The following is a 112,260-nucleotide window of genomic DNA, read 5'->3' on the forward strand; positions in this document are numbered from 1 at the left end:
ATCCGCGTGGCAGATCAATCAGGGCGTTTCGCTTGGTATGAACTCCTGACCACGGATGTCGCGGCGGCAGGCGCATTTTATCGCAAGGCTCTCGGCTGGGGCGTGAAGGATGAGTCGACCCCGGAACTGCCTTACATGCTGTTTCGTAGCGGCGGCGCTCCGCTGGGCGGACTTATGGATATCCCGGAAGAGGGGCGGAGATTGGGGGCGACGCCGAGATGGATGGGATACGTCTCCGTCGACGACCTGGACGCAACCGCCGCGCAGATCAGGCGTCTTGCAGGCACGATCCTTGTGCCGCCGACCGACACCAATATTGGCCGCATAGCGGTCGTTGCCGATCCGCAGAAGGCGACCTTCGGGCTGATCCAAGAGCCAACATATGGCCGACGGAAACCGGGCCGGCTGGACGAGCCGGGGCGCGTAGGCTGGCATGAGTTACTGGCCGCCGACCGGGCCGTGATCTTCGACTTCTACAGAGAACTATTCGGCTGGCAGAAGGCCGACGCTCAAAGCGAACCAGCGGCCTGGTATCAATTGTTTTCGGCGGGTGGGCAGACGGTCGGCGGCATGCTCACCAAACTTCCGAGCGTAGCGCAGCCGAGCTGGCTGCATTACTTCAATGTCGACGACATCGGTGCTGCCACGAAACATGTGAATGCTGGCGGAGGCCGGATCCTCCAGGGTCCGATCGAATTGCCCGATGGCTGCTGGATCGCACGATGTGTCGATCCCCAGGGTGCCCTGTTTGCATTGCAGGGCGCCCGAGGTCAGACAAGCGTTGAGCCATCCTCGGGCTCGGAAATCGGCTGGTCCGCCAAGTGGGGCGGCGTTGCCTCCCAGGGGAGAATTGTGCTGCCCAAGCCGAAGACCTAGCGACAGCGTCTGTCCGGCGCTGACGCGACCTTGCAATAGCCCGCGCCGGGAGCAGGGGAGGCCTGCGAAAGGCCGATCCGGCCCTGTCCGGCCCAAGTTCCCGTTGCACCTGACCACCCTGTGCGCTATCCGGCCGGAAAGGCCTGAGGCGGCTCCACATTTTCCCGCTCAGGCACCCAAACCCGAGGACGGAAACCGCCATGCCAGCCTATCGCTCCCGCACCACCACCCACGGCCGCAACATGGCGGGTGCCCGAGGCCTCTGGCGCGCGACCGGCATGAAGGACGCGGATTTCGGCAAGCCGATCATCGCGGTCGTCAACTCCTTCACCCAGTTCGTGCCCGGCCACGTCCACCTCAAAGACCTCGGCCAGCTCGTTGCGCGCGAGATCGAGCAGGCCGGCGGCGTGGCGAAAGAGTTCAACACCATCGCGGTCGACGACGGAATCGCCATGGGCCATGACGGCATGCTCTACAGCCTGCCGTCGCGCGAGCTGATCGCCGACAGCGTCGAGTACATGGCCAACGCGCACTGTGCCGACGGCCTCGTCTGCATCTCCAACTGCGACAAGATCACGCCCGGCATGCTGATGGCGGCGCTGCGGCTCAACATCCCTGCCGTGTTCGTCTCGGGTGGCCCGATGGAGGCCGGCAAGGTCAAGCTGCAGGGCAAGACCAAGGCCGTTGACCTCATCGACGCCATGGTTGCCGCGGCCGACTCCAAGGTCAGCGACGAGGACGTCAAGGTGATCGAGCGCTCGGCGTGCCCGACCTGCGGCTCCTGCTCGGGCATGTTCACCGCCAATTCCATGAACTGCCTGACCGAGGCGCTTGGCCTCGCGCTGCCCGGCAACGGCTCCGTGGTCGCAACCCACGCCGACCGCAAGCGCCTTTTCGTCGAGGCCGGCCACACCATCGTCGATCTCGTCCGCCGCTATTACGAGCAGGACGACGCCTCGGTGCTGCCGCGCAACATCGCGAACTCTAGGGCGTTCGAGAACGCGATGACGCTCGACATCGCGATGGGCGGCTCGACCAACACCGTGCTGCATCTGCTCGCCGCCGCCCATGAAGGGCAGGTGGCCTTCACCATGCAGGACATCGACCGCCTGTCGCGCCGCGTGCCCGTGCTCTGCAAGGTCGCGCCGTCGGTCGCCGACGTGCATGTCGAGGACGTGCATCGCGCCGGCGGTATCATGGGCATTCTCGGCGAGCTCGACCGTGCCGGCCTGATCGACACCTCGGTCTCGACCGTGCACGCGCCGACCATGAACGATGCGCTGGAGCGCTGGGACATCAAGCGCTCCAAGAGCGAGGCGGTGCGCACCTTCTATCGTGCCTCGCCCGGTGGCATCCCGACGCAAGTCGCCTTCAGCCAGGAGCGCCGCTACGACGAGCTCGATGCCGACCGCGAGAAGGGCGTGGTGCGCGATCTCGAACACGCCTTCAGCAAGGACGGCGGTCTCGCCGTGCTTTACGGCAACCTCGCGCAGGACGGCTGCATCGTGAAGACCGCCGGCGTCGACGCTTCGATCCTGAAATTCTCCGGCCCGGCGCGCGTGTTCGAAAGCCAGGACGCGGCCGTCGAAGGCATCCTGGGCGGCAAGGTCGTGGCCGGCGAGGTCGTGGTCATCATCTACGAAGGCCCGCGCGGCGGCCCCGGCATGCAGGAGATGCTGTATCCGACCAGCTATTTGAAATCGATGGGCCTCGGAAAGGCTTGCGCGCTCGTCACCGACGGCCGCTTCTCGGGCGGCTCGTCCGGCCTGTCGATCGGCCATCTGTCGCCGGAAGCCGCCGAAGGCGGCAACATCGGTCTGGTGCGCACCGGCGACGTCATCGCCATCGACATCCCGAACCGCAGCATCACGCTGGAGGTCTCCGACGAGGAGCTCGCCAGCCGCCGCGCTGCGGAAGAGGCCAAGGGCGATGTCGCCTGGCAGGCGACGGGCCGCAAGCGCAACGTCTCCACCGCGCTGCAGGCTTACGCCGCACTCACCACCAGCGCCGCGCGCGGCGCGGTGCGCGAGGTGAAGCGCCGCTCGAATTGAGCATTGCGCGGTTCGCACGGCGTGCGCATAGTCAATAAGTTCTGAACGGCCGGCGCAAGCCGGCCGTTCGCATTAAGGATGCCCCGACGAACTTCGGCAGCCCAGGATTTTGCGGCGTATATTGCGCGCGACCTTCGCAAATCCATTTCGGGCAACTGGGGCGCCACCACAATGTCTCGTACTCTCGCTGTTGTTTTCTCCACGGCCGTCGCCGCGATTTCGATGACGGGCGCAGCCTCGGCCGGCTGCTACAATTGCTACGCGCCGCCGCCGTGCCAGACCTGCTACCAGCAGCAATACGTCGCGCCGCAATACCGCACATTCGACGAGACCGTGATGGTGTCGCCGGGCGCCGTGGTCGCGCATCGCACGCCGGCGCAGTACCGTACCGTGATGGTGCTGCAGACCGTGATGGTCGCGCCGCCGGGTGTCCAGTACGAGCGCATCCCGCCGCAATATGCGACGCGCCAGCGGGTCGAGATGGTCTCGCCCGGCTATTCCTATTACGCCCCGGTGCAGATGGGCTGCGCGTCCTGCGGCTACTGAGCCAAGGCAGCAACGAAGAATTTGATGCGGCGCTCCCCCGGGGCGCCGCATTGCTTTTGGGCGCAGCGAACGAGGCCCGGAAACGGAGGCGAATCCAAACCGGGCCTCGCAACCAGCGACGCCCTGGGAGATGTCGCCAGCGTTCGGGATTGCTGAGCGGCCGACCTGTGTCGGTGGCCGACGCGTTGCCTGAAGCTAAAGGAACAGCCTGACGCTCGCCTGACAGAGGACTGGGTGGAGGGGCTCGAGGCGAGGGCGCCAACTTCGCGTTGCCTTGCGCCACCGACTGCGTTAAGCGACAGCCATTCCGGGTTTGGAAGGGTGGCCGAGTGGTTTAAGGCACCGGTCTTGAAATTCTGAAACGGCCATGCCGGCTAGTCCGGCATTGTCCCGTTAGATGCTGATTTGTCTGGCAAAATGCCAGGTCAGCGCTGCTTTCGTCCTTGCTCATTCTACGTCGTCCCAACCAGTTGGGTAGCAATCCCGGTAGCAACCGGCGTTTGGCCCAACGCGAGCAGGGGCGAACGATGGAAGCGCTTATCGGCCTGATCCTAGGAATGGTGCTCGGCATCATCATTCGCGAGCTATGGCCGCGCTGGCGTAAGCCGAAGGACTGAGTTCTCCACACCCACGACAGGCAGTGGCTCGCGATTGCTCTGCGCCGCTAGGAATCGATAATTTGACTCTCGCCTGCGCCGCGCTTCGATGGCGGCATGCCTCGCCCTGTACGACGCCATACGCCTACGCACCCTGATGGCCGGCCGCTCAAGATCACGTTCGGCGAGATGCGCGAGATGGGCTTGCGGGGCGTGCTGGTCTACTGCCATTGCGGCCACCACGTTGCGCTGAGCGCTGATCAGTGGCCGGATGACGTTCGGTTGTCTGATCTCGAGCCGCGGTCTGTCTGCCAAGGCTGCGGGTATCGCGGCGCCGACGTTCGGCCGGACTTTGAGCGCGGGAACCCGAGGCTTGCAATCATGGGCCTACGAAACACCCGCTAGGAACGGCTGCCCTGATCGACTCGCAAAAACGCCCCGGCGATCTTATTTGCGGGTGCATGCGTATGGCGTACGAGCTCTGATCGGAGGCTATCATGCCTATGGAGTTCTATCAGGGACAGCCGCTCGATCCCGATCAACTTGAAGCACTTCGGTTGCAGATCGAAAGCTTCGACACCATTGAGGTCATCGACCCGGAGATCCGCGCGATCGTTGCACGCAATTGGCCCCACCTGCTCGCGAAACTTCCCCCGGATGAACCGTGATGGCGAGCGAAGGAAAGCCGGAGGGCCAGCGCGAACCGGCAAACCCATATGCCGGTTGCCATAGGATTCACGTTTGTTAAAGCGGGAACGAAGAGCGCCGGGAAAAGTCGGCACACCGGGGCTGGCGCATAGTTCACGTAGATCGTTTCACCCGGGTCTTTCTTGGAATGACAGAGGCCGCAGCGTTGCGTTCGCTGCGGCCTTCCTCTTCAGCAATGATACGCGGGGAAGGTCGGTGCTGGCGCCGCCTTAAGCCCGCTGATCGCCGCGCCGGCTATGGCGAGGCGAATGCTCAGCTTGAAGCAGAGCCTCGCGAGCAAAAGCCTGATCAGGCGCACGGGCACATTTCCGGTGTCTGCTGCTTCGCCTCATCAGGGTCGTCGTCCTCGCTGTCGGCGTCATCCCGCTCGATGTCGTCAGTCCTGCCTTTCCAGGCATGGGATTGATCCAGGGAGTGAACTGCACCAAGGGATGGCTCGTGCTCGTCGCCGCTATACTCGTCGTCCTCGGGCGGCTCGCATTCATCTGCGCCAGGCGGCTGACCATAGGCCACGCCGCACGAGGGCTCCAGGTCCGGATCGGCGTCGAGCTGGTCTAACAAATCGATCAGATCCTTAATCAGCTCCCGGGCGCAGCCAGCCATTCCGCGGTCAAGGGGCATACCCATGAACGCCTCAAGGCGAAAGGCCACCCGCTCTGTTGAATTAGCGAGTCGTATGATGGCCTGGTGCCAGGCGGGGTGTACGGCGGCCGCGAGCGCGGCGAACTCACCAGCGGATTCCGCTGGGGCGTCTAGGGCACGTTTGGTTTGCATGGTGGTTCTCTGGATCAAGACCGGCTTTCTAGGGCCGGGTGCCAGTGGGCAGCACTGGCGCCGGGAAGCTAGAAACGCCGCCAGAGACGACGCGCGACGGCTTTCCCCTTTCGGGTCTTGTATAGCCGCCGCCTTCCCGGCATAGTGGTGCCGTTCACGCTGGCGGCAAACCAGCGCGTTCACGTCTCGATGGCGACAGTTGATCCCGGCAAGGATCGCCCTGCCATCGCCCTGGTGCCTACCCAGCCCCGGCGAGGGCTTTCGGCGGGAGTTTCTAGGCTCCGCTCTCAGTGCACCACTGATTTGGTTAAAAATCCACCCCCTCTTGGGGCGCCTCGGCGCGCCTAATCCCAAAGGCCCCGGGTGACATTGTCGCCTATGGTGCCGGAGCCGTCCTCAAAGCGAGCCTCATCCAGCGATACCAATCGGCCGCTGCCAAATTTCGCGAACTTCCCAGGGTGCTGCCGGTTGTAGTCCTTCAAGAACCACCTGATGTGCTGCTTCAACTGGGCACGATCTAAGCGCCCCTCGATCAGTCCGACGAATATCGATTGGACAACGTCGTTCTTCCCGGGAAAGCCGTCCGGTATCATCGCAGGGATCGCATGAGCATCTGCTGGATCCCAAACGTATTGGAACGTCCCTGCTGCGACGATCGATGTCGGATTGCGCAGGCAAATCCTGGCTTCGAGCACGTCGAGCACAAGCCGATTGTATTCGGGGTTGGCTCGCCGATACCGGTAGAAAACTGAAGGGTGAATCAGTATCAATTTCCGATCGTAATACTTGCCGCCTGTCGGTCGTCCGTGGATGATCTGATTGATGGTAGCTCCGTTGCGCAGAGCAGCTGTAGCTCGTTCGATCTGCCCCGGCTTGAGCACACCCGCGTTGGCATTTCGATGCCTATCGCACCCGCGGCAGCCTCGGCACACATAACCGTACCTGCGGTAAGTGTACCTGAGAGCTAGCGAGTGACCGTGCTTGCAACGAAGCTTGTACAACTTGGGCGATTTCAGTGCGTCCGCGGCTTTCGCATTGGCCTTCACAAGCCGCATTGCATCGGCTCCCCACTCCGGGTAGGCAACGCAATGCGCCTTAAACTTCGTAAGCGATACGATCATCTTGCCCGCCTTGCCGCCGCCGGTGATGCGCCGAAGCGTGAGACCATCCTGCAGCGCCTTCATGCATTCCAGCACCTGCGCCGGCGTCATCAACGTGGGATAAGGACAACTCCTCCTTGTCGCCAGTTGAGCGGTGTTGATTTCATCGAGACAGGTGCCGAGCTTTTGACAGTCGGCTTGATGAGGACAGACCGCGCAGTTGGTCGATGCCGGGACAGACATGCTCGCCTCCACAAAGCGCAGAATTGCGCTGCGGAAGGGCGCTCCTGAGTCGGGGCCTGATATTGGCGAATCGGCCCGCTGTTTTGCCTTAGTAGGCGAGCCGATGGAGAGGGCCGTCGAATCGAATTCGTGCTCGCTAGATATTGCTCGCCGGGCCTCGAAGCCTATTTGTTCCCTTTCGAAGGAGCAGGGATAGGGCGCTTCATATACTTTTCGATTTGTCCGTAAATTCCACTGGAAACGGCGTCCGGCAGGTGTTGTATATCAAAGCCGTCTCCGAGTTTGCTCACCCACTTTCCAGAGCCGATCTGGCGCGCAGCGTGCGTTGGGACGCCGTTCAGAGCGTAGAAAGCAACTTTCTCAAAGCCCTTTTCGAAGGTCCCGTCTACGCATTCAACGTAACCTAGGGTCTGGAATGCTGCGACAAAAGACGCGATCGAGTTGATCTTCGGCGCGCCCGGAGGCCAGTAATAATCGGGATGAAAGATCGGCCACCATCGACGGTGAGTTTCACCTGCCGCATAGGCGATGCAGTTGTACCGGGGGTCGATATCACTGGTCACATCATTGTTGCCCTTCCAAAGAGAAGGCAACTGCGGATGCTTTTTAATGTGCTTAGGCCTCCGCACTGGTCAGATCAGGCCGCGAGCCTTTCCCCAAGCGACCCAGGCCTGAGCCATCTGCACAACGTCGCCGGCCATGGAATCCGAGACAGGATTTTCGCCTGTAATTGCACGCAAAGCATAAAACCAGTCGTTGGGAGTTTCGGCTAGGCTGCGAAGGATATGCGGGACGGCGGGCCAGCCCAAGCCGATGATGCGAGCGTAGCTCTCATGTAAATACCGATCTACCGGTGACGAGTAGTACATCGTTTCCGATAGCCATTTCTTCTTGTGCTTCTTGAATTCAGATGCAACCAGCTGCCCCTTTGTAGAACGAAAAGCTGCATCTTGCGCGTCGCGCAAAATCAAGCGAGGTCGAGTAGGCGCAACGCCTTGCGAGACCAATCCAGCAACGCGAGGATTGAAGTGGCTGGGCAGAGTACCACTTGTGCTCATTGGAGGTTTCGCTTCCGATTTTTAGTAGAGTTAACAGGACCCGCATTTACGGTGGGCGCCTCGGGGATCTCGGGCAGTGGACCAACAAGCTGCTGATAAAGCAATAGCTTTTCATCAAGCCAATTTCTCAAAACTATCGCCTGAGCAACATCCATGGAAATTCCGACTTCCATCTCTCTTAGGACGTTCGCGCCGCGGCCAACCCGACGGCTCACGTCTTCGGGCTGGAGCTGCCCGTTTTCAACATCGTGAAGGATCTGCTGGGGGTACGGTACTCTTTCGCTGTACACGCCAAGATGGATTGTTCCATTCGGGTTAAGCCCTCCAAAAACACCATCTCCCCGTACAACCCTATAGAAGTTTGATTTTATAAAATCAATTTTTACTTGTGACGGGACAGCGGGCTTTTTGGTCGATTTTGCCATGCTAGACTCCAGCTAAGCGGCCCCCATAGCACGCCAGAATCGTGCTGACGAGGGCATCATCGCACATCGTTTTGCCTATACCTAGCCGCTCATCCAGGCGCCGGACTCGTGACCGCCACCCCAGAAGAACCCGCGCCGACGCCGCGGCTTGTCACGCCGATAGATTTGCTCAGCAAAGCGCAGCATCATGATCGCGTACCGCGTGGCTGAGAGCAGGTCGTCGCCCAGCTTCACGACCTTCCCATCCTTCCGGTGATAGAGCCGGAATTCCTCGAACCAATCGAGGAGGGTGCTGAACACCTTCAGCTTGCCCGTTTCCATCCGGGTCAGCATGTCCATCAGGCCGGCCTCGACGCTGACAGAGCCGTCGTCAAATTGCGCGTGGGCGTGCAGCATATTCAGCTGCTGGTCGCGGTACTGCTGCGCCAGCGCCACGCCGGCACCCTCCAGCGTCTCCCGGCGGCCGTCACGAGGCCATGCCCAGGGCAGGGGTCCCCAAGACCGGATAGCGCCTGCATGGACCACAGGCGTGGCCTCCCGCAGTCGGTGGGCCTTGATCACATAGACCACGTCCTGGTCAGCGTCCCAGGCAAGCTCCACCGCGGCAAACGGGTGGTCCCAGCCGAAGTCCATTCCGCCGATGCGGTGCCAATGCGTGGGGATCTCGAACGGCGCTACGGTGATCGATTCCTCAGCCACCGGGAAGATCCGGCCGGACCCGAGGATCGGGATGCCCTTGGTGCGTGCGTCGCGCTCGTGGGCCATGTAGCTCGCAACGATCTTTTGCCGTTGCTCAGGCGTGAAGTGCTCAGCCTCTTCAATCGTCATGTTCGTGTCGTGGCGATCGGGCGACTTCTCGAGCAGGAAGCGCCGCACCACTTCCGACATGCCAAGCAGCGGTGTGAAGGTGAGCCACACCGGGCCGCCTGTGACGTTGGTTCGGGTCAGGCCCTCCGAATAGATGTCCTCCGGCGGTTCCTCATCGAACCACGACCAGTGCAGTGTTTCGCCCTGCCACTTCTCGCGGCCTTGGACATACGACTTCAAGCCAATGGAGCTTTGGCCGGCCTGGACGTCACCACCCCCACCCCAGCGAACGATGATGGTACCGATCAGGTCGGGGACGCCGGCGCCCGGGACCGTCTCAACGATTGCATCTTTCGGGATCGACCCCGTCCCATGCTGCCCGACGCGACCAAGCAAAATGCGCTGCGGATTGTCTCGCAGCGTCTCACCGGTCGGGCTGCCGACCCAAGCATAGGTGGGCTCGTTGAAGACCTTGCCCTTCCAATCGTCGGGATAGCGGCCGGTCGCATGCATGGCGGCCTCAAAGCCGCCGGCGATCGTCTTGCCAACCTGGTTGGCCGCGCGAAACAGCCGCTCGCGATATACTAGCCCAGCCTCATGAAATGAGCGCTGCTTGGGGTAGGGCCGGTAATACTTCAGCCGGTTTTCACTGAAGCGTCGCTTTTGCTCCGCCGCTAGCGTCGCTTCGATCTTCTCCAGCGTCGCTTTTGAGACGGCGGATGTCGGCGAGGTGTTCGGCGATTTCTTCGTCACTCATGCTCTCCAGGCGGCCGTCTTCAATAATGAACTCCTTCGGCAGCACAGCCGCGATGATCTTCAGATAGTCTTTCGGACTTTCCTTGAAGACGATGTCGATCGCTGCTTTGCCCATCTCGGTAAAGTGTTCCTGGAGCGCGACCACAAAATCCGCGTGAAGTCGATTGCGCGCACCCTTGCGCCGACCGCCATTACCCTTGTTGCCGGGCAAAAACTTTCCGGTCTTTTCGTCCTGCTCAGCCATCAGAACTACCGCCGTGGTTCGAGTTATTGGTCATATACGAGCCACCCTCTAGCACCGTGTCGTGCTCGACATATCCGTTAGGATGATGTGCAGGAACTTCGCCGCGATCGAGATCCGCGACCATGTCGAGATCAGTGACGCCGTCCCGGTCGGTCGCCTTTTCCCAATTCGAGCGGTCGTCTCGCTTTAACGAAAACGGCTCAACCTTGCTGCCGTCCGGTTTCGTTCCGCCGCCGTATTTCTCATTGAGAAACCGCGCCAAATCGTTGTCATGATCAGCGCCGCCCTCATACTTATCGCCGAACGCTTCAACGGCCGCTCCTTCGTGATCTTCGTCTGCGATCAGTTCATCCAACCGCTCGCTACGCCCCACGTGCTCGCGAGAGAGCTGCGCATACTTCTTGCTGTCGATCGTGTTGGTCAGCCACGCCAACTCCAAGGCATCGGCCTTGACTTTTCGCTCAACAGCGTTCCGGCCATCGAGCACGTCGCCGGCGTCGCGGTCATCATCATAGCCGCGCGCCAAGGCCTCCAGATCCTTAAGTGAGCCATCGGCCTGCATCTCGGAAAACACTTCCATCGGCATTTCCTCAAGCATTTGATGCCAGAGATGCGCCTCGTATTCCCTGTATTCCTTGTGCGTCAGCTTGCCTGCCTGGACCATGCCCGCCGCGTGCGCAATCGCGATGTTGGCGCCCCGCAGATTGTCCTCCCATTCAGGATGGCGCTTCGCGAAGGCGGTGCGTTTAAGAAGTTCTCGGCTGGCCATTGAGATGCCCCCTATAGTTTGATGTAGGTTGTGGCGAGGATGGTCGGCGAGATTGCCTCAAATGCAGCGCCGCCGCCCGCTTGGAGTGTGGCATTCGGAACGCCATCTCCGCTGGTGATCGAGATACCAGTTGTGGCCGAGTTGATGGTCGCCGCGGTATTTGCGCCGGCAGAGAAGCCGCCGCCACCGGTTGTAGTAGAGCCAGAAATGGCGTTGCTGGTGTGCGTATGCCCAGGATCGATCAGAAAGACGCTGTGACGATGCTGCGGCATCTGATTTGTTGTAAGCGTCCGCATCGCAGCGCCAGCAGTGGAGCCAAGGGTCGTCGATGTACCAGGTGTGTTGAACGTTACGCCACTCAATATCGAGGAGGTCGAATTGCCCATGTCGGCAAGACCCGCCAACATGCGGCCTCGGCAATCAGGTAACTGAAGTGTTTTATTTGCTAGCCAATCAGCGTTTGCAGAGGCCCCACGGCCGCCTGAGACAGTTAGATTGGCGTCAGCGCTCCAGAGGTATTCGAACAGCGCTTGAACATCAGCATTCGCCCGCTCCGTTGCACCGGATGATGCAGACCCAATCGTGCGGGCGTTGCAGCGGACCCAGCCAGTACGGTTGCCGGTGCCGTAGAACTGCATGAAGGCGCCGGTCTGGAAGATCGTGGTAGGATCGACCGTGCCGCCACCACCGCCACCGCCCGAGGGACCGACGATCAGCAGATTGTCCTGGACGAGCTTCTGGACGCCGTTCTTGTCGGTGAGCCGAATCTTGATGTTGCCATCCGCACAGAACAACTGCGGCACCCGGCCAGCAGCATCGAGCGTGACCGGATTGGGCCAAGCAAGTGAAAGCCCCGTGTCCTGGTAGCAATTCTGCGGGGTCGACGTGGTGCCGGCCTGGATCAGATAGAGCTTTCCGCCGCTGAGCGGCTTCGCAAGCTCATCCAATTGCTGCGTCATGCTGATGCCGGGGATGGTGCCGGCGGCAAACGCACCCGTCGAAGCGATTAGGAGAGCGCCGAGCGCGCTGATCAGGCGGCCCCTCATCATGCAGCCCCCGCAGTCGAGGCGCGCGGGGAGGGGATCACGCCTTCCCTACGCAGCCGCTCCACGACGGTGTCACGGAGGTAGTTCGAACGCGTGGTGAAGCTCGCGGCAGCCGAGCGGTCGATGACCTCAAGCAGCTCAGGCGAGCACTTGAAGACCGCTCGCTCGGTGAAGTGGTCGGACGTTTGTTCGGACATTTTGGGGCGCACCCGTGAGTGATTTGATGCGACCAGCTTACGCCTTATGAGAATCCGAACGAAGGAAAATATCTAGCCAGCCCAAGGACTTAACCGCACCAAACAATACAAGACGGCACAAGGCGGCATGTGCGAGCAAAATAAATGTGGACGATCTGCTAAGTCTCTCCGCCGGCATCAACACCGGCATGGTTTTCCCTTCCGAGCGGATGTCGAGGGATCTCGACGCCCTGACCTTGCAAAAAGGCAAGCCCATAGACCTGCTCGTCAGCCCACCACGGATACGAATAGGGCTTACCGGATCGGCCGCGGCTGTAACCCCACCGCCAGCTTAGGTTCTGACGCCAGCCCCAACCGTCATCCTGCATGGGATCACATCTCGCTCGTCTCGGGCCGGATCATGCATACCGTCATGGCCATCGGTGGGTCTCCGAGCCGCTTCAGACACTCCTCCCGGGAAAAATCGAACCGCATGCCGTCCTGCCACCCCTGATCAGGCTGTTTGCCGTACTTCAGCCGATACTCGATGCCTTTGACCACCGGGGGAAAAACGTCGCCCTTGGGCTGCTCTTGAGCCTGCACAGCGCCAGCAGCGAGCAGCAGGCAACTCGCTACCGCGGCCCTCATGGCAACACCTGGAAGCCGGCGCTTGCGATCACAGCCGCACTGAAACCAGCCGGGTAGGGATCTGCCGCGTCGTCCATCCGCCGGACCGCCTGCCACTCGACACCGACACCGCGGCCCAGATTCGGGAGATTGCCGGCGTCGAGGCGATAGGTGACTGCCGTTCTGTTGCCGTCAGTGAAAACGTACCTGAGAGCCATTTCTGCTCCTCCTCGCTGCTGAACCGAATTGCCAAACCGGTGCTTGTCGCTCGCTAAGCTATTGAGCTGACTCAAAATCTCTGCCGTCAGTGCTTGTCGTTGCTACCGCATTGCTACCAAAGGCCCTGAAAACGACGCCTCCAGGCCGATCTCGGCGGACGCGCTGAGCCATTCGAGCGGCGGCTCGCACGATCGCTGTTCGATGCCGCTTGAGCGGCTTTCCTTCCAATCGAGGATAGCACCAGGCTGCCAATTGCGCCGTCGTCAGCTCGGCATCTGGCAAAGCCAGAAATGCGCGCCAGACACGTCTCTGGATTTGACCCGCACCGTGCAAGGACACAACCGGCACAATCGCGCCGCTTCCGCCGGCGCCTGATGGGGTCCTATTTACGGTCTTTGCCATGCCTAGTCTGAATGTTCGGATTGTTCGGACGTGTTCGGTTCGTGTTCGTGTTCGGATGTTCGTTCGGTTCGGGGGTTCTATAGAACCCCGAAACCCGAACATTACGAACATGCGTTCCATCGATCCATGTATTCCCTGGCGAGACCCTTGGCTTTCAGCCCTGCTCTGGCGTCTGTGAGGTCAGCGCGGCGGCGCTCTCCGATGCCTGCTTCTCTGGCCTTGGCGTTCCAATCCTCTGTCATCAGTCCTGCCTCGCCTGCTTCCTGGAGCAGGAGGAGCATGGTGCGCTGGTTGGGGGTGAGCTTGGGCTGACGGCCTTGGCTGGCCTGGACCTCGTCCGTGGGCTCGATGATGTTGACTGTGATGGCGTCGCCGTCCTCGTCCAAGCCGAACTCATGCACTTTCGACTTGAAGGAAAACAGCGGGCCTTCCGGAGCGTCGTTGGCCTTGGTGATGCTTGCGGTCTTGATTTCATCGCCATTGATCGTCACCAGCATGTCGACGTCGCCCACAATGGCGCTGCTGCCTCTGGGACCTCGGTCCGCTTCTTTGCCGGTATGGCCGATCAGAGCAACGTGAGGCCCGCCCGTGACGTTCTTGATGCGCTGGAGGTTTGCGAAGATTGCGCCCTGGTCCTTCGCCTGGTTTTCGTCTCCGCCGCCGGCCGCAATGAGCTTGGCCCATGTATCGAAGATGATCACGCCGGCGTCTGAGGCGTTATCGTAGTCGGGCCCATAAAACTCCGCCTCAACGTCCGCGATGGTGTCTAGAACCTTCCGGACCGAGTCCGGCCGGACCAGATCAAGAACCGCGGGAACGACAGCGATCGGCAGCCTCTCGAGGCCCTTGGTTTTTGCGATCGCAAGCAAGCGCCGCCGGACAAGGTCCGCTCGCTCCAGGGCGAAGTAAATCACCCCGGTTTGATGCTTGTTACGGTGGCCGAACCAATCGGAGCCGCTGGCGATGGCGACAGCGGCATCCGCAAGTAGGGCAGACTTCAGGCTTCCAGGCGGACCAACCCAGGCCGACGTCTCATCATAGGCGAATATGCCCTTGATGATGTGCGACTTGGCGGCCTCTGTTGGGCAGCGGATGTTGCCAAACAACTCAAACCCGAACCCCTTCGGGCGTACCTGCGCAATGTCGGGGGTTCTCATTCGCACCTCATCAGCTCGGGATAGACGAGGTCGAGCGCCCCCATTTCCTCGAGGCGCGCGTCGACCTCGCGAGAGGAGAGGGTGCCTTTCTGCAAGCTGACACCGAGTATTTTTGCCTCGCTCTCCAACCATCGGGCGCGCGTGCACATGAAGCGCAGGCCGGCGAGCTGAAGTTGCTTGCGGATGTTCGGATCCGAGACCATGAGGATGTGCCTATCCATGGCCACCCGCCTTGGCCGCGATCTCTGCTGCCAATTTGAGGGGGATCACTACCAACGGCTCCTTACGGTCCGCCCTCACGATCAGAAGATCGCGGGCCTCGAGCCACTTATAGAGCTCGCGGAAGCCATCGGCTCGGCATTTCACTTCCGCCACGCGATCGATGCCGATAACAGGAACGGTGACGTCGCCGAGATAGGAGCCGCCGGCGGAGCCACTGAGCGGCACGCGTTCAGCGGCAAAGCCGCGGTCCTGTAGGAATTTGACGATCGCGCGCTCAGCACGATTGCCTTTATCCCGAGATTTCCGGCCGCCCTTCATCAGAGCACCTCCGGCGGACTGATGCGATCAAGCGCGGCGCCGATCGGGGACGAAGCGATCCCAAACCGGTCTCTCTTGACGCTGTGAGCGAGTTGCCGAAGCGACACCCCGTACTGCAAAGCCAGGCTCGCGATGATCGCCGCATCGGACATCAACACGTCGAGCATTGAATTCGACCGATCGGCATTCAGGAATATCTCGCCGACTTCGCCTGTGGGCCTATAGCCAACTGTCAAAGTAACGCGGATGCCGTCCCGCTCGAATTCCTGCGTTTCATTTTGCCGGCGGTTAGGAAGCTGCTCGCGGCTCATGCCACCCCCTTGGGATTAGAGGGCACCAGAGACGCCACGAACCCGGCGGTCTTACAGGACTCAATGGTGCGCGCGGCTTCGCGGAATTGCTGGGCAAGCTCTTCCTGCTCTCCACGGGCATAGTGCGTGACGGCATGATCTCGGATGCAATCGATTTGCTGCTTTAGGGCTTTGACGTGCATTACCGCGCCTCCCCAAAAGCGAGCTCGGCAACCGTGACAGCAGTGCTCGCGGGGAGGGAGAAGATCTCCGCGAGGTATTGAACCCGGACGGCTTCAAGGCGTATATGTTCGGAAGTGTTCGCCAGAACAGTATTCCGAAGGTCGGTCCCCGCCACAGGGCCGGCCTTCTTCGTTTTCTGCGTCATTAGGCGGCGACCTCCAGTCCGAGCTGCTTTCGCAAAGCAGCGGTTGGTACCTTCAGAAGCCGACCCACCTTGATGGTGGGAATGTCGCCGCGCTTGGCCGCGTCATAGCTGCCGTTTCTGCTCAGTCCGTAACAGATCCTACCAACGTCCGGCACGTCGGCCGTCGGCGAGGAAAGCAGCTCCTGTAGTTCCTTGTTCATCGGGGTGGCCTCTGCTAGATTTAATGCACTTGCAAATCAGTGCCGTAAATCAAAATAGGCCAGGGTGCCCCCTTGTCAACCTTAAATGCACGTGATATCCAGTGCATAAAGGTACGGGAAAGGACGGCTCAGGATGACAGCCAAAAAATCTAAGCCAAGGGGAAGGCCGGCTCTGGCTCCTGCGGAGAAAAAGCGCCGCAACTTCACTTTCCGCGGCACCGACGAACTGCATGATCACATCTCAAAAGCGGCGGCGGAAAGCGGCCGGTCAATCAGTGAGGAGATTGAGTGGCGACTGGGGCAGTCCTTTTTCATGAAGGATGCTGTCCGGTGGGCAGTGGAGGCAACCGTGGCGAAGACATTTGCGTACGTCGATGAGCAGCGCGCAAAAGAGCGGGCTCAAGGGAATTCCGAAAGGCCCTTCCTCGATATCGTGCAGGGCATCATGGGGGACGAGCAATGAAGGGCTGTATCCGCGAACGTTCACCCGGCCATTGGGCCATCATCCTGGACCAGCGCGATCCCGCAACCGGCAAGCGCAAGCGCAAATGGCACAGCTTCAAGGGCACCAAGCGGGCGGCGCAGCTCGAGTGTGCCAGGCTCATCAACGAAATGGCTGATGGCGGCTATGTCGAGCCGTCCAAGCTCACGCTTACGCAGTTCCTTGATCGTTGGCTGAAGCACATCAAGCCGAACGTTTCTCCCCGTACTCACGAACGCTATGAGCAGATTGCGACCAAGAATATTGCACCGCTGCTTGGTGCCAAGATCCTTTCCAAGCTTCAGCCGATCGAGATCAGCGAGGCCTATGGCAAGGCTCTGGAGAATGGCCGGCGGGACGGGAAGGGCGGCTTGTCACCGCGGACCGTGCACCACATGCACCGCGTATTGTTCTCTGCCCTCGGGCAGGCCGAGCGCTGGCGCCTAATCGGCCGTAACCCTGCCGCGCTGCTCGAAAAGCGCGACCGGCCCAAGATTGAGCGTAAGCCAGTCCGCACCATCGACGCCCACGCGACTGCTGCGGCCTTCGATGCCGCACGCGAACGTCGGCTTTTCATTCCTTTGATCTTGGCGACGCTCTGCGGTCTCCGTCGTGGCGAGATCACAGCGCTGCGCTGGCGATCGGTGGACCTGGATAACGGTCAGTTGGCCGTCGTAGCCAGCACGGAACAGACGGACGCCGGGACGGTTCGCGAGAAGGAAGCCAAGAGCGGCCGTGCGCGCACTATCGCAATGCCTGCCATGGCGATTGAGGAGCTGCGTCGTTGGCGCGTCGCCCAGGCTGAGGAACTGCTTCGTCTTGGTGTACGCGGCGACGATGACCGGCATGTTGTGACCCAGACGGACGGTTCGCCGCTTCAGCCTCGCAGCCTGACACACGCAGTTTCCGAGTTCCTGAAGGAATGGCGCGTGACGCTGCACGGTCTGCGCCACAGCCACGCCAGCCACATGCTGGCTTCGAACATCCATCCCAAGATTGTGCAGGAACGGCTGGGCCATTCCTCAATCGCGATCACGATGGACATCTACAGCCACCTGATGCCGAATATGCAGGGGGAGGCCGCCGCGGCAGTTGATCAGTCTTTACGTGCTGCTCTGGCTAATCGTTCTAATGACGATTAATCGCGAAGCTGCCAGCACCGGCTGCCTTACCGATCCTGTCGGCGGGCTGCGATCTCAACGCGCAGGGAAGCGCTTTCCAGCAGGTTGCGGTGCAGTTCGTTTACGACGCCGCCGTGCTTGGCCCGGAGCTCCAGTCGCTCTTCACGGGCTTTGCAGCTTTCTTCCATTGCGAGTTTGGCTCGGGCAAGCAGCGCGTCAGTCATGACTGTATAAGACGACAGGATCAACGGAGTTGCATTCACACAGGTTGAGGCGTTGACCTGAATGCCGGTCTCGCAATAAACAAGCGCACCGACGACGTTGGGTAGCAAAGCGGTAGCAGAGGACACGAAATGTTCTCTGCGAACTGACGAAAAACTCAGCAATTTCAAGTCTTGGAAGGGTGGCCGAGTGGTTTAAGGCACCGGTCTTGAAAACCGGCGTGCCCGCAAGGGTACCGTGGGTTCGAATCCCACCCCTTCCGCCAGTCAAGGCTAAAAACCCAATATTTTCAATATTTGTCGGTTTTAACTCACCAAACGCGACTAACCAGTCGATGAAAAGTTGTGACTGTTCTCCCCGCCCAGTGGGCGCGAATTTAAGGCGAGAACGGGCCAATCGCGGGCAGCCCGTTGCTCTCCCCATCTACGCATTCCCTTCGCAGGATAGGCTGGCAGCATATTGCCGCTTTCTTCGAGCGGTCGGTGTAAAGTTCGAAGAAAGCGGCGCCGGACAGGCCGGGGCTTTTCGCCGACAATAACGCGCGGCTTTTTAGAGTTACCTTGGCTCCCGCCACGTTGCCGGTTCGCAGGGAGGTTGTTTGTACGGACCTCCGGCATACTGGCCCTCGTCTGGAGCCCGGACGCAGTGAACGACGCGGGAGGGATCGATGACTGCGCCGTTACTGTCGCGCCAACCTCGGTTTAAACCTGCACCCAGGGTTGCCGGTTCGCAGGGAGGTTGATTGTACGGACCTCCGGCATACTGGCCAACGTCTGGAGCCCGGATGCAGTGAACGACGCGGGATTCGTGGATGACTACGCCGTTTTTGTCTACCCAATCTGCCATGGCCGGAGTAGCGAGCATGGTTGCGGCGATCAATCCTACCGAAACATATTTGCTCATTTGCGCATCTCCATGGTTGTCAACTGATTGAAATGCAATTTATTTCTAGCGACGACGCGCTTCATCAAGTGTTGATCTACATCAAGCTCGTTTCCAAACACGGCGGCGGATGACCGCTCTGGGTCTTGGTTGTGTGCAAACGGATAGGTCGGACGCGGCGTGGTCGCCAATCATTGCAGGCGGCCGGTGCTGGCGCATCGGATCGTCCAATGACCGGCCAAAGTGGGTATCGCGACGGGGTATTGCGGTTTTGGACGCGCTTTCCGGCCTTCAGGCGGCGCGGATGGCTGCAATCAGGCGCGGTTTGCCGACGATGTTCATCACCCGTGTGAGGTTATAGGCGAGAACATGCAGCGCCATCTCAGCGGCGACATTCCGTAGGCGCTTCATCAGGAAGTGGGTCGCACCCATACGGGCTTTGATCGTGCCGAAGGGATGCTCGACTGTCTCACGTCGCGTCCGCATGGCGTCAGGATTGGAATCGAGCCGTCGCTGGACCTCCTCGACCACATGCTCATGCTCCCAGCGCGTGATCCGGCGCTCCTTGGACGGCGTACATTGGCTCTTGATCGCGCAGCCTTGGCATGCCGCCGTCGACCAGTAACGGCGCAGCGTCATTCCATGCTCGATGTTGGTGAAGTGATAGGGCAGCAGCTGGCCCGATGGGCAGCGGTAGACATCCTCATCAGGCAGGTAGGCGAAGTCCTGTTTGCCGAACCGGCCCTCCGCCTTGGCGTTCGACGTCATGGGCTTGGGCAAGGTGACTGCAACGCCAGCCTCTTCGCAGGCCAATATCTCCTCTCCGTCGAAGTAGCCACGATCGGCGACCGCATCGAGTTTGTCCACTGCGAGCACTTCTTTGGCCTGCTTCGACATCCGAGCAAGCTGCCCACGGTCGTTGCCGACGTTTATGACCTCGTGCGTCACAATCAGATGGTGTTCGGTGTCCACCGCGACCTGGACGTTGTAGCCGACGACACCCGATCCGCGTCCGCTGGTGGCCATCGAACGGGCATCCGGATCGGTCAGCGATATCTGTTGATCCGGCGTGTTGCGCATCTGCGCATCAAGCACTTCCAGGCGGCTCATCTCCTGCTTCAGCCGAGCGATCTTTTCCTTGATCCTCGTCGTCTTGATGCTGATCGCTTCCGATGGCTCCTGCCGATCGGCGCTATCGAGTTGACGCAGATATCGACCGACGCTTTCCTCGATCTGCGCCATCCGCCTTGCCATCTTGGCATGCGTGAAGTTGCGGTCGCGGTTGTTCACCGCCTTGAACTTGCTGCCGTCGATTGCGACGCTTGCGGTCTGCAACAGGCCCATTTGCCGGCATAGTGCAACGAACTTCGCGCAAACCTTCCGGATCGCCGCGCCGTTATCCTTCCGGAAATCGGCGATCGTCTTGTGATCGGGAGCCAGGCGCCCAATCAGCCACATTACCTCGACATTGCGGCACGTCTCACGTTCCAGGCGGCGACTGGATTGCAGCCGATTGAGATAACCGTAGATGTAAAGCTTCAGAAGGACTGCCGGATGATAGGAGGGCCGGCCCGTCTCCTTGGCGATCACACGCTCAAACCCCATTCCATGCAGGTCGAGCGCCTCGACGAACACATCGATCACGTGGACCGCGTTGTCCTCGCCTACCCAATCCTCCAGACATTCCGGCAAGAGCGTCAGCTGGGATCTGTCCGCGCCTTCAACGAAGCGTCCCATCCGTATCCCCCATCAGGAAACGGAAGAATCCTAGCCGACTCGTGACTTTTCACACAGCCAGGGTCATAAGCCGCCGATGATCGACCGAACTGGCAGCTTCCGCTTGATAACCGAAAGGTCGAGAGTAGCTAGGTTCACGTAGGCGGTCTTCAGCGCATCGACTGCGCTGGCGTATGCTGCACCGGCGGCGACTCGCTGGGTCATCAGTTGTGACAGTATGCTCATTTGGCGGCTCTCCTATGCGGCTGCACAACATCGACGGTTCGAGCCGGACCGTCAAAAATAGCCGATCGAGATCAGAAGGCGCTACAAAGCGTCACGAGCGGTCATGAATGGTCATCGGACGGATGTCGCGTCACGATTTCCACAGCCATATAAACCGCGATGGTTAGACAGTTTGTTGAGTGCGCGAAGTCCATGAGCGATGACAATGCTCCGGGAGGAGGGCACGTCCGTCGTCCTAGACTTTCGATTGATCTGCTGTCGCCACGCTGCACGGAGTTCTGCGAATTCGGCCGGGTGCGCCTCTCGGACCTTTTTGGTCGGCACCATGAAGCGGACCTTTTCGTCCGCGCGCCATCTTTCGATTACGTGAATATGTCGGGAAGCGGCAATCCGTCGCCGAAATCCATTTGCTGCGCATCGCCAGCATTGTGATTGTCGACGCTGTATAGTAGCGAACCGCCATCCACGGCGTTGGGATTTAGCTTCGATCGAGAATGCACGCACGCTCCGATATGGCCCAATCGATATCGATTGGTTCGGGCCAACGCTAATGGTTCGGTTTGAAGCAAGACTTCCCACGACACCACTCACATGGTCCGATTTCGACCGGACGATAAGAATGTCGCCGGGCTGCAACCCCGTTGTGTCCGACCGGCCGCTTCTCGCGGCATTGACTATCGACACATGAAATCCCCCGGCGATGCGTTGCGAAGCAGGCAGAATCACCTAGTTCGGTAGCGGAGGTCAAATAACCGCGCGCTTCACCTCACCGCATCTGTCTGCGCGTCAACGCTCGGCTGTTGGGTCTTGCCGCCAGGCCAAGGCTACAGTTCTCTGACTCCATCGCAACAGCCGAACTGGTTCGTTACGAACAGCGGCATGTCGGCTTCGGGCGCGATGCTGTCCTTCAATTCACCAGCGCGACCGCAACCCTCGATGGGGCCTGGCGTCAAGCCTTGCGGCCTTCCGCGCGGTCGCAAGGATCCACAGCCAATGAGCTGACAGCGCTCCCTGAGGGAGTGGATGAATATGACGAAACTGAGCCGCTTGCGGCGCCGCGCTCCACCTGTTTAAGTTGCAAGGGCTTGGAGTAGGCGATTATGAAATGGCATTTATCCACTTCAGCGCTCATCGTTTTGGTGCTGATCTTCACCAGCAATTGCGCAGCCGCATTCAACTATAAGTACGTTGGCGACCGTAGCGCCGGGTACGACAAGAAGATCAACGGCGGCAAAGGCTGCTTCATGGGTGATTGCAGTAAACGGCAAGAGCGGCTCAATGCTCAGCGGCCTGCTATTAGCTGCTCTTCTCGTGCCGATTCTTGCCGCAGGAAGAACAGCCTCAATCCAAACATGGCTTCACGATGTGAGCCTGCCCGCCTAGCTTGCCTCAAAACCGGTACTTTCGTCACGCTATCCGGTGAACAAAGAACCGTTGATCTGAGGGAATGAGCGAGGCGACTTAACAGGAGCTTGCCGGTCGTTTTCGGATGCAATCCGGCAACTGATCGAGATCGGATTGAAAGCGCCGCGGGAGAAGGGCAGGGACTAAAGCGAGCGATTTTCATCGGCCGCGAGTTTTGCCACGCCGCCGAGAGCTGCTGATGCTTGCAGTGCTGCTACAGGTCGGGACACCCATCGATTGGTTCATCGTCGAGCTGTGGGTGCAAATGCCGAAAGACTGAGTGTCTTCCCCACCCACGACCGGCAGTAGCTCGCGCGCGTTCAAGAGGATTGTGTTCGAAGACATGTTCCTCTCCTGGTCCGTGGTTCACGCCAGCGGAGCCGAGCCTCCCAGGAATGCCTCCAGGGCAACCAAGGTTAGTGGCGTCATCTCCGCGCGAAATTTGTCTAGTTCTGTTGGATGGATGGCGACTAGCTTGCCTTCGCTCACGACCAGATCTGAGCTCGGAATATTGCGGGCCACAAAGACTTCACCACAGAGACGCTTTGCGATTTTCTCGGGATCGGCGCCGTTCAAACTGACGAAGAACTGGAAGTCGGCAGCAGATCCCTTGTAGCCAATCTCCTCGGCTACTTCCCTTACAATGCATTCGAGAGGACTTTCGGCCGGCTCCCGACGTCCGCCGAACAGGGCGATCTTGCCGGGATGCACGATTCCCGGAACCTCGTCCCTAAGCTGAAGCAACAAACAGCCTGCCGTGTCGATGAGAATTGCGGCCGCGAAATCTCGAATTTCCTGCTTCAAAAGTAACGGTCCTTATCATACTGACCACCCGTAAATTCCTCAGGTGGAGGCCCGCCAGCGTGAACCGGCGGGCACGATTTGCTCAGCTTGTCTTGCGAGGGGGCTCATTGGCTGTCGGGAGTTCTCTTTGAGCCGTTAGTCTTGCTGGCCTAGTAGGGATACCATTGACCGCGATAGCCGGCGAAGGCGTGGCGCGGGTTTATACCGCAATAGGCGTTCGTACCTGATGCGGTTGCCATGCACTGCTCGTAGGTTGCGAATTGGCAATTGCCCGGGTAGCCCCATATCCGCCCCTGCAAGCAGTAGAGATCACCTGGGCCGCTCTGGGAAATGTAGCCTTGGCGATATTGCCGTGCGGTCGTAGGCGAGATCGAACCCGCCGACACCAGAATTAAGCCAGCTGATACAATCGCGAGAAGCAGGCGATTCATGCTCATGTTCACCTCCTGATTTCGTTCTCGCCAATCGAATTTGAGTGGCGCCTTCGGATAATGTCTACAGTGTCGCAGCTCACTCCCCGTTGGAGAATGTCTCCGGTTCTCGGTTCAACCGGTGCCGAGAAAGCGGGCGCACGCGCATGTCTTCCCGGATGACCAATATGAGCTAGCGGTCGCGCCTTGCTTCGCAAGAGCACTCCGGCTCTGAAGAGACCTGCTCGCCGGCGGTCGCGAGGCAGCGGTCAGGCGAGAGACGGGAAGGCAAGTGCGCAACGTGAGGCAGTGCCGGCAATGCCGTGACGGATTTTCCGAAGTTGGCAGAATGCCACTGTTTTGCCCGACGTGTCAAACGGCTTTCCGCGGCGCATCAAAAAAGGGCTTGTACCAGCACGACTTGGCTACTGTGCATGGGGTTGTTTTCGATATTTGTTGAGCGTCCTGCCGACAAGGCTGATGGCTTCGAGTCCAAGTCGGTTTGCTCCCGCTAAGGTCCTGAATAGGCGGACGTTTCGGTTGAGCTAGGGCCCCGGAGGGGGTGAGGGTGCGGAACTCTTTCCTCACCTCCACGTTATCTCGGCATGACTGAAGACCTGTCCTATCGACGCAAACCCCTGACCCCTGAACAGCGCCAGGCGCGCGATGCGGCGCGCCGGATCGAGGCCGAAAAGGCCATGCGCGATCACGAAGAGGCGCAGAAGGCGTTTTACGCCAACAAGGAACGGCTCAAGGCCGAGCGCCTCGCGCGGGAGGCCGCAGCCGCGAAGGCTTGAGTGCCTCCGGCGTCGCGCCGAACAGCTCTCGAAGAGATATTGCGACCGCTGCCGGCGCTGGCGCCGGCCAGAGACCCGCGCCACGCTCAAGGCAAGCTCGAGCGCCTGCACCGTCCCTGCAAAGAGCAGTGAGGCGAAGCGCGCCTCGATGGTTCGGCCGCGATGCGGCAATCGTTGGCGACTTCGAGCAGCCCGCTGCGCGAGGTCCACGGTGGAGAGGACCGCCTGCTAGGGGCTACCCGTTCAAGCCGTCGAAACTCTCGCAAGGTCGCTGTTCAAGCGTCAGCGCTCTCCCCGCCACACAGGGAGAGGCTTGACGGCGTTTGGCTTCCGCCGGAAGCTTCAGATGATCCCAAACTGACGTGACCCCACGGAGACGATTGCTCCCAGCCAGTTTCGATCCTCTTGAAGCGAAAACGAGATGGAGCTGACCATGACCACGTTCGACAAGCGCGAGCAGGGCTTCGAAGCCAAATTCGCTCACGACGAGGAGCTCATGTTCAAGGCCGCGGCGCGGTCAAACAAGCTGCTCGGGCTGTGGGCCGCGGGCCAGCTCGGGCTCAGCGGCGATGCGGCTTCGAATTATGCGACGGCGCTGGTGACGGACAGTCTGGCGAGCCAGACGATCGACGAGGTCGTGACCAAGGTCTCGGGCGATCTCGCCGCCAGAGGCGTGACGCGCGAGCAGGTCGCGGCCAAGCTGCAGGAGTGCCTGCACCAGGCGCTCGCGCAGCTCGAAGCGGACAAGCAATAGGGCCGGCCTTGGTGCCTCGGTCTTGGCACCTGGTCTTGGCGCCTCACTCGGCATGCCTGCGCATGCCGGAATCGCTGAGCTTGTCGACATAGGCAATGCCGAGCGCCGAGACGATGAAGGTGATGTGGATCAGCACCTGCCACATCACGCCGGTCTCGGTGAAGCCGGCGCGGCTCGAGCCGAGATTGCCGGCCTCGATGAAGGTGCGCAGCAGTGCGATCGAGGAGATGCCGATGATGGCCATGGCGAGCTTGATCTTCAGGACGCTCGCATTGACGTGGCCGAGCCATTCCGGCTCGTCGGGATGGCCCTGGAGGTCGAGCCGCGAGACGAAGGTCTCGTAGCCGCCGACGATCACCATCACCAGCAGGTTCGAGATCATGACGACGTCGATGAGCGCGAGCACGCTCATCATGATCTGCTGTTCGGTGAGGTCGAGCGCGTGCCAGGACAGATGCCAGAGCTCCTTCAGGAACAGCGCGATATAGACGCACTGCGCCACGATCAGTCCGAGATAGAGCGGCAGTTGCAGCCAGCGCGAGCCGAAGATGATCATCGGCAGGATGCCGAGACGCGGCGCGGGCAGGCGGGGCAGGGAATGTGGGCCAGTGTTGGGCTCAGGCTCAACCGACATTCAGGCGGCATCCTCGCGAGCGAAATGATCTTGCATTCTGTACCCCGGCAAGATGGCGGGTGGAAGACGCGGGCCGCGCTCGGCCTTTCGCGGGTGGTGCCGTCTCGTGTTACTCTGCTGGCGGCCGCGGCACGGCGGCCTGGATGGGGAGGCGGGTGTGTCCTGGAGTGGGTTGGGCAAAGCGGTGGGCGGGGTTGCGCTCGCTGTCGCGATCTTCGTTGGCGCCGGCAGCACGGACGCTGCGGCGACGCCGCTGACGCCGTTTCGCTACGAGGCGCAGGCGCAGCGCCATTGCCCGCACGACCAGGTGGTCTGGCTCGATTTCCGGAAGGGCGTCTACTACGGCAAGGGCCAGAAGCGTTACGGCCAGGGTTTCGATGGCAGCTTCGTCTGCCGGAGCGAGGCCCGCGATAGCTTCTATCGCCGCTCGCTGCTCGGCCTGCGCTGAGCGGCCGGTGATTCGGAGGTTCGGCTGACGCCGGTTATTTCTGGTTCGGCAGCTTCACCGGCACGTGCGGGGAGGAGCTGACGGTCCGGGGGCTGCCGTCGGGGTAAGTGCGGTCGCCGCGGATCAGGGATTCCAGAACAAGAAAGAATTTCTCTGCGAGCATTTGCGTCACCCTCGTTGGTGATGGCCTCTTGAAATTACGTCGAGGCGCCGAACGCGAAAATTCAATCAACTAAACGGGAACAGGCCAATGGCGGGCAGGAACGCATGCTGCGTCGCAGTGTAGCCCTGGTCGGAAAAAGCGAAACTGCCGATCGTGCTCAGCCGAAGGCGAGGGCCACGAGGCTCGAGCAGAGAAGGACCAAGCCACCGGCAGTCAGCGCCAGGAAGCTATCCGATACGAAGTCATGGTTGCGCATGGGACACCTGCCACTCTCGTTTTTGATGCTCGGTCGGATTGATTAAAAATGTCCGAACGTGCTGCCTTGAAAGAGGTGATGCTTGCCAACCGTACGAGTGCCTCAGGCCCTCGTGCGGTAACCTTCAAACGCATGGGCCAGGAAGATCCCCGCGCTTACCAGACCCATCAGTGCCGAAACCGTCTCGATCATCGTTAAATTCCAATTCGCCCCTGCCAGCCGAGAAGACGCGTGCGGCCTTGCACAGTCAAAAGAATTCCAGGGCGGCGGGCGACAATGGGGGTGGAGTGAGGTTTTGGCGCAACAGAGTGTCCGGCCGTGGCACAGCGCAGGGTGCCTGCAGTCCGTAGATCAACGGGGAGAAGCGAACGTCCCGTTTACCATTCCGCTGTGATCGCCGTGGGCTCCCCATTTCCGCCGTGTTCGGGTTGCGTTATCCTTACTGCTTCCGAGCGGTGGTGGGCCGCTTCGGATTTGAACGACCGGACAGCGCTCCCCCGTAGCCAAAGCGGGTTGGGGTACGCCTCCGGCGAAGTGGTATTTGGGGCACATGGGGATCCGACGGTCAGATTCGGTTTTGCGGGCCGCGCGCGGTGTTGCGGCAGTCGCAACCTGCCTCGCGCTCGCCAATTGCGCCTCGTCCAACAAGTTCGCCAGCCGCGTCGATCCGAAATATGGCGTGTCCTCGAGCCCGCGCGTCGTGGCCTGGGACGACCCGGTCCCGAAGGGCGGCGGCACCTACCGCGTCGGCAAGCCCTATGTCGTGGCGGGCAGGACCTACGTGCCGGAGGAGGACGTCAACTACCGTGCCGAGGGCATGGCGTCCTGGTACGGCGATGACTTCCATGGCCGCCTGACCGCCAACGGCGAAGTGTTCGACATGGGCTCGCTGACGGCGGCGCATCCGACCCTGCCGATGCCGTCCTATGCGCGTGTGACCAACGTCTCGAACGGCAAATCGCTGATCGTCCGCGTCAATGACCGCGGCCCCTATCACGGCAACCGGCTCATCGACGTCTCGAACAAGGCTGCCGAACTGCTTGAATTCAAAGGCAATGGCGTCGCCAAGGTGCGTGTCGAATATGTCGGCCGGGCGCCGCTCGAAGGCTCCGACGACCGCCAGCTGATGGCGACCTTGCGCACCGGCATCCCGGCGCCGTCGCCCTCGATGGTGCGGGTCGCGTCGGCAAGGCCGTTCGTGCCGGAATTGCCGTCATCGAGCCGCGGCGCGATTCGCGGCGAGGTTCCGATGCCGGAGGGGCGGCCCTACAATCTCGGCAACACCTCCGCCGACATGGCCTCGCTCAACGCGACCTCGGAGATGTCGGCCTCGAGTCGCAGCCGGGGCCGGGCGCTCCAGAACGCGCGCGCGGTGTCCTATGACGCGAACGGCCGCTACGCGACCGAGAGCGCTGCCGATACCTCGGACGGCGCCGCCGAGGCCCGCAGCATCCTGAGCGGCCGCGGCCTCTACTGAGCCGCGCTCTCCCTCAAGAACTTCACCAGCGCGGCGTTGACCTCGTCGGGGCGCTCCTGCTGCACCCAGTGACCGGCGCCGTCGATGATCAGCTTGCGCGTCAGATTTGGCAGCACGCGCTCGAGTTCATTGACGCGTTTGGCGCCGATCAGGCCGGTGATGACGGCGTCCTTCGAGCCGGCAATGAAGAGCGAGGGTTGGCGGATCTGCGCATCCTGCCAGGGCGCCGTCAGCTCCCAATTGCGGTCGAGGTTGCGATACCAGTTCAGCCCGCCGCGGAAGCCCGACTTGCGGAAGCTCTCGGTGAAGGTGGCGAGATCGGCCTCGCTGAGCCAGTCCGGCAGCGGCTCCTCGTCGGTGGCGTGGCCGAGAAAGCCCTTGCCCTCCTGCACGAACATGGCGGCGCTGGGATCGGCAAGGCCACGGCCGCCGAGCACGATGCGCATGGTGCGGGCGACGTCGCGCTCGAGCTCGGCCTCGGCGACGCCGGGGGGCTGGAAATACTGCCAGTAGAAATTGGTGACGCCGGCCTGGCGCAAGAGATCGAGCGGCCTGTCGCGGCCGCGGAACGGCGGCGGCACGCTCAGGCCCGCCACCGCCGTGAAGATGTCGGGCCGGAACAGCGCCGCATGCCAGGCGACCGGCGCCCCCCAGTCGTGGCCAACCACCATCGCCCTGGTCTCGCCCAGCGCCTGCACGAGGCCGACGATGTCACCGACGGTGTCGAAGATCGAATAGGCGCCGATATCGGCCGGCGCGGCGCTCTGGCCGTAGCCGCGCATATCGGGAGCGACGACGTGAAACCCGGCGGCTGCCAGCGCCGGGATCTGGTGGCGCCAGGAATAGGAGAGCTCCGGCCAGCCATGGCACAGCACCACCAGCGGACCCTGGCCGGCTTCGCGGATGAAGAGGTCGATCCCGTTGGCCTTGATCACGCGGGTGGAGGACATCGCTTTTCCGCCTTGTTTCAGGGGTTTGGTCGCCGAACATGAGGTGCCACGATAGGGGCGTGGCGCGAATCGTGCAAACTCGGGTGCCGGCACCCAGCCGCGTGTTGTTCGCGCCGGTTCCAACTGTTAGAACGCCGCTCTCAGGGCTTGGCCATGGCATTTCGTCTCATTACGCTCCGTCGCAGCCGGTGCACCGCCGGAGCGCTGGCGCGTGGGCTGATCGCGACAGTATTGGCGGCGAGCGTGGGCTGGGGCGGGATACTCCACGCCGCCAACCAGAGTGTTCAGGGCGCCAAGAAGACGGAAGAGGCCGGCTTCGACGGCGATGCGCCGACCGCGATCCTGATCGAAGCCTCCAGCGGCAGTGTGCTGTTCGAGAAGAACGCCGACGAGCTGCGCGCGCCCTCCAGCATGATGAAGCTGATGACGGCGGAAGTCGTCTTCAACGCGATCAAGAAGGGCGACGTGAAGCTGACCGACGAATACCGGATCAGCGAGAATGCCTGGCGCAGGGGCGGGGCGCCCTCCGGCGGCTCGACCATGTTCGCTGCGATCAACAGCAAGGTCTCGGTCGACGATCTTCTGCATGGCGCGATCATCCAGAGCGGCAACGACGCCTGCATCGCGCTCGCCGAAGGCATCGCCGCCAACGAGAAGATCTTTGCCGCCGACTTCATGACCAAGCGCGCCCGCGAGCTCGGCATGACCAGATCGACCTTCGGCAACTCCAACGGTCTGCCCGACCCCGGCAACAAGATGACCGTGCGCGAGCTCGGCATCCTCGCCCGGCACATCATTCTGGACTTCCCCGAATTCTACAAACTGTTCGGCGAGAAGGAGTTCACCTGGAACAAGATCCGCCAGCCCAACCGCAATCCGCTGCTCAATTCAATGGAAGGCGCTGACGGCCTCAAGACCGGCTACACCAAGGAAGGCGGCTACGGCATGGTCGGCTCTGCCGTGCAGAACGGCACGCGGCTGATCGTCGTCGTCAACGGGCTGGAAGACCCCGAGGATCGTGCCACCGAAGCCAAGAAGATGCTGGAATGGGGCTTTCGCAATTTCGAAACGCGGACCCTGATCGCGGCCGACCAGCCGGTCGGCTACGCAAAGGTGTTCGGCGGCGAGAGCCGCTCGGTGAAGCTGGTCGCCAAGACGCCCGTCAAGGTGATGGTGCACAAGAACGGCAGCGACAAGCTGATCGCGCGCATCGTCTATAGCGGCCCGGTGCGCGCGCCCGTGCAGGAAGGCCAGCAGGTCGGCGTGGTCAGGGTCTGGCGCAGCGGCAACATCGCGGTGGAGACGCCGGTCTATGCGGCGGAAGCGATCGGCACCGGCTCGACCATGCGCCGCGCGATCGACGGTGCCAGCGAGCTGGTGATCGGCATGTTCCGCGCAGGCGCCGAGAAGCTCTGATCATGAGTGAGAGCGCGGTCAAGCGGCCGTCTGGACGGGGACGCTTCATCACCTTTGAAGGCGGCGAGGGGACAGGCAAGTCGACCCAGATCAAGAAGCTCGCCGACCGCCTCAAGGCGGCGAGGATGCGGATCCTCGTCACGCGCGAGCCGGGCGGCTCGCCGGGCGCCGAGATCATGCGCCATCTGGTGCTGTCGGGGATGGGCAAGCTGCTCGGCCCCGAGGCCGAGACGCTGCTGTTTGCGGCGGCGCGTGACGACCATGTCCGCACCGTGATCGAGCCCGCGCTCAACCAGGGGGCCTGGGTGCTGTGCGATCGCTTCGCCGACTCGACGCGCGCCTATCAGGGCAGCCTCGGCCGCGTGCCGACCGCGCTGATCAACGCGATGGAGCGGGTCACGATCGGCGACCTCAAGCCGGACCTCACCATCATCCTCGATTTGCCGGTCGAGATCGGCCTCGAGCGCGCAGCCGCGCGCCGCGGCAGCGGCACGCCCGACAGGTTCGAGGGCGAGAAGCTCGCTTTCCATCAAGGCCTGCGCGAGGCCTATCGCAAGATCGCCGCGGACGAGCCCGGACGCTGCGTGCTGATCGACGCCAATTCCGACCCCGACACGGTCGCTGGAAGAGTCTGGACCGCGGTCCGCGAGCGCCTCCTTCCCACGCCAGCCTCGGTGATCTCAGCATGAGCCCGCGCCAGGCCGAGCGGGAGACGGCTATTCCACATCCGCGCGAGACATTTAGGCTGTTCGGCCATCGCGAGGCCGAGACCGCGCTGCTGACGGCCTATCGCAGCGGTCGCATCCCGCATGCCTGGCTGATCGGCGGGTCGCAAGGCATCGGCAAGGCGACGCTGGCCTATCGCATGGCGCGCTTCGTGCTCGCGCACGGCCAGCCGCTGGCGCCATCCGTGCAGCACGCCGAGGATCTCGCGATCGATCCCGACGATCCCGTGGCGCGTCAGGTCGCCGCGAGCTCCCATGGCGGCCTGCTGACACTGGAGCGCACCGCCAACGATCGCGGCGTGATGCGCACCGTCATCACCGTCGACGAGACGCGCGAGACCATCGGCTTCTTCGGCTCCACCGCGGCGGCCGAAGGCTGGCGCGTCTGCATCGTCGACACCGTCGACGAGCTCAATCCGAACGCGGCCAACGCGCTTCTGAAAATCCTGGAGGAGCCGCCGCAGCAATCGCTGTTCCTGCTGGTGAGCCACGCGCCGGCACGCGTGCTTGCCACCATCCAGTCGCGATGCCGCAAGCTGCGTCTGCGGCCGCTGGCAACGGATGACGTGATCGGCGCGGCGGCCGTCGCGGCTGACCTCGATGCGAACGATCCAGCGCTGCGCGAGGCGGCGGAGGCTTCGGAGGGCAGTGTTGCGCGCGCGCTAACGCTGCTCGGTGGCGACGCGCTCAAGCTCCAGCAGCGCACGGCGGCGCTGCTTGCGCGTCTGCCGCAGGTCGATCCGCGCGAATTGCACACGCTCGGCGATTCCCTCGGCACCAGCGACCGCGTCGCGCTCGCGGCCTTCGTCGACGGCATCGATCGCTGGATCGCGGAACGCCTGCATGCGGATGAGGCCAATGCGAACCAGAACCTGCCGCGCCTTGCGCGCCTAGCTGAGGTATGGGAAAAGATCGTCCGCGCCGCGCGCGACACCGAAACCTACAATCTGGAGCGCAAGCCCTTGGTTTTCTCGGTGTTCGGCTGGCTGGCGGACGCAACGCGCTAGAGCATGATGCGGCAAAGTGTGCAGCGGTTTTCCGAAAGGATCATGCTCAAGACAATAATCGAACGCAGGTTCGTTTCCAGATTTTGAGAAGCCGGTAAAGGAATTCGTCGTGGCAACGCGAGCTAAGAAAACTGCCAAGGGCAAAAGCAGCAAGAAGGCTGCGAAGAAAGCCACGAAAAAGGCTGCGAAAGCGCTTGCGCGCAAAGGTGCCAAGAAGGTCAAGAAGACCAAGAAGGCTGCCGCCAAAAAGGGTGTGAAGAAGACGGCGAAGAAGGCCGGAAAGAAAGCTGCGAAGCAGCAGGTCGTCGCCAAGAAGGCAGTGACGAAGGCGGCTAAAAAGCCAGCCAAAAAAACAGCCAAAAAAACAGCCAGGTCTCCGGTGACGAACAAGGCTCCGGCGAAGAAGGTGGCCAAGAAGGCGGCGGTGACTGCGCCTGTCGCGATGGCCGCACCGGCTCCCGTCGCCACGCCGCCGAAGGCTGTGAAGCCCAAGGCGTCGAAGCCCAAGGTATCGAAGCCGAAGGCACCGCCCGCGCCAAAGCCCATTGCAGCTCCGCAAGCCGCCGCGTCCGCAGTCGCCCCCGCGCGCGACAACGTCTTCTACATCACGACCGCGATCGCCTATCCCAATGGCCAACCGCATATCGGCCACGCCTATGAAGCGATCGCCACTGACGTGCTGGCGCGCTTTGCGCGGCTCGACGGCAAGGACGTATTCTTCCTGACCGGCACCGACGAGCACGGTCTGAAGATGGTCCAGACCGCGCAGAACGAAGGCCTGACACCAGCAGCGCTCGCGACCCGCAACGCCGGCCGCTTCAGGGAGATGGACGAGCGGCTGAACGTGTCGTTCGACCGCTTCATCCGCACCACCGAAGAACAGCACCATCGCTCGACCCAGGAGATCTGGCGGCGCATGGAAGCGAACGGCGACATCTACGCCGACACCTATGCCGGCTGGTACTCCGTGCGTGACGAGGCCTATTACGCCGAGGACGAGACGCGCCTGAACGACGACGGCGTGCGGCTCGGGCCGCAGGGCAGCCCGGTCGAATGGGTCGAGGAGAAGAGCTATTTCTTCCGCCTGTCCGCCTATCAGGACAAGCTGCTGAAGCTCTACACGGACAATCCCGATTTCATCGGCCCGGATGCGCGCCGCAACGAGGTGATGAGCTTCGTCAGGAGCGGCCTGCGCGACCTCTCGATCTCGCGCACGACGTTCGACTGGGGCGTCAAGGTGCCCGGCGACGAAGAGCACGTGATGTATGTCTGGGTCGATGCGCTGACCAACTACATCACCGGCGTCGGCTTCCCCGATGAGAGCGACAAGAACTGGCGCTACTGGCCGGCGGACGTCCACATCATCGGCAAGGACATCATCCGCTTCCATGCGGTCTACTGGCCTGCGTTCCTGATGTCGGCCGGCATTCCCGTGCAGAAGCGGGTCTATGCCCACGGCTTCCTGTTCAACAGGGGCGAGAAGATGTCGAAGTCGGTCGGCAATGTGGTCGACCCCTTCAACCTCGCCGACCAATATGGCGTCGACCAGATGCGCTATTTCTTCCTGCGCGAGGTGCCGTTCGGACAGGACGGCAACTACAACCATGAGGCCATCGTCGCGCGCATCAATGCCGATCTCGCTAACGATCTCGGCAATCTCGCGCAGCGCTCGCTGTCGATGATTGCAAAACAGCTCGGCGGCGTGCTGCCCGAGCCCGGCGAGTTCAGCGACAACGACAAGGCGATATTGGCTATGGCCGACGGCATGGTCGCCGCCAGCCGCGAAGCAATGGCTACGCAACAGATCCATCAATGGCTCAATGCCGTGTGGGCGGTCGTCGCGGAAGCCAACCGCTATTTCGCGGGCGAGGCGCCGTGGGCGCTCGCCAAGACCGATCCTGCGCGGCAGAAAACGGTGCTGTACGTCACCGCCGAAGTCGTGCGCCAGATCGCGGTCCTGGCCCAGCCGGCGATGCCGACCGCGTCCAGCTTGTTGCTCGACAGCCTCGGCATCCCCGCTGGTGAGCGCGATTTTGCGATGCTCGGCGGCGACAAGCGCATCGCGCCCGGCTCGACGCTGCCCGCGCCGACGCCGGCGTTCCCGCGCTACATCGAGCCGGCGGCGTAAGGCGTTCGGACGATGCTGGTCGACAGTCATTGCCATCTGGATTTTCCGGACTTTGCGGAAGATCTCGACGGGATCGTGTCGCGTGCCCGTGCGGCCGGTATTGGCCGCATGGTCACGATCTCGACGCGGGTGAAGAAGCTCGACCAGCTTCTCGCCATCGCCGAGCGGTTCGACGACGTCTACTGCTCGGTCGGCACCCATCCGCACAACGCGGATGAGGAGGACGGCATCACGCCCGACGAGCTGGTCGCGCTGACGCAGCATCCACGGGTCGTCGCGCTCGGTGAAGCCGGGCTCGACTATTTCTACGACAATGGCTCGCCGGAGGCACAGGCGAGGGGCTTTCGTGCCCACATCGCCGCCGCGCGCGCGACCGGCCTGCCGCTGGTCATCCATACCCGCGAAGCGGATGAGGATTGCGCGCGCATCCTGGAGGAGGAGGCGGCCAAGGGATCGTTTCGGGCCGTGCTGCATTGTTACACCGGCGGGCGTGATCTGGCGCTGAAGGCGGTGTCGCTCGGGCTGTATATCGGCTTCACGGGCATCCTGACCTTCAAGAAGTCGGAGGCCCTGCGCGCGCTCGCGGCCGAACTGCCGTCCGACCGTATTCTGGTTGAAACAGACTCGCCCTATCTTGCGCCCGGCAAGTTCCGGGGCAAACGCAACGAACCGGCTTATGTGGTCGAGGTCGCCAAGGTACTCGCCGAGACGCGCGGCGTGTCGCTCGAAGAGATCTCGCGCCAGACCACCGACAATTTCTTCCGCCTGTTCTCCAAGGTGAAAGCGTAAGATTGGGAGCCGCATGACGCTGACGCTGACGATCCTGGGTTGCGGCTCCTCCGCCGGCGTGCCGCGCCCGGCGCTCGGCTGGGGCGCCTGCGATCGCAACAACCCCAAGAACCGCCGCCGCCGTTGCTCGCTGCTGGTTGAGCATGCCGGCGAGCACGGCACCACGCGGATCGTCATCGACACCTCGCCTGACCTGCGCGAACAGCTCATCGACGCCAATGTCGATCACATCGATGCGGTCTTCCTGACCCACGAGCATGCCGACCAGACCCACGGCATGGACGATCTGCGCTCGGTCGTGTTGCATATGCGCAAGCGCATTCCGACCTATTTCAATCAGTCGACCGCGAAAGACATCATGGCGCGGTTCTCCTATTGCTTCATCTCGCCGGAGGGCAGCGACTATCCGCCGATCCTGACGCGGCATTCCATCGAGGCCGGCGAGAGCCAGACCATCTTGGGGAAGGGCGGTGCGGTGAAGATGACGGCCTTCCTGGTGCAGCATGGCCAGATCCCGGCGCTCGGTTATCGCATCGGCAACGCGGCCTATACACCTGACCTCAACGACATCCCGCGCGAGAGCTGGGGGGCGCTGGAGAACCTCGATCTCTGGATCGTCGACGGCTTGCGCTACACCCCCCATTCCAGTCATTTCAGCATCAATGATGCGCTGTCCTGGATCGAACGCTTCAAGCCGAAGCGCGCCGTCATCACCAACATGACCGCCGATGTCGATTATGAGGTCATCAGGCAATCGCTGCCCGCGGGCGTGGTGCCGGCCTATGACGGCATGCGGCTGGAGACGCATTGATGGGGCGTGGTCACCAAGCGTAGCGCAGCACGGCCTTGCCGTATAGCGCGCATCAGGTTCTTTCGAATCGCGTCGAAGTGAGGAGACACGGCGTCAATTCACGTTTGGATGTGGGCTGAACCGGCCCGTGTCATCTCGCGATAGTCGGCCCTGTAAGGATCAGCCTTTGCGAACCAATCGCCAGCGTCCTGGCGTGGCGCCCATTGCCGCTGAGAATGCTCTGGTAAAGTGGCTCTGATCCGCGAAGCCACATTTGATCGCAATCTCGGTGAGTGACAACGTCGAGCCCGCCAGCAGAACCTTGCTTTGCTCGATACGCTGATTCATCAACCATCGGTGCGGTGGTGTTCCCGTGCTGACCCTGAACGCGCGGGCAAAGTGGGCGGCTGACACGCCGCACTCGCTGGCGATTCGCGCCAACGCGATCTCGCCATCGAGATTCGCGCGGATGAGTGCCTTCGCCGTCCGAAGTTGCCATGGCGCCAATCCGCTGCGGCAGGAGCGATTGCGAGGGTGGCTGACGGCATATCTCTTGAGGAAATGAATATTGAGCGCCATCGCGACGTGGCCCACGAACAGCTCGTTGGCCTCATGCGGTCTTTCCAGCATCGGCAGAAGGCAACCGCCTAGATGAGCCAGTATTGGATCGAGGAAGCTCGCACCCGCGACAACGTCATATTCGACGCGGCCAACGTCAAGCTCGTTCGCCAGCTCATTCAGCGCGTTGTGCGGCAGATACAGGTAAAGGAAGTCAAAGGGATCCTGGAAGTGAACGATCGTTTCACATCGCAAATCGTAGATGCTCGTCTCGTCCTTCAATGCGCCCTTGGGCGCGTAGCGACCATCCACCCACGTCTCGGCTCTTTGATGTTGCAGTCGAAGGCAAAGCGCAAAGGCCTCGTCGGGAGGGGACGGCAGGGTCGGATCGCCGACCGGTCCGGAATATGCCATCCGCACCGCGGCGAACGTTCCCTTCTGTAGCGACTTGACGAGGCCCGAGTTCGGCTTGCGGATCATTGGAAATAGCTTCGCAAGCCGATCGCCGTAGAGACCGTCATCGGTCATCATCTGCTCCCAATGCACGGTCGGAGGCGATTGGTCCAATCTGCATTCAGTCCTGTTGCCGCGTCTCCTCGCAGGCTGGTTTTGATCAATCGTGGCTCAAGACGTTCAAGCGCCAAGGGGCGGCCGTCCTTAAAGTTAGGTTCGCATCGGGTTGCCACCGGAGCAGTTAAATGCATTTGATAACGATCTATCTATAGTTGCAAGTTTGCATGATTGCAAATGAGCAGAGCTACCCGAAAGAGCCACACGAGAAAGATAATTCATCATCGATCGATCAATTTAATCGAGGCTCTCTCAAGCTGTCGTCATGGCCTGCTCCCAATGCGAGGCCGGAGACGACTGGTCCAATCTGCATTCGACCCTGTTGCTGCGTCTCCTTGCAGGCTGGTTTTGATCAATCGTGGCTCAGGACGTTCAAGCGCCACCGGTCGGGTGCTCCTAGAGTTCGGCAGCACGTCCCTTTCACGCCGGCCGCCTTTGGAGCATTGATGTATTTCACAACGATCAAACCGCACGTCATGTCGGCGTCGGCGCAGACCAATCTGTCTTTCCTGGAAGATCTCGTCCGCGCTGCCCGCTCTCGGTTCGCCGCGCTTGCGGACAAACTTACTAAATTGCAAGCCAGTCCGTTATCGAAGATTCCGAGCGAGTGGAGTTCACGTGACAACAATCCGGGCGGCGGTGCACACGGTCTGGCGGGCGTGACCGAGGATCTGATCGATATCGTCACCGTCATGGATCGGATGGCCGGCGAGCTCTTGCTGGAATCCAGGCAGTTATGGGGATCCGTCGGATTTGTCTCCGGTAACGTCCACAAGATCAGCTTTGGACGATGGCGATTGCTGGGTAGCCGGAGGCGGAACGATCTGTTCGCCGTCGCGGTCGACGAAAGGCTCAGGCGGACGCCGCGCTTGGTGATCTCGCTGCTGGAGGTGGCAACTATATTGGATGGAGCGGTTGCAGACCTACAACCAGTCACGACCGGAAAGGGGGTTGGCAACCCGTAGCAACGCCTCCACGGATCACCGGGACGCCATACCGCGCAAGAACACCTCAATACGTAGACAGGTCCATGGAGTCAGCTCAGGTCGAGATCGCCTTCGCCGATCCCACCTCGTTGCGCAGCAGGAATTTCTGGATCTTGCCTGTGGAGGTTTTCGGGATCGGTCCGAACACGACGGTCTTCGGCGTCTTGAAGCCGCTCATATGCGTGCGGCAGAACGCGATGATGTCGGCCTCGGTTGCGCTCGCGCCGTCCTTCAGCTCGATGAAGGCGCACGGCACTTCGCCCCATTTCGGATCGGGCTTGGCGACCACGGCGGCGAACAGCACGGCCGGATGCTTGTAGAGGACGTCCTCGACCTCGACGGAGGAAACATTCTCGCCGCCGGAGATGATGATGTCCTTGGAACGATCTTTGATCGTGACGTAGCCGTGCTCGTCGAGCACGCCGAGATCGCCGGTGTGAAACCAGCCGCCCTCGAACGCTTCCTTCGTCGCCTTCTCGTTCTTCAGGTAGCCCTTCATCACGATGTTGCCGCGGAACATGACCTCGCCGATGGTCTCGCCGTCGCGCGGGACCTCTTGCATCGTCTGCGGATTGATGACGGTGACGGCTTCCTCGAGCGGGTAGGGCACGCCCTGGCGCCGCTTCATGCGGGCCCGCTCGGCGGCAGGAAGGTCGTCCCAGCCGGGCTGCTCGGCGCAGACGGAGGCGGGGCCGTAGACCTCGGTCAGGCCGTAGACGTGCGTCAGCTTGATCCCGATGTTTTCCGCGCCTTCGAGCACAGCGACCGGCGGCGCAGCACCGGCGATCAGGCCGACGACGCGGCGCGCGGCATTGCCTTTGGGCGCGTCGGGCGCGTTGATCAGCGTGTTGTAGACGATCGGCGCGCCGCACATGTGGGTGACGCCGTGCTGCTTGATCAGCTCGAAGATTTTTGTCGGCTCGACCTTGCGCAGGCAGACATTGATGCCGGCGGCCGCCGCGATGGTCCAGGGGAAGCACCAGCCGTTGCAGTGGAACATCGGCAGTGTCCAGAGATAGACCGGATGCTGGCCGAGATTGCCGGCCAGGATATTGCTGACGGCGTTGAGGTACGCGCCGCGATGATGGGTGACGACACCCTTGGGATTGCCCGTCGTGCCCGAGGTGTAGCTCAGCGCGATCGCATTCCATTCGTCGCCCGGAGAGATCATCGTGAAGTTCGGATCGCCTTGCGCGACGGCAGCCTCGTATTCGATCTCGCCGATGCGCTTGCCGCCCTTGAAGGCGGCATCGTCGACGTCGATCACGAACGGCTTCGGTCCGCTCATTTGCGCCAGCGCATCGGTGATCACGCCGGAAAATTCGGGATCGACCAGGATGATCCTGGCGCCGCCATGATCGAGTTGAAATGCGATCGAGGGCGCATCGAGGCGGATGTTGAGCGCGTTGAGCACGGCGCCAGTCATCGGCACTGCGAAATGCGCCTCGTTCATCGCCGGGATGTTCGGCAGCATCGCCGCGACGGTGTCGCCGACGCCGATGCCCTTGCCGGCGAGATATGAGGCAAATCGCTTGCAGCGCTCAAAGGTCTGCGCCCAGGTGAAGCTGCGGCCTTCATAGACCGTGCTGACGTGGGCAGGATAGACGGCGGCGCTGCGCGCAAGGAAGCTGAGCGGGCTCAGCGGCACGTAATTGGCGGGTGTCTTGTCGAGTCCGATATCGTACTGGTTCTGCCGTCCACTCATCGACACCCTCCTCAAACCGCCTCAAAGGAATCCGATCGAGATCCAGGGGAAGATCGCGACGATGATCAATCCCACCAGCAGCGCCAGCAGATAGCCCCAGATCGGCCTGATGCCTTCGGCCGGATCGACGCGTCCGATGGCGCAGGCGGCATAATAGCCGACGCCGAAGGGCGGGGCGAATAGCCCGATGCCCATGGCGAGGATGATCACCATGGCATAGTGCACCTCGTGCACACCGACGGCGCGGGCGATCGGAAACAAGAGCGGCCCGAACAGCACGATCGCCGGAATGCCCTCCAGCACGCTGCCGAGAATGGTGAAGGCGAGGATCGAGACGGCGATGAAGGTCGCAGCTCCCCCTGGCAAGCCGGTCATGGCGGATGCCAGCGAGCGCGAGAAGCCGGATTGGGTCAGGCCCCAGGCCATGCCGGTGGCCGTGCCGATGATCAGCAGGATCGCGCCTGACAGCGCTGCGGTCTCGATCAGCATCGGAAACAGCCGCCGCCAGTCGAAGCGGCGGTAGACGAGCAGGCCGACCAGGGCGCCATAGACGATGCCGATGGTGGAGACCTCGGTCGCAGTCGCGATGCCCTCGACCACGGCGTAGCGGATCACGAAGGGCAGCGCGAGCGCGGGCAGGGCGACGATGAAGCTCCTGCCGATCTCGCCGCGCGTGGCGCGGCGGACATGGCTCATGTCCTCGTGGCGGTAGCGCCACCACACCAGCATGCAGAGCGTGACCGCGAGCACGACGCCGGGCAAGAGGCCGCCGGTGAAGAGGGCGGCGATCGAGACGCCGGTGACCGAGCCGATGGTGATCAGCACGAGGCTCGGCGGGATGGTCTCGGTCTGCGCGCCGGTCGCCGCCAGCAGCGCGACCAGATCGCCGGGCTTGGCACCACGCTGCTTCATCTCCGGGAACAGGACCGGCGCGACGGCCGCCATGTCGGCGGCCTTGGCGCCTGATATGCCGGAGACCAGGTACATGGCGCCGACCAGCACGTAATGCAGGCCGCCGCGGACATGGCCGAGCAGGCTCGCCAGGAACGCCACCATGGCCCGCGCCATGCCGGTCATCTCGATCAGCAACCCCAGGAACACGAACAGCGGCACCGAGAGCAGGATGAGGTGGCTCATGCCCTCATCCATCCGTCCAACCAGCACCATCACGGGCGTGCGCGTGGTCAGCGCCAGATAGCCGAAGATCGCAAGACCAAACCCGAACGCAATGGGAACGCCGGCGAACACGCAGAAGCCGGCAACGCCGACGAAGAAGATGACGAGGTTGAGATTGCCGAGCGGCCGCAAGTATGGCTGTGCCAGCCAGAACAGGCCGACGACGACAGCGACGGACAGCGCGGCCATCAGCACCATCCGGTAATCGGCCGCGCGCGCGAGCCGCAGCAGCGCGAATGCCGCCATCAGGCCGATGCCGGCCGGCAGTGCCGCGGCGCGCCAGATGTTCGAGATCTGGAGCGCCGGCGTGGTGATGAAGCTTTCTTCGTAGGCATATTCCCAGGACGGCCAGACGATCAGCACAAGGAACGCCAGCGCGGCGCAGACCGCGACCAGATCGAGCCAGGCCCGCATCGCCGGGCCCGCGCTGGCGACGACGGCAGTCATCCGCATGTGCTCGGAACGGCGGAACGCCACCGCCGCGCCCAGCATCGCGAGCCACAGGAACAGGATCGAGGCGAGCTCGTCCGACCAGATCAGCGGCCGGTGCAGGCCGTAGCGTGCGACCACGCCCGCGAACAGGATCGCGATCTCGGCGACGACCAGGATCGCCGCCGGGATTTCGACGAGGAGGCCGAGCAAGCGCTCGAGCGATGCCAGCAGCGAAGGTCGGCGAGGGGACTGAACAGCCGCCTCGCCCGCCACTCCGTTCGCTTCGACCCCGACATGAGCCATGACGGCTCCCAACGTGTTACGACAGCTTGCCGACGGCCTTTTCCAGGAGGTCCCAGGCCTGGTCGCCATACTTGCCCTTCCACTCGGCATAGAAGCCGGCGGAGCGCAGCTTGTCGCGGAACGGCGCCACGGCGGGCTGGTTGAAGGTCAGGCCCTTGCCCGCGAGCTCCTGCTGGAGATTGGCATTGAGCTTGGCAGTGTCCTCGCGCTCCTTCACCGCGGCGGCATTGATGTGCTTAGCGACGATGGTGCGCACGTCTTCCGGCAGCGCGCTCCAGGCTCTGCGGTTGGCCAGGAACCAGAAGCCGTCCCACATGTGGTTGGTCAGCGAGCAGTACTTCTGCACCTCGTACAGCTTGGCGGTCGAGATGATCGCCAGCGGGTTCTCCTGGCCCTCGACGATCTTGGTCTGGAGCGCGGAATAGACCTCGCTGAAATTGATCGAGGCGGGCGCGGCGTCGAACGCCTTGAACATCGAGGTCCACAGCGGCGACACCGGGACGCGGATCTTGAAGCCCTTGAGGTCGTCAGGACCGTTGATCGGCTTGCTCGAGGACGTGGTCTGGCGGAAGCCGTTGTCCCAGATCTTGTCCATGACCTCGAGGCCGGCCTTCTTGATCTCGCCGCGGACATGGGCGCCGAGATCGCCGTCCATGGCCTTCCAGACCGTGTCGTAGTCCGGGAACGCGAAGCCGATGCCGTTGATCGAAGCGGCTGGCACCAGGGTCGACAGGATCAGGCCCGACAGCGTGAAGAACTCGACGCCGCCGGAGCGGATCTGGCTCAGCATGTCGGTATCGGACCCGAGCTGGTTGTTCGGGAAGATCTGGAGGTCGAACTTGCCGTTGGTCTCGCTCTTGATCGCCGCTGCCATCTCACGGGCGCGGACGTTCAGCGGATGGGTGTCCGGCAGGTTGTTGGCGTATTTGTAGGTGAACTCGGCGCTCTGGGCGCGGGCCACATGGGGCGCACTGAGGCCGCCCAGGACCGCGGTCGCGGCGGAGGCCTTGAGAAGCGTGCGTCGGGAAAAGCGCGTCGAAAAGACCATGGGTCTGCTTCCTCGGAAGGTTTGTTGTTGTTCTGAGATGCAAACCTATACGGACGTCAGGTCAGAAGGTCATCTGCGATCTCGCGAGGTCTCGCTTATTGCAGCCGGGCACCATCACGGCAATATCGGCTTTCGGCACAGGCGCCAGATTCAAAATCTGAAAAACAACCCCATGCACAGTAGCCGTCAAGCGCTGAGGCGATGGTCGAGCCGGAAGTCCGAAAACGCGTCAGAGCGAAGACGTCATGGCAGGAATTCCGCCTAAATATTTGATCTAATTGCGTATAAATATATTCCATAATATACCTTATGCGAATTGTGGATATGGCTGTTCGGACTTGTGCCGCTCGGCCGTTGGTCGCCCGAAATCCCTCCTCGATGGTCATGTCTGGCGGTCTTGCAGCTTGTGGCCATCGCGACGGATCGCCGCCGCGTGGACTCGGCTGGGCCTTCTTCACATCGGGTGACGCTTGCGGGCGGCGTCACCCGGGATCGTCCGGCCGTCCGTCAGGACGGCGCTGCGAAGTCATACGAGATGCGTCCGGCGGGTAGATAGAACAGCGCGATGACGGCGCCGCCGCGGACCTCGGGATAGTGCCGGCTGCCGGGGTCGGGCGCCGTCCAGCCGGGCCCCTGCCAGCCCTGCAGCCCCTTCAGCTGGGCGCCCTTGTTCAGCGGCACGACCAGGTTCAGCTCGCCATAGGGGTGACCATGATACTGCCCGCGCAGCACGTCGTGCTCGTCCTCGTCCTTGAAGCGGCGCGGATCGGTGCTGTTCATGTAGACGGCCGTGATGCTGAACTGGAACGTCTCTGGCACCGGCTCCAGAATGCGGCTGCGCCGGTAGTTCGGACCATCGACCTCCTGGTTCGCCGCCCAGCCTTCGGCGACCCCGAGCTTAATGAGGCGGGCCAGGTCCTGATAGAGCTGGCTGCCCTCACCGTATTTGTCATTGAGCCACTGCTCCATCTCCGCGCCGGGCGTCATGTCCTTGACCTCGCGCAGAAACGGAATGCTGCACGCAATCAGTTCGTCTCGGCTTCCCATGGCCTTGTCCTTTCCATTTGGGTTGCACTTTGTTCTTCGAAGCCCGCGAAAGAAGCGAACTCCGCAAGGTCCGCGCGCGGCATCAGCCTGCCCAGGGGCTCGTTCCTGGCGCGGCCGATCGAGATGCCGCACACCACCATCTGCTCTGCCGGGATCGACAGCAGCGGACGCAGGATCCGGTGATATTTCGAGAACGTCTCCTGCGGACAGGACTGAAGCCCCTGGCCTGCCGCTGCCAGCAATACGTTCTGGACGAACATGCCGAGGTCGAGCCAGCTCCCGACCTCCAGGCGCCGGTCGATGGTGACGATCAGCCCGACGGGCGCGCCGAAGAACGCATAGTTCTTTGCGGTTTGGGCGGCCCTCGCCTCGATATCGGTCTGGGCGATGCCGAGCGAGCCGTAGAACAATCGGCCGAACTGCTGTCGTCGCTGCCGGTAGGGTTCGGGCAGGTCGCTGGCGTAATAGCTGTACTCGGACACGTGCGCGTCGCGCGCGGTTTCGTGCGCCTTGCGAAGTGCGGCCGACACGTTGTCCTTGGCGGCGCCCGCCAGCACATGGACGTGCCAGGGCTGGATATTGGCGCCGCTTGGCGCAAACCGCGCCACGCGGAGAATCTGCTCGATGGTCCCTCGCCCGACCGGCTCGCCCGAGAAGTCGCGGCAAGCGAAGCGGCCTGCGATGATCTCGTCGATACGGTTCGGCGCAGCCGCGCCCGCGCCGGTCATGGCTGCTTCAGGAGCGGACATCCACCCTGCTCCATCGGCCGGAATGCTTCGTCACCCGGGATCGTCGCCAGCAGCTCGTAATAGTCGAACTTGTATTTGGACTGCTCGGGCGACTTGACGCGAAACAGATACATGTCGCGGACCAGCCGGCCGTCCTCGCGGATCCGGCCATTCTTCGTCATGAAATCGTTCACGGGCAGCTCGCGCATCTTGGCGGCGACGGCCGGCCCATCCAGCGTGCCGGCCGCCTGAACTGCCCTGAGGTAGTGCATCACCGCGCCGTATGTGCCGGCGTGGATCATGGTCGGGACTTTCTGGGTCTTTGCGATGAAGCGCTTCGACCACGCCCGCGTGTCCTCGTTCAGATCCCAATAGAACGCCGAGCTCAGCATCAGGCCCTGGGCGCTCGGGAGTCCAAGACTGTGAATGTCGGCAATGAACACCAGCAGCCCGACAAGCTCCTGACGCTGCGTGATGCCAAATTCGCCGGCCTGCTTGACGGCGTTGATGAAGTCGCCGCCGGAATCGGCCAGCGCGATCACGTCGGCCTTCGAGGACTGCGCCTGGAGCAGAAAGGAGGAGAAGTCCGGCGTGTTGATCGGATGTTTCGCGGCGCCGAGCACCTTGCCGCCCATGGCGTGGATGACCTTGCGGCTGTCGGCCTCGAGCTGTGCGCCGAGGGAATAGTCGACCGAAATGAAGTACCAGGACTTTGCGCCGAGACGCGACATCGCCCGCGTCGTTCCCTGTGACAGCGCATAGGTGTCGTAGGTCCAGTGAATGCCGGTCGGCGAGCATTCGTCGCCGGTGAGGCGGGATGTGGCAGCGCCGGTGGCGAGGAACAGCTTCTTCTTGTCGCGCGTGATGCCCTGCACCGCCAGCGCGACCGCGGAGTTCGGCACGTCGAGAATGACCTCGACGTTTTCGTTTTCGAGCCAGCGCCGGGCGATGGTCGCGCCAACATCGGCCTTGTTCTGATGGTCGCCCGCGACGATCTGGATGCTGCGCCCCAGCACCTGACCACCGAAATCGTCGACGGCCATTTGCGCGGCGACGACCGAGCCCTGGCCGCCATTGTCGGCGTAGAGCGAGGACATGTCGGTGAGGACGCCGAGCTTGACCGGACCATCCTGCGCAACGGCTGGCGCCGCAAACAGCGCCAGTGCTATTCTGAAAGCTCCGATCGACATTCCGCAGGATTGCATTGCCCGTCTCCTCCAAATCCGGCGCGGGGATCATGACGGGATCGAGCAATTGCGGAAGTGAAACTCTTGCAGAGTGATCCTGAACGACCTTCAGATTGGTGAGGCGCTCGGTTGCGTCGGCTGCATGTATGGCCTTAACTGGACGCGATCGCAGGTGCGTAACGGGCGCGCGATCCGCCTTGAGACGGTGTGCTGCTCGTGGCTGTTTCCTTCAAGACCCTGGACCTGAACCTGCTCAAGGTCTTCGACGCCGTCATGGAGGAGCGCAGCGTGCTGCGGGCAAGCCAGAGGGTTGCCCTCAGTCAATCCGCCGTGAGCCATTCGCTCGCCCGGCTGCGCGAGATGCTGGAAGACGATCTGTTCGTGCGCACGGCGACCGGCATGCAGCCGACGGCGCGCGCATTGACAATGGCTCCACAGGTTCGCGAAGCCCTGCGATCGCTCGAGGCGGCGGTCGAACAGCCGAACTTCATTCCGGCGGCCTCCACCCGGCAGTTCACCCTCGCCGCCAACGACTTCACCACGATGGTGCTGGCCTCACCGCTCCTGAAGATACTGAAGGCTGAGGCGCCGGCGATCGACCTCATCATCAAGCCCGTGACGCGGATCGACCTCGCCGAGCAGATCGACCTTGGCCGCATCGACGTTGCGATCGGCGTCTTCTCGGATCCACCGAGCCGCTTCCGCACCTCGCTGTTGTTCGAATATGACGACGTGCTGATCGTCGGCGGAAAGCGCAAGCTCGGCCGGATCGACAACGCGGCCCTGGCACGCATGCCGCTGGTCGTCGTCTCCTTCGGCGGCGAGCAGGAGGGAGCAATCGGAGGCTTCATCTCCGAGCGTGGCCTCGCCCGGCGATCGGAAATGTATGACCGCGCGGCACTGGAACGCGCACTGTCCGAAAGCGACCGGCCGCCGCGCATAGCGGTCTCGCTGCCGCATTTCCTCGCTTTGCCCGCCCTGCTCGCGGACTCCGAGTTTGCAGCCATTGTTCCGCGTCCATTGGCGCGGGCCTTCCAGCGCGCGCATGCGATCACGACATACGAGCTGCCTTACGCCACAACTTCTGTCGAGGTCCGGCTGTTGTGGCACGAACGTATCGCGGGCGAGCCATCGCATGACTGGCTTCACGAGACCTTGAGGCGCGCGACCGAAGACCTCAGGCGTGGACGCTAGCTGAACACGCTCTTGGCCTGGTTCCATTTTTCATGAATGCGACCAGACGAGCGCGCGGGCGTGGAGGTTGTGCTAGACTGGGCACCGCATTCCTAACAGAGATCAACAAGGCGGCCTGAACCGCCGCTCAGGGAGTTCGTCATGCAGGAGAACGTCGCCCAGGCAGGCCGCTCGCGCGCCATTCCCTTCGATGCAGCCAAGCTCGACCGCCTGATGGAAGCCGCCGGCCTCGACGTGCTGGTCGCAACCTCCAAGCACAATGTGCAGTACCTGCTGGGCGCCGAGCGCGCGATCTTCTTCGACTACATGGATGCCATGGGCGTCAGCCGCTATCTGCCGGTCCTGGTCTATCCCAAGGGCGCGCCGGAGAAGTCCGTCTATATCGGCCACCGCCTCGAGACCCATCAGCGTGCCGTGGCGCCGCCATGGGTGCCGCAGCTGCGGACCGAGTCCAACGGCTCGGTCGATGCGGTGACGCGGGCCGTCGGCCTGATCAAGGACGCCGGCGTGCCTTTGAAGCGGGTTGGGGTCGAGATGGCATTCCTGCCGATGGACGCCGGCAAGGCGTTGGCCGACGCCCTGCCCGGCGCAGAGCTCAAGGACGCGCTGCTGGTGCTGGAGCGGCTGCGCGCGGTGAAGTCGTCAGAGGAGCTGGCAAAACTCAAGACGGCGTCCGAGCTCGTCACCGCCTCCATGCTGGAGGTGATCGGCAAGCACGGCTCCGGCACGACCAAGCAGCAATTGTCGGACGCCTTGCGCGTTGCCGAAGCCAATCGCGGCCTGACCTTCGAATACTGCCTGCTCGCCTGCGGCAGCAGCCACAACCGGGCACCGTCATCGCAGCGCTGGGAGCAAGGCGACGTGCTGTCGCTCGATTCCGGCGGCAATTATCACGGCTATATCGGCGACCTCGCGCGCATGGCCGTGCTCGGTGAACCCGATGGCGAGCTGAAGGATTGCCTCGCCGAGATCGAAGCGGTGCAGCGCGCTGCCTTTGCCGCGGTCCGGCCCGGCGCCATGGGCGGCGACATCTACGTCGCGGCCGAGCGCGAGCTCGCAAAGATCACCCAGCGCGACTGCACGGACTTCCTGGCCCACGGCATGGGTCTCGTCAGCCATGAGGCCCCTCGCCTGACCGCCAAGGGCCCGGTTCCCTACGACGACACGGATGCCCGCCTGCCGCTCGAGCCCGGCATGGTGGTCTCGATCGAGACCACGATGAAGCATCCGAAGCGCGGCTTCATCAAGCTCGAGGACACCGTCGCGGTGACGGCGAGTGGGTACGAGATATTTGGCGAGGGGGGCCGCGGGTGGAATTTGGGCGCGAGCGGGCTCTAATTAGGCACTCAGCAATTGCTCCGGGGGATCGAGGGACGTCCCTCGCTGGAGTAAAGATTCCCAAGGCAAAGATTCAACTCACCCAAGACATCCCGGGCAAGCTCCCGGACCTCCCGCAGCGATGGCTCGTTGGAATACGCTTATCCGGCGCAATATACGAAAACTGGCCCGCCCTGGTCGTCAAACCTGCCACGCATGATCATCCCCAGCGAAATGATGAAGTGAATCATCAAGCCCCTCCGTCGCGAGGGGGTTCTTCACTGCTAGTGCTTACGATTGAGCTGCTGCATGATTCCACATCACGAGAGTCCCGTCGCTTCCGACATAGTACGTCTTGCTCGGATCTTTGAATATTGAGGCGTTGTGATTGTAAGTGAACGAGCCATTCATGGATGCACCGGTTTCACCGCCTTGCAGTATGGTCGTGTTGTGGAAGTTCAAGTCGGGAATATCTTGGGCGCTTACAACCGTAACTTGCCGATCTCGAACAGCCTGCAAGTAAGCCTCTGCCTGGGTTTTGAGCGTGGAGTCAGGCTCGTCCGCCGCTGCCTGCGCCGCTCGCGCTTCTTCATTCTTATACCAGTCGTTGATCTCTTGTGGCGTAGACGGCGGCGCGTTGAAGACGTCATTAACGGTCTCGGTAAAGTTGCTCACCGTCCCATCAGGGCGCCTATGGTCGTTTATTAGCTTCTGAAGATGATCCGAGAGGGCGGCAAAGCCATTTGGTGAGGCGCTGGAATTGCCTTTCCTGTTTCCGTCGGCAGACGAACGTTGTGCCGCGAGTTTATCCGCCGCGGCTTGTTCAACTTTTGCCCGAGCCAGAATAGCTTGCGCTCGATCCGAGAGATCCACGGTATCGACGGGAGTCCGAGAAGCAGAAGATGACTGGCTTGAAGAGACGGTTCCACTCCTCCCCACGTCACTCTGTGAGCTCTGACGCAAAAGCGATAGCAACGCGTCGTTCGCGTTAGAATTTGCAGTGGAAATGGTGCTCATGTGATCCGCCCCTACCTCTGATAAAATTCGAGAGTGAGGATTCCAAGAGTCGCTGCGTTCTGCAATCTGCGGAAATGCAAGGATTCGGGCTGATTTCGTCAATAATCGGTTAAATGTTCGCCGTCCGAAGCCCAGCAGAGCCGCCTTGATCGTCCGCTAGAGAGATTCCCTGAGGGAAGACCGCCCTCACCCGGCGCTTCGCGCCGACCTCTCCCGCAAGCGGGCGAGGTTCATGAGCCAGCCGCCGGCGCGTCGACCAAAGTGAGCTGATCTACCGCGCCAGCAGCATCTCCAGTTGGCTCTGCGCCTTCTTCACGGCGTCCGCGAACCAGCCCTGGCTGGGCGCTTCCTTCGCAAAGCACTTGGTGTAGGCGTCCATCGCCTGGTTTTCCTTGGCGATGGTGTCCTGCGGAGCCTTCCTGGCCATGATCTGCTTCCAGACTTTTTCGCAAGTCGGGATCTCCGCCGTCTTCACGGCTTCGCTTGCGGCGAGGAAGTAGACCTTGTCGCCCTGGATCGCGACGACATCGATTTCATGCGGCGCTCCCTTGAGGTCGCCATTGCCGCGGATGCCGAGCACGGCGACCGCAGCGCTCGCGCCGGCGGGCTTGGTCACCGGCAGCTCGGCATATTTGGCGAAAGCTGCGTCCTGGATCGCTTGATAGTAGAAGTTGTCCGACTTGAAGGCCGCGCCCGCCTCCTGCGGCATGCCGTCCGCGCGGTGCTCGGCGAGCCAGTGCTTGAGCAGCCCGGTCGTGGTCACGACGGCCTGCAGCTTGTCGCCTTCGGTAGCGAAGCCGAGGCCGTCGAGATGGCCGAAGCCGATGTCGTTCTTGAAGAGCGTATCGACGTTCGACGTCCCCTCCGCCGGCAGCCCCTTGATCGTGACCGGCCCGACCAGGCCGCGCAGCACGCCTGCCAATTCCTTGAGCGCCGCATCATGCTGCTTGGAGGTCTCGTCGTTCTCCTTGGCTTTGGAGAATTTCGCGATGTAGCGGTCGCGCAGGTCGAGATAGTGCTGCTCGGGCGCGGCCGCGTAGGCGGACGCAGCCAGGGTGAGCAGGCAAAGCAAGGCAAGCGATCTCATGGCAATTCCGGACGACTGGCGCAATCTCCAGTCTTTGTGCCGGTGCCGGGTGCGAAGGTTCATCCGCAGGAGCGGAAACGCCGCTTCCGGCGCGCCCTGCCCTTGTGACGGCACGCCCCGATATCGGAACGCGTCAGCGATGCCGCAGCCGGCGGTTGACCCGGCGCGCGAGATAATCGCCTGCGCTCTGCACCAACTGCACCAGCGCGATCAGCACGACGACGACGGCGAGCATCATCTCCGGCATGAAGCGCTGGTAGCCGTAGCGGATGCCGAGATCGCCAAGTCCGCCGCCGCCGACCGCGCCGACCATGGCGGAGTAGCCGAGCAGGCTGACGACGGCGAGGGTCAGCGCCAGCAGCAGGCCCGGCAGCGCTTCGGGGATCAGCACCTTGAGCACGATCTGGATCGGCGAAGCGCCGAATGAGGATGCGGTCTCGATGAGGCCGCCATCGACCTCGCGGATCGCGCCTTCCACGAGGCGCGCGATGAAAGGTGCGGATGCGATGGTCAGCGGCACGATGGCCGCGGTCGAGCCGATCGAAGTGCCGGCGATGAGGCGCGTGAACGGGATGATGGCGACGACCAGGATGATGAAGGGGGTCGATCGCGTCGCGTTGACGATGATGCCGAGCACGCGGTTGATCAGGGGCGCGGCGAACAGCTCGCCTTTCCGGCTGGTCGCGAGAAACACGCCGAGCGGCAGGCCGAAGACGGTGCCGAGCAGCGCCGCGATGCCGACCATGTACAGGCTCTCGAAGGTGGCCTGGAGGATCAGGTTGAGGAGTTCAGGCGACATAGCCGAGACGCTCCGCTGCGAATTGATGTTGAGCCAGCCAGGCGAGCGTCCGCGCGACCGCGTCCTCGCCGCCGGGAATACCTAATGCCAGCGCGCCCACATGCTGGCCGCCGATCTCGTCGATGCGGGCCGACAGCAGCGCGAGGTCGAGACCGAGCTCGCGCGCAAGCCGCGCCACCAGCGTATCGCCGGCCCCTGCCCCGCGCACCTGGACGCGGATCACGGCCCACCCGCCGGCAGACGGCTCCGCCACGATCCGGCTCGCCAGCGAGACCGGCAGACTGTCGCCGATCACCTCGGCGAGGAAGGACTGCGTGATCGGATGTTTTGGACGGGTGAAGATGTCGGCGACGTGGCCGCTCTCGACGACGTGGCCGGCATCGAGCACCACGACCTCCTTGGCGAGCTGGCGCACCACCGACATTTCATGGGTGATCAGCACGATGGTCACCCCGAGCTCGCGGTTGATGTTCGCAAGCAGGTCGAGAATGGCGCGTGTGGTCTGTGGATCGAGCGCCGAGGTCGCCTCGTCCGACAAGAGCACGCTCGGGCGCGTTGCCAGCGCGCGGGCAATGCCGACGCGCTGCTTCTGGCCGCCGGAAAGCTCCGACGGATAGCGATCGTGCTTGTCGGCGATGCCGACGAGAGCGAGCAGCTCGGTGACGCGGGCCCTGATGTCGGCCTTGGCCCAGCCGGCGATCTCGAGCGGCAGCGCAATGTTGTCGGCTGCGGTGCGCGACGACAGCAGGTTGAAGTGCTGGAAGATCATGCCGATCGAGCGCTGCGCCAGCCGCAGCTCGCGCCCCGCCAGCGCCGAGATGTCCCTGTTGTCGACGATGACGCGGCCCGTGGTCGGCTTCTCCAGCCCGTTGATGAGCCGCACCAGGCTCGATTTGCCCGCACCAGAGCGGCCGATCACGCCGGTAATGGAGCCGCGCGGGATCGCGAAGTCGATGTCGCGCAGCGCGTTGACGCCGGGCTTACCGCGATAGGCCGGATAGGTCTTCGAGATGCCTTCGAAGCGGACCATTGCGTCCGGCGCGGCGGCGGATGAAATCGCTTCGGGCGGCGCGATCGGTCGTCCGACCGCAAGCGATTGGTGGGCATTCATGGAAGCGGCCTTCATGCACAATAATTCGCTTGCCCGCAGGCCGTTCAGACGTGCGGCAAGCCGGGTCGCAGCGAGCGACGAGAAATGGAACCGCGAGCCAGCGCTGGGATGGAACGCGCTGCACCGCAGCACGCACCATCGCCCGTTCGGCTCCTGCTTGCAATGTCAGATATTTGCGGGGAGTTAGAGGAAGTTTTCCAGAATCCTGCCCGGCGGAGAAAATTCATCTGCCGCGGCCGCCAGGCCGGCTCATCAGACCTGCAGCCACGGCAACACGATCAATAGGAGGCCCGCGAAATAGAGCAGCCCGAAGATCAGGCCAAAGCCCCAGAACTGGCCCTTCCCGATATAGCCGCTGCCGAAATACATCGGGGCCGGCCCCGTCGCGTAAGGCGAGATCACGCCCATCAGGCCGAGCGAATACATGCAGAGCATGGCGAGCGTCACGACCGGCAGGCCGGGAATGCCGGAGCCGACCGCGAGCACCACCGGCAGCACGGCGGCGGCATGCGAGGTGATGCTCGAGAAGAAATAGTGGATCCAGAAGAACAGCGCGACCAGGAGGATCATCGCGGTTGACGGCGACAGCCCGGCGAGCGGTTTTGCGTATTCGGTCGCGAACCATTTGATGAAGCCGATCTCGTTGAGGCCCGAGGCCAGCGTCAGGAGCGAGGTGAAATAGAAGAACACCTCCCAGGCGCTCTTCTCGCTGACGATGTCGGCAAACTCGATCACGCCCGTCACCAGCATCAGGGAGATCACGATGAACACGACGGTGGTGGCGTTGACGAAGTTCGAGCCGATCCCGGGAACGTGGATGTCGGGGCTCGAGCCCGCGATCCACAGGAACATCGCGAGCAGGATCAGCGCCAGCATGATCCATTCGTTGCGCGACATCGGTCCCATCTCGGCGAGCTCCTTCGCCGCCCATTCGGAGATCTCCGGGCTGCGCTTCACTTCGGGGCGACACACCACGTAGCTCAGCAGCGGCACCACGATCATCAGCAGGAGGCCGAGCGGCGCAAAGCCGATGAACCACTGCGCCCAGCTCACCTCGACGCCGGCGGTTTTCTTGGCGATGGCGAGCGCGGCGGCATTGGGCGCGAGTGCGGTGAAGAACAGCGAGCTGGTGATCGCGGTTGCCGCGAACGCGGTCCACATCACATAGGTGCCGATCTTTCCGGCGGTCGGCCCGGGCTCGGAGCCATAGATGCGCGGGATGTTGCTGATGATGGGATAGACGATGCCGCCGCTGCGCGCGGTGTTGGAGGGCGTCGCCGGCGCGAGCAGGAAGTCCGACATCGCGACCGCATAGCCGAGGCCGAGCGTGTTGCGGCCGAGCCGCTGCACCAGCACCAGCGCGATGCGGCGGCCGAGCTGGCTCTTGCGATAGCCGATCGAGAACACGAAGGCGCCGACGATCAGCCACACCGTGCTCTCGGCGAAGCCCGCCAGCATCCAGCGCAGCGACTTGCCCGGATCGGGATCGATATAGCCGGCAACGCCCGCCACCGTGAGGCCGATAAAGCCGACTGCGCCGACCGGCATCGATTCCAGGATGAGCCCGGTGATGACGGCGGCGAACACGGCGAAATAGTGCCACTGATTGGCGTTGAGCCCTGACGGCACCGGCCACAGATAGATCGCCAGCCACACCACGAGCGGCGCGACCAGCCTCCAGCGAAACCCTTTTGCTTCAGGCGCCTGCGAGCCAGCGGCCATGGGCCCTCCCCTCGATCATCGTTGCATGATGCGGACCGTTGGCCGGGCCGTCATTGTCCCCTCAAGGCCGTATACGGCAGACGCCGTGGGGCGACAATGGCCGTTTCCGGCTCTGCTCGCCGTCGCGCAAAGCGGCGTCACGAACACGTGGGCGGATTGCGCCGCAACGACGGCTCGACAGCCGGGGACCATTGCGCCTATCTTCGGCTCATGAGCCAAAATCACGACCACCATCATCACCACGATCACGATCATTCGGAGCTGTCCGAGACCGAGCTGCGCGTGCGCGCGCTCGAGACGATCCTGACCGAAAAGGGCTATGTCGAGCCCGCTGCGCTCGATGCCATCATCCAGGCCTATGAGACCAAGATCGGCCCGCATAATGGCGCGCGCGTCGTCGCCAAGGCCTGGACCGATCCGGCGTTCAAGCAGGCGCTGCTGGAGGACGGCAGCAAGGCGATCGGCACGCTCGGCCATGTCAGCCGCGTCGGCGATCATCTCGTCGTGGTCGAGAACACGCCCGCGCGCCACAACATGGTCGTGTGCACGCTGTGCTCCTGCTATCCCTGGGAAATGCTGGGGCTGCCGCCGGTCTGGTACAAGGCCGCGCCCTACCGCTCGCGTGCCGTGAAGGACCCGCGCGGCGTGCTCGCCGATTTCGGCGTCGGCCTGCCAAAGGACATGGAGATCCGTGTCTGGGACTCCACGGCCGAGACGCGCTTCCTGGTGCTGCCGATGCGGCCCGAGGGTACCGAGGGCTGGAGCGAGGAACAGCTCGCTGAGCTCGTGACCCGCGATTCCATGATCGGCACCGGCTTTCCGAGCAAGCCCGGAGCGCCGTCGTGAACGGCGTCCACGACATGGGCGGCATGGACGGCTTCGGCAAGGTCGAGCCCGAGCCGAACGAGCCGATGTTTCATGAGGAATGGGAGTCGCGCGTGTTGGCCATGGTGCGCGCGATGGGCGCAGCCGGTGCCTTCAACATCGACACCTCGCGCTTCTACCGCGAGACGCTGCCGCCGCATGTGTATCTGTCGAGCTCCTACTACAAGAAATGGTTTTTGGGCCTCGAGGAGATGCTGATCGAGAAGGGCTACCTCAGCCGTGAGGAGGTCGCTGCCGGTCACGCCATGCAGCCCGGAAAGGCGCTCAAGCACGGCAAGTTCGATCTCGCCAATGTCGAGCGCGTGATGGTGCGCGGCAAGTTCGCCCGCCCTGCTCCGGCGCCGGCGAAATTCAAGATCGGCGATCGCGTCCGCGCGAAGAACATCCATCCGACCACGCACACACGGCTGCCGCGCTATGTCCGCGGCCATGTCGGTGTCGTCGAGCTCAACCACGGCTGCCACGTGTTTCCGGACTCGGCGGCGATGGAGCTCGGCGAGAATCCGCAATGGCTCTACACCGTGGTGTTCGACGGCAACGATCTCTGGGGCGCAGACGGCGATCCGACGCTGAAGGTCTCGATCGACGCGTTCGAGCCCTATCTGGATCCGGCGTGATGAGCAGCACCGCTGCTGTCGCCGCGACGGCGGCAATCCCGAGCATCCCGCGCGATGACGACGGTCCGGTGTTCCGCGCACCCTGGGAGGCGCATGCCTTCGCGATGGCATTGACCCTCCACGAGCGCGGCGTGTTCACCTGGCCCGAATGGGCCGCAGCGCTCGCCGACGAGATCAAGCGCGCGCAGGCCGCTGGCGACCCTGACACGGGCGAGACCTACTATCTGCACTGGCTCGCCACACTGGAAGGCCTCGTCGCGCGCAAGGGCGTGGCGTCGATGGAGACGCTCCATCGCTATCGCGACGCCTGGGACCACGCGGCGGACCGCACGCCACACGGCAAGCCGATCGAGCTGCGGCCGGAGGATTTTGCGGGGTAGTTGCCTCACCCGTCATTGCGAGCGCAGCGAAGCAATCCAGAATCCCTCCGCGGCGGCAGTCTGGATTGCTTCGTCGCTTCGCTCCTCGCAATGACGGCGGAACTACCGCCCCGCCGCAAACTCCCGCCACCCCTTGGCCCGCAGGCTGCACGCCGGGCACTCGCCGCACCCAAAACCCCAATCATGCTGCGCGCCGCGTTCGCCGAGATAGCAGGTGTGGGACTGCTCGCGGATGAGGTCGACCAGCCCCTCGCCGCCGAGATCGTGCGCCAGCTTCCAGGTCGCGGCCTTGTCGATCCACATCAGCGGCGTGTGCAGCTCGAACTTGCGGGCCATGCCGAGTGAGAGCGCGGCCTGCATGGCGCGGATGGTGTCGTCGCGGCAATCGGGATAGCCGGAATAGTCGGTCTCGCACATGCCGCCGACGATGTCAGTGATGCCGCGCCGGTAGGCCAGCGCCGCGGCAAACGTCAGGAACACCAGATTGCGGCCGGGCACGAAGGTGTTGGGCAGGCCGTCGGCGCCCATCGCGATCGCGACGTCGCGCGTCAGCGCGGTCTCGGACACCGCCGCCAGGGTCGGGATCGATAGCGTATGGCTCTCGCCGAGCCTAGCGGCCCAGTCCGCGCGCAGGCCCTTGATGCCGTCGAGCAGACGGTCGCGGCAGGCAAGCTCAATGGCGTGGCGCTGGCCGTACTCGAAGCCGAGCGTCTCGACGCGCGCGAATCGGCTCAGCGCCCAGGCAAGGCACGTGGTGGAATCCTGGCCGCCGGAGAACAGCACGAGCGCGGTTTGTGATGAAAATGCGTCACTCATGGCCCGCGCTTTAGCATTGCGCGCGCGGCCCGCCAATCGGTGGAAATCGGCCCGTTCCGCCGCGCCGCGCTGGGAACGGCGGCCCGCTTTTGGCATAAGGCTTTGGACCCAGGAGACTGTCCCGCAATGACCCCTTCCCGCGACATTTCCCGCCTGATCGAGATCATGGCAGCGCTGCGCACGCCGGTGACCGGGTGGCCTTGGGACAACCAATATACATTTTTCGGGGACCTTTGATGGATACCACGGCCCCGGAAGAGCCGCGCACTACCGCTATTGGTCTGGTCACTGATGCAAAGGAAATGCTGATGGCGGCTGAGATCCTGAACGGGTCAGGAGTGTGGGAGGTGGAGCGGCCAACCTACTACCTGCTAGGGCACGCGACCGAGATTATCCTGAAGGCGTTCCTCCTTGCCGGTGGCGAGGAACTGGATCAGTTGAAGAATCTGTACGGCCACGACATCGCCAAGTCGGCCAAGAAAGTAGTCGAGGCGAAACACAACGCCATATCGTCGATCGTCGACGAGTACCTGCCGGATATCGAGCTACTGAATTTCTACTACAAAGCGAAGGAGCTTGAGTATCGCGTAACCGGAACGAAGTGGTCTCCGCAGAAGGAAAGGCTCATCGCCCTTCTACATGCCGTCATTCCGCTGATAGAGCCGGTTGCGTATCAGGCTTACCCCGCTCGCTGAGTAACAGCCGCAGCCGCATGATCTCGACGCAATGCAGTTCGTGCTCTGCGTGACTGCGGTGAACTAGAGGACCCCCCGTGAAACCCTCCCGCGATATCGCCCGCCTCATCGAGATCATGGCCGCTCTTCGAGCCCCAGGAACCGGCTGCCCCTGGGACCTCGAACAGGATTTTTCGACGATCGCGCCCTACACGATCGAGGAAGCCTATGAGGTGGTCGACGCCATCACCCGCGGCGACCTCGACGATCTCAGAGAGGAGCTCGGTGATCTCCTGCTCCAGGTCGTGTTCCACGCCCAGATGGCTTCAGAGCAGAACGCCTTTTCGTTCGGCGACGTCGTCGAAGCCATCACGCGAAAAATGATCCGCCGCCATCCGCATGTCTTCGCCGACAAGGACGGCAATCTCGCCCCACACCACGTCAAGGAAGTCTGGGACCGCATCAAGGGCGAGGAGAAAGCCGAGCGCGCCGCGCGCCGGCCGCCGGAAGACGTGCCGCCGCACAAATCGCTGCTGTCGGGCGTGAAGGCCGGCCAGCCGGCGCTGACCCGCGCGATGGAGCTTCAGCGCAAAGCCTCCACCGTCGGCTTCGACTGGAACGACCCGCGCGCGGTCTTGCAAAAGATCCGCGAGGAAGCCGACGAGATCGAAGCCGCGCTCGACCGCAACGAGAAGCAGGAGATGGCGGAGGAAACCGGCGACCTCATGTTCGCCCTCGTCAACCTCGCCCGCCATGTCGATGCCGATCCCGAGGCCGCGCTGCGCGCGACGAATGCGAAGTTCGAGCGTCGCTTTGCCTTCATTGAGCGAGCGCTGGAAGCGCAGGGACGCACGCTCGAACAGGCGTCGCTGGCCGAGATGGATGCGCTGTGGAATGCGGCGAAGGACGAGGAGAAACCGGCGTTAGAGGGGCGCAAGGAAGTCCGCCGTTGATTCCGCTGTCGTCCCTGCGAAGGCCAATTCGTAGGGTGGGCAAAGCGAAGCGTGCCCACGATATCGAATCCACGCGGAGGAAAGATGGTGGGCACGGCGCCCACGCGCCTTTGCCCACCCTACGAGGGCTGCGTTTGTCTGGGACGACTGCGGATTACGCCGACAGACGCGGCACGGCGTCGAACCGGTTCACCACGATATCGCGCTTGGTCTCGTCCACCCGTACGGTCATGTCGAAGCGGCCGTCATGCAGCTCCTTCGCCAGCACCTCGGAATTGCGGTGCAGCCACGAGATGCCCGCGCCGTCGGCGGCGTCGATGGAGAGATCTAGCGTGGTGCGCTTGGCGGCAAGGCGCTCTTCGATTGCGGCGAGCAATGCGTCGATGCCCTCGCCCGACACCGCGGAGACCAGCATCGCCGGATGATCCTCCGGCCTGCGCGCGGCGATGTTCAGAAGCTCCTCGCGCTGCTCGGGATCGTAACGGTCGATCTTGTTCCAGACCTCGATGATGCGGCCGGAGTCATCAGGGTTGATGCCGAGCTGGCGCAGCACGGCGTCGACGTCGCTCTGCTGCGCCTCGGCATCCTCGTGCGAGATGTCGCGCACATGCAGGATGACGTCGGCCTCCAGCACCTCCTCCAGCGTGGCGCGGAAGGCGGCGACGAGCTGGGTCGGCAAATTGGAGATGAAGCCGACGGTGTCGGACAGCATCGCCTTGCCGCCATGCGGCAGGTTGAGCGCGCGCAAGGTTGGATCGAGCGTGGCGAACAGCATGTCCGCGGCTTGCACGTCGGCGCGGGTCAGGCGGTTGAACAGCGTCGACTTGCCAGCATTGGTGTAGCCGACCAGGGCGACCACGCGGTACGGCACGCGCTGGCGGCCGGCGCGGTGCAGTCGCCGCGTGGCCTGTACCTTCTTCAGCTCGCTTTCGAGCTTGGTGATGCGCTCCTGGATCAGGCGGCGGTCGGCCTCGATCTGGGTCTCGCCGGGGCCGCCCATGAATCCGAAGCCGCCGCGCTGCCGCTCCAGATGGGTCCAGGACCGCACCAGGCGCGAGCGCTGGTAGTTGAGATGCGCCAGCTCGACCTGGAGCGCGCCCTCCTTGGTCTTGGCACGGCGGCCGAAGATTTCGAGGATGAGCCCGGTGCGGTCGAGCACCTTGGCGTGCAATTCCTTCTCGAGATTGCGCTGCTGGATCGGCGCCAATGCGCAATCCATCACCACGAGCTCGACGTCGAGGCTCTTGGCCAGCGCGGCGATCTCCTCGACCTTGCCCTTGCCGATATAGGTCGCGGGCCGGATCTGGCTGATCGGCGCGATGATGGCGTCGGCAATGACGAGGTCGATCGCGCGCGCGAGGCCCGCGGCTTCGTCGAGCCGGGCCTCGGCGTCACGCTGAACATGATTAGGAAGGACATGACCTTCCGATTGCGCGTCGGCACTTCCCGCGCGCGCTCGCAAGTAGGGGCCGATGACAAGCACCCGCCCCGTCTGCTTAGCCCCTGCCGACCGCGGACGGTCGGCATCCCCGTCGAAATTCCGGGGTTCCAATCAGATCACTCTCAAGCCGGCTGATCCTCGCCGCCTTCGAACAACTGAATCGGAGCGCCCGGCATGATGGTCGAGATCGCATGCTTGTAGACGAGCTGCGAATGACCGTCGCGCCGAAGCAGCAAACAGAAATTGTCGAACCAGGTCACGATGCCCTGGAGCTTCACTCCGTTGACCAGAAAGATCGTCAGTGGCGTCTTCGTTTTGCGAACGTGATTAAGGAAGGTGTCCTGTAGGTTTTGTGCGCGGTCTGCCGCCATTGTTTTTTTCTCGCTTTGAGTTTCTTTTTATTGCGCCGGTTGCGCCCCGCTTTTCAAAATATGGGGTCTCATCCGGTTGCCGCTCCTCATGAGATCCCCCTCGGAGGAACAGCGGTTCGATTAGAGGGCAGGACGGGTTATTAGGCAAGCCGCTTCACGCGGCAGACCCCGTCCGTTTTCTCCGAAAAACTACGGAAATAGATGATTTTCCTCGCTAATCTCTAAGGTGTGGCCGCAACGTCGCGCCACCAGAGCCATTACCGACGGAAACTGAAGGGAGGCTCTGGATTCCTGCTTTTGACGCGCCCTCTGTATGCTGACCAGTATCCCGCATCGTCAGCCGACGCCGAGCGCCTTCAACTTCCGGTGCAAGGCCGACCGTTCCATGCCAACGAACTCGGCCGTACGAGAAATATTTCCTGAAAAACGGCTGATCTGTGCAATCAAATAGTCGCGCTCGAACACTTCGCGCGCCTCGCGCAGCGGCAGGCCCATGATGTGCTCGCCATTGTTGCTGGTCGGCATCGCCGGTACCATGGAGCCGACGTCCTGCGGCAGCATGTCGGCGGTGATGATCACCTCAGGGCCGCCCGCGGCCAGAATCATGACCCTCTCAACGTTGTTGCGGAGCTGGCGCACATTGCCGGGCCAGACATGCGATTGCAGCACCGCCATCGCGTCCTGTCCGATCTGCCGCTTGGGCAGGCCGCTGCCGGCCGAGATCTGCTCCATGAAATAGTCGATCAACTCCGGGATGTCCTCGCGCCGCTCCGACAGCGCGGGCACGCGGATCGGCACCACCGAGAGGCGATGATAGAGGTCCTCGCGGAAATGGCCGGCCGCGATCTCCTCCTCGAGATTGCGTGCGGTCGAGGAGATGATGCGCACGTCGACCTGCACCTTGGCGGTGCCGCCGACGCGCTGGAACGACTGCTCGACCAGGACGCGAAGGATCTTGTTCTGGGTCTCGCGCGGCATGTCCGCGATCTCGTCGATGAACAGCGTGCCGCCATGGGCCTCTTCGAGTGCGCCGGGCTTGCGCGGCTGCTCGCCATTGGACTGCTCGACGCCGAACAATTCGTGCTCCATGCGCTCGGGCGTGATCGCGGCGGCGTTGATGACGACGAAGGGACCATCGGCGCGGCCCGAGGCGGTGTGCAGCGTGCGCGCGGTCAGTTCCTTGCCGGCGCCGGCGGGTCCGACGATCAGGATGCGGCTGTTGGCCTTGGCCGCGCGCTCGATGGTCTGGCGCAGCTGGTTCATGCTCGGCGAGCGGCCGACGAGCTGGCTTGCGCTCGGCGCCAGCTGCTTCAGCTCCTTGACCTCGCGCTTGAGCCGCGAATTCTCCAGCGCACGGGTTGCGACCAGGATCAGCCGGTCGGCCTTGAAAGGCTTCTCGATGAAATCGTACGCGCCGCGCTTGATCGCGGCAACCGCGGTCTCGATGTTGCCGTGGCCGGAGATCATCACGACCGGCAGATCGGCGTTGTCCTTCTTGACCTGCTCCAGCAGCTGCAAGCCGTCGAGCTTGGAGCCCTGGAGCCAGATGTCGAGGAACACCAGGTGCGGCCTGCGGTTGGCGATCTCGGCGAGCGCCGTATCGCTGTCGCGCGCGGTCCTTGTGACGAACCCCTCGTCTTCGAGAATGCCCGCAACGAGATCCCGAATATCGGCCTCATCATCGACAATCAGAATTTCACTAGCCATGGGTCGCGCCTGTCTTCTCAGCTGCCTGTTGAGGCTTCGATTTTCGTTGAATCATTGGTCTTTTCTGCCGGCTCTTTGGTTTGGGCCGACGGTCGTTTTGTTTCTTGCGCCTGGTCCTTGACAGCGGCGCTGGCCGGCTCACTGGCAACGTCCTTGCCCGCCGGTGCCGCTTCGGCTGCTTCGGACTTCGCGGGCTGGCCGGAGATCGCAAAGCGCAGGCGCATCCACGCGCCACGCTGGCCCTCGCGGAAGTCGGACGCGTCCTTCAATTCGATGCGCCCGCCATGGTCCTCCAGCACGCGTCCGACGATGGCAAGGCCAAGGCCGGTGCCTTTGGCGCGCGTGGTCACGTAGGGTTCAAGCAGTCGCGAGCGCGCGACCTTGGGCAGGCCGATGCCGTTGTCGATGACGTCGATCAGCACGTCCGCGCCCTCGCGCGAGACCACGACGTCGATACGACCCTTTCCGCCGTCCTTGCCGAGCTCCTCCGGCGGGACCTGCTCGATCGCCTCGGTGGCGTTCTTGACGATGTTGGTGACCGCCTGCGAGATCAGCCGCCGGTCGAACTGGGCGCGCAGCGGGTCTTCCTTGAACTCGGCCTCGATATCGAGCTCGGGATGGGCGACCTTCATCAGGAACACCGCCTGCCGCACGGTGTCGGCGACGTCCTCGCCTTCCATCACCGGTTTCGGCATCCGCGCGAAGCGCGAGAACTCGTCGACCATGCGCCTGATGTCATCGACCTGGCGCACGATGGTGTCGGTGCACTGGTCGAAGATCTGCTTGTCCTTGTCTTCGGTGATGGTCTTGCCGAACTTGCGGCGGATGCGCTCGGCCGACAGCTGAATCGGCGTCAGCGGGTTCTTGATCTCGTGGGCGATGCGGCGCGCCACGTCGCCCCAGGCCGAGGTGCGCTGCGCCGAGACCAGCTCGGTGATGTCGTCGAGCGTGATGATGTAGCTGTCGTGCGGCTGGTTCTTCTCGGCGCTGACGCGGACCGAGAGATTGCGCTCGGTGCCGTCGCGGGTGATCGTGATCTGGCCCTGCACCAGGCGCTGGGTCCCTTCCCGCGCCGTCTTCATCATCTCGTCGAGCTCGGGCAGCACGTCGGAGAGCGGATGGCCGAGCGTCTCCGCTTCGGAGTGCCCGATCAGCTTCTCAGCGGAGCGGTTGAGGATGCCGACGCTGCCGGAGGTATCGACGCCAATGATGCCGGCGCTCGCCGAGGACAGCACGGCCTCGATGAAGCGGCGGCGGCTGTCGATGAGGTCGCTGGCGTTGACGAGCTCGTCGCGCTGGCTGCGCAACTCCTGCGTCATCTTGTTGAAGGTCTCCCCGAGCTGCGCGAGGTCGCCCTCCGACTGGTGCACCGGCACCTGGACATGCAGGTCGCCGGTCGAGACCGTGTGGGCCGCGTTCATCAGCCGCCGGATCGGCGAGACCAGCGAGTTGGCGAAGTTGAGGCCGATCAGCACCGAGGCCATCAGAATCGTCAGCGCGATCACCGCGAACATCAGCGCAAAGGCGACCTGGATGCCGAGCCGCCGCGACTCGATCTGGGCGTATTCGGCGACGCTGACCTCGGTCTGCTTGAGCTGGGCCACCACATTGGGATCAAGCGGCCGCGCGACGTAGAGGAAGGTGTCGTTGAAGGCGCGCAGGCGGATCACCGCCGCGACGAAGCTCGCATCCGGCAGCACCGCAATCTCGGGCTCGGATTCGTTGACATTGCTGAGGAAGTCCGGGGCCGGCGGCGAATAAGCCAGCCGCATGCCGGTGTCGGCGGATTCCAGGATGTTGGTGTTCTTGTCGATGATCATCGCGCCCGGCAGATTGCGGGAGCCGGCACTCGCGGTCAGCAGCTCGCGGAACGAGCGGCGATCCTGGTCATAGAGCGGCCGCGCATGGGCGATGTCGTTGGCCATGCCGATAATGTCGCCGCGGATCAGTTGCGCGTGGTCCTGCATGTAGGCCCGCGCGATCGTCAGCGAATTCTGGATCACCTCCTTGGTCGGGCCGGAGAAGAGCCGGTCGAGGCCGCGCTCGATGGTGACATTGGCGACGACGGCGACCAGCACCGCCGGCAGCACCGCCACGATCGAGAACAGGCTGACGATCTGGACATGGAGGCGTGCCGCCGCCCGTCCGCGCCGTCGCGCCAGGATCAACTGCCAGAGTTCCCGGACGATGATGCCGACCAGGAACAGGATGGTGGCGGCATTGATCAGGTAGAATGAGCGAACCACCTCCGGCGTCGGCTCGATCTGAGTGAGGCCGGTCAGGACCAGGAAGGTCAGCAGGGCCGACAGCAGCGCCATGGCCACGGCCAGCGGGGCCAGCCAGCGCCGCACCGACCAACGCCGCGGCTCTTCCGGTGGGGCCGTGTCGAAGTGTGCGGCCGAGGTCTCTGCGCTGATCATTCCGGCAATGGTGCTGAAAACGGGGTCCGCGGCGGGGCGGATACTGATGTATTCGTACCACATTGTTGCCGAATTGCGACAATTCCGCGGCGTCTCAGCCGTGGCGGGCCGGCGCATCCACAGGCCTGTGCTAAAGCGCGATGGCATGAAGGTGAATTACCATCGCGCTTTAGGCTATTGTTTGAGCATGATCTTTTCGGAAAACCGCTACGCACTTTTCCGGATCATGCTCGAGCTGGCCGGAACGGATTGCCGCCTTCCGGCTTGACCGGCATGGATAGGTTCTTTCTCGCAATCATGGTGTCGGCCGTTCTGCTGCTGATCGTGGCCGCCGATTTGCTGGTCAATGGCCCGGCCAGGCAGGACCACACGGCGGAGATGGCCAATATGCAGCCGGTCGTCGCGCGCCTGATCAGATAGCGGCGACAACTGCGCTCAGCGGCCGCATAACTATTCGAACGTTCCTGCGGAACATTCCGGCCCGATCCGGACTTCTGCTCACCGCGCCAGCCACAACGGCCAGCGCGATCCGGACAGGCTCAGCTCCGCTGTGGTAGGGGGAGCTGAGCCACCGTCGGTCTCGGATGGATCGACCAATCACGATCAGTCTCGCGGGCCAAGCTCCCGCCTCATGCCTTAGCCATTGTTTCCTATCCAGAACATGGGTAACGGCGGAACCGCGAGATCGCGATGCGATCCGAGTTGTTTTCGCGATGCGAGTGGAACGGATGTATTTGCGAATGGACTTATGACTATTCCGAGTATTCGACAAATGCGCTGGGCCGTCTCCTCCGACCAGTAATCTCCGTGGTCGAATGCATCCATTCGGATTGAATGTGTCCAAGGGCGCGATTGAGGGTTTCCGCGAAGCCCAATCGCTTCGGGGAATAATCCGTCAAATCCGAGAGTCTGGCCGGCCCCAAATGCAAATGACAGAACTCTGTCATCCTTACTGTGGAGTGCCGCTAAGACGTCCGGTTCATCCGCCCCAGCCTCCAACTTCCCGTCGGCGCCCACATATTCGCAAGGGACGGCAGCTGCCATCAGAATAACAGTGAGCTTCTTCAGACCTTGTGGCCGCCCTTCTGCCGCCATGTGTTGAAGCATTTCCAAGGTCAATCGGCACCCGAGCGAATGGGCAATGATGATCAACTCTTCGGTCGCCGTATCGAGGCAGTATATATTCTTGATTATCCGCAAGAATGGTTTTGATGACTCCTCAGCATTTCCGATTATCTGCGGATAAGCCAGCAGCCGCACTATCGGCGTGATCCAGTTGCCTGCCCATCTGCAAGTGAATATCCCTGAGGCGAGCGACGGTGCGTAGCTGCTTAGGGCGACCTTTAACTCACCGAGCGACTTCAACGCTTCTTTTTCACTCACATTGTAGCCGTGAACAAGAATGACGGTGCGAAACCGCGAAACCAGAAAATTCTCTAAGGTGACCTGTGCCGCCTCTGCGACTATTCGCCCCGTGCTCAATGTTATGTCGCACCGCTTCCTAGCCATGAGGCTTACTTCGACGCGAAAACGCGATCCAGCCAAGTGAACGCCACGGAGCCGAACACCGCAGATCCTAGCGCGAACACGCCTCCCACAAATGCTGCCAGCAAAATCACGAAGACGTGCTGGAGTAACGTCCAAGCTATGGCGAAAAATCCTCCCGCATATATGAAAAATGGCAAATTGAACGCAGATACGACCAGCGTAGGCACGTACACCGCCGACCATGCAAACAGTACAACTGGAAATGTTGCATCACTGATGCTTCTCCCGAGCTTCGCTTGGATGCCATCGATTTCGCGCAATGCCAAATCTAGCCCTGTGCGACGGTCCGTTGGGCGTTCGAAGCTTTGCCGCTCAAAGAACACATCCGGTCTTCGAGCGATTGGAAGGAGCTGGAGCACATCTGTGAGCGGAGTAAAGAAACTCCGCCCGTCCTCTTCCGATAGCGCCTCTCTCGACATCGCTTCATTTTGGACAACTGCCATGAACTGCCCACAGATCTGTCGGTAGTGCAGCCAGTACAAGCTATCGCCCGTCATTTGGGCTAGAACCGGCGCAAGCGCGACGCCAGACGAAGCTAGACTCTGAATATAGTCAGCTACATGCTCCGCCTCGCGACCGTGTCGTATTCTGAGGACCTCCGCGATCACGTCGCGGCTGGCGCTCCTGAGAATGTTAAAGTGCTCGGCAAGAGCGTCCTTCTGAATTTTGGCGCGATAGCCAAGTTCCAGAGCTCCGAGCGTCATAAGCGCCGACAAGAGCCCTCCCAGAAGCACAGCCAGAAAAATTCCGCCAGTGACTAAGACGGCGAAGAAGATCAGCTTTAACAAGCTTGAATCAAAGTCGGGCACAACTCAATCTCCGTTGGGCATTTCCCGTACCGGAGGCACGTCAGATCGATTGCAGTCCCGATCCAACGACAAAATGGATTCAAATTGGTCAGTAAAAAAATCGACCGCGGGATAACTTCAATAGACTTAACTTAAAATTGAATCCTGTCAACGCCTCGCTGTGACGGTGGCCGCTGTCATCGCGCTCGCGAGCACATGCCGAACGCCCGGAATGTCGTCATTCCAGGGCCGATCCTTTCGAATCGACCCCTGAAATGAACGACCAAGCGAGACTAGCCCCCGCTGCGGTAGACCTGGATATCGAGGTCCCGGATCTTCTTGCGCAGCGTGTTGCGGTTGAGGCCGAGCAGGTCCGCGGCGCGGATCTGGTTGCCGCGGGTCGCCGCGAGCGCGGCCGTGAGCAGCGGGACCTCGATCTCCTTGAGGATGCGGTGATACAGGCCGGGCGGCGGCATGCCGTTCGGAAAGCCCTGGAAGTGCGAGGAGAGATACGCCTCTACCGCGCCGCCGAGATTGTCGACGCCCTGCTGGACCGCAGCCCCCGGACTGACCGACGGCGGGGCCAGCTCGCCGTCGATGACGGAGGCGGTGATCACGTCCTGCGGATAGAGCGCGGCGAGGCGCCGGGCGAGGTTTTCGAGCTCACGCACGTTGCCGGGCCAGCGGTGCTGCTTCATCCGTTCCAGCGCCAGGGCATCCAGCTTCTTCGGCGGCAGGCCGTCCTTTTCGGCCAGCGTGAAGAAGTGCCGCACCAGATCCGGCAGGTCCTCGATGCGCTCGCGCAAGGGCGGCAGACGCAGCGGCACGACGTTGAGGCGGAAGAACAGATCTTCGCGGAACAGGCCCTGCTGGATCAGGACGCGTAGATCCTTGTTCGAGGCCGCGACGATGCGCACGTCGGTCTTGATCGGGGTGCGGCCGCCTACGGTGGTGTATTCACCCTGCTGGAGCACGCGCAGCAATCGCGTCTGCGCCTCCATCGGCATGTCGCCGATCTCGTCCAGGAACAGCGTGCCGCCCTCGGCCTGCTCGAACCGGCCGGAGGCGCGGGTATTGGCACCGGTGAAGGCGCCACGCTCATGGCCGAACAGCTCGGATTCGATGAGGTCGCGCGGGATTGCGGCCATGTTGACGGCGACGAACGGGCCGTTGCGGCGCTTGCCGTAGTCGTGCAGCGCGCGCGCCACCAGCTCCTTGCCGGTGCCGGACTCGCCCGTGATCATCACGGTGAGGTCGGTCTGCATCAGCCGCGCCAGCACGCGGTAGATTTCCTGCATCGCCGGCGAGCGGCCGACTAGCGGGATCGCCTCCATCTCGGCGTCCTCGTCCGGCGTCGAGACCCGTTCCTTCGGCTCGGCCAGCGCACGGCCGACGATGGCGATCAGCTCCTTCAGGTCGAAAGGCTTTGGCAGATATTCGTAGGCGCCGCGCTCGGAGGCGCGGATCGCGGTCATGAAGGTGTTTTGCGCGCTCATGACGATGACGGGCAGGTTCGGCCGCATCTTCTTGATCCGCGGCAACAGGTCGAAGGCGTTTTCGTCCGGCATCACCACGTCGGTGATGACGAGATCGCCCTCCCCCTGACTGACCCAGCGCCATAGCGTGGCGGCGTTGCCAGTGAGCCTGACTTCATAGCCGGCGCGGGAAAGTGCCTGATTGAGAACCGTGCGGATGGCGGTGTCGTCATCAGCAACGAGAATGCTACCTGCGGGCATTGTTAATCCTCATTTTGCCCCCTGTGACGCAGACGACGACTTCCCGGCAGAGCCGTCGCGACTGCTGTGATCGGCATGTTTCACCGATGTGGAATACATCGGCATCAGCACGCGGAAGGTGGTTTTGCGCGGCTGAGATTCGCATTCGATGATGCCCCCGTGATCGCCGACGATCTTGGCAACCAGTGCAAGACCCAGGCCCGAGCCGGTCTGCTTGGTGGTCACGAAGGGGTCGAACAGGTTGGGCAGAAGATCGTCCGGCACGCCTGGTCCATTGTCCCTCACGCAGAATTCGAGCGGCAGGGATACCCGGGATTTTTGACCGGGGACTGACAGGCGCACGCCGGGGCGGAATGCGGTGGTGAGCTGGATCTCGGCGTCGGGCACGTCGATCAGGGCTTCGGCGGCGTTCTTCACCAGGTTGAGGAACACCTGGATCAGCTGGTCCTGGTTCGCCAGCACCGGCGGCAGCGAGGGATCGTAATCCTCGATGAAGCGGATGTTGCGGGCAAAGCCCGACTGAGCCAGCCGCTTCACGTGGTCGAGCACGGAATGGATGTTGACGGGCCCGCGCACCACAGGGCGCTCGTCGCCGAACACCTCCATGCGGTCGACCAGCGTCACGATGCGGTCGGCTTCGTCGCAGATCAGCCGCGTCAACATGCGGTCCTCGGACGAGGCCTGCTGCTCCAGCAGCTGCGCCGCGCCGCGGATGCCCGAGAGCGGATTCTTGATCTCGTGCGCGAGCATGGCTGCTAGCGCTATCACCGAGCGCGCGGCGCTGCGGTGGGTGAGCTGGCGATCCATCTTGTCGGCGATGGTGCGCTCCTGGAGCATCACCACGATATGGCCGGGCCGCTCCGTCAGCGGGGCGACATGCAGATCGACCTGGCGGTCGCCGCCGCCCATGCGTGGCGTGCCGAGATCGACCTTGTATTCGTTGACCGGCGAGTTCGAGGAGCGCACCTGGTCGATCAGCGCCAGCAAGGGGCTGCCGAACGGCACCAGCTCTTTCAGCGACTGCCGCCTCAGGAACTGCGTCGAGATCTCGAAGAAGGCCTCGGTCGCGATATTAGCGCCGACGATCTTGCCGTCCGGCCCGATCAGCAGCACGGGGTTGGGCAAGGCATCGAGGATCGCGTCGCTGTCGGACGGCGGCCGGCGATGTTCAGCGGCTGAGCTCATGCAGCAGCGCTCCATGCGAAGTCGTCGAAGGCGTCCTGCAGCGACTGGTGGACAAGGCGCGGATCCTCGGAGGTGAGGATTGTCTGGCGCCAGGCCTTCAGTTTCTCCGCCGGCGCGCGGCTCGCTTGCGCTGCGACATCGAGCGCCCAGCCAAGATGTTTGCGCGCGTGCCTGAGGCCGATGCGCAGACCGTATAGCGCGCAGACGCCTTCATAGAGGCTGCGGACGTAATGCAGCTGTGTTGCGAGCGACGGCGTGGCTTCGGCCGGGCCGCCCTTCAGGCGGCGGCCGATCTGGCCCGGCAACCAGGGCTGTCCTTGCGCGCCACGGCCGATCATCACGGCATCGGCGCCGGAGGCATCGAGCGCGGCCAGCGCTGTCTCGTAGGTCGTGATGTCGCCATTGACGACGAGCGGAATGGAGATGGCCTCGCGCACGGCGCGGACCGCATCCCAATCCGCCTCGCCCTTGTAGAACTGGCAGCGGGTGCGGCCATGCACGGTGACGAGCTTGACGCCGGCGGCCTCCGCGCGGCGCGCCAGCTCAGGCGCGTTGCGGGTGCGGTCGTCCCAGCCGAGCCGCATCTTCAGCGTCACCGGCACCTTCACCGCGGCGATGGTCGCCTCGATCAGGCTGACGGCATGGTCGAGGTCGCGCATCAGGGCCGAGCCGGACTGGCCGCCGGTGACGTGACGGGCCGGGCAGCCCATGTTGATGTCGATGATGTCGGCGCCTTCGGCTTCGGCAATGCGCGCGCCTTCCGCCATCCAATGCGCCTCGCAGCCGGCGAGCTGGACCACATGCGGGCCGATTCCGGTCGCTTCGCAGCGCAAACGGGACATCCGGTGGCCGTTCGCGAGCTCATCGCTGGCCGTCATTTCTGAGACGACGAGCCCTGCCCCCAGCTCGGCGGCCAGCTTGCGGACGGGCGAGTCGGTTACCCCCGACATCGGTGCCAGGAAGACCGGGGTGGCGACATCGATTTCGCCTATTTTCAACGGCTTAGAGCCTGATACTGCCGAGCCGGTCACTGGGGTCTCGTTGACTTGACAGGGCCTCATCGCACCTGCCACGACCTATCTTGCGCACAATTCTTGTGCAGTCAAGCGTCATGCCTACAGTTTAGACAGTTCTGCAAATCTTTCAAGTGCAGTGCAGCAAAATGCTGTTTCCCACAATCCGGGGAAACCCCCTTTTATTGCGGGCCTGCCGTGCTAGAGGCATTCCAACAATCACCCTTCCCGACTCCATTCATTAGCAACTGAGTATTTGAGTCCTATGGCGAAATCACAGCGCACCGCAGTCGTCCTCGTCGCGGCCGGACGCGGCCTGCGCGCAGGCGCCGGCGGGCCGAAGCAGTATCGGACGATCGGCGGCGTGCCGGTGATTCATCGCGCCATGGAAGCCTTCAGCCGCCACCCCGATGTGTTCGTGGTGCAGCCCGTCGTGAACCCCGATGACAGCGCCATGTTCACGGCAGCGGTCGCAGGTCTCAAGCATGAGGCGCCGACCAATGGCGGCGCGACGCGGCAGGCCTCGGTGCTCGCAGGTCTCGAAGCGCTGGCGAAGCACGAGCCTGACATCGTCCTGATCCACGACGCCGCGCGGCCCTTCGTCTCGGCAGGCGTGATCTCGCGCGCGATCGAAGCGGCGAGCCGCACCGGCGCTGCGATCCCCGTCGTTCCCGTCACCGACACCATCAAGCTCACCGGCGCGAGCGGCGATGTCGAGGACACGCCGGACCGCTCAGCCTTGCGAATCGCGCAGACGCCGCAATCCTTTCGTTTCGATGTCATCCTCGAAGCGCATCGTCGCGCGGCAAAGGACGGACGCAGCGATTTCACCGACGATGCCGCGATTGCCGAATGGGCGGGATTGACGGTTGCAACCTTTGAAGGCGATGTTGCCAATATGAAGCTCACCACTCCCGAGGATTTCGTGCGCGAGGAAGCGCGCCTGGCCAGCCTGCTCGGCGACATCAGGACCGGCACGGGCTACGACGTGCATGCCTTCGGCGAAGGCGACCACGTCATGCTCTGCGGCGTGCGCGTGCCGCACAGCAAGGGCTTCCTGGCGCATTCCGACGGCGATGTCGGCCTGCATGCGCTGGTGGATGCCATCCTCGGCGCGCTCGCCGACGGCGACATCGGCTCGCACTTTCCGCCGAGCGATGCGAAGTGGAAGGGCGCCTCCTCCGACCAGTTCCTGAAATACGCCATCGAGCGCGTTACGGCGCGCGGCGGCCGCGTCGCCAATCTTGAGGTCACCATGATCTGCGAGCGACCGAAGATCGGTCCGCTTCGCGACACCATGCGCGCGCGCATCGCGGAGATCTCGGGCGTCGACATCTCACGCGTCGCGGTGAAGGCGACCACCAGCGAGCGGCTCGGCTTCACCGGCCGTGAGGAAGGCATCGCGGCCACCGCGAGCGCCACCATCCGCCTGCCCTGGAGCATCTAGGCCATGGCCGGCAGCGACGCACGCGCCCTCTCCCGCTCGCTGCTCGACCTCTGCCGGATGCGCAAGCTGACGATCGCGACCGCCGAATCCTGCACCGGCGGCCTCGTCGCCGGCGCGCTGACCGACATTCCCGGCTCCTCGGATGTGATCGACCGCGGCTTCGTCACCTATTCCAACGACGCCAAGCGCGCGATGCTGGGTGTGGAAGCCGGCACGCTGACGAATTTCGGTGCCGTCAGCAAGGAGACCGCGACCGCGATGGCGGTCGGTGCACTGGAGCGCGCCGACGTCGATCTCGCGGTCGCCATCACCGGCATTGCCGGCCCGGGCGGCGCCACGCCCGGCAAGCCGGTCGGCCTCGTGCACTTTGCCGCCGCCGCTCGTGACGGCCGCATCATCCACCGCGAGCATCGTTTCGGCGCGATCGGCCGTAGCGCTGTGCGGCAGCGCTCGGTGGTCGAGGCGCTACGCATGCTGATGGATCTCGCTCGCGGCCCGCAGGTCCAGGCCAAGCCGCAACGCGCCGCCGCAAGCCGCCTGCGGCCGCGTGTGACCCGCTCGCCGCGACGCCATGCCGTGAAGCGCAGGTCGCCACGGTCACCGAGAGGCTGAAGCACCTCACGCCGCAAGCGGCGCGCTCGCATGATCGAGCACGCACTGCTTGACCGCGTCGGCCTCCGACGGTTTCGCCCTCGCGCTGACCGTCAATTCCAGGATCGGCGCCGCGGGATTGGCCACATCGAGGACCTTGGTGACGGAGACGGCAGGCGCGGCCTGATCGTCGATGCGCGAGTCGTTGCGCAGTTCCTGCAGAATCCGATCCGCCAGGATTGCGCGGAGCCTGTCATCGGGCGGCGCGCTGCGCCGGCCCGTTGGCTCCATCCGGGCTACGAGGCTGCCCGCGACCGGCGCTCAGTCCGATGAATGACGGGGAGTTTCTGCTCGATCGCTTTCGCCAGCACCGTCCCTGTGGTCCGGCCGAGCTCCTTGGCGATCACGGTGATCGGCTTGGTGCCTGCGAGTGTCTTCAGCCTGCTAAGATCCTGCTCACTCCACGATTGCTTCCAGCGTGCCATGTCCCTCGGTCCAACTACAAAAGCCCCCGCGCCTATCTCGCATTCTGGTTGAGTCTATTGAGGAGTGCTGCTGAATCAGGTGTGCCGCGGACAGCAAGGGGTGTTCCGTCAGCTCGAAGCGTTTTGGCACAAACTGCACTTGTCGCCCCTCGGGGGCGGAGTTTGAGTCATGGGTTGCGTGCCGGACCGAAGCGCCTCGGGCGGCACAAGCACTTGTGTTGCCCGGCCGGCAAGACAGACCAGCGCCGGGTCAATTGCCGCGGGAAAATATTCCGCTTTACCGAACTTCGGAATTGTCGCGTCTTCCACCTGCCGCATCCCTGTCGGAGAGGTGTATCGCGATCGTCACGGCGTTATGTCCGGTTTTCAAAAAGCACGCAAACTTTGTTGAATTCGATCGGGATCGCGCGTGGGAACGACGCGACCAAACGTCACCACTCGCGTCCGATCTTGCGCCGGAAAATATTGGCGCAATAATGCCGTTCTACGTTGTGTTCCGGAATCAACCGGACCAGCATTATGGAGGGCGACGAAAGTGTTCGCTCGCGCCGCGGCCTCGGCCGCCGTGATCATCACCTTGGTCGCCATTGATGGTGCGGCCGCACAATCGACCAACCAGCCGCCGGATACCATGGCGGCGCGGGTGGAGGCGTGCACACCCTGCCACGGCAACAAGGGCGAAGGCACCAGCGACGTCTATTTCCCGCGCCTTGCCGGCAAGCCCGCCGGCTATCTCTACAATCAGCTGCTCGCTTTCCGTAGCGGCCGGCGCAAATACCCGCCGATGAACTATCTGCTGGAGTTTCTGCCCGATCCTTATCTCGAAGCGATGGCTGAATATTTTGCCGGCGAGCATCCGCCGCTGCCGCAGCCCGTGCCGAGCGAGGTCAGCAAGGACGTGCTGGCGCAGGGCGAGCTGCTGGCCACCAGCGGAGATGCCGGTCGCAACATACCGGCGTGCGTGAGCTGTCACGGCCCGGGCCTCACCGGCATGCAGCCTGGCATCCCCGGCCTGCTCGGCCTGCGCGCCGCCTATGTCAGCGCGCAGCTCGGCGCCTGGCGCTACGGCACGCGCACGGCGAAGTCCCCCGACTGCATGCAGATCGTCGCCGGACACCTGACGGAAGCAGATGTTACCGCCGTCGCAGCCTGGCTCGCGACGCGGCCGGCACCCGCCAACCCGGCTCCCGTGCCGAAAGGCACCTACGCGCTGCCGTTCGGCTGCGGCAGCCAGCCCAACTGACGAGGCGGATGATGGGCTCGAAACTGTCGATCGCATTCCTCGCCCTCGCCGCGCTCACGACAGTCGCGCAGGCGCAGGACAAGAGCACCGACATCATTGCGCGCGGCGAATACCTCGCCCGTGCCGGCGATTGCACCGCCTGCCACACCGCGCCTGAGGGACAGCTGTTCGCCGGCGGCCGCGCCATGCCGACGCCGTTCGGCACGCTCTACACCTCCAACATCACGCCGGACCCCGATACCGGGATCGGCAAATGGAGCGCCGACGATTTCTACAAGACCATGCACAGCGGCCGCTTCCCGGACGGCGGGCTGATCTATCCGGCGATGCCGTTCGCGTCCTACACCAAGGTCACGCGCGCCGACAGCGATGCGATCTTCGCTTACCTTCGCTCGATCCCGCCGGTGAACCAGAGGAACCGGCAGCACGAGCTGCGCTTCCCCTACGACAACCGCCAGCTCATCCTCGGCTGGCGTACGCTGTTTTTCCGCGAAGGCGAGTTCAAGCCCGATCCGACCAAATCGGCGGAATGGAATCGCGGCGCTTATCTCGTCGAGGGCCTCGGCCATTGCAGCATGTGCCATTCGCCGATCAACGCGCTCGGCGGCACCTCGCAATCGGACGCCTTCAAGGGCGGCCTGATCCCGATGCAGAACTGGTACGCGCCCTCGCTCACGTCCAACCGCGAAGCGGGGCTCGGCGACTGGAGCATCAAGGACATCACCGACCTGCTCCAGACCGGCGTCTCCGCGCGCGGCGTGGTCTACGGGCCGATGGCCGAGGTCGTGCACAACAGCCTGCAATATCTGAGCGACGAGGATACCAGGGCGATGGCGGTCTACCTCAAGGGCATCGCGGAAGGCTCCTCGTCGCCGCCGGCAAGCTCGGCGCTGCCGACGACCGAGAGCAGCCTGCTGATCAGCCTCGGCAAGACCGTCTACGACAAGAACTGCGCGAGCTGTCACGGCACGCAAGGTGAAGGCAAGCCGCCGCACTGGCCGCCGCTCGCCAACAACCAGTCGATCGAGATGCAGTCGGCGGTCAACCCGATCCGCATGGTGCTCAATGGCGGCTATCCGCCGGGCACCAAGGGCAACCCGATGCCGTACGGCATGCCGCCCTTCGCGGGGCTCCTCTCCGACAACGAGGTGGCCGCCGTCGTCTCCTACATCCGCACCGCATGGGGCAATCGCGGCACGCCGGTCTCGGCGCGCGACGCCAACGAGCTGCGCTCCGCGCCGCTGAACTGAGATCCATCATGATCAATTCCGATCCGCCGACCAGCCCAGCCGCCGCCGACCAGGCCGTCGAGGAGGTCGTGGCGCAAGGCCCCTCCGGCGCGATCGTGCTTGCCGGCATCGCGACCGCTTGCGTCGTCGCGATGTGGCTCGCCTTCTACCTGTTCGTGTTCCTGCCGCGCGGGCCGCTGCAATGAGTGTAGAAGAAACCCATGAAAACGGCAGCGCCAGCGCTGAGGTCGCGGCCCGCGTCGAGCGGCGCTGGGCCACCATCGCGGTGATCATCATCGTGGCAATGGCGCTGCTGGCGGCCTTCGCCGGCATCCATCGTGCGACCATGCCACAGCCGCGCGTCGAGACCACCGATCCCTCGCGGATCCATCTGTCCGGCGAATTCGTCGAGAGCAATCTCGGCAGCGTGCTGGAGGCCAATGGCAATGTCACCGTGCGCGCGATCGGCCAGCAATATTCCTTCACGCCGGCCTGCATCGTGGTCCCCGTCGATACGCCGATCACGCTGCGCGCCACCAGCGCCGACGTCGTCCACGGCATCCTGGTCCAGGGCACCAACATCAACACCATGCTGGTGCCGGGCTACGTCTCCGAGCAGCTGATGCGCTTTACGAGGACCGGTGACTATCTAATGCCCTGCCAGGAGTTTTGCTCCTTCGGCCACGAGGGCATGTGGGGCAAGGTCAGGGTGATCGACAAGACCGAATTCGCTGATCGTGCGAAGGGCGGCGGGAGGCTGAGCTGTGTTGGCCAATAGGAAGCTCATTCTCGCTCATTTCTGGCTGGCCTTCGGCGTGTTCGGCGTCGCGCTCACGCTCGGCGCCTGGCAGATGTTCATCCGCAGCCCGATCGGCACCTGGCTGTCCAACCCCGAGCTCTATTACCGCTCGCTGACCGCGCACGGCACGGTGATGGGCTATGTGTTCCCGACCCTGGTCGCGATGGGGTTTGGCTATGCCATCAGCGAATCCGCGCTGGAGCAGCGCCTCGTTGGCGTGCGCTGGGCCTGGACCGGCTTCTGGCTGATCGTCATCGGCAGCATCATGGCGGTGATCCCGATCGCGCTTGGCCGCGCCTCGGTGCTCTACACGTTCTATCCGCCGCTGATCGGCAACGTCTTCTACTATCTCGGCGTCGTGCTGGTCGTGGTCGGCTCCTGGATCTGGGTCGCGCTGATGTCGATCAACCTGCGCGTCTGGCGCAAGGCCCATCCCGGCGCGCCGGTGCCGCTGGCGATGTTCGCCAATGTCGCAGGCTCCTATTTGTGGGCCTGGACCGCGGTCGGCGCTGCGCTCGAGCTGCTGCTCCAGATCATTCCGGTCGCGGCGGGGCTGAAGAACACGATCGATGCCGGCCTCGCCCGCGTCTTCTTCTCCTGGACGCTGCACGCTATCGTCTATTTCTGGCTGGTGCCGACCTACATCGCCTATTACACCCTCGTGCCGCGCGCGATCGGCGGCCGGATCTATTCCGACACCATGGCGCGGATCTCCTTCATCCTGTTCCTGGTGGTGGCGATGCCGATCGGCATGCACCACACCTTCGCCGATCCGCAGGTCGGCGCCGGCTTCAAGTTCATCCACTCGGCCTTCACGGCGCTGGTCGCGCTGCCGACGCTGTTGACCGTGTTCACGATCTGCGCCTCGATCGAGATCGCGGCGCGCCTGCGTGGCGGCCGCGGCCTGTTCGGCTGGATCAGGGCCCTGCCCTGGGACAATCCAATGCTGCTGGCGCTGGCATTCTCCTTCGTCATGCTCGGCTTTGGCGGCGCCGGCGGCCTCATCAACATGAGCTATCAGCTCGACGCCTCCATCCACAACACGCAGTGGATCACGGGCCATTTCCACCTGATCTTCGGCGGCGCCATCGTGATCATGTATTTCGCGATCGCCTATGATCTGTGGCCGCACCTTACGGGCCGCGAGCTGATCGATGTCCGCCTGATCCGCACCCAACTCTGGCTGTGGTTCATCGGCATGATCGTGACGACCTTCCCGTGGCACTGGGTCGGCATCCTCGGCATGCCGCGCCGCATGGCCTATTTCGACTTCGGCGACCCCGCGATCGCGCCGCAGGCGCTGTCCGTGACCTTCTCCGCGATCGGCGGCTTCATCCTGCTTACGTCAGGCATCCTGTTCCTGGTGGTCCTGGCGCGCGGCATGCGGGCGCCGCAGGCCGATGCGGGGCCCTATCGCTTTGCGCTGGCAGTGCATCAGCCGACCACCGTGCCGGTCGCGCTCAACACCTACGCACTCTGGGTGGCACTGATGATCGGTCTCACGCTCACCAATTACGGCTATCCGATCGTGACGCTAGCGCTGACCGAGGGCACGTCAGTGCCGGCCGTCTATGTGGGAGCGCAGTGATGAGCGCGCGCGACCTCTTCACCTTCAGCAACTGGCATTTCACAAGAAGCGTCGGCATCACCGCCGTGATTCTGGTCGTGACGGCGATTGTGGGCTTCATCGTGCTGCCCTTCGCGCAGCCATGGGTGCAGTTCGCCAACGTCTGGGATGCGATCTGCAGCGCTGCCGGCGTCCCACAGCGCTCGGCTAGTGTCGCAGCGCCCGAGCAGGCAAAGCGCCTGTCGGAGGTCGTGCTGACCTCGCACACGCTGGCGCGCCCGAGCCAGGAGGCGATCGGCCGTGGCGCCACGCTGGCGCAGCGCTGCGCCATTTGTCACGGTCCGACCGGCATCAGCCGCGCGGATTCGCCCAACCTTGCCGGCCAGTATGCGGCCGTGATCTACAAGGAGCTGCACGATTTCCGCTCGGGCGCGCGCACGAATGCCGTGATGTCGCCGTTCGCCGTCAATCTGACGGACCAGGAGATCGCCGATCTCTCGAACTATTATGCGTACCTGCCGCGGCTGCCGGCCTATCACCCGACGCCGCAATTGCCGAAGCCGAACATCGTCATCTACGGCGCGCCGATGCGCGGCATCGCGCCCTGTGGCTCCTGCCACGGCAGCCTCGACAACAAGACCGGAAGCCCGTGGCTCGAGGGACAGTCCGAGGCCTACATGAAGGCCCAGCTCCAGGCCTTCGCCTCCGGCGAGCGCCGCAACGATATCAGCCAGCAGATGCGCAACATCGCCCGCGCCATGACGCCGCAGGAGATCGAGCAGGCTGCGGCGTACTACGCCTCGCAGCCGCCGGATGTGGTGAAGGCGGTGGATTGATCAGGACGACGCCAGCTTCGGCCGGCCGTAGATCGCGTCGGCGCGCTTTTCGAACGCCATCGAAAACCGCGCAAACGCCGCGTCGAACATCGAGCCCATCAGCATCGCCAGCATGCGGCTCTTGAATTCGTAGGAAAGGAAGAAGCCGACGTCGCAGACGTCTTTGCCGTCCTGTTGGCCTTTGGGCTCGAACGTCCAGCGGTTTTCCAGATTACTGAACGGGCCTTGCAGATATTCGACCAGGATCTTCAAGTTCGCGCGGTCGAGCGTAACGCGGCTGGTGAAGGACTCCTTGACCAGCTTGAACGACACCGTCATGTCCGCAATCAGCAACTCGGTGCCATCGGGCTTGGCCATGCGCTGGCGCACCTTCAGCGCGCTGCACAGCGGCACGAATTCCGGATAGCGCTCGACGTCGGCGACCAGATCGAACATCTCGGACGCGCTGTGATTGACACGGCGCTTGCTCGAAAATTTAGGCATGGCGGTTCAGCGGGCGCTAGCTGCCCGTGCGGCCTTTAGTTTGGCAAAGTCCTCGCCGGCATGATGGGACGAGCGGGTGAGCGGGCTCGCCGACACCATCAGGAAGCCCTTGGTGTAGGCGACCTTCTCGTAGGACGCGAACTCGTCCGGCGGCACGTAGCGCATCACGGCATGGTGCTTGCGGGTCGGCTGGAGATATTGCCCGATGGTCAGGAAGTCGACGTCGGCCGAGCGCAGATCGTCCATCACCTGCTGCACCTCGTGGCGCTCCTCGCCGAGGCCGACCATGATGCCTGATTTGGTGAAGATGGTGGGATCGAGCTCCTTGACCCGTTGCAGCAACCGGATCGAGTGGAAATAGCGCGCGCCCGGCCGCACCGTGAGATAGCGCGACGGCACGGTCTCGAGATTGTGGTTGAAGACGTCGGGCTTCGCCGCGACGACGACCTCGAGCGCCCCCTCCTTGCGCAGGAAGTCCGGCGTCAGGATCTCGATCGTGGTCGAGGGGCACGCGGCGCGAATCGCGCGAATGGTCTCGGCGAAATGCTGGGCGCCGCCGTCCGTGAGATCGTCGCGGTCGACCGAGGTGATGACGACGTGGGCGAGACCGAGCTTGGCCACGGCCTCGGCGACGTTCTGCGGCTCGGCCGCATCCAGCGCATTGGGCAAGCCGGTCTTGACGTTGCAGAAGGCGCAGGCCCGGGTGCAGGTGTCACCCATGATCATGAAGGTCGCGTGCTTCTTGTCCCAGCACTCGCCGATGTTCGGGCAGCCCGCCTCCTCGCACACCGTGTGCAGGCCGTTCGCCCGCACGATGTTGCGGGTGTCGGCATAGCCGCGGGTGTTGGGCGCGCGCACGCGGATCCAGTCCGGCTTCGGCGGCGAAGCGGAATCAGGGCGATTCACCTTTTCGGGGTGACGTGGGCGCAACGGGTTCGAGATGGTATCGACAATAACGACCATGGGCTGTCCGGTCTGTTCAGGTCCTACCTAGTCGGTCTGGCTGCCTGCCGCAACCCGGCTCGCCCTGCTTCAGGGAACATGGCAGATATGGGCAATATCCTGCTCTGTTCTCTGGCGATTCTCACCTCGAATGGCTCCAGTCTCGAAGACCTCCATCCCACGGCTCGGCAAACCGCTGAAGCGGGCCTTTTTCGACCGCGACGTCCGCCAGGTCGCGCCCGACCTGATCGGCGCGACCATGCTGGTCGACGGCGTCGGCGGGATTATCGTCGAGGTCGAGGCCTATCATCATACCGAGCCGGCAGCGCACTCCTACAACGGCCCGACGCCGCGGAACCAGGTGATGTTCGGCCCGCCCGGCTTCGCCTATGTGTACCGCTCCTACGGCATCCATTGGTGCGTCAACTTCGTCTGCGAGGAGGAAGGCTCGGCCAGCGCCGTGCTGATCCGCGCGCTTGAGCCGACCCACGGTCTCGCCGCGATGCGCCGCCGTCGCCATCTCCAGGACGTCCACGCACTGTGCTCGGGCCCGGGCAAGCTGACCGAGGCGCTCGGCATCACCGTCGCGCACAACACCCTGCCGCTGGACCGCCCGCCGATCGCGCTGCATGCGCGGACGGAGGATGTGGAGGTCGCAACCGGCATCCGGATCGGCATCACCAAGGCGGTCGAGCTGCCGTGGCGCTATGGCGTCAGGGGCTCGAAGTTTTTGAGCAAGCCGTTCCCGAAGTAGTTGTCGTTCCGGGGCGATGCGTAGCATCGAACTACGGTGCGCGCTTGCGCACCTGAGAATCTCGAGATTCGCAATTGCGCACCTGAGGTCTGGTCCTTCGGACCATCCCGGAATGACAGCGAGGCTACGTCGCCTGCTTGAGCCGCTCCAGCGCCTCCAGCAGCTTGGCCTTGCGGGCCAGCGCCGCCTCGCGCTTCTCGCGTTCCTCCTCGACGACCTCCTCGGCCGCGTTGGCGACGAACTTCTCGTTCGCGAGCTTCGACTCGGCGCGCTTGATGTCGGCGTCGGCCTTGCCGATCTCCTTGTCGAGGCGCGTGCGCTCGGCGGCGACGTCGATGACGCCCTTGAGCGGCAGCGCGGCCACTTCGCCGCGGACGAGGAGCTGAACCGCGCCGTCGGGCGCGCGGTCGGCGAAGGAGATGTCCGACAGGCGCGCCATCCGCTTGATGACGTCGGTCCAGCGCGGCGCGCGTTCCCTGGTCTCGGCCGAGGCGCCCGCGAGCACCAGCGCAGTCAGCGTTGCCGGCGGGATGTTCATCTCGGCGCGCACCGAGCGGATCTGCGTGACGAGGTCGATCACCCAGCCGATCTCGGCTTCCGCCTTGGGGTCGGTGAAGTCGGCATGATCGAAGATCGGCATGACCAGGGCCGGCGAGATCAGCGGATCGGTCGGCCCGGCCGCCGCGGCGAGCATCGCGAGCTGCTCCGGTGTCGGCGCGGCCGGCTTCAGCGGCCACGGCGCCAATGCGAGCAAGCCGTCGCGCTTGGCCGTCACCTCCCAAAGCTCTTCGGTAATGAAGGGCATGAAGGGGTGCAGCAGCTTCAGGATCTCGTCGCGCGCCCAGGCCACCATGGCGCGGGTCTCGTCCTTGGCGGGGCTATCCGGACCAAGCAACACTGGTTTTGCGAGCTCGACATACCAGTCGCAATAGACGTTCCAGACGAAGCGATAGATGCTGCCTGCGGCATCGTTGAAGCGATAGGCCTCGATCGCCTCGGTCACCTCGCGTGTGGTGTGCGCGCTCTCATGCGCGATCCAGCGGTTCAACGTTTCCTTCGCCTTGGCCGGCTCGAAGGCCTCGGGCACGGCGCAATGGTTCATCTCGGCAAAGCGCGACGCGTTCCAGAGCTTGGTCGCAAAATTGCGATAGCCTTCGACGCGGCTGGTGGCGAGCTTGATGTCGCGCCCCTGCGCCGCCATCGCGGCCAGCGTGAAGCGCAGGGCATCGGCGCCGTATTCGTCGATCAGGTTGAGCGGATCGATGACGTTGCCCTTCGACTTCGACATCTTGGCGCCCTTCTCGTCGCGGACGAGGGCGTGGATGTAGATGGTCGAGAACGGCACCTCCTTCATGAAGTGCAGGCCCATCATCATCATGCGGGCGACCCAGAAGAAGATGATGTCGAAGCCGGTCACCAACGCGTTGGTCGGATAGTAGCGCTGCACCTCCGGTGCATCCTCGGGCCAGCCGAGCGTCGAGAACGGCCACAGCGCCGAGGAGAACCAGGTGTCGAGCACATCCTCGTCACGCGTGATGAAGCCTTCGCGCTTGTTGCGGTCGAGCGCCATCTCGCGGCCCTGCTCGGCCGTGATGACCTCCTGCTCGACGTAATAGCCGAGCGCGTGGCTGACGGCCTCCTCCTCGGTCTCGGCGACGAACACCTTGCCGTCAGGCCCGTACCAGGCCGGGATCTGATGGCCCCACCAGAGCTGGCGCGAGATGCACCAGGGCTGGATGTTCTCCATCCACTCGTAATAGGTCTTTTCCCAGTTCTTCGGCACGAACGAGGTCTCGCCCGTACGCACCGCCGCGATCGCGGGTTTTGCCAGCGTCTTGGCGTCGACGTACCACTGGTCAGTCAGATACGGCTCGATCACGCTGTTGGACCGATCGCCGTGCGGGACCATGTGGGTGTGCGGCTCGATCCGCTCGACGAAGCCGAACGATTCCAGCCGCTCGACGATGCGCTTGCGCGCGACGAAGCGGTCGACCTTGTTGAACTCCTCGGCGAACTGCGAGGCACCTTCCGGCAGGCCCTTCAGATAATCCTCGTTGTCGAGGAGGTCGAGGCAGCCTTCCTTGTCGAGCACGCTGATACGGCGCAGGCCGTGGCGATTGCCGACCTCGAAATCGTTGAAGTCGTGCGCCGGCGTCACCTTGACCGCGCCCGAGCCCTTTTCCGGATCGGAATACTCATCGGCGACGATCTTGATCTTGCGCCCGACCAGCGGCAGGACGACGTTCTTGCCGATCAGCTTCTGATAGCGCTCATCCTCGGGATGCACGGCCACGCCGGTGTCGCCGAGCATGGTCTCCGGGCGTGTCGTGGCGACGACGATGAAGGTCGAGGGATCCTCGGGGCTGAACGTCTTGCCCTCGATCGGATAGCGCAGATACCAGAGGTGGCCCTTCACCTCGGTCTGCTGCACTTCGAGATCGGAGATCGCGGTCAGCAGCTTGGTGTCCCAGTTCACCAGCCGCTTGTCCTTGTAGATCAGGCCGTCGCGGTGCAATTCGACGAACACCTTGACGACGGCCTTCGACAGGCCCTCGTCCATGGTGAAACGCTCGCGCGACCAGTCGCAGGAAGCGCCGAGCCGCTTGAGCTGGTTGATGATGGTGTCGCCGCTCTCGGCCTTCCACTGCCAGACCCGCTCAAGGAACTTCTCGCGGCCCATCTCGCGGCGGCCGGGCTGCTGGCGCTCCATCAGCTGCCGCTCGACCACCATCTGGGTGGCGATGCCGGCATGGTCGGTGCCGGGCTGCCACAGCACGTCGCGGCCGCGCATGCGCTCGAACCGGCACAGGATGTCCTGGAGCGTGTTGTTGAGGGCATGGCCCATATGCAGCGAGCCCGTCACGTTCGGCGGCGGGATCACGATGGTGAAGGGCACTGCATCGCGGCGGTCGGGGCGACCGGCCTTGAAGGCTCGGCTGTCCTCCCACACCACGGACATGCGGGCTTCGATATCGGCGGGCTGGTAATTTTTCTCGATCATGGGGCTGCTAGAAAGCCGCGCGCGGGGGCCAAGTCAACGAAAACAAGTCCAGGGAAGGCCGGGCGGCAACGGGGCTTCCAGGGCGGTCGGCAGGCCGAACATGGCGCACAAGCGGGGCTTTATAAGGGCTACGGGCCGGCTGCTACCGGCCGCCGCGCGAGACCCGCTCGATTTCGGCCTTCACGATGCGTTCCACGAGGCCCGGCAAATTGTCATCGAGCCAGGATTTCAGCATCGGACGCAGCATCTCCTTGACCAGATCCTCCAGTGTCCGCGCATTGCTGCTCAGCACCGTGTGGGCCAGGGAGTTGAAGGCGGACTCGACCGCCGAGACCGTCGATTGCGCGAGGATCGGCTGCTGCGGCGGCAGCGGCGGCGCGTCGAAGTCCACCGGCGCGTAGGACGGCGAAGGCGCCGGGCGCGGCGGCGGCGATTCGGCGAATTCGAGATCGTCGCGCGGCTCGACCTTGCGGAAGCTCGGCGGTGGTGGGGGCGGTGTCGGCTCAACTGCCATCTCGTCGGTCAATTCGAGCACGTCGGGCTCAGGCTCGGGCTCCGGCTCCGGAGCACGAACCTCGGGCGCAGGCGTCGCCGCATCGAGCCCCGCCAGCAGCGCGTCGATATCGTCCTGGCTGTTCGGTCCGGCATCCGCTGCGGGCGGGGGTGGCGGCGGCGCCGGAGCCGGCTTCGCAACCGGCGGCGGCGCGGGCTTCTCAGCGGCGGGCTTTGCAGGCGCGACCTTGGATGGCGGAATGTCGTTGATCGCTTGCGGCTTCGGCGGCGTGGCGGGTGCCGCGGCCTTCTCGGGCTTTGCAGCGTCTGCCGGCGGCGGCTTCGCCTCATCGTCGGCAATGATGCGCCGGATCGAGGCCAGAATCTCCTCCATCGAGGGTTCTGTGACCTTTGCAGGCTGCGTCATCTCCGACTCCACATCATCAACGCCCTCGCATGCGTTGTTTTACACCAAGCACGACAGGATTGGCCGGTTCCGGACGAACGCCCCGACATTTTCGTCGCGAGAGCCCGACTTGTCCCCAGTTCACGGCTCAACGTGCGACGGTGCGCCCCTGCCCTCGGCACTCAAGCTTACGCACGCGACATCGGTGCGGGGCGAATCGACCCGCATCTTCTTGGCAAGGCTATGTCAGGGATTTTGATGATTGCAAGCAAAGCGCCGGTCGGCCTCAATTGTTTGCGAGGCCGACCGGATGCTTACGGGAAATCAGCGTCCGTCAGGCGTGCGCACGCCGGACCAGCTGTCGCGGACCTGCTGGTAGTGAACGCTCGGATCGTAGACCGTGGTAGAAAGGCCGAGGACCTGCGGCGCCAGACGGCCGACGGCGTTGAGCACCGAATAGGACGCCACGACGCGGTCATGCTGGGCAGTGACGAGCGCAACGCGCGCGTTCACCAGCGCTTGCTGCGCGTTCAGCACGTCGAGCGTGGTGCGCTGTCCGGCCTTTGCCTCTTCGCGCACGCCGTTCAGCGCGATCTCGGACGCCGTGACCTGCGCCTGCGCGGACTTCACCTGCGCCTTGCCGGCTTCCAGCTGGCCCCAGGCCTGCACGACGTTGGCGCGGGTCTGATCGCGGGTGGTTTCAAGATTCAGGCGCTGCTGCGCCAGGTTCTCTTTCGACTGGCGGATCAACGAATATTCCGTGCCGCCCTGATAGATCGGCACGGACGCTGTCGCGATGGCGGAAGCCGTATTCGTGCGGAAAACCTGGAGGGTCTGCTGGTAGGCTGTGCTGACCGCAGCCTGAAGCGTGACCGTGGGCAGCAGCGCGCCTTCGTTGATCTTGACCTGGAGAAAGTTGACGTCGATGCCGTACATCGCGGCCGTGACGTTGGGGTTCTCCACCAGGCTGAGATTGACCGCCGAGGCGATTGTCGAGGGCAGGAAACGATCGACCGGGGAGCCCGGGGCAAGATTCGTCGGTTCGTTGCCGATGATGCGGCGGAAGTTCGCGCGCGTCGTCGTGAGATTCGATTCGGCAGTCAGGGCCTGGGTCCTGCCGGCAGCCAGCTGCGCTTCGGATTGCGCGACGTCCGTGCGCGTGACCTCGCCGACATTGAAGCGATCGCGCGTTTGCTTGAGCGTCTGTTCGAGCACACGCACGTTGCTGCGCTGAACCTCGAGCGTTGCCGCGTCACGCAGGTAGTCCATGTAAGTCGTGGCGGCCTGCAGCAGGACCGACTGCTCGAGCACGCGCAACGCCTCGCGCGAGCCCGAGACCTGGCTCTCCGCCGCGCGCGTCCTGTTGGCGGTCTGGTTGCCGTTGTAGAGAGTCTGGTTGACGGTCAGGCTGGCGCTGTTCGGCTGCAGGACGCCATGGAAAGGCTCTCCCCTCTGCGCTGCCTGGGTATCCTGATATTGATAACCGGTGCTGAGGTTGAGCCCGACCCTCGGGCGATAACCCGACAAGGCCTGCGGCACGTTTTCGTCGGTCGAGCGCACCTGGGCGCGTTGTGCGTTGAGCTGCGGATTGTTCTGATAGGCGCGCACCAAGGCGGCCTCGATCGTGTCCGCCAAGGCAGGCGCCGGCCCTGCGAGCGCCAGCAGCAGGACCGAAACCGCAGCTCCGGTGAAGAGCTTCACCCCATGCATCCCAAAAATTCCGTTCATCTTAACGCCCGACTCGTGCCCGCGAGCTGGGTTACCGTCTACCGAGTGGAGTCGTTGCCCCGCCGCAACATAGGACGCGGATTGGCGCAACGGAACTACCTCAAGGCAGTTCCCGATGGAAACTCTTCACGTGCAGCATCCCGGCCACACTTCTGATTCAGAACGGTATTTTAACGCGCTTTGGGCCGTCAGAAGACGAAACTGGCGGTCCGCTCCAGCCCGGGAAGCACCGGGGCTGCGGCATCGAACAGCGCCCGATGGCCGAATTCACCGTGGGTACGGGTCACGATCATGGCCCGCGGCGGCTTGGACTGGGCCGAAACGCCGAGCAGACGGCCCCCCTCCCTCAGCTGCTCGAGCAGCCCTTCCGGCGTCACTTCGGTGGCGCCGTTGAGGATGATGACGTCATAGGGAGCGGCAGACGCATCACCCTCGGTGCAGGCCGCAGCCTTGCAGGTGACATTGGCGAAGCCAGAAAGGGCGTCCTTGGCCTTCGCGGCCAGAGCCGAATCGCATTCCGTCGCGGTGACCTGGCCCGCGAGCTTCGCGGCCAGCGCGGCGAGGTATCCGGTGGCGCAGCCGACGACCAGAACGTTGTCGCCCTCGCCGATCTCGGCGGCCTGGAGCAGCTTGCCGGTCAGCGCGGGCTTGATCAGGAAGCGCTTGGCGTCACCCACGCTCACGTCGAGATCGAGGTCGAGATAAGCCAACGCCTGCCGCGCCGCCGGCACGAACGCTTCGCGCGGAACCGTGAGCATGGCGTCGAGGACGCGGCGATCGGTGACGTCATTGGTGCGCACCTGGCCATCGACCATTTTGAGGCGCGCGGTCGAGAAACCGGACATTTGCGGACCCTGCAATGCGGACGATGCCGCGGACGGAAGTTGGCGGCATCTTTGGAACAGGCTCCGCGAAAACGCAACACGTCCGTGCGCCCGGGCAAGCCGCGGGCTGCGCAAGTCACGGCATGAGCGGACGCTGGACTATTCGATCGTGACCGCGAGCCGGCCGATCAGCGCGGCGACCTCGTCGAGCCGGGCCGAATCGGGCGTCTCGACCGCATGCGCCAGACGGGCAAGGCATTCATCGTCGCTGAGCTCGGGAAGGTCGGCCGGCAGAATCGAGGGGGCCATGTGGGCACGGTCGATCTGGATGTCGGGCATGGGAATCAGCTCCGTATGAGTCCGGCCCAGGGAAACTCGATTTGAATTGAGTCGATTTGGCGCCGCCCCCGTGGCGCGACGGCGAGCGTCCACACAAAAGCTTGAGCGATTCTGCGCCGGATCGAGGCGATCGGTGTTGAGACTGCGCTGAAGCAATGTCGCTCACCGCATCAGGCTGCGGATGTAACTTATTGCAAATGCGATGAAATTTGGCTCCCCGGGCTGGATTCGAACCAGCGACCATCCGATTAACAGTCGGATGCTCTACCGCTGAGCTACCGAGGAAAAGGGCGAACCAGTCGTTCGCGCGGGGTGCGTATAACAAAGCCGCTTGCGCTTGCAAAGGACGAATTCGTCGTCATCCGCAACGCGCCCGAGGAAGGGCCGCGGGGGGGCCCCTCCTCCGCGGCATGCGAGGTCAGGTCACTCGGCGACGAACGAGGTCGTCTTGGTGCCGGGGTCGTAGCGCAGCCGCAACGCGGTGAACTTGCAGAGATTGACGTTCTTCCACAGCACCGACTCGTCATAGTTCTGCCAGTCGACGCGGATGTTCCAGACACATCCCTCGTCATCGTCGTCGAACTCGACATAGGTGCTCGCCTGGTTCTGCAAAACCTTGTCGAGTTCGTTGTCCCATTCGTCCAGGCCATCGTCCGGCGCATTGAAGCCCAGGAATTTGATGGCATAGCCGGTCTCGTTGACGACGGTGACGTTGCGGGCGTCGGCCGCGAAGGCCGTCGTGGCGGCAAGCATAAGACCAGCGGCGATCAGTCCAGACAGAAAATGCTTCATATGAAATCCCCCGATCGAAAAAGGCTCCAGTGCCTACGTCGATCGGCGCAGGCGCCGCGGCAACCAATGGCGTTGCCTCAGGAAATTCGTCCGGAGTGCGATCGAAAGGCTCAACACGCGATCGATCCGCACTTCGGCACGTTGCGCGACGCGAGACGCGCAAGGGGTTCATATCTTTTCGAATTCTCCGCAGCAATGAATGAGCATTCATAGATCGGCGTTGTTTGTTTTCTCCGGTGCGGGCGCCGGCACCGCGGCGCCGTTGCTCTTTCCGGTGACCGCGCCGACCAGCGCTTTCACGGGATCGTCGCCCGGCGCAAAGCCGCTCTGGCGCAGGATCTCGTCGATCATCGGCCGCAGCGCGTGCACCTTGAGCAACTCGCCGGCAAGCCCTTCGCCGAAGCCGACGCTGCCGCCGCCCACGCCGCTACCATTGCCGCCAAAGGCGCCGCCGGTATGCAGGATGCGGACGTCCTTGAGGTTGGCGATCGGCTTCACCATCTCGGCCAGCGCCGACGGCATGGTCTCGATCCGCTTCTTGGCGATCTCGAAATCGATGACATTGTTGCCGAGCTTGTTCTGCGCCTCGTTCTTCATGGTGATGACGGCGGCCTCGGCTTCGCCGATGTTGCGAACACCGACCGCCTTGATCTTGTTGGACTCGGCTTCGGCCGTCGCCAGCGTCTTGGTGGCCTCGGCGCGATCAAGCGCGGCCTTCTTCTCGGCTTCGGCCGCGACGATCACCTCGGTCGACTTGCGTTCCGCCTCGGTGCGTGCGGCCAGCACCTGGGTGAGACGGGCGCGATCGGCGACCTCGACCGCGCGCGCAGTGACCACCTTTTCCTCCGCCGAGACGGCCACCGCTTCGGCCGTCTTGGCCTCGGCCACGGCCTCCGAGGTCTGCTTGCTCTTGGCCGCGATCTGGATTTCGTTCTCCTGCGTGGCGATCTGGATCTCGCGCTGCGCATCGGTCCTGCGCTTGTTGATCGCCAGATCCGACTCGATCACCGCGGTCTCCTTGACCTGCTTGGCGCCCGCCTCCTTCTCGGCAACCGCCCTGTCGGTGTCGATGCGGGCATTCTCCTCGGTCAGGCGCGCGGTCTGCGTCGCGGTCGCGACCTCGGCGCGGGTGCTCGCGGTCTTGTTGGCGATGTCGCGCTCCTGCGACAGCTCGGCCTCCTTCTTGGTCCGCTCGATCCCGAGCGTCTGCTGCCGCGCCTCGAGGTCCTTCTGTGCGATCGCGACCTCGTTGTCGCGCACGATGGCGTTGCGGTCCCGGCGGCGGGTCTCGGTGATGGTCTTGAGCTGGGTCAGGCCTTCGGCGTCGAAGAAGTTTTCCGGGTTGAAGAACTTGACGTCGGTCTGGTCCAGTTTGGTCAGTGAGACCGACTCCAGCTCGAGGCCGTTCGATTTCACGTCGGACTCCACGGTCGCCTGCACGTGCTTGACGAAATCCGAGCGCTTTTCCTGGAGCTCCAGGATGGTCATGGTCGCTGCCACCGACCTCAGACCGTCGACGAATTTTGCCTCGACCTGGTTGCGCAGCGCCTCGGCATCGTTGGTCAGTGCACCCAGGGTCTGGCTGGCGAGCGCAATGCTCTCGTCGTCGGGACGGACGCGGACGTAGAATTCGGCGACGATGTCGACGCGCAGGCGGTCCTTGGTGATCAGCGATTCCCGCTCCTTGCGTTCGACGGTGAGCCGCAGCGTCTTCAGATTGACGCTGGCATAAGAGTGGAAGATCGGCAGGATCATGGCGCCGCCGTCGAGCACGACTTTCTTGCCACCTAGGCCGGTGCGCACGAACGCCTCGTCGCGGGTGGCCCGCTTGTAGAGGATGGTGAAGACGATCCCGAGGACGACGATCAGCGCGACGCCGATCATGGCCGGGACTGCGATGTCGAACATGACTTTCTCCGCTAATGAGCTTGCTTGCTAGTCATCTGGAACGCAAGTTCGTCACATTAGTTGATAGCTCGAATCTCTACAGAGGAGAGAGCTTGTGGCGAATGCAGGTGAGCGAGGCCGGCCGATCGCGCCGTTGGTGCTTAGTCCGCCGGAGCGGGCGTACTTGGAGAGACAAGTTCGTCGTCATCGCGTTGCCCGATCGCTATCTGAGCGCTGCCGCGCGATCCTGCGGTGTGCGGATGGCTTGCCAAGCAAGTCTGTGGCTGTCGAACTCGGCCTCCACGAACACACCGTCGGCAAGTGGCGCCGCCGATTTTTGAAGGATCGCTGTGATGGCCTGCTTGACGAGGCCCGCCCGGGCCGCCCTCGAACCATCAACGACGATCAGGTTGCTGAGGTAATTGAGCGGACATTGCGTACAACGCCACCCGACGCGACGCACTGGTCGATCCGCTCAATGGCTGCGGAAACTGGCTTTTCCCACACCACGATCCGCCGAATGTGGACGGCGTTCGGCCTGCAGCCGCACCGCAGCCAGACATTCAAGCTGTCGAGCGACCCGCTGTTCGTCGACAAGGTCCGCGATATCGTCGGCCTTTACCTTTCCCCACCGAACCGAGCCCTTGTCCTCAGTGTCGATGAGAAAAGCCAGATCCAGGCCCTGGATCGCGAGCAGCCGGTCCTGCCGATGATGCCGGGCGTACCGGAACGGCGCACGCACAGCTATGTGCGGCATGGTACGACCTCGCTGTTTGCCGCGCTCGATGTCGCCTCTGGATTCGTCATCGGCAAATGCTACAAGCGCCACCGGGCAGTCGAGTTCTTGAAGTTCCTCAAAGAGATCGACGCTCAAGTCCCTGAAGGGATCGATGTCCATATCGTCATGGACAACTACGCCACTCACAAAACACCCAAGATCAAAGCGTGGCTCGCCCGTCGGCCGCATTATCATGTCCACTTCACGCCGACTTCCGCGTCATGGATCAATCAGGTCGAACGCTGGTTCGCTGAGCTCACCCGAAAGCAGATCCAGCGAGGTGTTCACACCTCCGTCAGGCAGCTCGAGGCCGACATCCGTACCTTCATCGACCTGCACAACAAAAATCCCAAGCCCTTCAAATGGACCAAGTCCGCAGACCAGATTTTGGCTTCCGTCAAACGCTTCTGCCACAAAGCCCAGCAGACTTTATGTGGCGAACTTTAGATTCACGTGACTAGCTGCTTAGAGTGGATTTGGACGGCTTGAGTTCATCGTCGGCCTTCACCGCCACGAAGCGGGTGCCGTCGCGATCGACCAGCAGGACCATGGTCCCCTGCGGCAATGGTCCCGATGCGGGCGCCGCGACCGCCCAGACGAAGTGCCTGTTGCCGTGAACGTCGGCGACGCTGACGCGGCCGGGCGGTCCCTGGTCGAGCGGACCGATGACGACCTCGCCAACGCGGCCGACGAGATCGCCGAGACCGACGGCATAGCTTTCATCCTTGGGAATGAGGCGCGCGATGGCACCGCTGGCGGCGCGGACCAGCGGCACCGACACCACCACGGCGCCGACTGACGCGACCGTCGCCGGCAAGGGACCGGCGACCATCCGCGCGATGTCCTGGATCAGGAAGCCGGTGATGGAGAAGGCGCCGAGGGCCAGCAGCAGGAAGATCAGCAGCGGCACGCCACCGACATTGACCCACGAGATCGCGTTGATCACGCCATTGTCGCTGGGGTGACTGAAATCGATGCTGGTGCCGAGCATCTCGCTCAGCGAGGCTCCGACCAGCATCGTGACCACTTCGATCGAGCCGACGATGAGAATCATGGCCGCCGCAACCGCGAACGGCCTGACCTCCGGCGCCATGACGTGTTCGAGCAGTGCGCTCATGACACGGCACTCAAGAGCGCGACTTCAGCCGCGCCAGCCTCGATGCAATCTCCTTGTCGCGATGGAGCGCACTGAGCTCGTCGATGTCGCTCGAATAGGGGATGCTGGCGGGCACGCCGGTGGCCCGCGCCACCGCCCTGCCCGCGCGCAGCGCCTTCGCCGCCGCGGAACTGCCGCCGGATTTGCGCGGCGACGCCGAAGCCTGGTGGCTGGCGTGCGCCTCGCTTTTTTCGAGGTCGGCGCGGCGCTGCTCGGCATCCTGGAGCGCCGACAGCACCGCGCGCAGCGAGGTCACGCATTGCTCGATCTTCTCGTTGTTCTCGTCGATGGCGCGGGAGAGCACCTCGAACTGCGCCTCCAGATCCATCTGCCGCGCGATGCCGGCACGGGCGAGATCGTCGCGGCTGTCGGCGATCGCCCCCTCGATCTTGGCGGCGAGATCGGTCATCTCGTGCTCGATCTCGGTGCGGCGGGCGTTGAGGCGGTATTCCTCGGCGCGTGCGGAGGCGAGCGCATCGCGCGCCTCGCTCTCGGCGCGCTCGATCTCGCGGATGGCCTGTCCAACCACCTTGATCTTGTTCTTACCTTCCGCCTGCTCGATCGCGTCGTAAGCGATCCCGGCGATCAGGCGCCCGACCCGGGACAGGAAGTTGTCGGGGGCGGCAGCGATGGTATCCATAGCGTTCTCCTCCTCTGGCAGACTGTTCGGCGTGACGCCGTAGTGAACTTCGAAACCGTCGTCGGTGCGGATCAGGTGCGCGGGCACGCTCTGGCCCCAGCCCTCGGCATAGCCGGCGTAGTCAAAGGGCACGCTGAAGCGCCCTTGCACGGTCGAAATCGAAATGGTGGCGGGCCCCTTGATCTTGGCGAGCTTGTCGTCGAGCGGCAGCCGCCGGCCCTGAGCGGCGCGATAATCGGCGCGGTCGCGCAGGCCGAGCGTCACTAGCCGCGAGGGCAGCGCGGTCTCTTTGCGGATCGGCTCATAGGCGTGGGCGTGCAGCAGCACGACGTTGGAGCCGACATTATGGGTCCGGGCGACTTCGTCCAGGATCTCCATCATGCGGTCATAGGCCTGGAATGTCGCCTCAATGGCGGCCTTGGCGGCCGGGTCAGGGGCAAGCCTGTAACGCAGCGCAGACGGCGCGTTTCGGGACGACGGGCTCATGGAAAGCACTAAAGCACCATTTTGGTGCTTTAGGAAGAGGAGGTGCAATCACGTTCCACTGATCCTTATGCGCTCTGTCGATTAGTCGCTGGCCGCCATCGGGGCGTTCAAGGGCGCGGGATCACTCCTAGATCACTGCCGATCAAGACTTCTTGCACGCGCGGGTTGCAATTTGAGGCGAAATGCAGGGAGCGTTCGGCAACGCTTTGTGCCGTCGTTCCCGTCTCGTCTCCTGGACGCGCAGCAACGGGTGTTTGCTTGTCGGGCAACAGAGGACTTGCCGATGGAGCGAAGCGGAATCCGGCTACGACGGCCGCCGGCACACCAGGTCGATCTCGATCAGCGCGTCATAGGCCAGGCCGGTAACGCCGACGCAGGTGCGGGCCGGCAGCCGATCTGACGGGAAGAACGTGCGGTAGGTCTCGTTCATCGCGGCGTAGTCTTCCTTGAAGCGCGTCAGATAGATGCGCGTCATCACGACGTGCTCGAGGCCAAGATCGAGGCCGGCGAGAACCACCTTCAAATTCTCCATCACCGCACGGGTCTGCGCGACGATGCCGTCGGGCAACACGCCCGGCGTCTGTGGCGTGTCCGGCATCTGGCCGGTGACGAAGACAAAGCCATCGGTCTCCACCGCGTGGCTGAAGGGCGCGACCGGCTTCGGTCCGCCGCTGATCATGTGGAATTTCACCTGCGATGTCCTTGTTAAGTCGCGTCCTGAAACAGACGCTTGCTGAGGATAGCGTGCACGCCCCAATTGCCGTCGACGACTTGCGTGACGCCGAAATCGACGGCCGCCGACATCAGCGCGATCGCCTCGTCCTCGCTGAGCCCTTTGACGTTCATCAGGAAGCGCCGCATCTTGCGAAAGGCATCCTTCATGGCGAGGTCGAGAGAGGATTTTGCGTAAACCTCGCTCTGGCCCTGCGCGCCGAACTCGGCGAGGTAGTTGGGGTGGCTGAAGCCGGTCAGCACCCAGTCGGTCGCGGTCTCGATCAGGGGATAGGAGAGATCGGCATAGGGCTGACCGGCGAGATCGGCCTTCTTGTGCAGGATCACCTCGAAGGTGCCAGTCATTGAGCATTCGATCGCGGTACCGCTGAGTTCGCCGTCGCCTTGAGCTGCGTGGGGATCGCCGACCGACAGCAGCGCGCCGGGCACGGAGACCGGAAGATAGACGGTCGCCCCCTTCCCCAGCCGCCAATTGTCGAGATTGCCGCCGAAATAGGACGGCGGCACCGAATCGACGAAATCGACCTCGCGCGGCGCCACCGCGATGACGCCGAAATGCGGCCGCAGCGGAATGCGGATGCCGTCGAGCACGGCATGTCGGCGCTTGATCGTGCCCGAGATGACGGGAACGCCGGGATAGTCGTAGGTGGTGTGGACGACGCCGAACGGATCGGTCTGCGGTTCCCAGCGGTAAGAATAGAGCGCGCGAGCGTGCGGCGCTTTCCCGTCGTCGAATATCTCGTAGATCGTGACGGCTTCGCGCGGCTTGGGGCCGCCGAGAAACTCGTTGTAGTGATAGCCCCACCATGCCGCGACGGAGGAGCCGAACACTCGACCGGCGTGGCCGGGATTGCGGCTCGCGCGCGGTACGATGTCCAGGATACGCACCTCCAGCACATCGCCGGGCTGGGCGTCCTTCACCGCAACGGGCCCAGTGCAGATGTGCACGCCAAACCCCTCGCCGGCACCGCGGCCGAACACGCTGGCATCCATTGGCCCGGCGCCGCGGCGATCGACGTTCTTCCTGTCGCGGGTCCAGCCGAACACGCTTTCGGCGCCGGCATCGCCTGCGATCATCATGTCGGGAGCGTCGGAGGCATGCTGCGTCAGCGTCTCGATGGTGATGGTCTCGCCGGAAGCAATCTCGATCTGCGGCGGCAGCGAGCGGCTGAAATAACCCCAATGAACACGGCTGGCCTCGACCGGGAGATGGTGGTGCTTGCGCTCAGTGGTCGTCCGTTCTTCGGTGCCGGGACGCGCAACGCTGCTTCGGGCCTCCACGCTCTGATGCGCGCGCAATTGTGCCAGCGCCTCCTGCGGCCAGCCGCGCTGTCCCGCCGCGCCATGCTGTGAGGTCGCCCGCTCCGCCTCCTGCTGGCGGAATTCGCGCGGCGGAAGGCCGAAACGATGGCGAAAGGCGCGGCTGAAATGCGCGGAATCGCCAAAGCCGTAAGCGTAGGCGATCTCCGAGATCGAGCGATGGGCCTCGGTCGGGTTGGACAGGTCCGCCCAGGCCCGCTGGAGCCTGCGCTCGCGGACATAGTGGGTAAAATTGTCGCCGACCGTCTCGAACAGTTTTTGCAAGTACCGCTCGGAAATCCCCTCGGCCTGCGCCACGCGTGCCGGCACCAGATCGGGATCGTCGAGCCGGCGCTCGATGGTCTGGCAGATCCGGTGCAGCAGCGCAGCCTGGGTCGCGCTCGATCCGGCGTCGGAGGCCGAGGCCGCGAGTTGATGCGCGAGTGTCAGCAGGAGATCGACGAGGGACTGCGCGACCGAATTCCATTCGGCATCGCTTAACGCGTCGAGCGTGCGGGCGGTGGCGTCCAACAGGCGTGAGAACACATCGGCAAAGCCGCTGGGCGGGACGACGCGGGGCTCGCCGAGCCGCGGCTTGCCCGAGAGCCGTCCGTGCAGTGCTTCTGAGGTCACCGACAGCACGACCGCGCGCATGTCACGCTGGAACACGATGCTCCAGTCGCCGCTGCGCGGCAGCAGCACGAGATGGCCGACGGGAACGATGCGATGGCCGCCAGCGCTCTTCAGCACCATGCCGTCCTCGACCGGCATCAGCGCGATCGGAAGGTCTTCATTCGCTTGCGCGAGCAGCGCGACGCTCTGCGCGCCCGCGGCCATGCGCGTCAGCGCGACGCCGGCGGCGTGACGATGCGAGGCGGTCGCGTGTCCGTCATAAAAGGAATGGCTGCCCGCCGGTTGCAGCCCGACCGCCGCCAGCACGTCCCGCCAGGCTTCGGGGCGGTCGTCTTGCGCGTAGGACTCGCTCGTGAACGGGCGGAAGCTCATCGGATCGACCCAGATTGCGGTCGATCGAAGCAACCTCCGTGCCAGCCGCACGCGATCATCCGTCGCCGTGACGGGCCACAGACGGGGCTTGTCCTTCACGCGTTCATTCCAAAATCCGAATGTGTGTCAATGCATTAGTCGCACCGAAAAATGTTCTTGCGGATCGTGCCGTGGACGCCCCAATTGGCGTCGACGACCTGGGTGACGCCGAAATCGGCGCCGACCGACATCAGCGAGATCGCCTCGTCCTCGCTGAGGCGATGCACCGTCATCAGGAATCTCCGGAGCTTGCGGAACGCATCGCGCATCGCGCGGTCGAGGCTCGAATGATTGGCGATCTCGGTTTGCGCATCGGCACCGAGCGCGGCGAGATAGTTCGGATAGGTGAAGCCGTAGAACGACCAGGCGTGATCGGTCTCGAGCATGGGATGGTCGAGACCTTCGAGATGGGTGCCGGCCAGATCAGCTTTCTTGTGCAGGATGAACTCGAAATCGCCGGTGAGCGAGGTCTCGATTGCGGTGCCGCCGAGCTCGCTGTCACCTTGGGCCGCATGGGGATCGCCGACCGAGAAATAGGCGCCTGGCACCGCGACCGGATAGAACATCCGCGCGCCCTTGCCGATCCGCCAGTCGTCGATGTTGCCGCCGGTGTAGCTCGGCGGGATCGAGCTGACGAAATCGGCTTCCGACGGCGCGAGGCCCATGGTGCCGAAATGCAGCCGCGCGGGCACCTTCACGCTGGAGAGGATGTTCTCGCGCTTTTTGATCGTCGCGTGGTCGACGCGCACACCGGGATAGTCGATGGTCGGGTGCACGATGCCGTCGGGGTCCGTCTGCGGCGTCCAGACGTAATTGTAGACGGCCTTTGCGTAGGGCTCGCCCGAGGTGTCGAGCTCGAAGATGGTCACGACCTCGCGCGGCTTCGGCTCTTCGATCAGGTCGTGATAGTGAAAGCCCCAGTTCGCCGCGACATTGGAGCCGAAGCAGCGGCCGGCGTGGCAGGCGCTGCAACTCGGCCGCGGCCGGACGTCGAGGATGCGCACCTCCAGAACGTCGCCGGGTTCGGCGCCCTCGATTGCGACCGGGCCGGTGAGGAGATGCACGCCGATGCCCTCGCCCGCGCCGCGGATGAACGGTCCCTCGACCGGACCCGAGCCGCGGCGCGCCACCGCTTTATGCTCGCGCGTCCACTGGAACACGCTTTCGGCGCCGGGATCGCCCTGGATCATGCGCTCGTAATCGTCGTTGGCGTGATGGGTCAGCGTCTCGATGGTGGCGCGATCTCCCGAGCGTAGCGTCAGAGCCGGCGCGACCTTCTTGGAGAAATAGCCCCAGTGGACGGTCTTGGGCGAAACCGGCAGCGTCACATGCTTCATGAGGTGGCCTCTTCGGGGGGCTTGAACATGGTGGAGAGAGCGCTCATCGCGCTGCCTCCGGAGTCTTGTCGGCTTCCATCACGCTGAGGAAACGCGCCGTCAGCGGATTGCGGGGATTGGAGAGCACCTCGTGCGCAGGTCCCTCCTCGATGATCGCGCCGCCGCTCAAGAACGCGACACGGTCGGCGACCTCGTCGGCAAAGCGGATCTGGTGCGTCGAGATGATCATGGTGAGGCCGTCATCGATGGCCAGGCGGCGGATCACCTCCAGCACCTCGTTGACGAGTTCGGGATCGAGCGCCGAGGTCGGCTCGTCCAAGAGCAGCACACTCGGGTTCGGTGCCAGCGCCCGCGCGATGGCGACGCGCTGCTGCTGGCCGCCGGACAGATGTCGCGGCAACGCATCGGCGCGATGCGAGAGCCCAACACGGTCGAGCAACTCGGTGGCGCGGCGTTCGGCATCGATGCGGGTCATGCCGTGGACCCAGCGCAAGGGACCGGCGATGTTCTCCTTGGCCGAGAGATGGGCGAACAGATTGAACTGCTGGAACACCATGCCGACGCCGACGCTGGCGCGCTCATTGGCAATGGCGCGCGGCGACAGCGGCTTGCCATCCTCGCCAAAGCCGAGGCGGCGGCCGCCGACGCGGACGGTGCCAGCGTCCCAATTCTCGAGATGGTTGATACAGCGGAGCAGCGTGCTCTTGCCGGAGCCGCTGGGCCCGAGCAGCGCGACGACCTCGCCGACGCGCACCGTGAGGTCGAGGCCATCGAGCACCCTGTGCGGGCCGTAGCTCTTGGTGAGGTCCTTGGCTTCGACCGCGATATTGTTGCGCGCGATCGTCGCGGCCCGGCGGGCGCGTTCCTCGCGGGTCAGGGCCAGCGGCGGGGTGTCGGCCAGCTCTGCCGGCGCGGCCTCGGGATCGGCGCCAGCCGCATCGGCAAGGTCGAGCTTGGTAGCGAGTTCAACGCGGCGCCAGGGGAGATAGTCGGCGAGCTTGCGCTCGCGGCGCGTGGTGCGGTCGAGGTCGAGCAGCCACTCGGCGAAGAGCTGGATGCCGCTGATGGTGGCTGTCAGCACGAGATACAGCAGTCCCGAGGCAAAGAAGATCGAGAAGAAGTCGAAGGTCGAAGACGCCAGCTGGGTCGAGCGCAAGGTCAGCTCCTGCACCGCGACGACGGAAGCGAGCGAGGAGTTTTTCAGCGCGCTGACGGCCTCGTTGCCGAAGGCCGGGATCATGGTGCGGATCGCCTGCGGCGCGATCACCCGGCGCATCAGGATGGACGGCGTCATGCCGAGCGCCTGGCCGGCCGTCAGCTGTCCACGATCGACGCCGAGCACGCCGGCACGCAGCATTTCCGCGATGAACGGCGCCTCGTTGCAGGCGAGCGCCAGGCCGGCGGCCAGCACCGCCGGCAGCTTGATGCCGATATGCGGCAGCGCGTCGTAGGCGAACACCATCTGCAGGATCAGCGGCGTGCCGCGGAAGATCACGGTGTAGCCTCGGGCGATCGCCGCCAGGGGCCAGAAGCGCGAGAGCTGCATGCCGACGAGGATAAATCCAAGGATCAATCCGCCGCCGAGCCCGAGGGCGGTCACCTCGAGGGTGAGCTCGATGCCCTCGAGCAGATACGGCATGCTCAGGTAATGGAGGAACAGCGACATCAGTCAGCCGTCAGAATGTCCGGCTCCTTGAAGTTGTTCACGTCCAACCCGTGCTTCTTCAGAAGCTCCATATGCGTGCCGGCCTTCTGCACTTCGATCAACGCGGCGAGCACGGCGTCGCGGAATTTCGGCTTGTCCTTGGGCACGGCGATGCCGACCGAATACGGGATCGTCACCGCGATCGCCTTCTCCAGCTTGTCCGGATAGGCCTTCACGGCGCTGTCGACGGTGTTGACGTCGTTGACATAGGTGTCGGCGCGGCCGGCGAGGATCGCCTGGATGCAGTTGGCGTTGTTGTCGTAGAGCTGGATCGTCGGCTCGGGCTTGCCGGCCTTCTTACATTCCGGGATCAAGGCCTGGATCAGGGGCACCTCGACATAGCCGGTGTTTTCGGCTGCAGCGGCGCCGCACATCGACATGTTGATGCCGTTGATGCCCTTTGGATTGCCCTTGGCGACCAGCACGCCGTCGAACACTTTCGAATAGGTGATGAAGTCGGCAGCCTTCGCGCGTTCCTTGGTGGCATAGATGTCGGAGATGACGATGTCGGCCTGGCCGGCGGCGAGCGTCGTCAGCAGCGCTGCGAACACCACGGGCTTGTAGGTCAGCTTGAAGCCGAGACATTCCCCGATGGCTTCGCCGAGATCGATGTCGAAGCCGATATATTTGCTGGGGTCCTTTGGATCGATGGTCTCGTAGCCCGGTGTGTGCGGGTTGATGGCGTTGACGAGTGTCTTGCCTTTCCAGTCCGGATATTTCTCCTGGAGCGCGGCGCAGGCGGCCGGTGCAGCAGCTTGCGCGCTCAGCGGCGTTGCGACGACCACGCCGAAAGCGAGCACGGCACCAAGCGCGGCCTTGCGCCACGGCTGCGATGCGCGCGCGATCCCCCGCGCATGGGGCAATAGCCGTCTCTCCATCTCCTGCTCCTTCGAATTGTCATGGCACTGGCCATGTTCCAGATCCCGGAAGGAAGCCTAGGTGGAGTGGACGGGGAAAAGCTTGTCCGCGGGCGTACAAAAAATTGGATGAACGGGGCCCGCGATTTGGGCAAGCGGCTGCACAAAAACTGTTCGTGCGCGATGCACGCTACAGCACGCAATTCCGAATTCGGGCGAACCACATTATCCTGAATGGCGCATCAGTTGGCGCGACCCGAGAATCAGATGATGAAGTTATTTGACAGAGATATGACGCGGACGACAGGAATGCGGCGTGCGGCCGACACATCTGTGTCTGTATCCACAGCACTCCACAGGCTGTCCGCAGCATATCCACAGGCTGATTATGCTGGATTCGCGAGCCCGCGCGGGCCACTTGCTGCGCACAAAACCACAGGTCAGCTATGTCAGCCGCCGGCCTGATCGAACACGCTGCGGCAAGCCTCGCTCAAGCTTGACCGGTTACGGCGCAGGCAGGCCGTGATGGCGCGGACGTTGGGGATTTCGCCGGCGCAGAGCCGGTAGACGTCGGGCGTGCAGGCCCGGCGCTGCTCGGGCGTCCCCTGCGCCTGGGCGGCGGAGGCAAAGAGTGTCAGGAAGAGTCCGACGGTCGAGGCGCGACGCGCCCGGCTCTTCACACCCGCAAACCGCAAGAACCTCGCCTTCATGACTGGTCTCCCGCTCTGCCCTGCCCGACCGGCCTGCGTTGGCCGGTGTGTGAAGGGGTAGGAGAAATAAACCGCCGAGAATGTGATCTCTTTCACACTGGCGACGAGCCCCGGCTGCCTAGATTTGCGCGGGGATTTTTCAGGAATCGCTAACCAATCGGGCCGTGATCGTCGGATCGTTAAAATTCGAACGATCGGCTCAATTTGGAAACAAACCGGCTTTGCGACATTCGCCCTTCGAATTGCCGGAGGGTGCGATGAGCGAAGCCGAATTCAACTTGCTGCTGGATGCCGTCCGGGACGCCATGGTCCATCAGGATTTTGCGCCCGCGCCGGAGGAGGAATTCGTGCCCCGCTCGTGGAGCTTCAACGCGATGCCCAAGGCCGCGAATGACAATGAGGGCGCCTGGCCCCTGCTGCCGTTTCCGGACGGCTGGTACGCGGCCGGCTGAGGCCACTTTCATCATGAGCCAATGCGCCCGCGATTAGCGGGCGTTTTGCTTTTGGCCATGCGCCGAGCCCGGCGCGGCCGCGATCAGGTCTTGACGCGCTCCTCGCCGTCCTGCGGCACCCTGTCGGGCACAGACAGCCGGCGGGAAGATGCTGTCATAGATCGCGCGGGCCTCGCGAATGAGACGGGCCCGCTCCAGCTCGGATTTCGGGACAAATCGGACGATGTCGCCCACGGCTGCTCCAGCGCTCGGGTGATGGGAATGCATCACTTCGCAGATGCGAAGTCTATGCCATCGGGCCTGAATCGCTGGTGTTCGCCAAGCCCCGGGCGAATCCGGTGGCGCAGCCCTGCCCGCCCGGCGGGGCCTACACGCGCGGCAGGCGGAACCCGCGCCGAAATGCAATTTATGCTGGAAGATCAGAAGCTTGTGATGGAGGCCACGACCAGAATTGAACTGGTGTACACGGTTTTGCAGACCGTTGCGTAACCACTCCGCCACGTGGCCCCGTAAGGGCGGACCAATATAGGGGATCAATGGCTTAGGCAACCCCGACCGGGTGCCTACGTCCTGGCCCCGCCGAGATAGCAGCCAAGAATCTCCTCGGCCGCGCCGGAAGCCGCGATCCGCCCCTCCTCCAGCAGATTCGCGCAATTGCAGGTCGCCTTGATGAGATCGACATCATGCGAGGCCAGCACCAACCGCGGTTGCGACCGCGAAGATCAGGCGCAGCATCATGCCACTGGAATAGGTGCGCAGCGGCAGGTCGAGCCGGTCGCCGAGCTCGGTGAACTCGGCGATCTCCGCTCCCCGCCTGGCACGGTGCAATCAATCGTACGGTGGATGTGAGCTGGAGTCAGGCTCGTTTGCGACGCCTGAAGTCGCGCCGGCGGCCCTTTGGTGCAGGCTTGGGCGCCAGTTCCGGCATCTCGGCCTGGACCTCGCGGTAGCGCGTTAACAGCCGCTCAAAACTCGCGTGCAGGGTCTCGGCGATATCGGGACGCCGCTCGATGCCGGCCAGGATCGTCGCCGCGGCCTCGATGGTCGACAGCCCATCGCTGCGCGGCTCGCGGCGCAGACGCCCGTAGCGCGAGGGATGTGCCGGGTTGAGGATCACGCGCTGGCATTTGAGCATCCAGGGATTGCGCCACCACAGCGCCTTGGCCTGGCTCCAGGTGCCGTCGAGCAGCACCACGCCTTCGAGCTTGCCAAGGATCGCGCGCTGATTTTCGGCGACCTCGCCCTTGCGATTGAGCACCACGATCTCGCCCTCGGCGTCGAGATCGGCGGCGCGTGCCGAGCCGAGATAGAGCACGGCCCAGCGCGCGGCGTTTTCGACCGGCCGGCCCAGCGCCTTGGACAGGCTCGGCCAGGACAGGCCGACGCGCACGGTGGCATCGGCAAAATGCTTCGCCAGCAGGCGCGCGGTGCCGAGCGCCCTGTCCTGCTCCTGCGGATGCTGGAGGATCAGGAGTGAGAGCCGGTTCTCAATCGGCGTGACGCTGTCGCAGATGCACAGCGGCATCGGCTTCTGGCAATGCGGGCATTCGGGGATCGGCTCGGCCGGGGCTGCGGCTGTAGGGTTCGACATGACCGCCGCTATACGCTCCGCGCGGCGCTTCGCCAACCTATTCCGCCGGCGCAGGCAACGGGCGCGGCTCGGAGCGGCGGCGCAGGCGGTCGATCAGGAGATAGATCACCGGCGTGGTGTAGAGCGTCAGGATCTGCGAGACGAACAGGCCGCCGATGATGGTGATGCCGAGCGGACGGCGCAGCTCCGTGCCCGGGCCGGTCGCGACCACAAGCGGAATGCCGGCGAACAGCGCCGCCATCGTCGTCATCAGGATCGGGCGGAAGCGCGCCTGGCAGGCCTCGAAGATTGCTTCTGCCGAGGACAGGCCGCGCTGACGCTCGGCATCGAGCGCGAAGTCGACCATCATGATGCCGTTCTTCTTGACGATGCCGATCAGGAGGATGATGCCGACGAAGGCAATCACCGTCAGCGGCGTGTTGGTGATCTGCAAGGCCAACAGCGCGCCGAGGCCGGCCGACGGCAGCGTCGAAATGATCGTCAGCGGATGGGCGAGACTCTCGTAGAGCACGCCCAGCACGATATACATCGCGACCAGCGCGCCGAGGATCAGCAGCGGCTGCCGGCCGCTGGTCCTGGCGAAGTCGCCGGCATTGCCGTCGAAGCTGCCCCGGATGCCCTCCGGCATATGCAGCTCCTCGACGGCGCGCTGGATGTTCTGCGTCGCGCCCTGGAGCGGCACGTTGGGCAAGAGGTTGAACGACACTGTGGTCGAGGGGAACGACTGCGAATGATAGACCGCGAGCGCAGCGAGCCCGCGCGTCGCATGCACCACCGCCGAGAGCGGCACCTGCGCGTCACCCGCGCCGGCGACGTAGATGCGGTCGAGGTTGGACGGGTCGACCTGGAATTTCGGATCGATCTCCAGCACGACCATATACTGGTTGCGCTGGGTGTAGATGATCGAGATCTGCCGCTGGGAGAAGGCGTTGTTCAGGGCATTGTCGATGTCCTGGACGCGGACGCCGAGTGCCGAGGCCTTTTGCCGGTCGATCGACAAGGTGAGCTGAAGCCCGCCGGGATCGCGGTCGCTGGATATGTCGGTGATGCCCTCGACGCTCTCCATGCGCTTGGCCACGATCGGCGCCCATTTCTGCAACAGGCCGAGATCGGTGCTGCTCAGCGTGTACTGGTAGTCGGAATCGCTCTGCCGCCCGCCGGCGCGTACGTCCTGGGCGGCGAACATGAAGAGGCGGATGCCGGGCACGGGAAACAGAGCGCGCCTGAGGCGATCGATCACGACCTCGGTCGAGACGTGGTTGCGTTCCTCCGGCGGCTTCAGGCTGATGAACATGGTGCCGCGGTTCGAGGTCGCAGCACCCGGGCCCCCGCCGCTGCCGACGGTCGAGCCGATGCCGGCGACGGCAGGATCCTGCATCACGATGTCGGCGAGCCGCTGCTGCAGGCTGAGCATCGACTGGAACGAGATGTCGGCCGAGGCGCGCGTCGCGCCGATGACGAAGCCGGAATCGTCGGTCGGGAAATAGCCCTTGGGGACCTTGATGTAGAGCGTCACCGTCAGCGCGATGGTGGCGAAGAACACCAGCAACGTCAGCAGCGGGAATTCCAGCACCGTGCGCAAGGTGCGGGCATAGAAGGCGACGATGCGCGACAGCGAGCCCTCGATCAGCCGGTCGAACAGCGTCGCAGTGCCGGAGGTGGTCTGCCGGATGTAATGCGCGCAGATCATCGGCGTCACCGTCAGCGACACGAGCGTCGAGACCAGGATGGCGAAGGTCAGCGTCAGCGAGAATTCGCGCAGGAGACGGCCGACGATGCCGTCCATGAAGATCAGCGGGGTGAACGCCGCGATCAGCGACAGGCTGATCGAGACGACCGTGAATCCGATCTGCTTCGCGCCCTCCAGCGCCGCCTGCATCGGCCGCATGCCGTGCTCGAGGTTGCGGAACATGTTCTCGATCATGACAATGGCGTCGTCGACGACGAAGCCGACCGAGATCGCGAGCGCCATCAGCGACAGATTGTCGATCGAGAAGCCCGCGACCCACATGCCGGCGCAGGTGCCGGCCAGCGCCAGCGGCACCGAGATGCCGGCGGCGATCGTCGGCGTCAGCCGGCGCAGGAACACGAACACCACGACCATCACGAGGATGGCGGTCGCGAGCAACGTCCACTGCATGTCCAGCACGCTGGCCCGGATCGTGCTGGTGCGGTCGACCAGCGTGGAGATGTCGACGCCGGCCGGGATCCATTGCTTCAGCTCGGGGATCAGCGCCTTTACCCGGTCGACGGTGTCGATGACATTGGCATCGCCCTGCTTGGTGATCTGGATCAGCACGGCCGGCTGCTTGTTGAACCAGGCGATGGAGCGGGCGTTGCGGACGGAATCCTCGATGTCGGCGACGTCGGAGAGCCGGACGAAATTGCCGTTCGAGCTCTTGATGACGATGTCGCGGAATTCCTTCGCCGTGCGCATCTGCTTGTTCAGCGACAGCGTCTCGCTCTGACGCTCGCCGTTGAAGATGCCGACCGGGCCGAGCGGATTGGCGTTGATGATCGCGGTCCGCACGTCGTCAGTGGCGATGCCGGCATTCGACAGCGCCACGGGGTTGAGCTGCACCCGGACCGCCGGCTGGTCGGCGCCCGACACGGTCACGTCGCCGACGCCGGGCACCTGCGAGATGCGCTGCGCCAGCACCGTGTCGGCGACGTCGTAGATGGCGCTGGCCGACAGCGTCTTCGAGGTCAGCGCCAGAACGAACACGGGCGCGCCGGCCGTGTTGGCTTTGCGGAAGCGCGGCAGCGTCGGCAGGTCGCTCGGCAGGTCGACCAGCGCGGCGTTGATCGCCGCCTGCACGTCGCGGGCGGCCTTGTCGATGTTGCGGCCGATGTCGAACTGGAGCTGGATGTTGGTGACGCCGAGCGACGACGTCGAGGTGATCTGGTTGATGCCGGCGATCTCGCCCAGCCGCCGCTCTAGCGGCGAGGCCACCGTCGCCGCCATCACCGACGGATCGGCGCCCGGCCGACTGGCCGAGACGAAGATGGCGGGAAAATCGACGTTCGGGACCGAGGCGACGGGAAGGAACTCGTAGGCGACGACACCCAGCAGGAACAACCCGATCGACAGCAGCGTGGTCGCGACCGGGCGGCGGATGAAGGGCTCCGAGATCGATGCCATCACTGCATCCCCTCGGTGGCGCCTGCGACCGGCGGCCCGCCGGATTCGGCCGGCGGCAGCGCCTGCTCGAGGCGGCGGTTGATGCGGTCGAGCGCGAGGTAGATCACCGGCGTGGTGTAGAGCGTCAGCAGCTGGCTCAGCAGCAGGCCGCCGATAATGGAGATGCCGAGCGGGAAGCGCAGTTCGGCGCCGGTGCCGCTCTCGATGGCCAGCGGCAGCGCGCCGAACAGCGCAGCCAGCGTCGTCATCATGATCGGCCTAAAGCGCAGCAGGCAGGCCTGCACGATGGCCTCGTTGGGCGACATCCCCTGCCCGCGCTCGGCTTCAAGCGCGAAGTCGATCATCATGATCGCATTCTTCTTGACGATGCCCATCAGGAGGATGATGCCGATCAGGCCGATCACCGAGAGATCCTGCCCGCACAAGATCAGCGCCAGGATGGCGCCGACGCCGGCCGAGGGCAGCGTCGACAGGATGGTGATCGGATGGATGTAGCTCTCATAGAGCACGCCGAGCACGATGTAGATCGTGATCACCGCCGCAAGCAGCAGCCAGGGTTGGCCGGCGAGTGCCTTGGAGAATTCGGCAGCATCGCCGGCATAGACGCCGACGATGCTGTTGGGCATGCCGATCCGGGTCTCGATGATCTTCACCGCCTCGACGGCATCGCCGAGCGCGGCGCCCGGCGCGAGGTTGAAGCTGAGCGAGATCGACGGGAATTGCGCCTGGTGCGAGATCGCGAGCGGTGCCGTGGTGCGCTTCAGTGTCGCCACCGCCGACAGCGGCACCTGGGCGTTGGGCGCGCCGGCGATCGCGCCCGCCGCGCCCGGCAGATACAGCTTCGACAGGATCGAGGGATCGCGCTGGTACATCGGCAGCGCCTCCAGCACCACGCGGTACTGGTTGGCCTGGCCGTAGATGGTCGAGATCTGCCTTTGGGCAAAGGCGTCGTTCAGCGTGTCGGTGATGCCTTGCAGGCTCACTCCGAGCTGGCCGGCGCGGGTGCGGTCGACATCGAGCTGCGCGCGCAGACCGCCCTCCTGGGCCTCGGAGGAGACGTCGCGGAACAAGGGATCGCGCCGCATCTCCGTAACCAGCTTACGCGCCCATTCAGACACCAGCGCCGCATCGGTGCCGGTCAGCGTGTACTGGTATTGCGAGCGGCTCGACTGGGTCGAGATCTGCACGTCCTGCACCGGCTGGAAATAGACCGTCATGCCAGGGATGGCGGAGACCCGCTCCTTCAGCCGGTTCACGACCACGCTGACATCGTCGCGCCGCTCGCCGCGCGGCTTCAAGGTCATGACGAGCCGTCCGACATTGGTGGTCGGGTTGACCGAGCCCGCGCCGATCACCGAGACGACGCCGACCACGTCAGGATCGGCCTTGATGGCGTCGGCGGCTTCAGCCTGCCGCTTCTGCATCTCCGCGAACGACACGTCCGGCCCCGCCTCCGTCACCGCCGTGATCGAGGCGGTGTCCTGGAGCGGCAAAAAGCCCTTTGGCGCGACGACGTAGAGAACGAGGGTTGCGGCCAGCGTCGCGAAGGTCACGACCAGCGTGGCGCGCTGGCGCTCCAGCACCCAGAGCAGCGTGCGGTGATAGAACTCGACTGTGCGGTCGATGAAGCGGCTGATCGCGGCGAGTCCCGGCACCGCGAGCTCCTCATGCGCATGCCGCAGCAGCCGCGAGCACATCATCGGCGTCAGCGTCAGCGAGACCACGGCCGAGGTCACGACCGCGATGGTCAGCGTCAGCGCGAACTCGCGGAACATGCGGCCCACCAGGCCCGACATGAACAGCAGCGGGATGAACACCGCGATCAGCGACACCGTCAGCGAGATCACCGTGAAGCCGATCTCGCTGGCACCCTTCAGCGAGGCCTCCATCGCGCTCTCGCCGTTCTCCATGTGGCGGACGATGTTCTCGATCATGACAATGGCGTCGTCGACGACGAATCCGGTGCCGATCGTCAGCGCCATCAGCGACAGATTGTCGAGGCTGAACCCGGCGAAATACATGATGCCGAAGCTCGTGATCAGCGACAGCGGCAGCGCGACGCCGGCGATCAGCGTGGCCCGCAGCGAGCGCAGGAACAGCAGCACAACGAGCGTCACCAGCACGACGCTGAGGATCAGCGTGAACTGCACGTCGCGCACAGAGGCGCGGATGGTGACGGTACGGTCGGACACAATGGTGAGGTTCACGCCGGCCGGGATCGCGCGCTGCACCTTGGGGATCTCGGCGCGGATCTGGCTGACCACGTCGATGACGTTGGCGCCGGGCTGGCGCTGGATGTCGATGATGACGGCCGGCGAGCCCTGGTACCAGCCGCCGGTGCGGTCGTTTTCGAGCCCGTCGACGATCTGCGCAACGTCGGCGATCGTGACCGGCGAGCCGTTGCGATAGGCGATGATAACAGGCTTGTAGGCGTCGGCAGCGGCGATCTGGTCGTTGGCGGCGATGATGTAGGATTGCTGCGCGCCGTCGAGCGAGCCCTTCGGCCCGGAGACGTTGGCATTGGCGATCGCGGTGCGCAAATCCTCCATGGCGATGCCATAGGCGGCAAGCCGCGCCAGATCGGCCTGGATGCGCACGGCCGGTTTCAGCCCGCCGAGCACGGAGACGCGCCCGACACCGGAGATCTGGCTCAATCGCTGGGCCAGGAGCGTATCGGCGATGTCGCTCATCGCCCGCAGCGAGATGGTGTCCGAGCGCAGCGCCAGGGTCATCACCGGCGCATCCGCCGGGTTCACCTTGGCGTAGGTCGGCGGATAAGGCAGCGTCTTCGGCAGCACGCCAGCGGCCGCGTTGATCGCAGCCTGCACGTCTTGGGTGGCGCCGTCGATGTCGCGGTTGAGATCGAACTGGAGCGATATCTGGCTGACGCCGAACGAGCTCGTCGAGTTCATCGCCGACAACGACGGGATCTGGCCGAGCTGCCGCTCCAGGGGCGCCGTGATCAGCGAGGCGATCACGTCGGGGCTCGCGCCCGGCAGCTGCGTCGTCACCTGCACGGTCGGGAAATCGACCTGCGGCAGCGCGGAGACCGGCAGCGCGAAATAGCCGAGGGCGCCGCCGATCAGGAGCGCGATGCCGAGCAGCGAGGTCGCGATCGGACGTCGGATGAAGGGTTCGGAGACACCCATGGGTTACGCCTGCCGCTTCACGCGGCTGTTGTCGGGATCATGGCTGCTTGGCTCCAGCTCCCGATGAGGCCCCCGGCCCCGGTGCAGGTCCTGTCTGGCCCTTCTGGTCGCCTTCGCTGCTCTTGCGCTTGGCGTGGAACTCGCCGTCCTTGGCTTGTCCGTCCTTTTGCGAGTCCTTCTGACCGTCGGTCTGGCTGTTCTTGGCACCGTCTTTCTTCTGCGCATCGCCCTGCGGCCCGCGCGAGCGCTTGCGCGGGGCGAGATCGGCGGACGGGGTCTGGTCGTCGCGGCCGATGACGACCTTGGAGCCGTCGGACAGATTGGCAAAGCCTGTCGTGACGACCTTATCGGTCGGCGACAGGCCGCTCGCGATCACGGCGTCATGCTCGTTCTGCTGCGTCACCGTCACGGGCTTGGCCGAGACCACATTGTCCTCGCCGATGACGTAGCTGAAGGTGCCGATCGGGCCGCGCTGCACCGCCGAGGTCGGCACCACGAGCGCTTGCATCAAGGTCTCGACCTTGAGGCGGACATTGACGAACTGGCCTGGCCAGAGCTGGTAGTTGGCGTTGGGGAACTCGGCCTTGAGCCTCAGCGTGCCGGTGGTCTGGTCGACCTGGTTGTCGATGCCGGTGAGTTTGCCGGTGTCGATCACGGTGACGCCGTCATTGCCGAACACGTCGACAGCGAGCGTGCCCTTTGCGGCGGCCGCGTTGACGCGCATGATCTGCTGCTGCGGAAGGCTGAACCACACCGCGATCGGCTGCAACTGCGTGATCACCACGAGGCCCGTGGTGTCGGCGGCGTGGATGATGTTGCCCTGGTCGACCTGGCGCAGGCCGGCGCGGCCCGAGAGTGGCGCCACGATCTTGGTGTAGCTCAGCGTCGCCGCAGCGTTGTCGATCGCGGCCTGGTCCGCCTTGACCAGCGCCTCGGTCTGCGCGACCAGCGCGCGCTGGGTGTCTGCCTGCTGCTTGGAGCCGGCATTGGAGGCAGCGAGCTGCTCGTAGCGCGTCAGGTCGATGCGTTGGTTGGCGAGCTGGGCCTGGTCCTGCGCCTTCTTGGCAACCGCCTGGTCGTAGGTCGCCTGATAGAGCGCGGGATCGATCTCGCCGAGCACGTCGCCCTTCTTGACGTCCTGGCCTTCGGTGAAATTGACCGCGATCAGCTTGCCGTCGACCTGCGAACGTACGGTCACGGTGTTGAGTGCGCGGATCGCGCCGACGCCGTCGAGAAAGACCGGGACGTCCTGGATACGTGGGGTCGCAGCCAATACCGGCACGGGCAGATCGGGCCGCTGGTTGCGGTTGTTCGCCTGCTGCTGGTGCATCGCGCTCCAGCCGATATAGCCAAGGCCGCCAAGGATCGCGAGCGTGATCAGGGTCATGACGAAGCCGCGGCCGCGCGACTTTTTCGCCGTCCCCTCTTTCGCGCTTTCCTTCTTATCCGGCTTAAAGAGCATTGACCGGTTTCTCCATGCGCGGCTCCCAGCCGCCGCCGAGCGCCTGATATAGGCTGACGATGGCAAGAAGCCGTGCGAGTTGGGCCTGCCACAGCGCGTCTTCCGCCTGAAATAGTGTCTGCTGGACGTTCAGCACGGTCACGATGTCAGCGGTGCCGGCGCGCAATTGCTGCTCGGCGAGATCGAAGGCGCGCCGGGACGAGGTGACGACATCGCGCTGCAATTGCAGCTTGATCGTGGTCTGCTTGATCGAGTACAGCGCATTGTCCACGTCGGCAAAAGACTGGACGATGGTCTTGCGGTAGGTCTGGAGCAATTCATCCTGCCGCGCCTTCGCGAATTCGAAATTGCCGAGGATCTTGCCACCGTCGAAGATCGGCTGCGTCGCGCTGCCGACGAGCTGGAAGAACGCCGCATGCGGCTGGAACAGCGACACCAGCGCCGAGCTCTGATAGCCGCCATTGCCGGTGAGCTGGATGGTCGGAAAGAACTGCGCGCGGGCATTGCCGATGTTCGCGGTGGCCGATGCAAGCTGCGCCTCCTGCCGGCGGATGTCCGGCCGCTGCGTCAAAATCTCCGACGGCAGGCCCGGCGTGACCTTGGGGATGCCGATGTTGTTCAGCGAGCCGCCGCGCACGCGCACGCTCTCCGGCGGCCGCGACACCAGCACGGCGAGCGCATTCACATTCTGGTCGAGCGTCTGGCGCAGCGGCGGCACCGACGCCTTCTGGTTGCCCAGCACGCTCTCCTGCTGCGCGACGTCCAGATCGGTGCTGGTGCCGGCCTTGCGGCGCTCCTTGATGGCATCGAGGATGCGCTGTGCGCTCGCAATGTTGTTCTGCGCGGTCCGCAGGCGGTCCTGCGAGGCCAGCACCTGGAAATAGGCGTTGGCGACGGCTGCAAGCGTCGTCAGCGCGACGACGTCACGATCGAAGCGGTTGGCGTTCGCCGTCTCTTCCGCCGTCTGCAGCGCATCGCGATTCTGGCCCCAGAAATCGAGCTGATAGCTGGCGCTGAGGGAGGCCGAATAGTTGACGACTTCGCGCCCGCCGATGGACAGGCCCGAGGCGCTCGAGCCCGAGGTGCGCGAATAGGTCTCCTGCCCGGTGCCGGACAGGCTCGGCAGCAGCGCCGCACCCGCCTGCCGCGCCTGGGCATCCGCCTGGACGATACGCGCGACGGCGGCGGCGATGTCGAGGTTGACGGTCTGCGCCTCCTCCATCAGTTGCGTGAGCTCGGTGGAGCGGAAGCCGCGCCACCAATCCAGTGACGGCGGCGCATCGCCCTTGCCCGCATATTTGTACTGCGTGGGAACGTCGAGCGCGGGATCCGGGAGATCCTGGGTCAGCACGCAAGCCCCGGAACTGGCGGCGAGGCACAGCACCGCAAGCCAGCGCGCGGCGTGCCGCATCCGGGGTGCAGACTCTGGGGACCGCCGCACGGCGATCGCAGAAACATCCTGTGTCACATCCACCCCCCGCCGGGCAGATCGAACCGCCACCGCCGAGCCGGATTAACCGATTCGCGGCGGAACAGTCGGGGGGCGTTGGATAACTCGCTCACAGGTGATGCTTCCTCGGAACCGCGGGATTCATACTAGCCGGGTGCGGAACACCGGGACAGTCCCGCAGGTGCGAGATGGTTGGCCGAGCCCATCGATATTGGAGCTGAAAAAATGCAAGATATGCCTGTCTTGCACAGACTTTTTGTATTTTCGAGCCGCAGCAAAGCGTGCT

112 protein-coding genes, 3 tRNA genes and 1 pseudogene are annotated in these 112,260 nt (G+C 63.7%); 40 read left to right on the forward strand and 76 right to left on the reverse strand.

Going from position 1 to position 112,260, the window contains the following annotated elements; all coding sequences use genetic code 11:
* Positions 1-6 precede the first annotated feature (6 nt).
* From QA642_RS24935 to QA642_RS24955, 5 genes are all read left to right on the forward strand, one after another.
* The gene (locus QA642_RS24935) at positions 7-876 is read left to right on the forward strand and encodes a VOC family protein (RefSeq protein ID WP_283079206.1); all 870 of its coding nucleotides are present in this window, start codon (positions 7-9) and stop codon (positions 874-876) included.
* A 200-nt stretch (positions 877-1,076) separates the two neighbouring features.
* Positions 1,077-2,927: a dihydroxy-acid dehydratase gene (ilvD, locus tag QA642_RS24940; protein WP_283079207.1), complete on the forward strand. Its 1,851-nt coding sequence runs from the start codon at positions 1,077-1,079 to the stop codon at positions 2,925-2,927.
* A 222-nt stretch (positions 2,928-3,149) separates the two neighbouring features.
* Positions 3,150-3,473: a hypothetical protein gene (locus tag QA642_RS24945; RefSeq protein WP_283086970.1), complete on the forward strand. Its 324-nt coding sequence runs from the start codon at positions 3,150-3,152 to the stop codon at positions 3,471-3,473.
* Between the two features lie 713 nt (positions 3,474-4,186).
* Complete coding sequence (locus QA642_RS24950; protein ID WP_283079208.1) at positions 4,187-4,474, forward strand: hypothetical protein; 288 nt, start codon at positions 4,187-4,189, stop codon at positions 4,472-4,474.
* A gap of 92 nt (positions 4,475-4,566) precedes the next feature.
* Positions 4,567-4,737, forward strand: coding sequence for a hypothetical protein (locus tag QA642_RS24955; protein WP_283079209.1), 171 nt, complete (start codon positions 4,567-4,569; stop codon positions 4,735-4,737).
* 328 nt (positions 4,738-5,065) lie between these two features.
* On the opposite strand, the gene QA642_RS24960 is transcribed toward QA642_RS24955, so the two are convergent.
* From QA642_RS24960 to QA642_RS25045, 18 genes are all read right to left on the reverse strand, one after another.
* On the reverse strand, positions 5,066-5,551 hold the full coding sequence (locus QA642_RS24960) for a hypothetical protein (protein ID WP_283079210.1): 486 nt from the start codon (positions 5,549-5,551) through the stop codon (positions 5,066-5,068).
* A 344-nt stretch (positions 5,552-5,895) separates the two neighbouring features.
* On the reverse strand, positions 5,896-6,894 hold the full coding sequence (locus QA642_RS24965; protein ID WP_283079211.1) for a hypothetical protein: 999 nt from the start codon (positions 6,892-6,894) through the stop codon (positions 5,896-5,898).
* Positions 6,895-7,058: 164 nt separating this feature from the next.
* The gene (locus tag QA642_RS24970; protein ID WP_283079212.1) at positions 7,059-7,457 is read right to left on the reverse strand and encodes a hypothetical protein; all 399 of its coding nucleotides are present in this window, start codon (positions 7,455-7,457) and stop codon (positions 7,059-7,061) included.
* A 69-nt stretch (positions 7,458-7,526) separates the two neighbouring features.
* On the reverse strand, positions 7,527-7,952 hold the full coding sequence (locus QA642_RS24975; protein WP_283079213.1) for a hypothetical protein: 426 nt from the start codon (positions 7,950-7,952) through the stop codon (positions 7,527-7,529).
* Complete coding sequence (locus tag QA642_RS24980) at positions 7,949-8,377, reverse strand: hypothetical protein (protein ID WP_283079214.1); 429 nt, start codon at positions 8,375-8,377, stop codon at positions 7,949-7,951. The genes QA642_RS24975 and QA642_RS24980 overlap by 4 nt, the downstream gene beginning before the upstream one ends.
* Before the next feature lie 81 nt (positions 8,378-8,458).
* Entirely contained in the window at positions 8,459-9,937 is a 1,479-nt protein-coding gene (locus QA642_RS24985; RefSeq protein WP_283079215.1) for a terminase family protein, read from the reverse strand.
* A complete protein-coding gene (locus tag QA642_RS24990; RefSeq protein ID WP_283079216.1) occupies positions 9,831-10,184 on the reverse strand; it encodes a hypothetical protein in 354 nt (117 codons plus the stop codon). Before QA642_RS24990 ends, QA642_RS24985 begins: the two co-directional genes overlap by 107 nt.
* Positions 10,177-10,953: a hypothetical protein gene (locus QA642_RS24995; RefSeq protein WP_283079217.1), complete on the reverse strand. Its 777-nt coding sequence runs from the start codon at positions 10,951-10,953 to the stop codon at positions 10,177-10,179. The genes QA642_RS24990 and QA642_RS24995 overlap by 8 nt, the downstream gene beginning before the upstream one ends.
* Before the next feature lie 11 nt (positions 10,954-10,964).
* Entirely contained in the window at positions 10,965-12,002 is a 1,038-nt protein-coding gene (locus QA642_RS25000) for a hypothetical protein (protein WP_283079218.1), read from the reverse strand.
* On the reverse strand, positions 11,999-12,196 hold the full coding sequence (locus QA642_RS25005) for a hypothetical protein (protein WP_283079219.1): 198 nt from the start codon (positions 12,194-12,196) through the stop codon (positions 11,999-12,001). Before QA642_RS25005 ends, QA642_RS25000 begins: the two co-directional genes overlap by 4 nt.
* A gap of 372 nt (positions 12,197-12,568) precedes the next feature.
* Positions 12,569-12,823 (reverse strand): hypothetical protein, encoded by a 255-nt coding sequence (locus QA642_RS25010; RefSeq protein ID WP_283079220.1) that lies wholly within the window; start codon positions 12,821-12,823, stop codon positions 12,569-12,571.
* On the reverse strand, positions 12,820-13,020 hold the full coding sequence (locus QA642_RS25015; protein ID WP_283079221.1) for a hypothetical protein: 201 nt from the start codon (positions 13,018-13,020) through the stop codon (positions 12,820-12,822). Before QA642_RS25015 ends, QA642_RS25010 begins: the two co-directional genes overlap by 4 nt.
* A 504-nt stretch (positions 13,021-13,524) precedes the next feature.
* Positions 13,525-14,580 (reverse strand): AAA family ATPase, encoded by a 1,056-nt coding sequence (locus tag QA642_RS25020; protein WP_283079222.1) that lies wholly within the window; start codon positions 14,578-14,580, stop codon positions 13,525-13,527.
* Positions 14,577-14,801, reverse strand: a complete 225-nt coding sequence (locus QA642_RS25025; protein ID WP_283079223.1) for a hypothetical protein — start codon at positions 14,799-14,801, stop codon at positions 14,577-14,579. Before QA642_RS25025 ends, QA642_RS25020 begins: the two co-directional genes overlap by 4 nt.
* Positions 14,794-15,120, reverse strand: a complete 327-nt coding sequence (locus tag QA642_RS25030; protein ID WP_283079224.1) for a hypothetical protein — start codon at positions 15,118-15,120, stop codon at positions 14,794-14,796. The genes QA642_RS25025 and QA642_RS25030 overlap by 8 nt, the downstream gene beginning before the upstream one ends.
* On the reverse strand, positions 15,120-15,431 hold the full coding sequence (locus tag QA642_RS25035) for a hypothetical protein (RefSeq protein ID WP_283079225.1): 312 nt from the start codon (positions 15,429-15,431) through the stop codon (positions 15,120-15,122). The genes QA642_RS25030 and QA642_RS25035 overlap by 1 nt, the downstream gene beginning before the upstream one ends.
* Positions 15,428-15,613 (reverse strand): hypothetical protein, encoded by a 186-nt coding sequence (locus tag QA642_RS25040; protein ID WP_283079226.1) that lies wholly within the window; start codon positions 15,611-15,613, stop codon positions 15,428-15,430. Before QA642_RS25040 ends, QA642_RS25035 begins: the two co-directional genes overlap by 4 nt.
* A 184-nt stretch (positions 15,614-15,797) precedes the next feature.
* Positions 15,798-15,998 carry a DNA-binding protein gene (locus QA642_RS25045; protein ID WP_283079227.1) on the reverse strand — a complete coding sequence of 67 codons (201 nt, stop codon included), beginning with the start codon at positions 15,996-15,998 and terminating at the stop codon, positions 15,798-15,800.
* A 133-nt stretch (positions 15,999-16,131) separates the two neighbouring features.
* On the opposite strand from QA642_RS25045, the gene QA642_RS25050 reads away from it, so the two are divergent.
* Both QA642_RS25050 and QA642_RS25055 read left to right on the forward strand, forming a co-directional pair.
* On the forward strand, positions 16,132-16,461 hold the full coding sequence (locus QA642_RS25050) for a hypothetical protein (RefSeq protein WP_283079228.1): 330 nt from the start codon (positions 16,132-16,134) through the stop codon (positions 16,459-16,461).
* A complete protein-coding gene (locus QA642_RS25055; RefSeq protein WP_283079229.1) occupies positions 16,458-17,621 on the forward strand; it encodes a site-specific integrase in 1,164 nt (387 codons plus the stop codon). The genes QA642_RS25050 and QA642_RS25055 overlap by 4 nt, the downstream gene beginning before the upstream one ends.
* A gap of 26 nt (positions 17,622-17,647) precedes the next feature.
* Here the strand turns inward: QA642_RS25055 and QA642_RS25060 are convergent, their stop codons facing one another.
* Positions 17,648-17,950 (reverse strand): hypothetical protein, encoded by a 303-nt coding sequence (locus tag QA642_RS25060; protein ID WP_283079230.1) that lies wholly within the window; start codon positions 17,948-17,950, stop codon positions 17,648-17,650.
* A gap of 47 nt (positions 17,951-17,997) precedes the next feature.
* Between QA642_RS25060 and QA642_RS25065 the strand changes: the two genes are divergently transcribed.
* A tRNA-Ser gene (locus tag QA642_RS25065) sits at positions 17,998-18,087 on the forward strand.
* A gap of 908 nt (positions 18,088-18,995) precedes the next feature.
* On the opposite strand, the gene QA642_RS25070 is transcribed toward QA642_RS25065, so the two are convergent.
* The gene (locus tag QA642_RS25070; protein WP_283079231.1) at positions 18,996-20,441 is read right to left on the reverse strand and encodes an IS1182 family transposase; all 1,446 of its coding nucleotides are present in this window, start codon (positions 20,439-20,441) and stop codon (positions 18,996-18,998) included.
* Positions 20,442-20,504: 63 nt separating this feature from the next.
* The gene (locus tag QA642_RS25075; protein WP_283079232.1) at positions 20,505-20,666 is read right to left on the reverse strand and encodes a hypothetical protein; all 162 of its coding nucleotides are present in this window, start codon (positions 20,664-20,666) and stop codon (positions 20,505-20,507) included.
* Positions 20,667-21,766: 1,100 nt separating this feature from the next.
* On the opposite strand from QA642_RS25075, the gene QA642_RS25080 reads away from it, so the two are divergent.
* Entirely contained in the window at positions 21,767-22,117 is a 351-nt protein-coding gene (locus QA642_RS25080; RefSeq protein WP_283079233.1) for a hypothetical protein, read from the forward strand.
* Positions 22,118-22,436: 319 nt separating this feature from the next.
* On the opposite strand, the gene QA642_RS25085 is transcribed toward QA642_RS25080, so the two are convergent.
* Both QA642_RS25085 and QA642_RS25090 read right to left on the reverse strand, forming a co-directional pair.
* Complete coding sequence (locus QA642_RS25085; protein WP_283079234.1) at positions 22,437-22,874, reverse strand: NUDIX domain-containing protein; 438 nt, start codon at positions 22,872-22,874, stop codon at positions 22,437-22,439.
* A 149-nt stretch (positions 22,875-23,023) separates the two neighbouring features.
* Complete coding sequence (locus tag QA642_RS25090; protein WP_283086971.1) at positions 23,024-23,305, reverse strand: DUF3551 domain-containing protein; 282 nt, start codon at positions 23,303-23,305, stop codon at positions 23,024-23,026.
* 584 nt (positions 23,306-23,889) lie between these two features.
* On the opposite strand from QA642_RS25090, the gene QA642_RS25095 reads away from it, so the two are divergent.
* Positions 23,890-24,081, forward strand: a complete 192-nt coding sequence (locus tag QA642_RS25095) for a hypothetical protein (RefSeq protein ID WP_027558095.1) — start codon at positions 23,890-23,892, stop codon at positions 24,079-24,081.
* A gap of 433 nt (positions 24,082-24,514) precedes the next feature.
* A complete protein-coding gene (locus QA642_RS25100) occupies positions 24,515-24,835 on the forward strand; it encodes a DUF1476 domain-containing protein (protein WP_283079235.1) in 321 nt (106 codons plus the stop codon).
* A 43-nt stretch (positions 24,836-24,878) separates the two neighbouring features.
* On the opposite strand, the gene QA642_RS25105 is transcribed toward QA642_RS25100, so the two are convergent.
* Positions 24,879-25,469: a TIGR00645 family protein gene (locus QA642_RS25105; protein ID WP_283079236.1), complete on the reverse strand. Its 591-nt coding sequence runs from the start codon at positions 25,467-25,469 to the stop codon at positions 24,879-24,881.
* A 157-nt stretch (positions 25,470-25,626) separates the two neighbouring features.
* On the opposite strand from QA642_RS25105, the gene QA642_RS25110 reads away from it, so the two are divergent.
* Complete coding sequence (locus QA642_RS25110) at positions 25,627-25,917, forward strand: hypothetical protein (protein WP_283079237.1); 291 nt, start codon at positions 25,627-25,629, stop codon at positions 25,915-25,917.
* 34 nt (positions 25,918-25,951) lie between these two features.
* Here the strand turns inward: QA642_RS25110 and QA642_RS25115 are convergent, their stop codons facing one another.
* The gene (locus tag QA642_RS25115) at positions 25,952-26,080 is read right to left on the reverse strand and encodes a hypothetical protein (RefSeq protein ID WP_283079238.1); all 129 of its coding nucleotides are present in this window, start codon (positions 26,078-26,080) and stop codon (positions 25,952-25,954) included.
* An 806-nt stretch (positions 26,081-26,886) separates the two neighbouring features.
* Here QA642_RS25115 and QA642_RS25120 point away from each other — a divergent pair.
* Positions 26,887-27,813: a septal ring lytic transglycosylase RlpA family protein gene (locus tag QA642_RS25120; protein ID WP_283079239.1), complete on the forward strand. Its 927-nt coding sequence runs from the start codon at positions 26,887-26,889 to the stop codon at positions 27,811-27,813.
* Here the strand turns inward: QA642_RS25120 and QA642_RS25125 are convergent.
* On the reverse strand, positions 27,807-28,763 hold the full coding sequence (locus QA642_RS25125) for an alpha/beta hydrolase (RefSeq protein ID WP_283079240.1): 957 nt from the start codon (positions 28,761-28,763) through the stop codon (positions 27,807-27,809). The two genes, QA642_RS25120 and QA642_RS25125, sit on opposite strands and share 7 nt — an antisense overlap.
* A 153-nt stretch (positions 28,764-28,916) precedes the next feature.
* Between QA642_RS25125 and QA642_RS25130 the strand changes: the two genes are divergently transcribed.
* The 6 genes from QA642_RS25130 to QA642_RS25155 all read left to right on the forward strand — a co-directional run bounded on the left by QA642_RS25130 (position 28,917) and on the right by QA642_RS25155 (position 35,639).
* On the forward strand, positions 28,917-30,179 hold the full coding sequence (locus QA642_RS25130) for a D-alanyl-D-alanine carboxypeptidase family protein (protein ID WP_283079241.1): 1,263 nt from the start codon (positions 28,917-28,919) through the stop codon (positions 30,177-30,179).
* 2 nt (positions 30,180-30,181) lie between these two features.
* Positions 30,182-30,868, forward strand: coding sequence for a dTMP kinase (tmk, locus tag QA642_RS25135; RefSeq protein ID WP_283079242.1), 687 nt, complete (start codon positions 30,182-30,184; stop codon positions 30,866-30,868).
* Positions 30,865-31,911 carry a DNA polymerase III subunit delta' gene (locus QA642_RS25140; protein ID WP_283079243.1) on the forward strand — a complete coding sequence of 349 codons (1,047 nt, stop codon included), beginning with the start codon at positions 30,865-30,867 and terminating at the stop codon, positions 31,909-31,911. The genes tmk and QA642_RS25140 overlap by 4 nt, the downstream gene beginning before the upstream one ends.
* Positions 31,912-32,020: 109 nt before the next feature.
* Positions 32,021-34,039, forward strand: a complete 2,019-nt coding sequence (gene metG / locus QA642_RS25145; protein WP_283079244.1) for a methionine--tRNA ligase — start codon at positions 32,021-32,023, stop codon at positions 34,037-34,039.
* Positions 34,040-34,051: 12 nt separating this feature from the next.
* The gene (locus QA642_RS25150; RefSeq protein ID WP_283079245.1) at positions 34,052-34,828 is read left to right on the forward strand and encodes a TatD family hydrolase; all 777 of its coding nucleotides are present in this window, start codon (positions 34,052-34,054) and stop codon (positions 34,826-34,828) included.
* A 13-nt stretch (positions 34,829-34,841) separates the two neighbouring features.
* A complete protein-coding gene (locus QA642_RS25155; protein WP_283079246.1) occupies positions 34,842-35,639 on the forward strand; it encodes an MBL fold metallo-hydrolase in 798 nt (265 codons plus the stop codon).
* Positions 35,640-35,798: 159 nt separating this feature from the next.
* On the opposite strand, the gene QA642_RS25160 is transcribed toward QA642_RS25155, so the two are convergent.
* A complete protein-coding gene (locus QA642_RS25160; protein ID WP_283079247.1) occupies positions 35,799-36,707 on the reverse strand; it encodes an AraC family transcriptional regulator in 909 nt (302 codons plus the stop codon).
* A 485-nt stretch (positions 36,708-37,192) separates the two neighbouring features.
* On the opposite strand from QA642_RS25160, the gene QA642_RS25165 reads away from it, so the two are divergent.
* Positions 37,193-37,711: a hypothetical protein gene (locus tag QA642_RS25165; RefSeq protein ID WP_283079248.1), complete on the forward strand. Its 519-nt coding sequence runs from the start codon at positions 37,193-37,195 to the stop codon at positions 37,709-37,711.
* Between the two features lie 76 nt (positions 37,712-37,787).
* On the opposite strand, the gene QA642_RS25170 is transcribed toward QA642_RS25165, so the two are convergent.
* From QA642_RS25170 to QA642_RS25195, 6 genes are all read right to left on the reverse strand, one after another.
* The gene (locus QA642_RS25170) at positions 37,788-39,437 is read right to left on the reverse strand and encodes an acyl-CoA synthetase (RefSeq protein ID WP_283079249.1); all 1,650 of its coding nucleotides are present in this window, start codon (positions 39,435-39,437) and stop codon (positions 37,788-37,790) included.
* 21 nt (positions 39,438-39,458) lie between these two features.
* Positions 39,459-41,348, reverse strand: a complete 1,890-nt coding sequence (locus tag QA642_RS25175; protein WP_283079250.1) for a TRAP transporter large permease subunit — start codon at positions 41,346-41,348, stop codon at positions 39,459-39,461.
* 16 nt (positions 41,349-41,364) lie between these two features.
* Entirely contained in the window at positions 41,365-42,396 is a 1,032-nt protein-coding gene (locus QA642_RS25180) for a TRAP transporter substrate-binding protein (protein WP_283079251.1), read from the reverse strand.
* Positions 42,397-42,903: 507 nt separating this feature from the next.
* Entirely contained in the window at positions 42,904-43,443 is a 540-nt protein-coding gene (locus QA642_RS25185; protein WP_283079252.1) for a DUF4863 family protein, read from the reverse strand.
* The gene (locus tag QA642_RS25190) at positions 43,422-44,171 is read right to left on the reverse strand and encodes a nitroreductase (RefSeq protein WP_283079253.1); all 750 of its coding nucleotides are present in this window, start codon (positions 44,169-44,171) and stop codon (positions 43,422-43,424) included. Before QA642_RS25190 ends, QA642_RS25185 begins: the two co-directional genes overlap by 22 nt.
* Entirely contained in the window at positions 44,168-45,376 is a 1,209-nt protein-coding gene (locus QA642_RS25195) for an ABC transporter substrate-binding protein (protein ID WP_283079254.1), read from the reverse strand. Before QA642_RS25195 ends, QA642_RS25190 begins: the two co-directional genes overlap by 4 nt.
* 198 nt (positions 45,377-45,574) lie before the next feature.
* On the opposite strand from QA642_RS25195, the gene QA642_RS25200 reads away from it, so the two are divergent.
* Together QA642_RS25200 and QA642_RS25205 are read left to right on the forward strand one after the other, a co-directional pair.
* On the forward strand, positions 45,575-46,552 hold the full coding sequence (locus tag QA642_RS25200) for a LysR family transcriptional regulator (protein ID WP_283079255.1): 978 nt from the start codon (positions 45,575-45,577) through the stop codon (positions 46,550-46,552).
* 141 nt (positions 46,553-46,693) lie between these two features.
* Positions 46,694-47,890 carry a Xaa-Pro peptidase family protein gene (locus tag QA642_RS25205; protein WP_283079256.1) on the forward strand — a complete coding sequence of 399 codons (1,197 nt, stop codon included), beginning with the start codon at positions 46,694-46,696 and terminating at the stop codon, positions 47,888-47,890.
* Positions 47,891-48,160: 270 nt separating this feature from the next.
* Here the strand turns inward: QA642_RS25205 and QA642_RS25210 are convergent, their stop codons facing one another.
* The 5 genes from QA642_RS25210 to QA642_RS25230 form a co-directional block, all read right to left on the reverse strand.
* Positions 48,161-48,886 carry a hypothetical protein gene (locus QA642_RS25210; RefSeq protein WP_283079257.1) on the reverse strand — a complete coding sequence of 242 codons (726 nt, stop codon included), beginning with the start codon at positions 48,884-48,886 and terminating at the stop codon, positions 48,161-48,163.
* Positions 48,887-49,157: 271 nt separating this feature from the next.
* The gene (locus QA642_RS25215; protein WP_283079258.1) at positions 49,158-49,973 is read right to left on the reverse strand and encodes a hypothetical protein; all 816 of its coding nucleotides are present in this window, start codon (positions 49,971-49,973) and stop codon (positions 49,158-49,160) included.
* Between the two features lie 133 nt (positions 49,974-50,106).
* On the reverse strand, positions 50,107-50,772 hold the full coding sequence (locus QA642_RS25220) for a methionine ABC transporter permease (RefSeq protein ID WP_283079259.1): 666 nt from the start codon (positions 50,770-50,772) through the stop codon (positions 50,107-50,109).
* The gene (locus tag QA642_RS25225) at positions 50,762-51,898 is read right to left on the reverse strand and encodes a methionine ABC transporter ATP-binding protein (RefSeq protein ID WP_283079260.1); all 1,137 of its coding nucleotides are present in this window, start codon (positions 51,896-51,898) and stop codon (positions 50,762-50,764) included. The genes QA642_RS25220 and QA642_RS25225 overlap by 11 nt, the downstream gene beginning before the upstream one ends.
* 237 nt (positions 51,899-52,135) lie before the next feature.
* Complete coding sequence (locus QA642_RS25230) at positions 52,136-53,605, reverse strand: DASS family sodium-coupled anion symporter (RefSeq protein WP_283079261.1); 1,470 nt, start codon at positions 53,603-53,605, stop codon at positions 52,136-52,138.
* Positions 53,606-53,815: 210 nt separating this feature from the next.
* Here QA642_RS25230 and nthA point away from each other — a divergent pair, with 210 nt between their 5' ends.
* The 3 genes from nthA to QA642_RS25245 are packed head-to-tail and all read left to right on the forward strand — an operon-like array spanning position 53,816 to position 55,487.
* Positions 53,816-54,451, forward strand: a complete 636-nt coding sequence (nthA, locus tag QA642_RS25235; protein ID WP_283079262.1) for a nitrile hydratase subunit alpha — start codon at positions 53,816-53,818, stop codon at positions 54,449-54,451.
* Positions 54,448-55,107, forward strand: a complete 660-nt coding sequence (nthB, locus tag QA642_RS25240; RefSeq protein WP_283079263.1) for a nitrile hydratase subunit beta — start codon at positions 54,448-54,450, stop codon at positions 55,105-55,107. The genes nthA and nthB overlap by 4 nt, the downstream gene beginning before the upstream one ends.
* The gene (locus QA642_RS25245) at positions 55,107-55,487 is read left to right on the forward strand and encodes a nitrile hydratase accessory protein (RefSeq protein WP_283079264.1); all 381 of its coding nucleotides are present in this window, start codon (positions 55,107-55,109) and stop codon (positions 55,485-55,487) included. The genes nthB and QA642_RS25245 overlap by 1 nt, the downstream gene beginning before the upstream one ends.
* A 102-nt stretch (positions 55,488-55,589) precedes the next feature.
* On the opposite strand, the gene queC is transcribed toward QA642_RS25245, so the two are convergent.
* A complete protein-coding gene (gene queC / locus QA642_RS25250) occupies positions 55,590-56,303 on the reverse strand; it encodes a 7-cyano-7-deazaguanine synthase QueC (RefSeq protein ID WP_283079265.1) in 714 nt (237 codons plus the stop codon).
* A gap of 236 nt (positions 56,304-56,539) precedes the next feature.
* Between queC and QA642_RS25255 the strand changes: the two genes are divergently transcribed.
* Together QA642_RS25255 and mazG are read left to right on the forward strand one after the other, a co-directional pair.
* Positions 56,540-56,998 carry a hypothetical protein gene (locus QA642_RS25255; RefSeq protein ID WP_283079266.1) on the forward strand — a complete coding sequence of 153 codons (459 nt, stop codon included), beginning with the start codon at positions 56,540-56,542 and terminating at the stop codon, positions 56,996-56,998.
* 77 nt (positions 56,999-57,075) lie between these two features.
* Positions 57,076-57,930 (forward strand): nucleoside triphosphate pyrophosphohydrolase, encoded by an 855-nt coding sequence (mazG, locus tag QA642_RS25260; RefSeq protein ID WP_283079267.1) that lies wholly within the window; start codon positions 57,076-57,078, stop codon positions 57,928-57,930.
* Positions 57,931-58,084: 154 nt separating this feature from the next.
* Here the strand turns inward: mazG and hflX are convergent, their stop codons facing one another.
* From hflX to QA642_RS25280, 4 genes are all read right to left on the reverse strand, one after another.
* Positions 58,085-59,482 carry a GTPase HflX gene (gene hflX, locus QA642_RS25265; protein ID WP_283079268.1) on the reverse strand — a complete coding sequence of 466 codons (1,398 nt, stop codon included), beginning with the start codon at positions 59,480-59,482 and terminating at the stop codon, positions 58,085-58,087.
* Positions 59,483-59,493: 11 nt separating this feature from the next.
* Positions 59,494-59,742 carry an RNA chaperone Hfq gene (gene hfq, locus QA642_RS25270; RefSeq protein WP_007591126.1) on the reverse strand — a complete coding sequence of 83 codons (249 nt, stop codon included), beginning with the start codon at positions 59,740-59,742 and terminating at the stop codon, positions 59,494-59,496.
* Between the two features lie 336 nt (positions 59,743-60,078).
* On the reverse strand, positions 60,079-61,449 hold the full coding sequence (locus QA642_RS25275; protein ID WP_027558046.1) for a sigma-54 dependent transcriptional regulator: 1,371 nt from the start codon (positions 61,447-61,449) through the stop codon (positions 60,079-60,081).
* Positions 61,450-61,466: 17 nt separating this feature from the next.
* Positions 61,467-63,869 (reverse strand): PAS domain-containing sensor histidine kinase, encoded by a 2,403-nt coding sequence (locus QA642_RS25280; protein WP_283079269.1) that lies wholly within the window; start codon positions 63,867-63,869, stop codon positions 61,467-61,469.
* Here QA642_RS25280 and QA642_RS25285 point away from each other — a divergent pair.
* Together QA642_RS25285 and QA642_RS25290 are read left to right on the forward strand one after the other, a co-directional pair.
* Positions 63,766-64,137: a hypothetical protein gene (locus QA642_RS25285; protein WP_283087149.1), complete on the forward strand. Its 372-nt coding sequence runs from the start codon at positions 63,766-63,768 to the stop codon at positions 64,135-64,137. The genes QA642_RS25280 and QA642_RS25285 overlap by 104 nt on opposite strands.
* Before the next feature lie 5 nt (positions 64,138-64,142).
* On the forward strand, positions 64,143-64,289 hold the full coding sequence (locus QA642_RS25290; RefSeq protein ID WP_283079270.1) for a hypothetical protein: 147 nt from the start codon (positions 64,143-64,145) through the stop codon (positions 64,287-64,289).
* 216 nt (positions 64,290-64,505) lie between these two features.
* Here the strand turns inward: QA642_RS25290 and QA642_RS25295 are convergent, their stop codons facing one another.
* From QA642_RS25295 to dusB, 5 genes are all read right to left on the reverse strand, one after another.
* Positions 64,506-65,351 carry an alpha/beta hydrolase gene (locus QA642_RS25295; RefSeq protein WP_283079271.1) on the reverse strand — a complete coding sequence of 282 codons (846 nt, stop codon included), beginning with the start codon at positions 65,349-65,351 and terminating at the stop codon, positions 64,506-64,508.
* Positions 65,352-65,383: 32 nt separating this feature from the next.
* The gene (locus QA642_RS25300) at positions 65,384-66,226 is read right to left on the reverse strand and encodes a hypothetical protein (protein ID WP_283079272.1); all 843 of its coding nucleotides are present in this window, start codon (positions 66,224-66,226) and stop codon (positions 65,384-65,386) included.
* Between the two features lie 272 nt (positions 66,227-66,498).
* On the reverse strand, positions 66,499-67,941 hold the full coding sequence (gene ntrC / locus QA642_RS25305; RefSeq protein ID WP_283079273.1) for a nitrogen regulation protein NR(I): 1,443 nt from the start codon (positions 67,939-67,941) through the stop codon (positions 66,499-66,501).
* Positions 67,942-67,950: 9 nt separating this feature from the next.
* Positions 67,951-69,126, reverse strand: coding sequence for a nitrogen regulation protein NR(II) (locus QA642_RS25310; RefSeq protein ID WP_283079274.1), 1,176 nt, complete (start codon positions 69,124-69,126; stop codon positions 67,951-67,953).
* The gene (gene dusB, locus QA642_RS25315) at positions 69,123-70,124 is read right to left on the reverse strand and encodes a tRNA dihydrouridine synthase DusB (RefSeq protein ID WP_283086972.1); all 1,002 of its coding nucleotides are present in this window, start codon (positions 70,122-70,124) and stop codon (positions 69,123-69,125) included. Before dusB ends, QA642_RS25310 begins: the two co-directional genes overlap by 4 nt.
* A gap of 280 nt (positions 70,125-70,404) precedes the next feature.
* Here dusB and QA642_RS25320 point away from each other — a divergent pair, with 280 nt between their 5' ends.
* Both QA642_RS25320 and QA642_RS25325 read left to right on the forward strand, forming a co-directional pair.
* Entirely contained in the window at positions 70,405-71,586 is a 1,182-nt protein-coding gene (locus tag QA642_RS25320; RefSeq protein WP_283079275.1) for a bifunctional 2-C-methyl-D-erythritol 4-phosphate cytidylyltransferase/2-C-methyl-D-erythritol 2,4-cyclodiphosphate synthase, read from the forward strand.
* A gap of 3 nt (positions 71,587-71,589) precedes the next feature.
* Positions 71,590-72,198 carry a CinA family protein gene (locus QA642_RS25325; RefSeq protein ID WP_283079276.1) on the forward strand — a complete coding sequence of 203 codons (609 nt, stop codon included), beginning with the start codon at positions 71,590-71,592 and terminating at the stop codon, positions 72,196-72,198.
* 6 nt (positions 72,199-72,204) lie between these two features.
* Here the strand turns inward: QA642_RS25325 and QA642_RS25330 are convergent, their stop codons facing one another.
* Complete coding sequence (locus QA642_RS25330; protein ID WP_283079277.1) at positions 72,205-72,468, reverse strand: hypothetical protein; 264 nt, start codon at positions 72,466-72,468, stop codon at positions 72,205-72,207.
* Positions 72,469-72,473: 5 nt separating this feature from the next.
* On the reverse strand, positions 72,474-72,662 hold the full coding sequence (locus QA642_RS25335) for a hypothetical protein (RefSeq protein WP_283079278.1): 189 nt from the start codon (positions 72,660-72,662) through the stop codon (positions 72,474-72,476).
* A gap of 535 nt (positions 72,663-73,197) precedes the next feature.
* On the opposite strand from QA642_RS25335, the gene QA642_RS25340 reads away from it, so the two are divergent.
* From QA642_RS25340 to QA642_RS25365, 6 genes are read left to right on the forward strand one after another with little or no spacing between them, the layout of a single operon-like run.
* Positions 73,198-73,905 carry a c-type cytochrome gene (locus QA642_RS25340; RefSeq protein WP_283079279.1) on the forward strand — a complete coding sequence of 236 codons (708 nt, stop codon included), beginning with the start codon at positions 73,198-73,200 and terminating at the stop codon, positions 73,903-73,905.
* Between the two features lie 11 nt (positions 73,906-73,916).
* Positions 73,917-75,155, forward strand: a complete 1,239-nt coding sequence (locus QA642_RS25345; protein ID WP_283086973.1) for a cytochrome c — start codon at positions 73,917-73,919, stop codon at positions 75,153-75,155.
* Positions 75,156-75,163: 8 nt separating this feature from the next.
* Positions 75,164-75,340: a hypothetical protein gene (locus QA642_RS25350; RefSeq protein WP_018641890.1), complete on the forward strand. Its 177-nt coding sequence runs from the start codon at positions 75,164-75,166 to the stop codon at positions 75,338-75,340.
* Positions 75,337-75,912: a cytochrome C oxidase subunit II gene (locus QA642_RS25355; RefSeq protein ID WP_283079280.1), complete on the forward strand. Its 576-nt coding sequence runs from the start codon at positions 75,337-75,339 to the stop codon at positions 75,910-75,912. The genes QA642_RS25350 and QA642_RS25355 overlap by 4 nt, the downstream gene beginning before the upstream one ends.
* Complete coding sequence (locus tag QA642_RS25360; RefSeq protein WP_283079281.1) at positions 75,899-77,521, forward strand: b(o/a)3-type cytochrome-c oxidase subunit 1; 1,623 nt, start codon at positions 75,899-75,901, stop codon at positions 77,519-77,521. Before QA642_RS25355 ends, QA642_RS25360 begins: the two co-directional genes overlap by 14 nt.
* Positions 77,521-78,336: a c-type cytochrome gene (locus QA642_RS25365; protein WP_283079282.1), complete on the forward strand. Its 816-nt coding sequence runs from the start codon at positions 77,521-77,523 to the stop codon at positions 78,334-78,336. The genes QA642_RS25360 and QA642_RS25365 overlap by 1 nt, the downstream gene beginning before the upstream one ends.
* Here QA642_RS25365 and QA642_RS25370 read toward each other — a convergent pair whose 3' ends face one another.
* Together QA642_RS25370 and lipA are read right to left on the reverse strand one after the other, a co-directional pair.
* Positions 78,337-78,819 carry an SRPBCC family protein gene (locus QA642_RS25370; RefSeq protein WP_283079283.1) on the reverse strand — a complete coding sequence of 161 codons (483 nt, stop codon included), beginning with the start codon at positions 78,817-78,819 and terminating at the stop codon, positions 78,337-78,339.
* A 6-nt stretch (positions 78,820-78,825) separates the two neighbouring features.
* Positions 78,826-79,782 (reverse strand): lipoyl synthase, encoded by a 957-nt coding sequence (lipA, locus tag QA642_RS25375; RefSeq protein WP_283079284.1) that lies wholly within the window; start codon positions 79,780-79,782, stop codon positions 78,826-78,828.
* A gap of 130 nt (positions 79,783-79,912) precedes the next feature.
* On the opposite strand from lipA, the gene QA642_RS25380 reads away from it, so the two are divergent.
* Positions 79,913-80,515: a DNA-3-methyladenine glycosylase gene (locus tag QA642_RS25380; RefSeq protein ID WP_283079285.1), complete on the forward strand. Its 603-nt coding sequence runs from the start codon at positions 79,913-79,915 to the stop codon at positions 80,513-80,515.
* A 124-nt stretch (positions 80,516-80,639) separates the two neighbouring features.
* On the opposite strand, the gene QA642_RS25385 is transcribed toward QA642_RS25380, so the two are convergent.
* The 8 genes from QA642_RS25385 to QA642_RS25420 form a co-directional block, all read right to left on the reverse strand.
* Entirely contained in the window at positions 80,640-83,516 is a 2,877-nt protein-coding gene (locus QA642_RS25385) for a valine--tRNA ligase (protein WP_283079286.1), read from the reverse strand.
* A gap of 142 nt (positions 83,517-83,658) precedes the next feature.
* Positions 83,659-84,435, reverse strand: coding sequence for a DUF2497 domain-containing protein (locus QA642_RS25390; protein WP_283079287.1), 777 nt, complete (start codon positions 84,433-84,435; stop codon positions 83,659-83,661).
* A gap of 303 nt (positions 84,436-84,738) precedes the next feature.
* Positions 84,739-86,124: a TolC family outer membrane protein gene (locus tag QA642_RS25395; protein WP_283086974.1), complete on the reverse strand. Its 1,386-nt coding sequence runs from the start codon at positions 86,122-86,124 to the stop codon at positions 84,739-84,741.
* A 206-nt stretch (positions 86,125-86,330) separates the two neighbouring features.
* Positions 86,331-86,987: a methyltransferase domain-containing protein gene (locus tag QA642_RS25400; protein WP_283079288.1), complete on the reverse strand. Its 657-nt coding sequence runs from the start codon at positions 86,985-86,987 to the stop codon at positions 86,331-86,333.
* Between the two features lie 138 nt (positions 86,988-87,125).
* Positions 87,126-87,305, reverse strand: a complete 180-nt coding sequence (locus tag QA642_RS25405) for a hypothetical protein (protein WP_283079289.1) — start codon at positions 87,303-87,305, stop codon at positions 87,126-87,128.
* Between the two features lie 210 nt (positions 87,306-87,515).
* Positions 87,516-87,590, reverse strand: a tRNA-Asn gene (locus QA642_RS25410).
* Between the two features lie 138 nt (positions 87,591-87,728).
* Positions 87,729-88,097 (reverse strand): hypothetical protein, encoded by a 369-nt coding sequence (locus tag QA642_RS25415; protein ID WP_283079290.1) that lies wholly within the window; start codon positions 88,095-88,097, stop codon positions 87,729-87,731.
* A gap of 207 nt (positions 88,098-88,304) precedes the next feature.
* Positions 88,305-90,005, reverse strand: a complete 1,701-nt coding sequence (locus QA642_RS25420; RefSeq protein WP_283079291.1) for a flotillin domain-containing protein — start codon at positions 90,003-90,005, stop codon at positions 88,305-88,307.
* A gap of 94 nt (positions 90,006-90,099) precedes the next feature.
* Between QA642_RS25420 and QA642_RS25425 the strand changes: the two genes are divergently transcribed.
* The gene (locus QA642_RS25425; RefSeq protein WP_080137402.1) at positions 90,100-91,209 is read left to right on the forward strand and encodes an IS630 family transposase; all 1,110 of its coding nucleotides are present in this window, start codon (positions 90,100-90,102) and stop codon (positions 91,207-91,209) included.
* A gap of 10 nt (positions 91,210-91,219) precedes the next feature.
* Here the strand turns inward: QA642_RS25425 and QA642_RS25430 are convergent, their stop codons facing one another.
* The 8 genes from QA642_RS25430 to QA642_RS25465 form a co-directional block, all read right to left on the reverse strand.
* On the reverse strand, positions 91,220-91,879 hold the full coding sequence (locus tag QA642_RS25430; RefSeq protein WP_283079292.1) for an OB-fold-containig protein: 660 nt from the start codon (positions 91,877-91,879) through the stop codon (positions 91,220-91,222).
* Positions 91,880-91,889: 10 nt separating this feature from the next.
* Positions 91,890-93,053: a PspA/IM30 family protein gene (locus QA642_RS25435; protein WP_283079293.1), complete on the reverse strand. Its 1,164-nt coding sequence runs from the start codon at positions 93,051-93,053 to the stop codon at positions 91,890-91,892.
* A 295-nt stretch (positions 93,054-93,348) separates the two neighbouring features.
* A complete protein-coding gene (locus QA642_RS25440) occupies positions 93,349-93,735 on the reverse strand; it encodes a RidA family protein (RefSeq protein WP_283079294.1) in 387 nt (128 codons plus the stop codon).
* A gap of 14 nt (positions 93,736-93,749) precedes the next feature.
* Positions 93,750-96,080: an acetamidase/formamidase family protein gene (locus tag QA642_RS25445; RefSeq protein ID WP_283086975.1), complete on the reverse strand. Its 2,331-nt coding sequence runs from the start codon at positions 96,078-96,080 to the stop codon at positions 93,750-93,752.
* Between the two features lie 134 nt (positions 96,081-96,214).
* A complete protein-coding gene (locus QA642_RS25450) occupies positions 96,215-97,456 on the reverse strand; it encodes an acetamidase/formamidase family protein (protein WP_283079295.1) in 1,242 nt (413 codons plus the stop codon).
* Between the two features lie 43 nt (positions 97,457-97,499).
* Complete coding sequence (locus QA642_RS25455; protein ID WP_283079296.1) at positions 97,500-99,122, reverse strand: amino acid ABC transporter permease/ATP-binding protein; 1,623 nt, start codon at positions 99,120-99,122, stop codon at positions 97,500-97,502.
* Positions 99,122-100,039 carry an ABC transporter substrate-binding protein gene (locus tag QA642_RS25460; RefSeq protein WP_283079297.1) on the reverse strand — a complete coding sequence of 306 codons (918 nt, stop codon included), beginning with the start codon at positions 100,037-100,039 and terminating at the stop codon, positions 99,122-99,124. Before QA642_RS25460 ends, QA642_RS25455 begins: the two co-directional genes overlap by 1 nt.
* A 428-nt stretch (positions 100,040-100,467) precedes the next feature.
* A complete protein-coding gene (locus QA642_RS25465) occupies positions 100,468-100,728 on the reverse strand; it encodes a hypothetical protein (protein WP_283079298.1) in 261 nt (86 codons plus the stop codon).
* Between the two features lie 257 nt (positions 100,729-100,985).
* Between QA642_RS25465 and QA642_RS25470 the strand changes: the two genes are divergently transcribed.
* Positions 100,986-101,180: a hypothetical protein gene (locus tag QA642_RS25470; protein WP_283079299.1), complete on the forward strand. Its 195-nt coding sequence runs from the start codon at positions 100,986-100,988 to the stop codon at positions 101,178-101,180.
* A 33-nt stretch (positions 101,181-101,213) separates the two neighbouring features.
* Here QA642_RS25470 and QA642_RS25475 read toward each other — a convergent pair whose 3' ends face one another.
* The 8 genes and pseudogenes from QA642_RS25475 to QA642_RS25510 form a co-directional block, all read right to left on the reverse strand.
* Positions 101,214-101,414: a hypothetical protein gene (locus tag QA642_RS25475; protein ID WP_283079300.1), complete on the reverse strand. Its 201-nt coding sequence runs from the start codon at positions 101,412-101,414 to the stop codon at positions 101,214-101,216.
* A 199-nt stretch (positions 101,415-101,613) separates the two neighbouring features.
* Positions 101,614-101,687: transfer RNA gene (locus tag QA642_RS25480), tRNA-Cys, on the reverse strand.
* A gap of 56 nt (positions 101,688-101,743) precedes the next feature.
* Positions 101,744-101,993: pseudogene (locus QA642_RS25485) on the reverse strand (sugar ABC transporter ATP-binding protein); the annotation flags it as partial.
* A gap of 43 nt (positions 101,994-102,036) precedes the next feature.
* Positions 102,037-102,771 carry a tRNA-uridine aminocarboxypropyltransferase gene (locus QA642_RS25490; RefSeq protein ID WP_283079301.1) on the reverse strand — a complete coding sequence of 245 codons (735 nt, stop codon included), beginning with the start codon at positions 102,769-102,771 and terminating at the stop codon, positions 102,037-102,039.
* 37 nt (positions 102,772-102,808) lie between these two features.
* Positions 102,809-105,913 (reverse strand): efflux RND transporter permease subunit, encoded by a 3,105-nt coding sequence (locus QA642_RS25495; protein WP_283079302.1) that lies wholly within the window; start codon positions 105,911-105,913, stop codon positions 102,809-102,811.
* On the reverse strand, positions 105,913-109,062 hold the full coding sequence (locus QA642_RS25500; RefSeq protein ID WP_283079303.1) for an efflux RND transporter permease subunit: 3,150 nt from the start codon (positions 109,060-109,062) through the stop codon (positions 105,913-105,915). Before QA642_RS25500 ends, QA642_RS25495 begins: the two co-directional genes overlap by 1 nt.
* 37 nt (positions 109,063-109,099) lie before the next feature.
* Positions 109,100-110,524, reverse strand: coding sequence for an efflux RND transporter periplasmic adaptor subunit (locus QA642_RS25505; protein WP_283079304.1), 1,425 nt, complete (start codon positions 110,522-110,524; stop codon positions 109,100-109,102).
* The gene (locus QA642_RS25510; RefSeq protein ID WP_283079305.1) at positions 110,514-111,935 is read right to left on the reverse strand and encodes an efflux transporter outer membrane subunit; all 1,422 of its coding nucleotides are present in this window, start codon (positions 111,933-111,935) and stop codon (positions 110,514-110,516) included. Before QA642_RS25510 ends, QA642_RS25505 begins: the two co-directional genes overlap by 11 nt.
* Between the last annotated feature and the right edge of the window lie 325 nt (positions 111,936-112,260).

It is taken from the genome of Bradyrhizobium sp. CB2312 (assembly GCF_029714425.1).
Classification (GTDB): Bacteria; Pseudomonadota; Alphaproteobacteria; order Rhizobiales; family Xanthobacteraceae; genus Bradyrhizobium.

What these genes read in the sequence shown, in the direction of transcription:
- QA642_RS25420 (WP_283079291.1), bottom strand. Translation starts at nt 90,005, where the DNA reads ATGTTCGACATCGCAGTCCCGGCCATGATCGGCGTCGCGCTGATCGTC.
- QA642_RS25310 (WP_283079274.1), bottom strand. Translation starts at nt 69,126, where the DNA reads ATGAGCTCAGCCGCTGAACATCGCCGGCCGCCGTCCGACAGCGACGCG.
- QA642_RS25205 (WP_283079256.1), top strand. Translation starts at nt 46,694, where the DNA reads ATGCAGGAGAACGTCGCCCAGGCAGGCCGCTCGCGCGCCATTCCCTTC.
- QA642_RS24980 (WP_283079214.1), bottom strand. Translation starts at nt 8,377, where the DNA reads ATGGCAAAATCGACCAAAAAGCCCGCTGTCCCGTCACAAGTAAAAATT.
- QA642_RS25170 (WP_283079249.1), bottom strand. Translation starts at nt 39,437, where the DNA reads ATGAGTGGACGGCAGAACCAGTACGATATCGGACTCGACAAGACACCC.
- QA642_RS25335 (WP_283079278.1), bottom strand. Translation starts at nt 72,662, where the DNA reads ATGGCACGCTGGAAGCAATCGTGGAGTGAGCAGGATCTTAGCAGGCTG.
- QA642_RS25355 (WP_283079280.1), top strand. Translation starts at nt 75,337, where the DNA reads ATGAGTGTAGAAGAAACCCATGAAAACGGCAGCGCCAGCGCTGAGGTC.
- QA642_RS25275 (WP_027558046.1), bottom strand. Translation starts at nt 61,449, where the DNA reads ATGGCTAGTGAAATTCTGATTGTCGATGATGAGGCCGATATTCGGGAT.
- QA642_RS25190 (WP_283079253.1), bottom strand. Translation starts at nt 44,171, where the DNA reads ATGACCGGCGCGGGCGCGGCTGCGCCGAACCGTATCGACGAGATCATC.
- QA642_RS25390 (WP_283079287.1), bottom strand. Translation starts at nt 84,435, where the DNA reads ATGACGCAGCCTGCAAAGGTCACAGAACCCTCGATGGAGGAGATTCTG.
- ilvD (WP_283079207.1), top strand. Translation starts at nt 1,077, where the DNA reads ATGCCAGCCTATCGCTCCCGCACCACCACCCACGGCCGCAACATGGCG.
- QA642_RS25405 (WP_283079289.1), bottom strand. Translation starts at nt 87,305, where the DNA reads ATGCCCGACATCCAGATCGACCGTGCCCACATGGCCCCCTCGATTCTG.
- lipA (WP_283079284.1), bottom strand. Translation starts at nt 79,782, where the DNA reads ATGGTCGTTATTGTCGATACCATCTCGAACCCGTTGCGCCCACGTCAC.
- QA642_RS25180 (WP_283079251.1), bottom strand. Translation starts at nt 42,396, where the DNA reads ATGGTCTTTTCGACGCGCTTTTCCCGACGCACGCTTCTCAAGGCCTCC.
- QA642_RS25455 (WP_283079296.1), bottom strand. Translation starts at nt 99,122, where the DNA reads ATGTCGCTGTTCCTCCATTACCTGAGCATGCCGTATCTGCTCGAGGGC.
- QA642_RS25125 (WP_283079240.1), bottom strand. Translation starts at nt 28,763, where the DNA reads ATGTCCTCCACCCGCGTGATCAAGGCCAACGGGATCGACCTCTTCATC.
- QA642_RS25095 (WP_027558095.1), top strand. Translation starts at nt 23,890, where the DNA reads ATGACTGAAGACCTGTCCTATCGACGCAAACCCCTGACCCCTGAACAG.
- QA642_RS25290 (WP_283079270.1), top strand. Translation starts at nt 64,143, where the DNA reads ATGGATAGGTTCTTTCTCGCAATCATGGTGTCGGCCGTTCTGCTGCTG.
- QA642_RS24955 (WP_283079209.1), top strand. Translation starts at nt 4,567, where the DNA reads ATGCCTATGGAGTTCTATCAGGGACAGCCGCTCGATCCCGATCAACTT.
- QA642_RS25140 (WP_283079243.1), top strand. Translation starts at nt 30,865, where the DNA reads ATGAGCCCGCGCCAGGCCGAGCGGGAGACGGCTATTCCACATCCGCGC.
- QA642_RS25215 (WP_283079258.1), bottom strand. Translation starts at nt 49,973, where the DNA reads ATGAGATCGCTTGCCTTGCTTTGCCTGCTCACCCTGGCTGCGTCCGCC.
- QA642_RS25120 (WP_283079239.1), top strand. Translation starts at nt 26,887, where the DNA reads ATGGGGATCCGACGGTCAGATTCGGTTTTGCGGGCCGCGCGCGGTGTT.
- QA642_RS25255 (WP_283079266.1), top strand. Translation starts at nt 56,540, where the DNA reads ATGGATACCACGGCCCCGGAAGAGCCGCGCACTACCGCTATTGGTCTG.
- QA642_RS25195 (WP_283079254.1), bottom strand. Translation starts at nt 45,376, where the DNA reads ATGCAATCCTGCGGAATGTCGATCGGAGCTTTCAGAATAGCACTGGCG.
- QA642_RS25230 (WP_283079261.1), bottom strand. Translation starts at nt 53,605, where the DNA reads ATGGCCGCTGGCTCGCAGGCGCCTGAAGCAAAAGGGTTTCGCTGGAGG.
- QA642_RS25160 (WP_283079247.1), bottom strand. Translation starts at nt 36,707, where the DNA reads ATGATGACCGATGACGGTCTCTACGGCGATCGGCTTGCGAAGCTATTT.
- QA642_RS24965 (WP_283079211.1), bottom strand. Translation starts at nt 6,894, where the DNA reads ATGTCTGTCCCGGCATCGACCAACTGCGCGGTCTGTCCTCATCAAGCC.
- QA642_RS25320 (WP_283079275.1), top strand. Translation starts at nt 70,405, where the DNA reads ATGGCGAAATCACAGCGCACCGCAGTCGTCCTCGTCGCGGCCGGACGC.
- QA642_RS25350 (WP_018641890.1), top strand. Translation starts at nt 75,164, where the DNA reads ATGATCAATTCCGATCCGCCGACCAGCCCAGCCGCCGCCGACCAGGCC.
- QA642_RS25400 (WP_283079288.1), bottom strand. Translation starts at nt 86,987, where the DNA reads ATGTCCGGTTTCTCGACCGCGCGCCTCAAAATGGTCGATGGCCAGGTG.
- QA642_RS25005 (WP_283079219.1), bottom strand. Translation starts at nt 12,196, where the DNA reads ATGTCCGAACAAACGTCCGACCACTTCACCGAGCGAGCGGTCTTCAAG.
- QA642_RS25165 (WP_283079248.1), top strand. Translation starts at nt 37,193, where the DNA reads ATGTATTTCACAACGATCAAACCGCACGTCATGTCGGCGTCGGCGCAG.
- QA642_RS25210 (WP_283079257.1), bottom strand. Translation starts at nt 48,886, where the DNA reads ATGAGCACCATTTCCACTGCAAATTCTAACGCGAACGACGCGTTGCTA.
- QA642_RS25460 (WP_283079297.1), bottom strand. Translation starts at nt 100,039, where the DNA reads ATGGAGAGACGGCTATTGCCCCATGCGCGGGGGATCGCGCGCGCATCG.
- QA642_RS25495 (WP_283079302.1), bottom strand. Translation starts at nt 105,913, where the DNA reads ATGGCATCGATCTCGGAGCCCTTCATCCGCCGCCCGGTCGCGACCACG.
- QA642_RS25280 (WP_283079269.1), bottom strand. Translation starts at nt 63,869, where the DNA reads ATGATCAGCGCAGAGACCTCGGCCGCACACTTCGACACGGCCCCACCG.
- QA642_RS25505 (WP_283079304.1), bottom strand. Translation starts at nt 110,524, where the DNA reads ATGCTCTTTAAGCCGGATAAGAAGGAAAGCGCGAAAGAGGGGACGGCG.
- QA642_RS24990 (WP_283079216.1), bottom strand. Translation starts at nt 10,184, where the DNA reads ATGGCTGAGCAGGACGAAAAGACCGGAAAGTTTTTGCCCGGCAACAAG.
- QA642_RS24960 (WP_283079210.1), bottom strand. Translation starts at nt 5,551, where the DNA reads ATGCAAACCAAACGTGCCCTAGACGCCCCAGCGGAATCCGCTGGTGAG.
- QA642_RS25445 (WP_283086975.1), bottom strand. Translation starts at nt 96,080, where the DNA reads ATGAGCTTCCGCCCGTTCACGAGCGAGTCCTACGCGCAAGACGACCGC.
- QA642_RS24995 (WP_283079217.1), bottom strand. Translation starts at nt 10,953, where the DNA reads ATGGCCAGCCGAGAACTTCTTAAACGCACCGCCTTCGCGAAGCGCCAT.
- hfq (WP_007591126.1), bottom strand. Translation starts at nt 59,742, where the DNA reads ATGGCGGCAGACCGCGCACAAAACCTACAGGACACCTTCCTTAATCAC.
- QA642_RS25155 (WP_283079246.1), top strand. Translation starts at nt 34,842, where the DNA reads ATGACGCTGACGCTGACGATCCTGGGTTGCGGCTCCTCCGCCGGCGTG.
- QA642_RS25325 (WP_283079276.1), top strand. Translation starts at nt 71,590, where the DNA reads ATGGCCGGCAGCGACGCACGCGCCCTCTCCCGCTCGCTGCTCGACCTC.
- QA642_RS25075 (WP_283079232.1), bottom strand. Translation starts at nt 20,666, where the DNA reads ATGAGCATACTGTCACAACTGATGACCCAGCGAGTCGCCGCCGGTGCA.
- QA642_RS25285 (WP_283087149.1), top strand. Translation starts at nt 63,766, where the DNA reads ATGGCCACGGCCAGCGGGGCCAGCCAGCGCCGCACCGACCAACGCCGC.
- QA642_RS25045 (WP_283079227.1), bottom strand. Translation starts at nt 15,998, where the DNA reads ATGAACAAGGAACTACAGGAGCTGCTTTCCTCGCCGACGGCCGACGTG.
- QA642_RS25245 (WP_283079264.1), top strand. Translation starts at nt 55,107, where the DNA reads ATGAGCAGCACCGCTGCTGTCGCCGCGACGGCGGCAATCCCGAGCATC.
- QA642_RS25025 (WP_283079223.1), bottom strand. Translation starts at nt 14,801, where the DNA reads ATGGATAGGCACATCCTCATGGTCTCGGATCCGAACATCCGCAAGCAA.
- QA642_RS25380 (WP_283079285.1), top strand. Translation starts at nt 79,913, where the DNA reads ATGGCTCCAGTCTCGAAGACCTCCATCCCACGGCTCGGCAAACCGCTG.
- QA642_RS25370 (WP_283079283.1), bottom strand. Translation starts at nt 78,819, where the DNA reads ATGCCTAAATTTTCGAGCAAGCGCCGTGTCAATCACAGCGCGTCCGAG.
- QA642_RS25070 (WP_283079231.1), bottom strand. Translation starts at nt 20,441, where the DNA reads ATGGGACGCTTCGTTGAAGGCGCGGACAGATCCCAGCTGACGCTCTTG.
- QA642_RS25510 (WP_283079305.1), bottom strand. Translation starts at nt 111,935, where the DNA reads ATGCGGCACGCCGCGCGCTGGCTTGCGGTGCTGTGCCTCGCCGCCAGT.
- QA642_RS25225 (WP_283079260.1), bottom strand. Translation starts at nt 51,898, where the DNA reads ATGAAGGCCGCTTCCATGAATGCCCACCAATCGCTTGCGGTCGGACGA.
- QA642_RS25020 (WP_283079222.1), bottom strand. Translation starts at nt 14,580, where the DNA reads ATGAGAACCCCCGACATTGCGCAGGTACGCCCGAAGGGGTTCGGGTTT.
- QA642_RS25105 (WP_283079236.1), bottom strand. Translation starts at nt 25,469, where the DNA reads ATGTCGGTTGAGCCTGAGCCCAACACTGGCCCACATTCCCTGCCCCGC.
- QA642_RS24975 (WP_283079213.1), bottom strand. Translation starts at nt 7,952, where the DNA reads ATGAGCACAAGTGGTACTCTGCCCAGCCACTTCAATCCTCGCGTTGCT.
- QA642_RS25115 (WP_283079238.1), bottom strand. Translation starts at nt 26,080, where the DNA reads ATGCTCGCAGAGAAATTCTTTCTTGTTCTGGAATCCCTGATCCGCGGC.
- QA642_RS25500 (WP_283079303.1), bottom strand. Translation starts at nt 109,062, where the DNA reads ATGGGTGTCTCCGAACCCTTCATCCGACGTCCGATCGCGACCTCGCTG.
- QA642_RS25150 (WP_283079245.1), top strand. Translation starts at nt 34,052, where the DNA reads ATGCTGGTCGACAGTCATTGCCATCTGGATTTTCCGGACTTTGCGGAA.
- QA642_RS25490 (WP_283079301.1), bottom strand. Translation starts at nt 102,771, where the DNA reads ATGTCGAACCCTACAGCCGCAGCCCCGGCCGAGCCGATCCCCGAATGC.
- QA642_RS25090 (WP_283086971.1), bottom strand. Translation starts at nt 23,305, where the DNA reads ATGAATCGCCTGCTTCTCGCGATTGTATCAGCTGGCTTAATTCTGGTG.
- QA642_RS25415 (WP_283079290.1), bottom strand. Translation starts at nt 88,097, where the DNA reads ATGAAGCATTTTCTGTCTGGACTGATCGCCGCTGGTCTTATGCTTGCC.
- QA642_RS25175 (WP_283079250.1), bottom strand. Translation starts at nt 41,348, where the DNA reads ATGGCTCATGTCGGGGTCGAAGCGAACGGAGTGGCGGGCGAGGCGGCT.
- QA642_RS25470 (WP_283079299.1), top strand. Translation starts at nt 100,986, where the DNA reads ATGAGCGAAGCCGAATTCAACTTGCTGCTGGATGCCGTCCGGGACGCC.
- QA642_RS25010 (WP_283079220.1), bottom strand. Translation starts at nt 12,823, where the DNA reads ATGAGGGCCGCGGTAGCGAGTTGCCTGCTGCTCGCTGCTGGCGCTGTG.
- QA642_RS25385 (WP_283079286.1), bottom strand. Translation starts at nt 83,516, where the DNA reads ATGATCGAGAAAAATTACCAGCCCGCCGATATCGAAGCCCGCATGTCC.
- QA642_RS25395 (WP_283086974.1), bottom strand. Translation starts at nt 86,124, where the DNA reads ATGCATGGGGTGAAGCTCTTCACCGGAGCTGCGGTTTCGGTCCTGCTG.
- QA642_RS25465 (WP_283079298.1), bottom strand. Translation starts at nt 100,728, where the DNA reads ATGAAGGCGAGGTTCTTGCGGTTTGCGGGTGTGAAGAGCCGGGCGCGT.
- QA642_RS25030 (WP_283079224.1), bottom strand. Translation starts at nt 15,120, where the DNA reads ATGAAGGGCGGCCGGAAATCTCGGGATAAAGGCAATCGTGCTGAGCGC.
- QA642_RS25185 (WP_283079252.1), bottom strand. Translation starts at nt 43,443, where the DNA reads ATGGGAAGCCGAGACGAACTGATTGCGTGCAGCATTCCGTTTCTGCGC.
- QA642_RS25220 (WP_283079259.1), bottom strand. Translation starts at nt 50,772, where the DNA reads ATGTCGCCTGAACTCCTCAACCTGATCCTCCAGGCCACCTTCGAGAGC.
- QA642_RS25100 (WP_283079235.1), top strand. Translation starts at nt 24,515, where the DNA reads ATGACCACGTTCGACAAGCGCGAGCAGGGCTTCGAAGCCAAATTCGCT.
- QA642_RS25345 (WP_283086973.1), top strand. Translation starts at nt 73,917, where the DNA reads ATGGGCTCGAAACTGTCGATCGCATTCCTCGCCCTCGCCGCGCTCACG.
- QA642_RS25330 (WP_283079277.1), bottom strand. Translation starts at nt 72,468, where the DNA reads ATGGAGCCAACGGGCCGGCGCAGCGCGCCGCCCGATGACAGGCTCCGC.
- QA642_RS25080 (WP_283079233.1), top strand. Translation starts at nt 21,767, where the DNA reads ATGAAATGGCATTTATCCACTTCAGCGCTCATCGTTTTGGTGCTGATC.
- QA642_RS25055 (WP_283079229.1), top strand. Translation starts at nt 16,458, where the DNA reads ATGAAGGGCTGTATCCGCGAACGTTCACCCGGCCATTGGGCCATCATC.
- QA642_RS25365 (WP_283079282.1), top strand. Translation starts at nt 77,521, where the DNA reads ATGAGCGCGCGCGACCTCTTCACCTTCAGCAACTGGCATTTCACAAGA.
- tmk (WP_283079242.1), top strand. Translation starts at nt 30,182, where the DNA reads ATGAGTGAGAGCGCGGTCAAGCGGCCGTCTGGACGGGGACGCTTCATC.
- QA642_RS25035 (WP_283079225.1), bottom strand. Translation starts at nt 15,431, where the DNA reads ATGAGCCGCGAGCAGCTTCCTAACCGCCGGCAAAATGAAACGCAGGAA.
- QA642_RS24950 (WP_283079208.1), top strand. Translation starts at nt 4,187, where the DNA reads ATGCCTCGCCCTGTACGACGCCATACGCCTACGCACCCTGATGGCCGG.
- QA642_RS24945 (WP_283086970.1), top strand. Translation starts at nt 3,150, where the DNA reads ATGACGGGCGCAGCCTCGGCCGGCTGCTACAATTGCTACGCGCCGCCG.
- QA642_RS25450 (WP_283079295.1), bottom strand. Translation starts at nt 97,456, where the DNA reads ATGAAGCATGTGACGCTGCCGGTTTCGCCCAAGACCGTCCACTGGGGC.
- ntrC (WP_283079273.1), bottom strand. Translation starts at nt 67,941, where the DNA reads ATGCCCGCAGGTAGCATTCTCGTTGCTGATGACGACACCGCCATCCGC.
- queC (WP_283079265.1), bottom strand. Translation starts at nt 56,303, where the DNA reads ATGAGTGACGCATTTTCATCACAAACCGCGCTCGTGCTGTTCTCCGGC.
- QA642_RS25000 (WP_283079218.1), bottom strand. Translation starts at nt 12,002, where the DNA reads ATGATGAGGGGCCGCCTGATCAGCGCGCTCGGCGCTCTCCTAATCGCT.
- QA642_RS25040 (WP_283079226.1), bottom strand. Translation starts at nt 15,613, where the DNA reads ATGCACGTCAAAGCCCTAAAGCAGCAAATCGATTGCATCCGAGATCAT.
- nthA (WP_283079262.1), top strand. Translation starts at nt 53,816, where the DNA reads ATGAGCCAAAATCACGACCACCATCATCACCACGATCACGATCATTCG.
- QA642_RS25430 (WP_283079292.1), bottom strand. Translation starts at nt 91,879, where the DNA reads ATGAGCGCACTGCTCGAACACGTCATGGCGCCGGAGGTCAGGCCGTTC.
- QA642_RS25130 (WP_283079241.1), top strand. Translation starts at nt 28,917, where the DNA reads ATGGCATTTCGTCTCATTACGCTCCGTCGCAGCCGGTGCACCGCCGGA.
- QA642_RS25015 (WP_283079221.1), bottom strand. Translation starts at nt 13,020, where the DNA reads ATGGCTCTCAGGTACGTTTTCACTGACGGCAACAGAACGGCAGTCACC.
- QA642_RS25050 (WP_283079228.1), top strand. Translation starts at nt 16,132, where the DNA reads ATGACAGCCAAAAAATCTAAGCCAAGGGGAAGGCCGGCTCTGGCTCCT.